At 68.1% G+C, this 113,051-nt stretch carries 101 protein-coding genes and 2 pseudogenes (1 of these 103 running past the window's edge); 53 read left to right on the top strand and 50 right to left on the bottom strand.

Going from position 1 to position 113,051, the window contains the following annotated elements:
* Nucleotides 1–290 precede the first annotated feature (290 nt).
* Nucleotides 291–1,031, top strand: a complete 741-nt coding sequence (locus STARVERO_RS03670; protein ID WP_159597948.1) for an FCD domain-containing protein — start codon at nt 291–293, stop codon at nt 1,029–1,031.
* Nucleotides 1,032–1,036: 5 nt separating this feature from the next.
* Entirely contained in the window at nt 1,037–2,062 is a 1,026-nt protein-coding gene (locus STARVERO_RS03675) for a PdxA family dehydrogenase (protein WP_159597949.1), read from the top strand.
* Nucleotides 2,063–2,082: 20 nt separating this feature from the next.
* On the opposite strand, the gene STARVERO_RS03680 is transcribed toward STARVERO_RS03675, so the two are convergent.
* From STARVERO_RS03680 to STARVERO_RS03705, 6 genes are read right to left on the bottom strand one after another with little or no spacing between them, the layout of a single operon-like run.
* A complete protein-coding gene (locus tag STARVERO_RS03680) occupies nt 2,083–2,778 on the bottom strand; it encodes an FCD domain-containing protein (RefSeq protein WP_244616544.1) in 696 nt (231 codons plus the stop codon).
* A 48-nt stretch (nt 2,779–2,826) separates the two neighbouring features.
* Nucleotides 2,827–3,933 carry a tartrate dehydrogenase gene (locus STARVERO_RS03685; RefSeq protein ID WP_159597950.1) on the bottom strand — a complete coding sequence of 369 codons (1,107 nt, stop codon included), beginning with the start codon at nt 3,931–3,933 and terminating at the stop codon, nt 2,827–2,829.
* The gene (locus STARVERO_RS03690; RefSeq protein WP_159597951.1) at nt 3,920–5,017 is read right to left on the bottom strand and encodes an isocitrate/isopropylmalate dehydrogenase family protein; all 1,098 of its coding nucleotides are present in this window, start codon (nt 5,015–5,017) and stop codon (nt 3,920–3,922) included. The genes STARVERO_RS03685 and STARVERO_RS03690 overlap by 14 nt, the downstream gene beginning before the upstream one ends.
* Nucleotides 5,018–5,021: 4 nt before the next feature.
* Complete coding sequence (locus tag STARVERO_RS03695) at nt 5,022–6,389, bottom strand: MmgE/PrpD family protein (RefSeq protein WP_159597952.1); 1,368 nt, start codon at nt 6,387–6,389, stop codon at nt 5,022–5,024.
* A gap of 11 nt (nt 6,390–6,400) precedes the next feature.
* Nucleotides 6,401–7,195 (bottom strand): SDR family oxidoreductase, encoded by a 795-nt coding sequence (locus STARVERO_RS03700; protein WP_159597953.1) that lies wholly within the window; start codon nt 7,193–7,195, stop codon nt 6,401–6,403.
* Complete coding sequence (locus STARVERO_RS03705) at nt 7,179–8,285, bottom strand: AbrB family transcriptional regulator (protein WP_244616546.1); 1,107 nt, start codon at nt 8,283–8,285, stop codon at nt 7,179–7,181. Before STARVERO_RS03705 ends, STARVERO_RS03700 begins: the two co-directional genes overlap by 17 nt.
* A gap of 426 nt (nt 8,286–8,711) precedes the next feature.
* On the opposite strand from STARVERO_RS03705, the gene STARVERO_RS03710 reads away from it, so the two are divergent.
* The 3 genes from STARVERO_RS03710 (at nt 8,712) to STARVERO_RS03720 (ending at nt 11,869) form a co-directional block, all read left to right on the top strand.
* A complete protein-coding gene (locus tag STARVERO_RS03710; RefSeq protein ID WP_244616548.1) occupies nt 8,712–9,707 on the top strand; it encodes a tripartite tricarboxylate transporter substrate binding protein in 996 nt (331 codons plus the stop codon).
* A gap of 77 nt (nt 9,708–9,784) precedes the next feature.
* On the top strand, nt 9,785–10,285 hold the full coding sequence (locus STARVERO_RS03715) for a tripartite tricarboxylate transporter TctB family protein (RefSeq protein ID WP_244616550.1): 501 nt from the start codon (nt 9,785–9,787) through the stop codon (nt 10,283–10,285).
* Nucleotides 10,286–10,294: 9 nt separating this feature from the next.
* Entirely contained in the window at nt 10,295–11,869 is a 1,575-nt protein-coding gene (locus STARVERO_RS03720; protein ID WP_159597956.1) for a tripartite tricarboxylate transporter permease, read from the top strand.
* A gap of 133 nt (nt 11,870–12,002) precedes the next feature.
* On the opposite strand, the gene STARVERO_RS03725 is transcribed toward STARVERO_RS03720, so the two are convergent.
* The 8 genes from STARVERO_RS03725 to STARVERO_RS03760 all read right to left on the bottom strand — a co-directional run bounded on the left by STARVERO_RS03725 (nt 12,003) and on the right by STARVERO_RS03760 (nt 20,404).
* Nucleotides 12,003–13,589, bottom strand: a complete 1,587-nt coding sequence (locus tag STARVERO_RS03725) for a rhodanese-like domain-containing protein (RefSeq protein WP_159597957.1) — start codon at nt 13,587–13,589, stop codon at nt 12,003–12,005.
* Nucleotides 13,586–14,515: an alpha/beta fold hydrolase gene (locus STARVERO_RS03730; RefSeq protein WP_159597958.1), complete on the bottom strand. Its 930-nt coding sequence runs from the start codon at nt 14,513–14,515 to the stop codon at nt 13,586–13,588. The genes STARVERO_RS03725 and STARVERO_RS03730 overlap by 4 nt, the downstream gene beginning before the upstream one ends.
* A gap of 120 nt (nt 14,516–14,635) precedes the next feature.
* A complete protein-coding gene (locus tag STARVERO_RS03735) occupies nt 14,636–15,763 on the bottom strand; it encodes a hypothetical protein (protein ID WP_159597959.1) in 1,128 nt (375 codons plus the stop codon).
* A gap of 27 nt (nt 15,764–15,790) precedes the next feature.
* The gene (locus STARVERO_RS03740; protein WP_159597960.1) at nt 15,791–16,837 is read right to left on the bottom strand and encodes a polysaccharide biosynthesis/export family protein; all 1,047 of its coding nucleotides are present in this window, start codon (nt 16,835–16,837) and stop codon (nt 15,791–15,793) included.
* A gap of 341 nt (nt 16,838–17,178) precedes the next feature.
* The gene (locus STARVERO_RS03745) at nt 17,179–17,373 is read right to left on the bottom strand and encodes a hypothetical protein (RefSeq protein WP_144343049.1); all 195 of its coding nucleotides are present in this window, start codon (nt 17,371–17,373) and stop codon (nt 17,179–17,181) included.
* 56 nt (nt 17,374–17,429) lie between these two features.
* Complete coding sequence (locus STARVERO_RS03750; protein WP_159597961.1) at nt 17,430–18,164, bottom strand: ABC transporter ATP-binding protein; 735 nt, start codon at nt 18,162–18,164, stop codon at nt 17,430–17,432.
* Nucleotides 18,161–18,985 (bottom strand): ABC transporter permease, encoded by an 825-nt coding sequence (locus STARVERO_RS03755; protein WP_144343047.1) that lies wholly within the window; start codon nt 18,983–18,985, stop codon nt 18,161–18,163. Before STARVERO_RS03755 ends, STARVERO_RS03750 begins: the two co-directional genes overlap by 4 nt.
* 18 nt (nt 18,986–19,003) lie before the next feature.
* Nucleotides 19,004–20,404, bottom strand: coding sequence for a KpsE/RkpR family capsule polysaccharide export protein (locus tag STARVERO_RS03760; protein ID WP_159597962.1), 1,401 nt, complete (start codon nt 20,402–20,404; stop codon nt 19,004–19,006).
* Nucleotides 20,405–21,242: 838 nt separating this feature from the next.
* Here STARVERO_RS03760 and STARVERO_RS23455 point away from each other — a divergent pair.
* Nucleotides 21,243–21,962, top strand: a pseudogene (locus tag STARVERO_RS23455) (LTA synthase family protein); the annotation flags it as partial.
* A gap of 20 nt (nt 21,963–21,982) precedes the next feature.
* Here the strand turns inward: STARVERO_RS23455 and STARVERO_RS03770 are convergent.
* The 4 genes from STARVERO_RS03770 to STARVERO_RS03785 form a co-directional block, all read right to left on the bottom strand.
* Nucleotides 21,983–23,422, bottom strand: coding sequence for a glycosyltransferase family 4 protein (locus STARVERO_RS03770; protein WP_144343044.1), 1,440 nt, complete (start codon nt 23,420–23,422; stop codon nt 21,983–21,985).
* Nucleotides 23,419–24,804, bottom strand: coding sequence for an aminotransferase class I/II-fold pyridoxal phosphate-dependent enzyme (locus STARVERO_RS03775; protein ID WP_159597964.1), 1,386 nt, complete (start codon nt 24,802–24,804; stop codon nt 23,419–23,421). Before STARVERO_RS03775 ends, STARVERO_RS03770 begins: the two co-directional genes overlap by 4 nt.
* A complete protein-coding gene (locus tag STARVERO_RS03780) occupies nt 24,801–32,123 on the bottom strand; it encodes a type I polyketide synthase (RefSeq protein WP_159597965.1) in 7,323 nt (2,440 codons plus the stop codon). The genes STARVERO_RS03775 and STARVERO_RS03780 overlap by 4 nt, the downstream gene beginning before the upstream one ends.
* A gap of 118 nt (nt 32,124–32,241) precedes the next feature.
* Nucleotides 32,242–34,578 (bottom strand): glycosyltransferase, encoded by a 2,337-nt coding sequence (locus STARVERO_RS03785; protein WP_159597966.1) that lies wholly within the window; start codon nt 34,576–34,578, stop codon nt 32,242–32,244.
* Between the two features lie 60 nt (nt 34,579–34,638).
* On the opposite strand from STARVERO_RS03785, the gene STARVERO_RS03790 reads away from it, so the two are divergent.
* The 7 genes from STARVERO_RS03790 (at nt 34,639) to STARVERO_RS03820 (ending at nt 43,966) form a co-directional block, all read left to right on the top strand.
* Nucleotides 34,639–34,842, top strand: coding sequence for a hypothetical protein (locus STARVERO_RS03790; protein ID WP_159597967.1), 204 nt, complete (start codon nt 34,639–34,641; stop codon nt 34,840–34,842).
* Between the two features lie 622 nt (nt 34,843–35,464).
* Entirely contained in the window at nt 35,465–37,645 is a 2,181-nt protein-coding gene (locus STARVERO_RS03795) for a polysaccharide pyruvyl transferase family protein (protein WP_244616551.1), read from the top strand.
* On the top strand, nt 37,642–38,994 hold the full coding sequence (locus STARVERO_RS03800) for a capsule biosynthesis protein (RefSeq protein ID WP_159597969.1): 1,353 nt from the start codon (nt 37,642–37,644) through the stop codon (nt 38,992–38,994). Before STARVERO_RS03795 ends, STARVERO_RS03800 begins: the two co-directional genes overlap by 4 nt.
* Nucleotides 38,991–39,824: an SDR family NAD(P)-dependent oxidoreductase gene (locus STARVERO_RS03805; protein WP_159597970.1), complete on the top strand. Its 834-nt coding sequence runs from the start codon at nt 38,991–38,993 to the stop codon at nt 39,822–39,824. The genes STARVERO_RS03800 and STARVERO_RS03805 overlap by 4 nt, the downstream gene beginning before the upstream one ends.
* Nucleotides 39,825–40,030: 206 nt before the next feature.
* Complete coding sequence (locus tag STARVERO_RS03810; RefSeq protein WP_159597971.1) at nt 40,031–41,482, top strand: mannose-1-phosphate guanylyltransferase/mannose-6-phosphate isomerase; 1,452 nt, start codon at nt 40,031–40,033, stop codon at nt 41,480–41,482.
* 23 nt (nt 41,483–41,505) lie between these two features.
* Nucleotides 41,506–42,576: a polysaccharide pyruvyl transferase family protein gene (locus STARVERO_RS03815; RefSeq protein ID WP_244616553.1), complete on the top strand. Its 1,071-nt coding sequence runs from the start codon at nt 41,506–41,508 to the stop codon at nt 42,574–42,576.
* 67 nt (nt 42,577–42,643) lie between these two features.
* On the top strand, nt 42,644–43,966 hold the full coding sequence (locus STARVERO_RS03820) for a glycosyltransferase family 4 protein (protein WP_144343036.1): 1,323 nt from the start codon (nt 42,644–42,646) through the stop codon (nt 43,964–43,966).
* Nucleotides 43,967–43,987: 21 nt separating this feature from the next.
* Here STARVERO_RS03820 and STARVERO_RS03825 read toward each other — a convergent pair whose 3' ends face one another.
* From STARVERO_RS03825 to STARVERO_RS03835, 3 genes are all read right to left on the bottom strand, one after another.
* Complete coding sequence (locus STARVERO_RS03825) at nt 43,988–44,476, bottom strand: SRPBCC family protein (RefSeq protein WP_159597972.1); 489 nt, start codon at nt 44,474–44,476, stop codon at nt 43,988–43,990.
* Nucleotides 44,473–44,835 (bottom strand): ArsR/SmtB family transcription factor, encoded by a 363-nt coding sequence (locus STARVERO_RS03830; protein ID WP_159597973.1) that lies wholly within the window; start codon nt 44,833–44,835, stop codon nt 44,473–44,475. Before STARVERO_RS03830 ends, STARVERO_RS03825 begins: the two co-directional genes overlap by 4 nt.
* Before the next feature lie 171 nt (nt 44,836–45,006).
* Nucleotides 45,007–45,750, bottom strand: coding sequence for a carbonic anhydrase (locus tag STARVERO_RS03835; RefSeq protein ID WP_159597974.1), 744 nt, complete (start codon nt 45,748–45,750; stop codon nt 45,007–45,009).
* 238 nt (nt 45,751–45,988) lie between these two features.
* Between STARVERO_RS03835 and STARVERO_RS03840 the strand changes: the two genes are divergently transcribed.
* From STARVERO_RS03840 to STARVERO_RS03875, 8 genes are all read left to right on the top strand, one after another.
* Complete coding sequence (locus tag STARVERO_RS03840; protein ID WP_244616555.1) at nt 45,989–46,912, top strand: helix-turn-helix domain-containing protein; 924 nt, start codon at nt 45,989–45,991, stop codon at nt 46,910–46,912.
* Nucleotides 46,913–47,087: 175 nt separating this feature from the next.
* A complete protein-coding gene (locus STARVERO_RS03845; protein ID WP_144343032.1) occupies nt 47,088–47,492 on the top strand; it encodes a c-type cytochrome in 405 nt (134 codons plus the stop codon).
* Between the two features lie 61 nt (nt 47,493–47,553).
* Nucleotides 47,554–48,513 (top strand): quinoprotein relay system zinc metallohydrolase 2, encoded by a 960-nt coding sequence (locus STARVERO_RS03850; protein ID WP_159597975.1) that lies wholly within the window; start codon nt 47,554–47,556, stop codon nt 48,511–48,513.
* Nucleotides 48,514–48,882: 369 nt separating this feature from the next.
* A complete protein-coding gene (xoxF5, locus tag STARVERO_RS03855) occupies nt 48,883–50,688 on the top strand; it encodes a lanthanide-dependent methanol dehydrogenase XoxF5 (RefSeq protein ID WP_144343030.1) in 1,806 nt (601 codons plus the stop codon).
* A 219-nt stretch (nt 50,689–50,907) separates the two neighbouring features.
* A complete protein-coding gene (locus STARVERO_RS03860) occupies nt 50,908–51,492 on the top strand; it encodes a c-type cytochrome, methanol metabolism-related (RefSeq protein ID WP_144343029.1) in 585 nt (194 codons plus the stop codon).
* Between the two features lie 70 nt (nt 51,493–51,562).
* Nucleotides 51,563–52,384, top strand: a complete 822-nt coding sequence (locus STARVERO_RS03865; RefSeq protein ID WP_159601570.1) for a substrate-binding domain-containing protein — start codon at nt 51,563–51,565, stop codon at nt 52,382–52,384.
* 20 nt (nt 52,385–52,404) lie between these two features.
* On the top strand, nt 52,405–52,992 hold the full coding sequence (locus STARVERO_RS03870; RefSeq protein ID WP_159597976.1) for a PQQ-dependent catabolism-associated CXXCW motif protein: 588 nt from the start codon (nt 52,405–52,407) through the stop codon (nt 52,990–52,992).
* 70 nt (nt 52,993–53,062) lie between these two features.
* A complete protein-coding gene (locus STARVERO_RS03875) occupies nt 53,063–53,716 on the top strand; it encodes an HXXEE domain-containing protein (RefSeq protein ID WP_159597977.1) in 654 nt (217 codons plus the stop codon).
* A gap of 3 nt (nt 53,717–53,719) precedes the next feature.
* Here STARVERO_RS03875 and STARVERO_RS03880 read toward each other — a convergent pair whose 3' ends face one another.
* The 6 genes from STARVERO_RS03880 to STARVERO_RS03905 form a co-directional block, all read right to left on the bottom strand.
* Entirely contained in the window at nt 53,720–54,343 is a 624-nt protein-coding gene (locus STARVERO_RS03880; protein ID WP_159597978.1) for a hypothetical protein, read from the bottom strand.
* A gap of 70 nt (nt 54,344–54,413) precedes the next feature.
* Complete coding sequence (locus tag STARVERO_RS03885) at nt 54,414–55,256, bottom strand: ABC transporter permease (protein ID WP_200837655.1); 843 nt, start codon at nt 55,254–55,256, stop codon at nt 54,414–54,416.
* A 175-nt stretch (nt 55,257–55,431) separates the two neighbouring features.
* Nucleotides 55,432–56,229: an ABC transporter ATP-binding protein gene (locus STARVERO_RS03890; RefSeq protein ID WP_144343025.1), complete on the bottom strand. Its 798-nt coding sequence runs from the start codon at nt 56,227–56,229 to the stop codon at nt 55,432–55,434.
* A gap of 94 nt (nt 56,230–56,323) precedes the next feature.
* Nucleotides 56,324–56,749, bottom strand: coding sequence for a cupredoxin domain-containing protein (locus tag STARVERO_RS03895; RefSeq protein ID WP_144343024.1), 426 nt, complete (start codon nt 56,747–56,749; stop codon nt 56,324–56,326).
* A gap of 44 nt (nt 56,750–56,793) precedes the next feature.
* Entirely contained in the window at nt 56,794–57,780 is a 987-nt protein-coding gene (locus STARVERO_RS03900) for a PQQ-dependent catabolism-associated beta-propeller protein (protein ID WP_144343023.1), read from the bottom strand.
* A gap of 27 nt (nt 57,781–57,807) precedes the next feature.
* Entirely contained in the window at nt 57,808–59,058 is a 1,251-nt protein-coding gene (locus tag STARVERO_RS03905; RefSeq protein WP_244616557.1) for an ABC transporter substrate-binding protein, read from the bottom strand.
* Between the two features lie 282 nt (nt 59,059–59,340).
* Here STARVERO_RS03905 and STARVERO_RS03910 point away from each other — a divergent pair, with 282 nt between their 5' ends.
* From STARVERO_RS03910 to STARVERO_RS03925, 4 genes are read left to right on the top strand one after another with little or no spacing between them, the layout of a single operon-like run.
* On the top strand, nt 59,341–59,874 hold the full coding sequence (locus STARVERO_RS03910; protein ID WP_159597980.1) for a DUF3280 domain-containing protein: 534 nt from the start codon (nt 59,341–59,343) through the stop codon (nt 59,872–59,874).
* Nucleotides 59,871–60,911, top strand: coding sequence for an ABC transporter substrate-binding protein (locus STARVERO_RS03915; protein WP_159597981.1), 1,041 nt, complete (start codon nt 59,871–59,873; stop codon nt 60,909–60,911). Before STARVERO_RS03910 ends, STARVERO_RS03915 begins: the two co-directional genes overlap by 4 nt.
* 12 nt (nt 60,912–60,923) lie before the next feature.
* Entirely contained in the window at nt 60,924–61,673 is a 750-nt protein-coding gene (locus STARVERO_RS03920) for an ABC transporter permease (protein ID WP_159597982.1), read from the top strand.
* Complete coding sequence (locus STARVERO_RS03925; protein WP_244616558.1) at nt 61,670–62,407, top strand: ABC transporter ATP-binding protein; 738 nt, start codon at nt 61,670–61,672, stop codon at nt 62,405–62,407. Before STARVERO_RS03920 ends, STARVERO_RS03925 begins: the two co-directional genes overlap by 4 nt.
* Before the next feature lie 265 nt (nt 62,408–62,672).
* Here STARVERO_RS03925 and fae read toward each other — a convergent pair whose 3' ends face one another.
* Entirely contained in the window at nt 62,673–63,179 is a 507-nt protein-coding gene (gene fae / locus STARVERO_RS03930; RefSeq protein ID WP_144343018.1) for a formaldehyde-activating enzyme, read from the bottom strand.
* 513 nt (nt 63,180–63,692) lie between these two features.
* Here fae and STARVERO_RS03935 point away from each other — a divergent pair.
* The 9 genes and pseudogenes from STARVERO_RS03935 to STARVERO_RS03980 all read left to right on the top strand — a co-directional run bounded on the left by STARVERO_RS03935 (nt 63,693) and on the right by STARVERO_RS03980 (nt 71,017).
* Nucleotides 63,693–63,902 carry a hypothetical protein gene (locus STARVERO_RS03935; protein WP_144343017.1) on the top strand — a complete coding sequence of 70 codons (210 nt, stop codon included), beginning with the start codon at nt 63,693–63,695 and terminating at the stop codon, nt 63,900–63,902.
* 144 nt (nt 63,903–64,046) lie between these two features.
* Entirely contained in the window at nt 64,047–65,669 is a 1,623-nt protein-coding gene (locus STARVERO_RS03940; protein WP_244616560.1) for a sensor histidine kinase, read from the top strand.
* Complete coding sequence (locus STARVERO_RS03945; RefSeq protein ID WP_144343015.1) at nt 65,666–66,355, top strand: response regulator transcription factor; 690 nt, start codon at nt 65,666–65,668, stop codon at nt 66,353–66,355. The genes STARVERO_RS03940 and STARVERO_RS03945 overlap by 4 nt, the downstream gene beginning before the upstream one ends.
* Nucleotides 66,356–66,557: 202 nt before the next feature.
* Nucleotides 66,558–66,635 carry a pyrroloquinoline quinone precursor peptide PqqA gene (gene pqqA / locus STARVERO_RS03950; protein ID WP_144343266.1) on the top strand — a complete coding sequence of 26 codons (78 nt, stop codon included), beginning with the start codon at nt 66,558–66,560 and terminating at the stop codon, nt 66,633–66,635.
* Nucleotides 66,636–66,672: 37 nt separating this feature from the next.
* Complete coding sequence (gene pqqB / locus STARVERO_RS03955; protein ID WP_159597985.1) at nt 66,673–67,611, top strand: pyrroloquinoline quinone biosynthesis protein PqqB; 939 nt, start codon at nt 66,673–66,675, stop codon at nt 67,609–67,611.
* Nucleotides 67,572–68,653, top strand: a pseudogene (gene pqqC, locus STARVERO_RS03960) (pyrroloquinoline-quinone synthase PqqC). Before pqqB ends, pqqC begins: the two are co-directional and overlap by 40 nt.
* Nucleotides 68,650–69,795 carry a pyrroloquinoline quinone biosynthesis protein PqqE gene (gene pqqE / locus STARVERO_RS03970; protein WP_159597987.1) on the top strand — a complete coding sequence of 382 codons (1,146 nt, stop codon included), beginning with the start codon at nt 68,650–68,652 and terminating at the stop codon, nt 69,793–69,795. Before pqqC ends, pqqE begins: the two are co-directional and overlap by 4 nt.
* 14 nt (nt 69,796–69,809) lie before the next feature.
* Nucleotides 69,810–70,538, top strand: a complete 729-nt coding sequence (locus tag STARVERO_RS03975) for a hypothetical protein (RefSeq protein WP_159597988.1) — start codon at nt 69,810–69,812, stop codon at nt 70,536–70,538.
* 23 nt (nt 70,539–70,561) lie between these two features.
* Nucleotides 70,562–71,017, top strand: coding sequence for a hypothetical protein (locus STARVERO_RS03980; RefSeq protein ID WP_186291925.1), 456 nt, complete (start codon nt 70,562–70,564; stop codon nt 71,015–71,017).
* An 18-nt stretch (nt 71,018–71,035) separates the two neighbouring features.
* Here STARVERO_RS03980 and STARVERO_RS03985 read toward each other — a convergent pair whose 3' ends face one another.
* Nucleotides 71,036–71,857: a quinoprotein dehydrogenase-associated SoxYZ-like carrier gene (locus STARVERO_RS03985; protein ID WP_159597989.1), complete on the bottom strand. Its 822-nt coding sequence runs from the start codon at nt 71,855–71,857 to the stop codon at nt 71,036–71,038.
* 198 nt (nt 71,858–72,055) lie between these two features.
* On the opposite strand from STARVERO_RS03985, the gene STARVERO_RS03990 reads away from it, so the two are divergent.
* From STARVERO_RS03990 to STARVERO_RS04005, 4 genes are all read left to right on the top strand, one after another.
* Nucleotides 72,056–72,382 carry a twin-arginine translocation signal domain-containing protein gene (locus STARVERO_RS03990; RefSeq protein ID WP_159597990.1) on the top strand — a complete coding sequence of 109 codons (327 nt, stop codon included), beginning with the start codon at nt 72,056–72,058 and terminating at the stop codon, nt 72,380–72,382.
* A 105-nt stretch (nt 72,383–72,487) separates the two neighbouring features.
* Nucleotides 72,488–72,709 carry a YMGG-like glycine zipper-containing protein gene (locus STARVERO_RS03995; protein WP_144343008.1) on the top strand — a complete coding sequence of 74 codons (222 nt, stop codon included), beginning with the start codon at nt 72,488–72,490 and terminating at the stop codon, nt 72,707–72,709.
* A 148-nt stretch (nt 72,710–72,857) separates the two neighbouring features.
* The gene (locus STARVERO_RS04000) at nt 72,858–73,205 is read left to right on the top strand and encodes an ArsC family reductase (RefSeq protein WP_200837657.1); all 348 of its coding nucleotides are present in this window, start codon (nt 72,858–72,860) and stop codon (nt 73,203–73,205) included.
* 69 nt (nt 73,206–73,274) lie between these two features.
* Complete coding sequence (locus STARVERO_RS04005) at nt 73,275–74,882, top strand: peptide chain release factor 3 (RefSeq protein WP_159597992.1); 1,608 nt, start codon at nt 73,275–73,277, stop codon at nt 74,880–74,882.
* Here the strand turns inward: STARVERO_RS04005 and STARVERO_RS04010 are convergent.
* Both STARVERO_RS04010 and STARVERO_RS04015 read right to left on the bottom strand, forming a co-directional pair.
* Nucleotides 74,848–76,026, bottom strand: coding sequence for a GGDEF domain-containing protein (locus tag STARVERO_RS04010; protein WP_159597993.1), 1,179 nt, complete (start codon nt 76,024–76,026; stop codon nt 74,848–74,850). The two genes, STARVERO_RS04005 and STARVERO_RS04010, sit on opposite strands and share 35 nt — an antisense overlap.
* Nucleotides 76,027–76,107: 81 nt before the next feature.
* On the bottom strand, nt 76,108–76,533 hold the full coding sequence (locus STARVERO_RS04015) for a L,D-transpeptidase (RefSeq protein WP_144343004.1): 426 nt from the start codon (nt 76,531–76,533) through the stop codon (nt 76,108–76,110).
* A 230-nt stretch (nt 76,534–76,763) separates the two neighbouring features.
* Here STARVERO_RS04015 and STARVERO_RS04020 point away from each other — a divergent pair, with 230 nt between their 5' ends.
* The 5 genes from STARVERO_RS04020 (at nt 76,764) to der (ending at nt 80,784) form a co-directional block, all read left to right on the top strand.
* Complete coding sequence (locus STARVERO_RS04020) at nt 76,764–77,333, top strand: NnrU family protein (protein ID WP_144343003.1); 570 nt, start codon at nt 76,764–76,766, stop codon at nt 77,331–77,333.
* Nucleotides 77,334–77,369: 36 nt separating this feature from the next.
* The gene (panB, locus tag STARVERO_RS04025) at nt 77,370–78,191 is read left to right on the top strand and encodes a 3-methyl-2-oxobutanoate hydroxymethyltransferase (RefSeq protein WP_144343002.1); all 822 of its coding nucleotides are present in this window, start codon (nt 77,370–77,372) and stop codon (nt 78,189–78,191) included.
* A gap of 209 nt (nt 78,192–78,400) precedes the next feature.
* Nucleotides 78,401–79,126: a tetratricopeptide repeat protein gene (locus STARVERO_RS04030; RefSeq protein ID WP_144343001.1), complete on the top strand. Its 726-nt coding sequence runs from the start codon at nt 78,401–78,403 to the stop codon at nt 79,124–79,126.
* Nucleotides 79,127–79,137: 11 nt separating this feature from the next.
* Entirely contained in the window at nt 79,138–79,419 is a 282-nt protein-coding gene (locus STARVERO_RS04035) for a hypothetical protein (RefSeq protein WP_144343000.1), read from the top strand.
* Between the two features lie 24 nt (nt 79,420–79,443).
* On the top strand, nt 79,444–80,784 hold the full coding sequence (der, locus tag STARVERO_RS04040; RefSeq protein ID WP_159597994.1) for a ribosome biogenesis GTPase Der: 1,341 nt from the start codon (nt 79,444–79,446) through the stop codon (nt 80,782–80,784).
* A gap of 70 nt (nt 80,785–80,854) precedes the next feature.
* Here der and STARVERO_RS04045 read toward each other — a convergent pair whose 3' ends face one another.
* The 12 genes from STARVERO_RS04045 to rpsF all read right to left on the bottom strand — a co-directional run bounded on the left by STARVERO_RS04045 (nt 80,855) and on the right by rpsF (nt 92,646).
* Entirely contained in the window at nt 80,855–81,625 is a 771-nt protein-coding gene (locus STARVERO_RS04045; RefSeq protein ID WP_159597995.1) for an SDR family NAD(P)-dependent oxidoreductase, read from the bottom strand.
* A gap of 17 nt (nt 81,626–81,642) precedes the next feature.
* A complete protein-coding gene (locus STARVERO_RS04050; protein WP_159597996.1) occupies nt 81,643–82,059 on the bottom strand; it encodes a VOC family protein in 417 nt (138 codons plus the stop codon).
* A gap of 6 nt (nt 82,060–82,065) precedes the next feature.
* Nucleotides 82,066–83,565, bottom strand: a complete 1,500-nt coding sequence (purF, locus tag STARVERO_RS04055) for an amidophosphoribosyltransferase (RefSeq protein WP_144342996.1) — start codon at nt 83,563–83,565, stop codon at nt 82,066–82,068.
* 99 nt (nt 83,566–83,664) lie between these two features.
* Nucleotides 83,665–84,264 carry a CvpA family protein gene (locus STARVERO_RS04060; RefSeq protein ID WP_144342995.1) on the bottom strand — a complete coding sequence of 200 codons (600 nt, stop codon included), beginning with the start codon at nt 84,262–84,264 and terminating at the stop codon, nt 83,665–83,667.
* 109 nt (nt 84,265–84,373) lie between these two features.
* Nucleotides 84,374–85,828: a DNA repair protein RadA gene (radA, locus tag STARVERO_RS04065; RefSeq protein ID WP_144342994.1), complete on the bottom strand. Its 1,455-nt coding sequence runs from the start codon at nt 85,826–85,828 to the stop codon at nt 84,374–84,376.
* Between the two features lie 93 nt (nt 85,829–85,921).
* Nucleotides 85,922–87,052: an alanine racemase gene (gene alr / locus STARVERO_RS04070; protein WP_244616562.1), complete on the bottom strand. Its 1,131-nt coding sequence runs from the start codon at nt 87,050–87,052 to the stop codon at nt 85,922–85,924.
* 10 nt (nt 87,053–87,062) lie between these two features.
* Entirely contained in the window at nt 87,063–88,547 is a 1,485-nt protein-coding gene (locus STARVERO_RS04075; protein WP_159597997.1) for a replicative DNA helicase, read from the bottom strand.
* Nucleotides 88,548–88,709: 162 nt separating this feature from the next.
* Nucleotides 88,710–89,969 (bottom strand): cyclopropane fatty acid synthase, encoded by a 1,260-nt coding sequence (locus tag STARVERO_RS04080; protein WP_144342992.1) that lies wholly within the window; start codon nt 89,967–89,969, stop codon nt 88,710–88,712.
* A gap of 222 nt (nt 89,970–90,191) precedes the next feature.
* Nucleotides 90,192–90,761, bottom strand: coding sequence for a 50S ribosomal protein L9 (gene rplI, locus STARVERO_RS04085; protein ID WP_144342991.1), 570 nt, complete (start codon nt 90,759–90,761; stop codon nt 90,192–90,194).
* Between the two features lie 44 nt (nt 90,762–90,805).
* Nucleotides 90,806–91,762, bottom strand: a complete 957-nt coding sequence (locus STARVERO_RS04090) for a DUF2232 domain-containing protein (RefSeq protein WP_144342990.1) — start codon at nt 91,760–91,762, stop codon at nt 90,806–90,808.
* 144 nt (nt 91,763–91,906) lie between these two features.
* Nucleotides 91,907–92,173 carry a 30S ribosomal protein S18 gene (gene rpsR / locus STARVERO_RS04095; RefSeq protein ID WP_144342989.1) on the bottom strand — a complete coding sequence of 89 codons (267 nt, stop codon included), beginning with the start codon at nt 92,171–92,173 and terminating at the stop codon, nt 91,907–91,909.
* Nucleotides 92,173–92,646, bottom strand: a complete 474-nt coding sequence (gene rpsF, locus STARVERO_RS04100) for a 30S ribosomal protein S6 (protein WP_144342988.1) — start codon at nt 92,644–92,646, stop codon at nt 92,173–92,175. The genes rpsR and rpsF overlap by 1 nt, the downstream gene beginning before the upstream one ends.
* 346 nt (nt 92,647–92,992) lie before the next feature.
* Here rpsF and fabD point away from each other — a divergent pair, with 346 nt between their 5' ends.
* The 7 genes from fabD to gmk all read left to right on the top strand — a co-directional run bounded on the left by fabD (nt 92,993) and on the right by gmk (nt 99,461).
* Nucleotides 92,993–93,943, top strand: coding sequence for an ACP S-malonyltransferase (gene fabD, locus STARVERO_RS04105; protein WP_159597998.1), 951 nt, complete (start codon nt 92,993–92,995; stop codon nt 93,941–93,943).
* A gap of 33 nt (nt 93,944–93,976) precedes the next feature.
* Nucleotides 93,977–94,714, top strand: a complete 738-nt coding sequence (gene fabG, locus STARVERO_RS04110; protein ID WP_144342986.1) for a 3-oxoacyl-[acyl-carrier-protein] reductase — start codon at nt 93,977–93,979, stop codon at nt 94,712–94,714.
* A gap of 228 nt (nt 94,715–94,942) precedes the next feature.
* Nucleotides 94,943–95,179 carry an acyl carrier protein gene (locus tag STARVERO_RS04115; protein ID WP_013165911.1) on the top strand — a complete coding sequence of 79 codons (237 nt, stop codon included), beginning with the start codon at nt 94,943–94,945 and terminating at the stop codon, nt 95,177–95,179.
* 70 nt (nt 95,180–95,249) lie between these two features.
* The gene (fabF, locus tag STARVERO_RS04120) at nt 95,250–96,512 is read left to right on the top strand and encodes a beta-ketoacyl-ACP synthase II (RefSeq protein ID WP_159597999.1); all 1,263 of its coding nucleotides are present in this window, start codon (nt 95,250–95,252) and stop codon (nt 96,510–96,512) included.
* A gap of 154 nt (nt 96,513–96,666) precedes the next feature.
* Nucleotides 96,667–97,806 (top strand): endolytic transglycosylase MltG, encoded by a 1,140-nt coding sequence (gene mltG / locus STARVERO_RS04125; protein WP_159598000.1) that lies wholly within the window; start codon nt 96,667–96,669, stop codon nt 97,804–97,806.
* Between the two features lie 99 nt (nt 97,807–97,905).
* A complete protein-coding gene (locus tag STARVERO_RS04130) occupies nt 97,906–98,793 on the top strand; it encodes a YicC/YloC family endoribonuclease (RefSeq protein WP_159598001.1) in 888 nt (295 codons plus the stop codon).
* A 5-nt stretch (nt 98,794–98,798) separates the two neighbouring features.
* Nucleotides 98,799–99,461: a guanylate kinase gene (gene gmk, locus STARVERO_RS04135; RefSeq protein ID WP_159598002.1), complete on the top strand. Its 663-nt coding sequence runs from the start codon at nt 98,799–98,801 to the stop codon at nt 99,459–99,461.
* Here the strand turns inward: gmk and rsmA are convergent.
* The 6 genes from rsmA to lptF all read right to left on the bottom strand — a co-directional run bounded on the left by rsmA (nt 99,434) and on the right by lptF (nt 107,261).
* Entirely contained in the window at nt 99,434–100,339 is a 906-nt protein-coding gene (gene rsmA / locus STARVERO_RS04140; RefSeq protein WP_159598003.1) for a 16S rRNA (adenine(1518)-N(6)/adenine(1519)-N(6))-dimethyltransferase RsmA, read from the bottom strand. The genes gmk and rsmA overlap by 28 nt on opposite strands.
* A 15-nt stretch (nt 100,340–100,354) precedes the next feature.
* Nucleotides 100,355–101,389: a 4-hydroxythreonine-4-phosphate dehydrogenase PdxA gene (pdxA, locus tag STARVERO_RS04145; RefSeq protein ID WP_159598004.1), complete on the bottom strand. Its 1,035-nt coding sequence runs from the start codon at nt 101,387–101,389 to the stop codon at nt 100,355–100,357.
* A gap of 7 nt (nt 101,390–101,396) precedes the next feature.
* Entirely contained in the window at nt 101,397–102,380 is a 984-nt protein-coding gene (locus STARVERO_RS04150; RefSeq protein WP_144342979.1) for a SurA N-terminal domain-containing protein, read from the bottom strand.
* Between the two features lie 96 nt (nt 102,381–102,476).
* Entirely contained in the window at nt 102,477–104,750 is a 2,274-nt protein-coding gene (locus STARVERO_RS04155; RefSeq protein ID WP_244616563.1) for an LPS-assembly protein LptD, read from the bottom strand.
* Between the two features lie 212 nt (nt 104,751–104,962).
* Nucleotides 104,963–106,048 carry an LPS export ABC transporter permease LptG gene (gene lptG, locus STARVERO_RS04160; protein ID WP_144342977.1) on the bottom strand — a complete coding sequence of 362 codons (1,086 nt, stop codon included), beginning with the start codon at nt 106,046–106,048 and terminating at the stop codon, nt 104,963–104,965.
* A gap of 55 nt (nt 106,049–106,103) precedes the next feature.
* On the bottom strand, nt 106,104–107,261 hold the full coding sequence (lptF, locus tag STARVERO_RS04165) for an LPS export ABC transporter permease LptF (protein ID WP_144342976.1): 1,158 nt from the start codon (nt 107,259–107,261) through the stop codon (nt 106,104–106,106).
* A 208-nt stretch (nt 107,262–107,469) separates the two neighbouring features.
* Here lptF and STARVERO_RS04170 point away from each other — a divergent pair, with 208 nt between their 5' ends.
* The 3 genes from STARVERO_RS04170 to STARVERO_RS04180 all read left to right on the top strand — a co-directional run bounded on the left by STARVERO_RS04170 (nt 107,470) and on the right by STARVERO_RS04180 (nt 111,101).
* Nucleotides 107,470–108,978 carry a leucyl aminopeptidase gene (locus STARVERO_RS04170; protein ID WP_159598006.1) on the top strand — a complete coding sequence of 503 codons (1,509 nt, stop codon included), beginning with the start codon at nt 107,470–107,472 and terminating at the stop codon, nt 108,976–108,978.
* A 67-nt stretch (nt 108,979–109,045) separates the two neighbouring features.
* Nucleotides 109,046–109,492: a DNA polymerase III subunit chi gene (locus tag STARVERO_RS04175; RefSeq protein ID WP_144342974.1), complete on the top strand. Its 447-nt coding sequence runs from the start codon at nt 109,046–109,048 to the stop codon at nt 109,490–109,492.
* Nucleotides 109,493–109,811: 319 nt separating this feature from the next.
* The gene (locus STARVERO_RS04180) at nt 109,812–111,101 is read left to right on the top strand and encodes a porin (protein ID WP_244616565.1); all 1,290 of its coding nucleotides are present in this window, start codon (nt 109,812–109,814) and stop codon (nt 111,099–111,101) included.
* 351 nt (nt 111,102–111,452) lie between these two features.
* Here STARVERO_RS04180 and STARVERO_RS04185 read toward each other — a convergent pair whose 3' ends face one another.
* Nucleotides 111,453–113,051, bottom strand: the 3' portion of a protein-coding gene (locus tag STARVERO_RS04185; RefSeq protein WP_159598007.1) for an ABC-F family ATP-binding cassette domain-containing protein. Its footprint extends 273 nt past the window's final position; only the last 1,599 of its 1,872 coding nucleotides appear in the window; its start codon lies beyond the right edge, outside the window — the gene reads right to left on this strand; the stop codon is at nt 111,453–111,455.

A 113,051-nucleotide genomic window follows, 5' to 3' on the forward strand; every position in this document is an offset into this window, starting at 1 on the left:
GAATGTCTGGCGGCACGGCCCGGAACGTCCGCCGGTGGAGGGATGGTGTTCAATCAATCGAAAACTGTCAACAGTTTTTAGAAAAGGTGGCTCCCGAATGGCGGCGTGGGAAGGTATGTGTATGGATTGAGATGTGGATATTTACGTTTATTTGAAAGGATTTTCTGGCTCTCGGCGCGGTCTTTTTGGGTGCCCTAGCGGAAGATTGGGTCGGCGACAGAATGCTCGAGATTGTGCCGATTATGACCATTAGTGTTGACAATGTCCTTTTTCACGGATGAAATGTCGCCATGCTCCGACGCTCGCCCGCCAGCCCCGCCCGTACTCCGCGCACCGCGTCCTTCGTGCCGGTGATCCAGCGCGAGATCGAGCGCATGATCGGTGCTGGCGAGCTGACCGGCGGGACGCGCATCAATGAGAGCTCGCTGGCGCTCAAGCTCGGCATCAGCCGGGGGCCGGTGCGCGAGGCCTGCCGGGCGCTGGAGCAGATCGGCCTGTTGCGCAGCGAGCTCAATCGCGGCTTCTTCGTGCGCGAGGTCAGCACCAAGGAGGCGCTGGATCTCTACGATATCCGCGCCGGCCTGTTCGGCACTGCGGGGCGGCTGGCGGCGTCCATCATCCCGACCACCCAGCTGCGCGCACTGGAAGAGCTCATCCGGCAGATGGAGGCGGCAATCGATGTGCCGGATATCGCCGCCTTCTACACGCTCAACAACGAGTTCCATCGCCAGGTGGTCGTCGCTTCCGACAACGCCAAGCTGATCGAGCTCTATCCGTTGCTGGAGGCGGAACTGCACCTGTTCCGCCGCCGTGGCCTCGTGCTGCCGGGCTCCATGCGTACCTCGAACGACGAGCACAAGGCGATCCTCGACGCTCTCAGCCAGAGCGACGGTACGGCCGCCGCGCGCCTTCTCGAACGGCACATCCTCGCCGGCAAGGCGCGCTTCCTGCGCACGCTGGAGGACGAGACGGCCACCGACGCGCGGCCCGGACCACTCGATCCACGAAATTCCCGTTTCAAAGACAGGTAAGTGCCATGACGCGCGATCCGCTCCCCGTTCTCGCTCTCGTTCCCGGCGACTGCACCGGCATCGGTCCGGAGCAGACGGCACGCCTTCTGGTCGAGGGCGGCATGCGCGAGGTGGCACGGCTCGTGGTGGTCGGCGACGCCCGCGTATTGGAGATGGGAGCCGGTCATGCGGGCGTCACGCTGAACGTGCGGCGCTACGCTTCCCCGGCGGCGGTGGACTGGAGCGCCCCCGAAATCCCGCTCGTCGACCTCGGCAACATCGATCCGAGCGGGTTCGAGCTGGGCGTGGCAAACCCGGATTCAGGCCGGTTGACGGGCGACACGCTTGCCCGCGCCATCGACTTCGCCAAGGCGGGCGAGGTCGACGGCGTGTGCTTCGCCCCGCTCAACAAGCAGGCGATGTTCAACGGCGGCTGGCGTTTCCCGGACGAACACAAGATGTTCGCCCACCTGCTCGACCACAAGGGCCCTTTCAGCGAGATGAACGTGCTGGAAGGCCAGTGGATGACCCGCGTCACCTCGCATGTCTCCCTGCGCACGGCGCTCGATCAGGTGACCTTTGAGTCTGTCTGCGGCGCGCTGCGGCTCGCCGACGAGACGATGCGCAAGGCGGGCATCGAAAACCCCCGCATCGCCGTGGCGGCGCTTAACCCGCATGGCGGGGAGGGGGGGCTGTTCGGCACCGAGGAGATCGAGATCATCCGCCCGGCGGTCGAGGCCATGGCGAAGGAGGGGATCGACTGCAGCGGGCCGTTCCCGTCCGATACCGTCTATCTGAAGGCCTTCGCCGGCGCCTATGACAGTGTGCTGGCGATGTATCACGACCAGGGGCAGATCGCGACAAAGCTCAAGGGCTTCAACAAGGGCGTGACGATCACCGCCGGGCTGGAAGTCGTCTTCACCACGCCGGCGCACGGCACGGCCTTCGATATCGTGGGCAAGGGCGTGGCTGATATCGGGGCCTTCCAGTCCGCCGTCCGCCTCGCCGCCCGCGTGGCGGCGCGCAGGATCGAAGCGCGCGCCGCTGCCTGAGGGCGATGGCAGCGGAATGGTCAGTCGATGCGCGAGGCGCCGTCGACGGCGGCGATGAGGCGGCGCTTGGCGAGCGCGACATGCCGCCAATGCGTCATCTGCGCCCGGTCGCCGTCGCCGGAGGCCAGCGCTTCCAGCATGGCGCGATGCTCGCGGTTCGACACGGCGAGGCCGCCGCCCTGAACCAGCGCGCGGGCCCGGAACAGATGCAGCTTGTTCACGAAGCGGTGGTACTCGGCCATCAGCGTGCGATTGCCGCACGAGCTGACGATGAGATTGTGGAAGGCGAGATTGAGGGGGTAGTACTCGTCGAAGCTGCCCCGCTCGGCGACCACGTCCATCTCGTCGACCAGCCGCGTAAGCTCGGCGAGCAACTCGTCGGTCATCCTCTCGGCGAGCAAACGCCCGGCCTGGCCGAACAGCGCGGCGCGCACGTCGTAGATCTCGATGGCGTCCTCGACCGACAGCCGGCGCACGAAGACGCCCCGGTTGCGCACGACCTCGACGAGGCCCTTGGCTTCCAGGCTGCGGGTGGCCTCGCGGATCGGGCCGCGGCTGGTGCCGAAGCGGTTCGAGAGATGGATCTCGTTGATCCGCTCGCCCGGCTCCAGCTCGCCCGTCAGGATGAGGCGCTCGAGCTCCTTCTCGAGCGCGCTCGTGAGGGAAACGCTCTTCACAACGGAGAGATCGTTCAAATGACCGGAATCGCTTTCCATGCTCATTCGTTAATTGTAAACAATCTCAGGCTGGAAGGCTTGTAGTATCTACGCGACGTGACGGGAAGCGCCCGGTGTCGCGTCATTCTGTCGTTCAATAAGGCCGATCACGGCGCGCGTCACCTCGTCCGTGCGGGCCGTGCCGCCGAGATCGGGCGTCAGCGTCGTTCCTTCCGCCGTTACCCGTTCGATGGCATCCATGAGCCGCCCGGCTGCTTTCGCCTCGCCCAGATGCTCCAGCATCAGCACGGCGCTCCAGAAGGCGCCGATAGGATTGGCGATGCCCTTGCCGATCAGATCGAAGCCGGATCCGTGGATGGGCTCGAACATCGATGGGGCCGAGCGGTCCGGCGCCAGATTGGCGGTGGCGCCGATGCCGAGGCTGCCGCTCAGCGCCGAGGCGAGATCGGAGAGCACGTCCGCGTGCAGGTTGGTGGCGAGCACCGTATCCACCGTGCCGGGGCGCAGCACCAGCCGCATCGTCATGGCGTCGACCAGCATCCAGTCGACGTCGAGGGCGGGGAAGTCCTTCACCACGGAGCGGCACACCTCGTCCCACAGCACCATGCCGTGGCGCTGGGCATTGGACTTGGTGACGATGGTGAGCTTGCGCCGGGGGCGGGACATGGCGAGTTCGCAGGCGAAGCGGGCGATGCGCTCGACGCCGGTGCGGGTGAAGACCGAGACGTCGAGGCCGACCTCGATCGGCAGGCCGCGATGTGCCCGTCCGCCGGCGCCGGCATATTCGCCCTCGCTGTTCTCGCGCACGATCACCCAGTCAATGTCGCGGCCGAGATCGGGGCGCAGCGGGCCGGTGATGTTGGGCAGCAGCCGGGAGGGGCGCACATTGGCGTACTGGTCGAGGCCCTGGCAGATGGCGAGGCGCAGTTCCCACAGCGTGATGTGGTCTGGGATCTTCGGGTCGCCGACAGCGCCGAAATAGATGGCATCGAAGCCGCGCAGCGTATCGACGCCGTCGTCGGGCATCATCTTGCCGACACGTCGGTAGCGATCCGAGCCCCAGTCGAAGCTCTCGAAATCGAAGCCGAAGCCGCCATCGGCCGCCGCCAGCGCATCGAGCACCTGCCGGCCTGCGTGGATGACGTCGGAGCCGATGCCGTCTCCGGGAATGAGAGCGATCTTATGCCGCCGCATGAGCGTGGTTCTCCATAAAGCCAAGGATGGCGTCGACCATGTCGATCTGGGTGCCGGTGCCGCGAATGTCGGGGGTGCGGGTGGCGGGGTTCGCCAGCGCGGCGTCTATGCCGGCCTTCATCAGGGCGCTCGCGCGGCCGGCGGCGGGAAGGTTCCGCCGGCGGCCGAGCCATTCGATCAGCATCCGGGTGGATTCGATCATCGCGTAGGGGTTTGCCAGCCCCTTGCCGGCGATATCGGGCGCGGAGCCGTGCGTCGCCTGCGCCATGGCGATGTCGCCACGCCCGATGCACAGGCCCGGCGCCATGCCGAGCCCGCCGACGAGACCGGCTGCTTCATCGGTGAGGATGTCGCCGAACATGTTGGTGGTCACGACGGTGTCGAAGCGCTGCGGCTCGCGCACCAGCTTCATGGCGAAGGTGTCGACGATGACTTCCTCGATGGCGACATCGGGAAAGTCCTTGCCGGCGCGGTAGCACTCCTCGACGAACATGCCGCAGCCGAGCTTGAACACCGTGTTCTTGTGCACGACCGTCAGCCGCTTGCGGCGGGCCCGGGCGATCTCCAGCGCCGCCAGCGCCACCTTGCGGCTGCCCTCGCGGGTGATGACGCGGACCGAGATGGTGGTGTCGTGCGTCGGGCGGAATTCGCCGGAACCTGCCACCACGTTGCGGTCGGGCTGGAAGCCCTCATTGTTCTCCCGCACGATGACGAGATCGATATCGTCATAGAGGCAGCCGAGGCCGGGATAGGACCGGGTGGGACGGACATTGGCGAAGAGGTCGAAGCTCTTGCGCAGGATCGGGTGCGGATTGATGGCTTCCGGCACCTTCGGATAGGCCTGATGTCCGATGGGCCCGAGGACGAAGCCGTCCAGCTCGGCCAGTTTCTCCAGCGTGCCGGGCGGCATGGTGTGGCCATGCTCGTCCAGCGCCCGGTGGCCGATGGGCATGGGCTGCCAGTCCACGGCAAGCCCGCAGGCGCGCGCGGCCGCGGCGGCGATGCGGTGGGCGGCGGGCACGATTTCATGCCCGATATCGTCGCCTTCGAGAACGCCGATGCGCAGAGGCGTGTGCGTCGTCATGGCCTCACTCCGCCGCGTCGCGCAGGCCGGCGGGCACGGAAGCGCGGGCGATCTCGCCCACATCCGCCAGCTCCGGCAGGCGCCAGCACAGGGCCATCAGCCGGTCTGTCACTTCGGTGCCGACCACGAGGGCGGACTGGTGGGCGAACTTGCGCTCGAGCTGTTCGTTGCTCAGCGGCCGGTCATGGCTGCCGATGGCGCGCTCGATCACGCGCTCGATACGCCGGCCGTCCTCGAACTCCACCTCGATGACGACCGAGGCTTCGTGGATCGAGGGATCGGAGGTGGCCTCCACCTTGCGGCGCAGGGCGATCAGCTCCAGCGCGTTGGCCGCCTCGTCGGTGAAGGCGGTGGGCGACCCGTCGCCACGCAGCAGCGCGCAGGCAGCGGCGTGGAAGACGCTGAACTTGGTCTCCAGCCCTGTCTTCGGCTCACGCTTGCCGGTCAGCTCAAGCACAAGCGGATTGGTACGCAGACGCACCGCCGCGATGCGCCCGACATCGGCGCCCAGTTCCTCGCGAAGCTGCTGGCAGCCATCGATGGTCGGATGGATGACGATGCCGCAGGCGAAGGGCTTGTAGGAGTTCAACCCCGCTTCCCAGCGTTCACCAAGCCCGCCGAGGATCTCCTCATAGTCCTGCTTGGTCGAAAGCACGTTGGCGAAGCCGCGCGGCGCCTCGATCGACTGCAGCGAGCTGTCGAAACCGGCCTGGGCGAGGAAGGCGGCGAGCGCGCCGTTCCGTGCCGCCGCACCGGGATGCAGGCTCTTGCACATGGTGCCGAACATCTCGCGCAGGCCCGAGGCCTGCGTGGCGGCGATGCCGAGGGCCCAGGTCATCTGCCGCTCGTCGAGCTTCAGCATGTGGCCGACGGCAGCGGCGGCGCCGAACACGCCGGTGGTGCCGGTGATGTGCCAGCCGCGGTCGTAATGGTCGGGATAGACGCTGTTGCCGATCCGGCACTCGACCTCCACGCCGACGATCAGCGCGTTGAGGAAGTCGCGGCCGGAGAGGGGGTGGTATTCCGCCGCGGCGAGCAGGGCAGAAGCGACCGGGCCGGCGGGGTGGATGATGGTCTTCAGATGCGTGTCGTCATAGTCGAGCACATGCGAGGATATGCCGTTGACGAGCGCCGCGTTCGGCACGTCGAGACGTTCGCCGCGGCCGATCACCGTCGCCTGTGGCTTGCCGGCGAAGGGGGTGATGCCGGCGAGTGCCCGGTCGACGGTCTCGTGGCGCGCACCACCCACGGCGCAGCCCATCCAGTTGAAGAAGGTCCGCACGCCCTCCTCGCGTACCGGGGTGGGAATGTCGTCGAGCCGGCACCCCACGATCCAGGCGGCGAGCTTCTTCGTCACGTCTTTGTCGGACATTTTCTTCTCCTTTAAACGAGGCCGCGCGCGATGCCGCCGTCGACATTGATGGCCTGGCCGGTGACGTAGCTGGCGAGTGGGCTGGCGAGCCACGCGACCATCACCGCGATCTCGGCTGGCTCGGCGAAGCGCCTGAGGGGGATTTCGTGCGAGAATTCCTCGAAGACGTCCTCGATGGCGACGCCGCGCTCGGCGGCGATGCGGGTGGCGCGGTTGATCCAGAGCGGGGTCCTGGTGCGGCCCGGCCCGACACTGTTGATCCGAATGCCCTGTTCGCCGAGTTCCAGCGCCAGCGTCTTCACGAGGCCGAGCAGCCCGGCCTTGTGGACGTTGGTCATGACCTGATGCGCGTAGGGCATCTTGGCCGCGGCGGCGCCCAGCGTGACGACGGCCGGCGCCTTGCCCTTCGCGAGCAGCGGCACGCCGGCGCGGATGGTGCGCACGGTCGAGAGGACGTTGAACTGGTAGCTGGCCAGCCAGTCCTCGTCGGTCAGCTCGGCGAAATCGGCGCGCACGCTGCCGCCGACGGCGCTGACGAGGATATCCAGCGCGCCCCAGCGTCGTCCGGCCTCCTCCGCCAGCGCGGTGGCCGATTGCGCGTCCTTCACGACATCCGCGACGAAGATGTGCGGGGCACGACCGCTCGCCTGGACGAGGCGTGCGGCGGCGGCCTTGAGATTGTCGCGGCTGCGTGAAGCGATGATCACCTCCGCGCCTTCACGCAGCAGAATGTCGGCGGTGGCCTCGCCGATACCGTAGCTGCCGCCCACGATGATGGCGCGACGGCCGTCAAACCCCAGATTCATAATGGCTCCTCAGGACAAGGCGGTAGACGCGAAACACCACCAGGATGGTCGAGGCGATCACCGCGATGCGCACGATGTGAAAGGCGGTCACGAGCTCGGCGTCGGCGTGCATGGCCTTGGCGGTGAGCACCATCTCGGTGATGGCGGCCGGCGCCAGGGCGAGGAAGCTCGTCGTCAGGGGCAGGCCGGTCGCAAAGGAGAGGACCTCCGCGCCGATGGCGGCGGCGAGGATCAGCAGCAGCGCGACCAGCAGGCCGGCGGCAGCCACGCGGGGCAGGCGCATGAACAGATCGCGCCGGAACCGCATGCTGAGCCAGACGCCGATCATGATCTGCGCCGCCACGATGAGTAGGCCGGGCACCGCCACGTTGAGCAGTCCGGAGGCGCCGAGCGCCGCGCTCGGCAATAGCGAGCCGAGCAGCCACGGATTGGGGATCACAGTGGGACGCAGAAGCTGGGCGCCGAGATAGGCGACGGCGAGGGCCAGCAGCAGGAGCATCACGTCATGCGAGGTGGCGGGATCGACGGCGGTGACCGTGCCCTGTTCCCCGAAGGCGAACACCATGAAGGGCACGACGCTGACCACGGTCGTCACCCGCAGGGCGTGGACGATGGAGACGGCATTCGTGTCGCCGCCCCGCGCCGCGGCCACCACCGCCATGTCGGCCATGCCGCCGGCGGCGGTGGCGAAGAAGGCCGTGGTCGGATCGATCCGCGCAAGCGGACGCATCAGCAGGGCGCCGAGGAAGGTTGCGGCGATGATGTAGAGGGTCGCCGCCAGCATCGCCGGGAGCAGCTCCAGCGAGACGAGCAGAAGATGAGGCGTGAAGCGCATGCCGATGGCAAGGCCCACGATGACCTGTCCGATCTCGCGCAGATGAGGGCCTGCCTGCAACGGGACGCCCAGCAGGGTGAGCGTGCCGCAGACGAAGAGCGGTCCGAGCATCCAGGGCAGGGGAATATGAATGAGCGAGGCCAGATAGCCGGCGACGGCGGCGATCGAATAGGTCGCAATCAACCGCAGCCACCAGCGGAACACAGGGGAGCCCAGCGCGCCGGTCTGGTTCGAATCCTCTGGGATTTCGGCCATCAGCTGTCCGCCGCTCCGGCGCGCCGATCAAAAGCCTTCACGGCTGATGCCGGTGGCAGTCGTGAGCGGTCGGGCGAGCCGATGGACATGGCGAATCTCCCATGGCTTCCATCTCGAAGCGGCAATGTCCGCCGGCGGAGCCTGGAATGATTGAGCCAGCTTGAGTGAAAACTGTCAACAGAACAAAGGTGCTGCATTCGCGTAGCGAGCGGCACGTCCATGCGGTTCGGTCGCTAATTTCATTGACAAGAAAAGCAGTGGCCGCGCTGACTTGCCCCATGACGCTCTGGTATTCCAGCGAAGCGGTCTGCAAATCTGTTGACAGTTGACGGATGCGGAGACAGTCTGAGTCCCAGCCTGAACCCACACGGTCGCGCAGCCATTGCCACGAGACGACCGATTCAGATGGAACGGCGGGAGGAAAACATGACAGATTTCACACGCAGAGATGCATTCAAAATCACGGCGGGCGGGCTGGCGGTCGCCGGCGGTTTCGTCGCCATGCCGTCCATCGTGCGCGCCGCGAACTATCCCTCGCGCCCGATCAACGTGATCGTGCCGTTCGCGACGGGAGGCTACAACGACCGACTCTCGCGCGCTTTCATGCCGTATCTCGAAAAGGAGATCGGCCAGCCGATGGTAATCGTGAACAAGCCGGGTGCCGGCACCCAGCTCGGCAATTCCTATGCGCTGAACCAGCCGGCAGACGGCTACAGCATCCTGTGCACGTCCGCGGCCCCCTATATTCCGCTCACCGTCCTGCTGCAGAACGCACCCTACAAGGTTGAAGATTTCGCGATGCTGAACCTGCCGTCGCGCGACTACACGCTGGCGGCCACTTCGGCGGGCAGCGAGATCAAGACTTTCGCGGAGGTGATCGAGAAGCTGAAGGCCGATCCGGGCAGCCTGAGCATCGGCGTGCAGCCGGCTTCCGCCGACTACGCCAACATGATCCTCGCTTTCCAGGCGGCCGAGATCGACCCGACCAAGCTGCGCATCGTGACCTATGATGGCGGCGGTCCCGCCCGCAACGCCACGGCCGGCGCGCAGGTCGATGTCGGCTTCGTCGGCGGCGAGGGCTTCCTGCCGCTCAAGTCGAAGATCCGTCCCCTCGCCATCTTTGCGGGCGAAAAGGTCGATTGGTTCCCCGAGGCTCCGCTGGTCTCCGAGAGTGGCCTGAAGACCGACTTCGTCGAAGGCTCGCAGCGCGGCTGGGCGGTGACGACCAAGCTCAGGAACGAGCAGCCCGAGATCTACAAGTTCCTTGTCGGTGCGGTTGAGCGGGCGAGCAAGAACCCGAAGGCCATCGAGACGCTCAAGCTGCAGGAACTGGCAACGACTTGGTACGGCCCCGAAGCGTCGGACAAGGCCTATCTCGACAACGCCGCCAAGATGGCCAAGTACGTCGACCTTCTGAAGTAACCCGCATCAATGGAAGGCGGACGGCGCCCGTTCTCCGTCCGTCTTCGCTCTCCTTCCTCTGGCTAACGGAGATGACGATGCGCATCGGTCGGCACACCTACGCCATCGACTACGGCCATCTGACACTCATCACGCTGATCGCGGTTGCTATCTTCTGGTATCTGCTCGACGCCCGCAGCGTTTCGCTCAGCATCAACAATATTCTTCTGGTCCAGCCTGTCGCGATATTCGCGCTGGCCATGTACCTCTTCATCCTTCCGCAGTGCTTCCGCAAGGTGGATGCGCGGGAGATGGCGAAGGAGCCGGCCGAGCAGGACCCGCTGTCGCCGACCCTGCCCTCCGAACGTTCCGATATGATCCGCATGGCGGCGCTCGGTATCTCGCTGGGCCTGATGGTGGTGCTCCTCGATGTCATCGGCTTCGACATCGCGCTGTTCCTGTTCACCGCCGCCGCCATGGTGATTTGCGGCGAGCGCCGGCCGCTTCACCTGCTGATCTTCTCGCTCGTCGTCACCGTGGTCGCGATCTACGGCTTCCGCGCGCTGATCCCCTTTCCCATGTTCACCACCATCCTGTGAGGCGCGAACATGATCGATCTTTCCGCCTTTCAGGATGCGCTGGGCATCATGTTCTCGTCGGTCGGTTCCTGGGGATGGATCGTCCCCGGGCTGATCGTCGGCCTCGTCTTCAGCGCCATTCCCGGCATCTCGATCACCATGGCGATGGCGATCGTGCTGCCGATGTCGCTCTACATGGACTTCTTCTCGGCCATCGTCTTCCTGACCTCGGTCTATACCGGCGCCGGCTTCGGAGGGTCGGTACCGGCCATCCTGATGAACATACCGGGGTCGCCATCCTCCTTCGCCACGACCTTCGACGGCTATGCCATGTCGAAGAAGGGCGAACACAATGAGGCGCTGGGCTACGCGCTGTTCGCTTCCACCATCTGCGGCATTGGCGGCTATCTCCTGCTGCTGCTCGTGGTGGAGCCGCTCGCCGACATCGTGCTGCGCATCGGGCCGGTGGAGATGTTCGCGGTGGCGATCTGGGGCATGCTGCTGCTCGGCTCTCTCGGCTCGACCTACATCAGCCGCGGCCTGCTCGCCGCCGCCTTCGGCATCCTGCTCGGCACCGTGGGCATGAACACCGCCGGCTTCACCCGAGGCACGATGGGCATTCCGGTGCTGCTCGACGGCATCGCGCCCATTCCCGCGATGATCGGCCTGCTGGCGGCGGGCCAGCTCCTGAGCCTTGCCGGCCGTGACTACATCATCGAGGCCGAGGGGGCCCGCGAAGTCAGCGTGCGCCGCATCCTCAAGGGCTGCTGGGGCACGCTGAAGTTTCCGGGCGTGCTGCTGCGTGGCTCGATCATCGGTATCGTCATCGGCGCCGTGCCCGGCGTCGGCTCGTCCATCGGCAACCTCATCGCCTATGCGGAGACCAAGCGCACCGCCAAGGACAGCGCGACCTTCGGCAAGGGCAATCCCAAGGGCGTGGTGGCGGCCGAGTCCGCCGTCGCCAGCGCCGAGGGCGGGTCCATGGCGACCATGCTGGCGCTCGGCATTCCCGGCGGCGGCGCGACCGCGATCCTGATCGCGGCGTTCATGATGCACAACATCGTGCCGGGCCCGAGCTTCATCGAGACGCAGAAGCCGATGGTCTATGCCATCATCCTCAACAACATCGTCCAGGCGATCGTGCTGCTGGCGGTGGGCATCGGCTTCATCTACGTCGCCTCGAACATCGTCCGGGTCCGCACCCGCTACGTGCTGCCGGCCATCCTCGTCATCGCTACCCTCGGCACCTACGCCGTGACCGGCGAGACGGCCGGGCCGATAACGCTCTTCGTCTTCGCCCTGCTCGGCTACGCGCTCGCCCGCTACCAGTACCCGGTCGCGGCGGTGGTGGTCGGCATCCTGCTCGGGCGCATGCTGGAAACGGAGTTCCTGCGTTCCTACCAGCTCAGCGGCGGCAACCCGCTTTACATCCTCGAGCGTCCCGGCGCGCTCGCCATCTTCGCGGTGATGTTCGCCTCGCTGGCGATGACCGCCTGGGGCAAGCGCAAGCAGAACAAGGCCGAGGCCGAGGAGGAGGCGGCCATGCTGCGCCTTCAGCAGGAGGACGCGGCTCGCGGGGCTCACTCCACGGCCAGCAAGGGCTGAAGCTGCCCGTCTCCCGATTGCTCCCCCAGCGGGGCGGGTGCGAACCCGCCTCGTTTTGTTGAGCGGTGGATCACAAGAAAAAAGCCCCTCCACCGGCGATGGAGGGGCTTTCGACTTTGGGAATGCTTGTGCGTCAGGCGAGCGTGTCGATGGGAACCCAGCCGAAGGAAGCGCGCTCATCTTCGTCGAGCTGGGCGACGAGACCCATCTCCCAGGCGAGGTAGCGACGCGAGGCTTCTTCGTTGCCGTCATGGCGATCGTGCACGAACCAGATGCGGTCCAGCGCTTCGCCCCGGCTCATCGGCCGGCGTTTCCCGTCGATCGCCCAGCCGGCCGTGGCGCAGGCATCGAGGTCGGCGGCGAGCCAGTCACAGGCGATGCCGTGTTCCGAAAGGTCGACAGCCATCGCGGCGGCGGCGCCGGCATCGCCATGGAGCAGTACCCGCTCGGTGCCGGTCGGCAGTTCGATGGTCCGGCCGCGCAGGGTCCAGTGCGCGCCGGCGAGGCGCCGCTCCTCCCATTCGGCGGAAGACCGCAGATCGAGCACCGGTACGCCGCCCGCGGCGCGCCTGGCCGCGGCCGAGGGGGAAAGCGCGACCAGCTCTGCCGGCGGCTTCAAGCCGGAAGGGGGGACCGACAGGGCCGGCGGATCGTTTTGATCGCTGAGCGTAAGGACGTGCACCTCGTAGCCGAGTGCGCGCAGGAAAAGCCCGGCGAGCCCGGCCCGGAGCCCGGTGTCGTCCATCAGGATCAACCGCGCATGGCGGACGCCGACATATTGATCGGTCGCCTGCACGAGCTGCCCCGTGAGCACGGGAACGGCGCCCGGCACGGGCCGGGCCGAGCGTTCGGTTGGGCTGCGCAGGTCGAACAGGAACGTCGTCCGACCTTTCTCGGTGAGCCATGTCTGGGCTTGAGCGACCGTGGCGCAAGGCAACTGGGCGGTGGCGATGAGGCGGTCGGCACGCCGGCGGCTGATGGCCGCTGCCTCGTCATCCAGTTCGGGCATCGGGCTGGGCTCTGCGCCGCGCTCCAGCGGCAAACCCGCGAGCGCCCAGCCCTGCGTTCCGTTCTCGAGAGCATAGACGGGGTTGCGAACGCCGAGCGCGCGCAGGCCAAGTGCGCCCACGATGCCGCGCGTGCGGCCGGCGCAGGTGATGACGATGGGCGTCCCTTCATCCGGAACCGTGGCGGCGAGGCGATGCGCCAGCTCGCCATTGGGCACGCAGCGAGCCCCGGCGATGCGCATCTTGGCGAACTCGCCGGGCGGCCGTGCGTCGAAAAAGGCGTGCGGCTTGCCCTCGCGCTGCCAGAGGGCAAGCGTCGCGGCGGGGATCATCCTCGGGTGGTGATCGTGTTCGAGCAGTTCCCCGAGCGTTTTGCTGGGCACGTTGACGCCCGCGAAGACGCCGAACCCGGCCGCTGCCCAGGCCGGCATGCCACCCGTAATGACCGCGAGATCGACATAGCCGCAGGCGGCGAGTCGCCGGGCGGCCTTCTCCGCCGTGCCGTCATCGTCGTCGATCAGAAGAATCGGACAATTCCGGCGTGGAACCAGCGAAATTGCCGACAGTTCCAGCCGGCTATAAGGGCAAGGGATCGCGAAGAGTGCATGCCCGTCACCGAAGGCGGCCGCCTCGCGAACATCGAGGAGGGCCACCTCGTCTCCGGCATGGAGACGGCTCTTCGCCGTCTCCGCCGTCACCTGGGTGAAGGTCATGCCACCGGCTCGCCGCGGAAGAAGCGATAGAAGGCAGCATAGATGAGATCCGGCCGATGCTCGGCCGGATAGTGGCCGGTCGGTACGGAGAAGCCAACCAGATCGTCGGCCCATTCCGACCACGCCTCGACCGGCTTGAAATGGCGGCCGCAATGGCTGTTGTCGCCCCAGATCACCAATGTGGGGCAGGCGATGCGTCGCTTGCCGTAGTCCGCCGTGTCCATGTCGAGATCGACGGTGATGGTGGCGCGATAATCCTCGCAGACGGCGTGGATCTGCTCCGGGGTGGCACAGCGTATATATTCCTCCATCGCATCCGGCGTGAAGATGTCGAGGCCGACGCCCTTCTTGTTGAGCTTGTAGCGCATGTAATAATCGAGATCGGCGCCCAGCAGTTTCTCCGGGAAGGGGGCTTTCTGCGCCATGAAGAACCAGTGGTAGCTCTCGCGCGCCCACCCGAGCGTGATATTGTTCAGCACGTGGTGGGTCGGCACGATGTCGAGTGCCGCGTAGCGGGTGATGCGCTGGGGCTGGTCGAGGCACATGCGGAACCCGACGCGCGCGCCTCGGTCATGGCCTGCCACCGCGAATGTCTTGTGACCCAGTGCGTCCATGACGTCGAAGGCATCCTCGCCGATGGCCCGGAAGGAATAGCCGGAATGATCCTCGCCGCCATAGGGCTTCGAGCTGTCGCCATAGCCGCGCATGTCGATGGCGACGACGGAGAAGTCGCGAGCGAGCGAGGGGGCGACCTTGTGCCAGCTCACCAGCGTCAGCGGGTTGCCGTGGATCAGCAGGAGCGGCGGTCCTTCGCCGGCGGTGGCGACGTTGATCTCGGCGCCGCGCGTCTTGATGCGGTGACGGGCGAAGCCCTCCATCAGCCGGGTGGACGGAACGAGCTCGGGCACGGCTTCTGCGATGGCCATGGGCGTTTCCTCTCCTGTTTCCGATTTCTGTCTACTCCATTGTTGCCAACTGTCAACAATTTGGTCGACGTGTCGCGGGAGGTGGAGGGGCCTTGACGTGGCTGCTCGCGATGGCCGCGCCTACTGCGCCCAGTAGGCGCGGTCCGCGATGGCGGAGGCGTCCGGCAGCGGCTGGTCGGCGGGGCGCGGGTGGATGTTGGTGTAGTCCTCGCACAGGGTCATGTACCAGAGGCTGCTCTGGCCGGTGCCGGGGTCGACGATGCTGCGCACATAGGCGTCGTCATGGCCGGGCGCATCGGTGAAGCGGGTGCGCAGCGAAATGTCGAACGTGCCTCCGGCCGGTGGGCTGCAGCGGCCGCGCTGGCGCAATTCGCGGGCGAGGTCGGCGGCCGAGCGTCCGCTGCGCGGATGGACCCAGCCTTCCCGCGCCCATTTCTCCCAGCGGGAGAGGCCGAATTCGCGCGTCCAGTAGGTCTGCTCCATCTGCATGGTGCGGCCGGGAGAGAGGCCGTCACGGCTCGCCTGCGCGAAATGGCTGGAGACGATGGAAGTCATCTCGCGGCCGGACTTGTAGCGCATGGGCGTGACGAGCCAGGTCGTCAGCGCACGGCGGAAGCGGGTCGGGCAGGCGGTGGGAAGCTGGGAGGCGGAGCCCGTGGCGAGGCGGCTGAGGAACACGCCGAAGCCCGTTTCGCCCGTCGCCGGAACCTGCGCCGGCGCGATCACCCAGCCGCGGAAGAAGCGGCGGGAAGAGCTGCTGCCGTCACGGCAGAACGGCGTCTGGTAGATCGACAGCGCGACCGGGCTGTAGCTGCCCATGATGAAGCCGTAGCCCTCGTCGTGCCACTGGATCGAGGCGGTGCCGTCCTCCGGCCGCGCGGCGCCGTCGCGGCTGCCGCTGCACGGGGAGGGGGGCACGCCCTGCGTCGAGGAGATTATGCGCGTCTGGCCTTCGCGCTCCACCGGGCGGTTGAGCTTGCGAACCGTGCCCCCGTCGTCGGTGCAGCCGCGGCCGGGGTTGAGGAAGTTGCGCAGCTCGTAGGGAGGAAGCTCGTCCGCGCGGATGTTGCGGCGTCGCTCGCACCCGGCATCGCCGGGGACCATCGAGGGCACGATGCGGTCGGCCGCGTCGACGCAGACGTCCATGACCATGTAGTCGGCGATGGAGGTCGGCTCGGCCGCCCGGAGCGGCGGGGCGAGGCAGCCGAGCAGCGCCACGCCCCACACGAGATGAATTCCGCGCCTCATATTGCCTCCCCGGTTGCGGGCGAAGCGCTATTCCGTCCAGGCCACATTGCCCGAGCGCGCCACCGAGCTGATCATCAGCGCCATGCGCAGGAACTTGGTGAACTCGGCGGCGGGCGAATTCGCGACATAGACGATGTCGCCGGCGCGCACCGGGAAGGCGCGGGCGACGAAGTAGCCCGTCGGATCCTTCAGGTTCAGGCGGTAGACGACCGGCACCTCGCTGTTGCCGGACAAATGCGGGGATTCCGGATTGATCGCCCGCAGCACGCCCGCCTGCTCGTAGCGGAAGATGAACACCCCGCTCGGGTCGGCCTGATTGTCGATCAGGCCGCCGGAGGTGCCCATCGCCGAGGCGACGGTGAAGTCCTCGCGGTCGATCGGCATCTCGCCGGCGCTCTTCACCGCGCCCAGCGCCGTGAAGGTCTGCGGCCGACGGAACACGTACACCGTGTCGCCCGGCTGCATGAAGATGTTCTCGTCCGGCTTGGCGAGGACGGCGGTAAGGGGCATCGTCGTGCTGCGCTTGCCGCGCGTGACGCGCAGGAAGGTCTCGTGCGGCGAGGCCTTGATGCCGCCGGCCTGCGCGATCACTTCCAGTAGCCGGTCGCCCTTGACGTTGAGGTTTACCCGGCCCGCGCCGGTGAGGTCGCCGACCACGACGACCGAGGAGGCGGTCTGCTGGGGCAGCGTGACCAGCACCTGCGGCTCGATGGCCTTGCCCTTCAGCCCGTCCTCGATGGTCTGCGCGATCTGGCTCGGACGCTTGCCGACGACCGAGATGTCGCCGACATAGGGCACCTTGATGCGGCCGTCGCGGTCCACCGTCTGGATGGGCAGCGTCTCGCTGCCGGAGCCGGCATCGACACCGCCGCGCCCGCCGAACAGGCCGCCGGAGCCGGCTTCCCAGATCGAGATGGAGACGGCATCGCCGACATTCACCCGTGTTTCCGGCGCCGCCTGGCGGGCGCCGAAGCTGCGCGCGAGGCTGGTCGAACGCCATTCGCGCATCGCGTTGATCGCGCGGCTGTCGACGTCGACGATCTCGTAATCGGTCGGCGTTTCCCGTGGTGACACGACCTCCTGGGTCAGAGGCCCCGACCCGGAGAAGAAAACACATCCACCAAGCGCCATACACAACGCTGCAAGCCCGGTGAGGCGGGCCGTCGCACCAAGTTTAAGCAAGTCGGCCAATCCCTTTGAATATAATCCGGGACTTATAGAACAGATAAAGGTTCAGAATTCGCTATACGGGCGAAACTGGCGGAACATATTCACTCAATGTGTTCGGAATAACACAAAAAAATGAACTAAATTTCCGTTTGTTACTATAGTACCGTCACTTGTATACAATAGAGCATGCGGACGCGGACGCCGGCCGCGAGAGGCCGGCGTCCGCTTGCTTCAGGTGGGGGATCTCACTCGGCCGCGGGCGGCAGAGCGGTCTGGCGGGAGAAGAAGTGGCGTTCCGCCTTGAGCGCGCGGCGTGCCGCCTGGATGCATTCCTTGCGCTTCTGGATGCTCAGTTCCTTCCACGCCGTCTGGTCGAACTCGACGAGGCGACGGGCGACGAAGCGTTCCAGCTGTCGGCTGATTTCGGGCATGTCGGTCATAGTGGCTCCTCCAGAGTAAGGTCGGGAACGTCCCGACCGAAAGCGATGGACAGGTTTCAGGCCAGTGGCCCGAAGGGCTCGTCGACGTAACGCTCCTCCGTATCGTCGTCCTCCAGCGGGGCGTCCGCCGCGCTGTCGTCGATGGTCCGGTAGAGGCGTATGGCGTCGCCGATACGGTCGAACATGTGCAGTTGCCCCTCATGCAGTACGGCGCCGATGTCGGCGAAGCGGCGCAGCATCTGCGGGGACCGCGTGGTGAAGATGAGCGTGGCCTGCGCCCGCCGCGCCTGCACCAGTTCGGCACAGCGCTCGCGGAAGACGCCGGCCCCGCCGAACAGGGCCTCGTCCGCGATGAAGATGTCGAACGGCATCGCGTAGGAGGCGGCGAAGAGGAAGCGGGCGCGGCGCTCGCGCGTGTAGCTCGACAGCGGATGGTCGATGGCCTCGCCCATCTGCGCGAAGCGGGCGACGAAGCGGGCCGCGGCATCGCCGTCGAAACCATTCACCCGGGCAACGAAATGCAGGTTCTCCCGGCCGGTCAGCGCCGCGTGATAGGCCTGCGTCGTCGCGACCGGCGGCGAGATGGAGCCGACGCGGCGTACCTTGCCGTGGTCGGGCAGGGTCGAGCCGCCGATCAGGCGGATGAGCGTCGACTTGCCGGCGCTGCGCGCCCCGAGAATGCCCACCGAGGCCCCGCGCGGGAACGCCGCGTTGAGATGCTCGAAGACGTGGTTCGGCCCGCGCGCGGAGCGGAACGTCTTGGCGATGTCGCGCATCTCCACCGCCATCATATCAGCCTCGGACGGAACACACGCTCGAGCGCAAGCCCGATCAGCAGCGACACGAGGCCGAAGCCGATCAGATAGGACTTGTCGAGGGTGAGGGTGGGATAGGTCAGGTAGAAGCCCGAGCGGAACCATTCGAGCCCGTGCAGCAGCGGGTTCCAGCTCAGGAAATAGCGGATCGGCGGCGGCATGAAGTCGGGCACGAAGAACACGCCGGACATGAAGATGAGCGAGCGCGACAGCACCCCGTAGATGATCGCCCAGAGCCGGAAGAAGGCGCCGATCACGCCGTTGATCAGGCCGACGCCGATGGCGAGCAGCGCCGTGGCGGCGAAGCCCTGTATGGCGAGCATCGGCCGGCTGGGGATCGCGTCCTTCACGCCGGTCGCATAGATGAAGGTGAACAGCAGGATGGCGACGATGAGCAGCGTCGCTGTCTCCAGCAGCGCCCGCGCCAGCATGATGTCGAGCGGCTGTATGGGTGCCAGCGCCCGCACCAGCCCGCTGGCGCGGATGGCGCCGGTCGTGCGCCCGGAAACGTGGGTGAACAGGAAGAACGGCAGGATGCCGGTGCCGAGGAACAACAGCAAGCTGGTGCCGAAGTCCGGGCGGCGGCCGATGAAGGTGAAGATCGTCATCATCATCGTGAGCTGGAGGATCGGCTCCAGCAGCGCGAGCAGATAGCTCAGCCGCGATTGCACCGAGCGCAGCCGCATCTCGCGCAGCATCAGGGCGATGATGACGCGTCCCTGCGTGCGCAGGCCTTCCGCGATCCGGCTCAGGTCCGGGCCGCGGCGGGGTGCGTCGAAGGGGGGTATGTAACTCATCGCGCTAGGCTTTCCCGCTCACGCCACGTGGTCGCGGATGGACAGGAAGATCATGACGCTGACGAACCACAGCGCGCCTGCCGCCAGGAACACGATCAGCGTCGAGATCAGGCGCTGCGGATACTGGCTGGACTGGGCGATGGCGGGCTGCACATAGGTCGCGACATAGGTCTGCTGGGACGCCGCCTCGGAGCGTGCGAGCTCCAGCGCGGCCAGCGTCGTGTCGTAATACTTCTCGGCGAACTGCCGGCTGAGGTCGACGTCCTCATAGTTCGACAGGACGTCGGACAGGCGCGACTGCGTCCCCGCCGCCGTGCCGGTGGAGGCGTCGGTGGTCTGGCCGTCCCGGCCGCCCTTGCCGATCTCGCGCTCGGTGGTCGCGATCTGCTTGGTGGTGGCGGCGATGCGGCTCTCCAGCACCTTCACGGTCGGGGCGTTGGGGTCCATGTAGGTGCGCAGCGAGGCGAGCTGCGACTGCAGGCCCGCCAGTTCCCCGCGCAGTTTCATCGCGAGGTCGAGCGTGCCGCCGGCGGTGCGGGCGGCGTCGGGGGTCTGTTCGAGGTCGCGGAACCGGCGCATGTCGGCGCGGGCGCCGCGCAGGCGCTCCTCCGCGCGCGATACGTCCGCCTCGGCGAACTTGACCGCGTCCCGCCGCGAGCGTGCCGAGATGTCGTTGATCAGCTTCTCGCTCTGCGTCACCAGCGTGGCGGCGATCTTGTGGGCGTCCTCCGGGGTGAAGGCACGCACGCGCACGAGCGCGAGGCCTGTCGCGAGATCGAACGAGGCGTCGATCATCGACTGCCAGTAGCTGACCAGATTCTCCATCGTGTCGTCGCCGCGCAGCCGCGAGAGACGGTCGACGCCGGAGCGGGAGTACATATCCCGGAGGTCGACCGTCGCCATCAGGTCCTCCACCGCCTGCCGGCTGGTGAGGTAGTCGATGACGAGGAAGTTGTCAGTATAGACGCCCGCCCGCGCGGCGGCGCCCAGCGCGCTGGTGGCGGAGGTCGTGCCGGCCGGCGCGAAGTCCTGGTTGCGCACCGCGAAGCGGAACTCCGATACGTACTGATTGGAGACCATCAGGCCGTAATAGAGGCCCGCCGCCAGGGTCGGCAGCACCACCATCAGCAGGAACGATGCCCACAGCCCGGCCGAGCGCCGCCGGCGCCGCGAGCGCGGCAGGCCCTCGGTGATCTCCGAACTCTCCGCCTCGGACAAGGCGAAGGCGTCGCGCCGGGCGACCGGGCGCGCGGACCGGGGCCGGGCGCGGACCGGGGCCTCGTTGGTCGCGTCGATGTCTTCGTGCGGCACCGGCCGCAAGGCCTTGGCCTTGGGAAGGCCGAGAGGCGGTGTCCGGTCCCGGGAGGGCGGCAAATCCTTGGATGCGGACAGGCCGAGAGCTGGGTTCAGTTTACTCATGAGAATAACCTTTCCCGACGCGCGGCGCCCCCGCGATGTGTGTTGAAAAGCGGTATCTCTCTGCTGATAGGCAGACTTCAGCTTCAATATAAGCGTAGATATCGAACTCATTATTGTGTTTTTTCTCGTGGAAAAATTCAATTTTATTGTCTAGCTTCGCCTCGACTGTACGAAGCGTGCGTGAGGAGTTGCGGTGAATACCATCAAGGCGGCCGCGGTAATTTTCGTTCTGGCGATCATGGTCGCCGGTGCCGGCTGGCTGGATCGTCAGGCTGTGCCGCAGCGCGCGCGGGCGATGCGCCCGCCCGTGGCCGCGCACCTTCTGGGCAGTGTCGTCATGGGCTGGCTCTGGCTGCTCTGGCTCGGCCTGTCGGCGCGCCCCTTCTTCGCCGCGGCGGCCGCGCTGGCGACGCTCGCCGTCTTCGTGCTGATCTCGCGCGTGAAGCACGCGTATCTGCGCGAGCCGCTGGTCTTCAGCGATCTCGGCTTCCTGCCGACGCTGCTCCGCCACCCCGACCTGTTCTATCTCGGCCGCGCCAGCGCGGCGGGGCTGGGGCTGGCCGTCATCGTGCTGGGAGGCCTGATTGCCGCCTGGACCTCGGTGGAGCCGTCCGCCCTCGGCGGTACGGCGCAGCTCGCCGCCCTGGCGCTCGTCCTGCTCGTCGCCGCCGGCTTCGCCCTGCGGCCCGCCGGGCTTGCGGGCGTCCTCGCCCCGCTCGAGAAGCCCCTGATGGAGACCCCGGCGAATGTCTTCGTCGGCACGCTGGGATTGAGCGTCTCGCTGGTCGCCGGCTTCGTCTTCTGGCGCCGCGACGGCAAGAGAGCCGGGCCGGGTGGAATGGCCGGCGTCCCGGCGGGGGAAAGCCCGTACCGTGCTATCATTATCCTGCAGGCGGAATCCTTCGCCGACCTGCGCCGGGAGGGCGTCCCGCTCGACCTGCCGAACCTCGACCGGCTGCGCCGCGGGGCGATGGCACACGGACGGCTGGAGGTTTCCTGCTACGGTGCCTACACCCATCGCTCCGAGGTAGAGATGCTGACCGGCGTGCCCTTCGCGCGCCAGCGCATGGACCGCTTCGATCCCTATCTGCGGCCGCAGAAGCTGGCCCCGGCCTCGCTGGCCCGGGCGCTGGGGGGCGCCGGCTGGCGCACCGTCTTCCTGCACCCGCACGATGCCCGCTTCTTCCGGCGCGACCGGGCGATCCCCCGTCTCGGCTTCGCGCGCTTCATCGGCGAGGAGGCGTTCGCGCCGGGCGACCGTTTCGGTCCCTATGTCGGCGATCGCGCCGTGGCCCGGCGCATCGTCGAGGAGATCCGGGCGGCGAGCTCGGCCGACGAGCCGCTGTTCCTCATGTCGGTCTCGATGGAGGCGCACGACCCCTACGGCCCCGGCCGCCTGTCCGGCATCGCCGACCCCGTGCAGCAATACGCGCGTCATCTCGCCAATGCCGATGCCATGCTCGGCACGGTGGCGGCAGCACTCGACGCGCTGACGGACCGCTCGCTGCTGGTCTTCTACGGCGATCATGCTCCGATCCTTCCCGGGCATGAGGGGTTGGCGGACGACACGGCCACGGACTACCTCGTGCTCGAATGCGGCTGGACGGCGAAGCAGAGCGCGCGGACGTCCTCGACGTGCTCGCCGGCCGGAATCAACGGTCTGCTGCGCTCGCTGCTCGCGGCGGGACGCCAGCCGGCCACCGGACGCGGGGTGCCGGTCGGCCGGGCCACGACGTCGATGATGCGGTCGACGATGGAGAAGTGATCCGACCAGCGCGGCATCCACAGGCCGGAGAGCTGGCGCATCTGTGCGGCGCGTGCCTGCGAATCCGGGCGGGCATATTCCTCGATCGCCCGCGCCCAGCCGAGCCCGTCGATCGGGTCGAGATAGCAGGGCGCGGAACCGGCGATGTCGCGGAAGGCCTGCAGGTCGGAGCAGATCACCGGCACGCGCAGCGCCATCGCCTCGAACAGCGGCAGGCCGTAGCCCTCGGCGAAGGAGGGGAACAGCACGGCACGCGCCTGCTTCATCAGCCGGCGCAGGTGCACGTCCGGCAGGCGGTTGCACTCCAGCACGTGGTCGCCGAGCTTCCGGCAGCGCTCGATGATGTCGATGACGTTCTCGTTCTCCCAGCCGCGCCGGCCGACGATGATCAGCTTCGGCGCCTTGGGGCCCAGCTTCTCCACCAGCACGCGCCAGGCATGCAGCAGCACGAGATGGTTCTTGCGCGGCTCGATGGTGCCGACGGTGAGGAAGAAGGGATGGGCCGGCGGCGGCGGCGCTTCCTCGGTGTCGAACTCGTCCTCCACCCCGAGCGGGCTGACGATGGACGGGGGCACCGCCATGCCGCTGCGCTCGGCGAAGGATTTGAGCTGGTTCAGCGTGTGATGGGAGTTGCTGATGATCGCCTCGGCGGAGGCGAGCACGGTGCGCATGCGCGTCTCGTGCTTCTCCGCGTCGCCCGGGCGGACGTACTCCGGGTGGGTGAGCGGGATGAGGTCGTGCACGAGGTACATCGGCCGCAGCCCGTGGCCGCGCACCATCGAGCGCACGCCGTTGATCGAGTTCAGCCCCTCATGCGAGACGTTGAGGTAGACGGCGCCCTGCGAGTTGCGCCGGCGCATCAGCCGCGGCAGCAGGTTGACCGGCGACAGCAGGCGCTTGAGCGGTGGCAGCATGTCGGGCAGGGCCGAGCGCAGGGCCGGCGCGGTATCGACCGGGGGGAGCGTGCCGGGCGCGAGGTCGAGGAAATTCTCGATCGCCACCAGCTCGCGCCGCGTGACCCGGCTCTCGGACTGCTTCCACTTCAGCGCCAGCGTGTCGATGAAGGCGGAGACGGTATCGGCGTCGAGATACCAGGTCGACGAGCGCACCCGCGCGACGAAGGCCGTGCGGTCCTTGTACTGCCGGTTGCCGATCAGGTGGCGCGCATAGGCGAGCTCGACCCGGTCGATGCCGGTCGGCGTCGCCTGCGCCGAGCGCCGCAACAACCGGGTGATATCCAGCACGACCCTCATGTCATTCCCCCAAGCGCCGCACGCGCCGCCGCATCGTGATCCCCCTCCGCAAACCCCAGCGCGGCGAGGAGGCGGGTGCTCTCGTCGAGTTCCTCGACCAGGATGCGGACGGTGTCGTCCAGCTGTTCCTGGTCATGGTCGGCGGTGATGAAGAAGCGCAGCCGGGCCGATTTGTGCGGCACCGCCGGATGGATGATCGGCAGCACGTTGACCCCGCGCGCGAGCATCCGCTCCGAGAGCAGGACCGCCTTCAGCGAGTCGCCCACCATGACCGGCGCGATGGCATGGCCTTCGGCGGTGCCGGTGGAGAGGCCGGCGGCCTGCGCCGTCGCCAGGAAATGCCGGGCATTCCTCTGAAGCGCGGCGACGCGGCCGGTATCCTCGCCCATGACGTCGAGGGCGGCGAGGGCCGCGCCCGCCGCCGCCGGCGGCAGGCCGACGCTGTAGACGAAGCCCGGCGCCGTCACTTTCAGGAAATCGATGAGCGGCTGCGGCCCGGCGATGTAGCCGCCGCAGGAGGCGAGCGACTTGGACAGCGTGCCCATCCAGATGTCGATCCGGGCGGGATCGAGCCCGGCCTGCTCGGCGATGCCGTGCCCGTGTGCGCCGAGGACGCCGATGCTGTGCGCCTCGTCCACCATCAGCCAGGCGCCGAAGCGTTCCTTCAGCACCACCAGGCGCGACAGGTCCGGCGCGTCGCCGTCCATCGAGTAGAGCCCCTCGACGACGATGAGGGCCCGGCGGTGGCTGCCGCGCTCGTGGATGAGCATGTCTTCCAGCGCGTCGAGGTCGTTGTGCGGGAAGGACCGCCGCGCCGCGCCGGCGAGCTCGGCCCCGACGATGACGCTGTTGTGGATGAGCGCGTCGTGGAACACCACGTCGTCGGCGCCGACGAGGCTGCCGATGGTGGTGACGTTGGCGGCGTGGCCGGAAACGAAGACGACGGCGTCGTCCGCACCGTGAAGGCTGGCGAGCCGGGCCTCCAGCTCGCGGTGGATCGGCCGCTCGCCCGCCACCAGCCGGCTGGCCGAGACGCTGGTGCCGTAGAGCTCCATTGCCGCCTGCGCGCCGCGCCGCACGTCGGGGTGGCCGTTGAGGCCGAGATAGTCGTAGGAGGCGAAGTTGATCACCTCCCGCCCCTCGATACGGCTCACCGCCCCGGCCCGTCCCTCATGCGCGCGGAAGAACGGGTTGCCGATGCCGAGCGCCTCGCCCGTCGCCCGGATGAGGCGCAACTCCTCGAAGCCGGGAAGCGTCTCGAACGACGTGTCGTAGCTGGGTGTCACGGCGGGGCGCGCGGGTTCCGGGGCGCGCTGGCGCATGCGGGCGAGGAGTGTCGCCCTGGCGGTCGCGTCGAGCCGGATGCCGTCCTGAAGGGTCATCGCAGCAGGCTCCCGTCACGGCGGTTCTCGGCGCCGATCCGCGCCTGCAGGGCCTCGATGGCGCCGGCCGAGGGCTCAACCCGCAGATGGCGGTCGATGAGGCCGGCTCCCTCCTCGGGAAGATGGATGCCCGGCGCCAGGATCGCGTCGCCGCCCGTCTCGGCCGAGGGGCGCAGCTTGCGCATGACCTTGTCGGCGACGTCCTGCAGCGTCGCTCCGGCGCCAAGGCCGAGCATGGGCAGCGCGACCTTGTGGCGGCGCTGCATCTCCATGTCGAGCTCCAGCGCCATCAGCGAGTCCATGCCGATGTCCCCGAGCGGGCGGGTCGGGTCGATCTTCTCGGCGGGCAGCCGGAGGATGCGGCCGACCTCGGCGCTCAGCAGGCGCAGCACGGTGGCGCGCGCCTCGCTGTCGCTTTGGTCGGCGATCAGCGCGAGCATCCCGGCTTCGGCATCGCTGTCCGTGTCTTCCGCGAAGGCCGGGCGCAAGGCGGCGAAGCTGGCGCCACGCATCACCGCGAGTTCGCGCGCCGCGCGCCAATCGACGGGCGCGTGAACGGAAACCGGCGGCGCGTCTGCCGTGGCGAGACAGGCGCCGAGGTGATCGAGCGCCTCGGCGGCGCCGAGCATGCCGAGCCCAAGCCGGCGGCTCAGCTTCTCCGAGGTCGCCGCATCGCGCGCCAGCACGCCGGCATCGGAGATCGCCCCCCAGGCGACGGCCAGCGCCGGACGCCCCTCGGCCCGGCGCCGGCGCGCCAGACCTTCGAGATAGGCGTTCGCCGCCACATAGGCGGACTGGCCGGGATTGCCCACCAGCGTCGTCGCCGAGGAGAACAGCACGAAGTAGTCGAGGTCGAGGCCGGCGGCGGCGGCATCGAGGTTGCGGGCGCCATCGACCTTCGGGGCCAGCACGGCTTCGAAGCGGTCGTGGTCGAGATCGCGCAGCAGCGCGTCGTCGAGAACCATCGCCGTGTGCACGATGCCGGCGACACGCCCGTAGCGGGCGGCGAGCCGGGAAAGAAGGTCGGAGCAGGCGTCGGGATCGCGGGCGTCGAGCGTCTCCGCGACGATCTCGGCCCCTTCCACCGTCAGGGGCGGCTCGATGATGCCGCGCCGCGAGGCGACCACCACGTGGTGCGCACCGTGCTCCGCCAGCCAGCGGGCCGTCTCCCGGCCGAAGCCGCCGGTGCCGCCGACCACCACATGCACGCCCTCGGGCGAAGCGGCGAAGGCGGCGTCCGCCACGGGACCGGGGGCGGCTCCGGTCGGCAGGTACGCTGGCGGCCGGATGAGGATCTTCCCGACATGGCCGGAGCTCTGCATCAGCCGGAAGGCCGAGCGCACGTCGTCGGCGGCGAAGAGGCGATAGGGCAGCGGCCGCAGCGTGCCGGCCTCGAACAGGCGGGCAAGCTCCGCCAGCATCTCCTTCACCAGCGCCGGCCGGGCGGCGATGAACTGGTCGGCATCGACGCCGAAATAGGTGAGGTTGCGCGCGAAGGGACGCAGGCCGAGGCCGGTATTGGCGATGAAGTCACGCTTGCCGAGTTCGACGAAGCGGCCGAACGGCTTGAGCGCGCGCAGGGAAAGCTCCATGGCGCGGCCGGCGAGCGAATTCAGCACCACGTCGCAGCCGCCCGCTGCCTTCAGCCGTTCCGCGAACAGCGTGTCGCGGGAATCGTGAACCTCGTCGGCGCCGAGCAGCCGGACCAGCGCCCGCTTTTCCGGCGAGCCGGCGGTGGCGACGATGCGCGCGCCGCGCGCCTTGGCGATCTGCATCGCCGCGAGGCCGACGCCGCCGGCGGCGCCGTGGATCAGCACGGTCTCGCCGGCCTCCAGCCGGGCGCACTGCACGAGGCCGTACCAGGCGGTGAGGAAGGCGACGGGCAGCGTCGTCGCCGCCTCGATGTTCATGCCGGCCGGCACCTTCAGCGCCGCGGCGGCGGGAAGGGTGGCGTGGCTGGCGAAGGCGCCGGGCGCGAAGGCGACGATCTCGTCGCCGGGCACGAGGCCGGCGACATCCGGCCCCACGCGGGTGACGGTACCGCCGCCCTCGAAGCCGAGCGTCGGGCCGGCGAAGCCGTGCGCCAGCATGTCGTCGCCGATGAGCCCCTGCGCGAACATCACGTCACGGAAATTGAGGGCGGCGGTGGAGATTTCGATCTCGATCTCGCCCGGGCCGGGGGCGCGGCGCGCCTGCGGCTCCCAGGTGAGGCGGTCGAGCGAGCCCGGCCGTTCCATCACCAGCCGCACGGCGGCGTCCGGCTCGCCCGCCGGTGCCGGCGCGGCGGCGATGCGGACGGCGAGAAGCCCATGGGCGTCGAGCACCAGCTCGCGTTCGTCCGCCAGGCCGGCGATGGCGCGGGCGAGATCGGACACCGCCGCCGCGTCCAGCGCCGGACGGTCGATGGCGACGAGCTTGATGTCGAGATCGGGATATTCGTTGATGACGGTGCGGCCGAATGCCCAGAGCGCGGCGGCGGTGGGCGCCTCGCCAAGCGGATTGCCCGCGACGAGAAGACGAAGGGCCGGCGCCTTGCCGCCCGCGCGCATGGCCTCCACCAGCCCGCGCACCTCGTCCATGACGGCGGCGAGCGAAGCGGCGTCGTCGGCGGCCTCCAGCCGCAGCACGAGAATGTTCCCGGTGCCGGCGCTTGCCGCGTCGGCGGGATCGGCGTCGAGCCGATGACCGCGCTCGCCGATCAGGCAGGAGAGGGCGTCTGCCTCGTACAGCGCCGCGATGCCCCCGGCGGCCGCGCGCTGTCGGGCGGGCTCGGTGGTTGCGGCGGCAAGGATGGCGATCTCTGTCATAGCTCGCGCGTCGGACAGGGGGCGGGCGTGCGGCAGGGGTGGCACATCCATCGTCAGCAGGCGGGCGAAGCCGCCCGGAGCGACGCGGAGCGCCGCCAGCGCGCCGCCGGGGCGCAGCGTGCCGAGCAGGTGGCGCGTCGCCTCGTCGGTGGCATCGAGCGGTTCACGCGGATCGACATGCAGCACGAGGTCCGCCGTCGGCAGCGCATCCTCCTCGCACAGCGTCATCCCCACGCGGGGCGATATCCGGTCGGCAAGGCGCAGGCGCGCGGCGCTGTCGGCGGGCAGCACCGCCAGCGAGATCGCGCCGGAGGCGACGAGGGGGCGCAGACCGTCCAGCGTCGTGCCATGCCGTTCCACGAGCAGCACGGCGAGGGGCGCCTCGCCGTCGCGCGCGGCGGCCTCGACCAGCGCCACCGCCTGCGCGGCGACGGTCCGGGCGGCCGGTGATCCGGCCTCCCACTGGTCGATGAGGCCGACGGGATGGGAGATCGAAACGGCCCCGCGCAGATGATCGGCGAGATCGGCCGCGAGGCGGGCGCCGATGGCGAGCTCGGCGGCGCGGTCCGGCGCCGTGTCGGCGATCTCGTGCAGCAGCGGCTCGGGCGCGGGAAGATCGCTGTCGGCCTCGACGCGCCAGCCTTCTTCCGGCGTGTGGCGGGCGAGACCGCCCTCGGCGAGGAGCCGCAGCAGGGCGAGGAAGGTGGTGCGCCGCTCGTCGGCGAGAGCGCCCCGGCCGACCAGCGCATCGATATCGACCGGCATTTCCGTGGCCGGTTTCCCGATGACCGCCGTCACCGCGCGGTGGGCGATGGCATAGGCGAGGGCATCGAGCACGAGCAGGTCGTCGGCGGCCGGCACCTCGTCCCGCGCGTCGAGGAAGGCCTCGATCCGGGCCGCGGTCCCGGTTCGCGCCGGCCCGAGGCGGACGAGGCTCTGGCGGAAATCGCGGTCGAATTCTTCCGTGGCGGCAAGGGCGACGGCCCGCAGTTCGACGCCGTCGATGCGCGCGACCTCGGCGTCCTCGGCATCGAACAGGGCGACGTCGAGGGCGAGCGCGCGCGGGCTGGCGCGATGAACCGTCAGCGTCGCCCGTACCGGCGGCGCGGCGCTGCGGACGGTGAGCGCGGCGAAGCGGACCGGCAGATAGGCCGAGCCGGCTTTCGAGGGCCCGCCCTGCGCCGCCACGTCGGCCGCCATCACCAGCCCATGAAGAGCGGCATCGGCCAGCGTGGGTGGCAGCACATAGATGCCGGGCTCCGGCGCCTCGGCCGGCATGAGATCGAGATGGATCCGCGTCCCGGCGCGGCGGGCGGAATGCACCAGCCGGAAGGCCGGGCCGTAGTCGAGGCCGAGCCGCGCGGCGCCGGCATAGAGCGCGTCGGCATCGAGGACGCTCTCCGCTTCTTCCGCCGGTGGGGCCGGCAATGCCTCGGCGACCGGCACGCCGGCGTCGGCGAGGACGCGTCCCCGGGCGTGAATGGCCCATTCCTGCGAACCGCGGGCCCGCGAGCCGATGGTGACGCCGCCATCGGCCGCCATCCGCACCTGCGTCTCGACGCTCTCGCCGGGCGTGAGCCGGAGCGCGGTGAAGATGTCGAATTCCTCCAGCCGCAGCCGGTCGGTGCCCAACGTCTCGCGCCCCGCCGCCAGCGCCATCTCGGCGAGGCCCGTCGCGGGCACGACGGCGTTGCCGCCGACCTTGTGGTCGGCGAGGAAGGGGCGGGAATCGAGGTCGAGCAGCCCGCGCCATTCGCGCCCGTCGCCATGCAGGCGGGTGCCGAGGAGCGGATGGTGTCGGCCGCCGGTGCCGGTCAGGTCGACCGCCTCGCCGGTGCGCGGCGGACGGATCGGCTGGCGGTGCCACGGCGTCTTGGGCAGGTCGATCCGCCCCGGCGCGGCGGCCGGGCCGAAAAGCCGCGCCTCGTCCATCGCCGCGCCGTTGACCAGCGTCGCCAGGATCGTGCGCCCGATCGGGTCTTCGTCCGCCCCGTCCTTTTCCTGCAGCGAGGCGAGCACCGTCGCCGGCCGCCCGGCATCGGCGAGGATCTCCCGCACGAAGCCGGTGAGCACCGCCTTCGGGCCGATCTCCAGGAAGATGCCGATGGAGTCGTCCTGCGCCAGCGTGCGGATGGCGGGATCGAACTGCACCGGCTGGCGGATATTGTCCCACCAGTAGCCGGCGTCGAGCGAGGCGTCGTCGACGATCTCGCCGGTGAGGCCGGAGACGAAGGAGATCGCCGGGGCCTGCGGCACCAGCGGTGCGAGGGCCTCGATGATCGCCTCGTAGAGCGGGCCCATGCCGGGAGCGTGGAACGGGTAGTCGATGCCGAGGCGCTTGCCGACGACGCCCTGCCGGCGGGCAAGGCGCAGCACCGCGTCCACCGCGCCGGCCGGGCCGGAGAGCGTCACGCCCTTCGGCGCGTTGAAGGCGCCGATGACGACGTCCGGCTGCTCGGCGGCGGCGATGAGTTCGCTGGCCCGGTCGGGGCTTGCCATGAGAAAGGCCATCAGCCCGGTGCCGCGCGTCTCGGCCTGCAGGCGGCTGCGCCAGTAGATGAGGTGCGTGGCGTCCGACAGGTTCAGCGCGCCGGCGACATGGGCGGCCGCAATCTCGCCGACGCTGTGGCCGACCACGGCGGCCGGCTTGCAGCCGGACACCATCAGCACCCGGGCGAGCGCGACTTCCAGCGCGAAGATGAGCGGCTGGGCGATCTCGGTGGCGGCGAGCGTCGTCTCGTTCGGCGGCTGCCGGAAGGCGGCGGCGAGCGACCAGCCGGCCAGCGGCTCGAAGATGGCGTCGATCTCGTCGACGGCGGCGCGGAAGCCGGCGCTGGCGTGCCAGGCCGCGTGGCCCATGCCGGCATATTGCCCGCCATTGCCGGTGAAGACGAAGGCGACCTTGGTGCCGGTCCCGCGCGCGGTGCCGCGCAGCAGGGCGCCGTCCTTGCCGCCGCGGGCGATGCGGCGCAGCTTGCCGGGCGCGTCGGGATCGTTGGCCGGGATGGCGAGGCGATGCTCCAGCCGCGCGCGGCCATGCGCCACGGCATGGGCGAGGCGTTCCGGTTCGGCTTCGCTCTCCAGCCGCCCGGCATAGTCCTCCGCAAGCGCCGAGAGCGCCTCCGCGCTGTGCGCCGAGAGCATCAGCACCGGCGCCAGGGATGCGGCGGTGGTAGGTACCTCATGCGCCTCGGGAAGGCGGATGACGGCATGGGCGTTGGTGCCGCCGAAGCCGAAGGAGGAAATGCCGGCGGCGCGTGCGTCCGCGTCGAGCGCCAGCGCTTCGGCGGCGGGGCGCAGGTTCAGCGCCTCGAAATCGATGTGCTCGTTCAGCGTGTCGAGATGCAGCGAGGCCGGCAGCTCGCGCCGTTCCAGCGCGTTGAGCGCCTTCAGCAGCCCCGCGAGCCCGGAAGCCGGTTCCAGATGGCCGATATTGGACTTCACCGAGCCGATGGGCAGCGGCCGCGTGCGGCGCGTGCCGATCGCCTCGCCGACGGCGCGGGCTTCCGCCGGGTCGCCCACCAGCGTTCCCGTGCCATGCGCCTCGATGAAGGCGAGACTGTCCGGGTCGATGCCGCGCGCGGCGTAGAGTTCCTCGAGCAGGCGCTGCTGCGCCCGGCTCTCCGGCATGGCGATGCCGAGCGTGCGCCCGTCGGAATTGGTCCCGCTCGCCATCACCACGGCGCGGGGCGTCGCGCCCATCGCACCGGCGGGACCGAGACGACGCAGGATCGTCACCACCCCACCCTCGGCACGGACATAGCCGTCGGCGCTGCCCGAGAACGGCCGGCAGCGCCCCGTCGGCGAGAGCATGCCGGCGCGGGCGAAGCCGACGAAGTTGAACGGGCTCGCCAGCACGTTCACGCCTGCCACCACGGCGGTGTCGATCTCCCCACTTTCGATGGCCTTCACCGCGCGGTCGAAGGCGACCAGCGAGGAGGAGCAGGCCGTGTCGATGGCAAGGCTCGGGCCGGTGAAGCCGTAGACGTGGGAGATGCGGTTGGCGACGATGGACAGCGCGTTGCCGGTGACGAAATGGGTGTCGGCCGCCGCGATGTCGGCGACGAAATGCAGCGAATGGTCGAGCGAGGAGGCGCCGACGAAGACACCGACATTGGCTCCCGCGACCGCCGACAGCGGAATGTTCGCGTCCTCGAACGCCTCCCGCACCAGTTCCAGCAGCAGGCGCTGCTGCGGGTCGATCTGCTCGGCCTCGCGCGGGGAGAGGCCGAAGGCGCCGGGATCGAAGCCGTAGATGTCGTCGAGCACGCCCGCCGCGAAGGTGTAGGAGCGGCCCGGCACGCCACGGCCCGGATGCAGGAAGCGCTCATGCGACCAGCGGTCGGCCGGAATCTCGCTCACGGAGCATTCGCCGCGCGCCAGCAGCGACCAGAACGCCGCCTCGTCCGCCGCACCCGGCAGACGGCAGGCGCAGCCGACAATGGCCGCGGCGTGCACCGGCTGCGGCGGGACGGCGTGCGGGGCATCCGCTCCATGAACGATGCGATCCAAACGGCACCTCATACGGCTTCGCCGGATGTCGACAACCGACCATGCGGCAGGCCGGTCGCCTCATGCGGCGATATGGTCGAGCGGAACGGCAACGGAACCGGAGCGGGTAGGGCGGGCCTCAGGACTGGGCGTCCGCCGCGACATCGGCGGACGCGGCCGGCTCACCCGGCGCCGCGTCCTGCTTCTGCCTGACCCGCTCGATCCGTTCCGCGATTCGGGCGCCGACCGCGCCGGTCCAGTTCGCGAAGTCGTACTTCTGCACGACCCGCTCCTGGCCGGCCTTGGCGCGAACGGCGCGCAGGTCGGCATCTTCGGCCGCCTCGTACATGGCCCGTGCGGCGGCCTCGACGTCGGGGATGCCCCACTGGCCGATATAGCCCCGGCTCGCCAGAGATTCCGGCGGCGCAGGCGTCTGCTGCACGGGAACGAGGAAGGCGTTGTCCACGTCGCAGAAGTCCTGCGAGCCGGAATAGTCGGAGACGACGACCGCCTTCTCCGCGAACATCGCGTCGGCGATGACGTAGCCGAAGCCTTCCGAGCGGTGCAGCGAGACCATCGCATCGACGGTCCACAGCAGCGTCCAGTATTCCTCCGGCGTCAGATTGCCCTCGACGATGGTGATGCGGTCGTCGCTGGCGATCCGCTCCTCGATCTCCTCCCAGTAGGAGTCGATGTTGCTCCAGTGTCCGGGATTGACCTCGCGGATCTTGATGAGGAGCCGCACGTTGAGGTCGCTGCCGTCGAAGGCCCGCTGGAACGCCTTCACCACATCCAGCGGGTTCTTGCGCACGATCGACGAACCGAACTCGGCCGCGGTGAGGAAGATGAACTCAGACGGGTCGTGCCGGAAACGGTCGAGGAACGGCACATAGGCGAGCGGGGTGTGAAGCCCCTTGTCGACCACCGTCACCGGCACCGGGGTGATCTTGCGATAGGCCTCGGCGACGTAGTTGCTCGGCGTCCAGATCTCGTCGACGGCGAGCGCGCCGAGCGTGTGGTTCGCCGGCGGGCGGTCGCTTTCCCACAGATAGAAGCCGATGATGTGCGCGTCCTCGCAGATGCCGGCGAAGCGGGCGATCATCTCCGGCGCGCGGTCGGCGTTCACGCAGAGCAGGACGACGCGGGCACGCACCCCGACGGCCGGGTTGTAGCCGGCATCCGGGTTCACGCAGGCGCCGTCATCCGCGTTGAAGACGAGCGGGTTGAAGCTGGAAAGTGCCTCGACGAACATGCTGAGATTGCGGCCGACGCCGGTCTCGTTGGCGTGGCCGATAATGACCAGGTCGCACCGCGGCACCGCGTCCTGCACCGCCGGCGGCAGGCCCTCGACGCGGCCGGCGGCGGAAAGGACGGCGAGCTCGGGAATGCGCTCATAGACGTCGTGCCGCAGCCGTTCGCGCCAGAACTCCGCGCCGCGCTCGGCGATGGCCCGCTCCGGGCTGGGCGTGTCGGCGAGGATGGAGATCAGCGCGAGATCGAAGCGGGTGAAGTCTCCCGTGCCGCCGGCGCCCCAATAGGCCCGCCAGACATGCGGGGCGAAGGAGAGGCGGTCGGGCTGGGTGACGTCGAGCGCCACTTCCTTGAAGCTGGTGAGGCGGGCGAAGCCCTCCTCGCGCATCCGGTTGCCGAGGCCTTGGTCCTCGAGCAGGAACAGCCAGTACCAGCTCCAGGGCAGTTCCCGGTTGCGATACATGTCGGCCGGCGCGGAGAGCGAGCGGCGCAGCCCGTCCGAGACCAGCTTGACGTTGTTCTTGTCGGAGATGAAGGGTGCGGTGGCGAACTTGTACTGGACGAGGCGCAGCCCTTCCTCGGTGAAGATGTCGATGTGCGGGTAGTGCCGCCGCCAGAAGGCGAAGAGGGTGAGGCTGATCTCGTGCTTCATCACCCGACGGTTCATCACCGGCTCGCTGAGAAGCGTGTGGATCTCGTCGGTCAGGCAGAAGACCTGGCGCTTGTACCAGTCCTCGAACACCTCGGAGACGATCCAGTTGGCCACCGACTGGCCGCCGGACAGCTTGCCCTGCAGGCCGAGCCGGTTCGCCATGTAGCGGGTATAGACCGAGGCGCGCCAGCGCGCGGCGGGTTCGTCGGAGGTCTCCAGCCGGCGGGTGACGTTGGGAATCTCATGCCAGACGAGGTGATGCAGGCGTGCGTCCCGCGCGCTCGCGCCGAGGCCGATGACGAAATTCGCCAGATCCTCGCGGGTCTCCGCATCCGGCCAGAGATCCTGCCCGGCGAACGGGCCTGCGGCGGCGCTGGCCCCGTCGATCCCCAGCCCCATCTGCCGGTGCGCGGAGAGCTGATGGCCCGTGCTGTGGATGGGCATGACGGCTTCCGGCGAGGTCGTGCGCTCGAACACCGTGGTGCCGTCGATCACCAGGCGCAGCGTGACCGGCTTCAGCACGTCGGACCGGTTGAAGCCCCAGACGAGGCACTGTCCGTCTTCGACGAACACGCCGCCGACGACGTGCGGGTCATTCGCAATTCGTAAGTAATTGTGGCGCGAATCGGCCAGATGCTGAGCGTTCAGAAGTTGTTCTTCAGGTTTTACGTCGCCTCCGCTGACGCGAAGGTCACGCAGATTCTCGGCCAGCGACGCGATATCCGCCTGTCCGAAATCGTGCCCAGCCTGACGCCTGAAGGTCTCGAGATTCATGAGCCACCCGTTTCGCTGGTCGACGTGTTTTTACAGAAACAACCCCTGGGCACCGTCACATAGCCCCGCAAACGGTGCACGAGGTGTGCATTGCAGCATCAAAAGCAAACGGCTGTCTAGATACTTTTTCATGTAGTACTGCACCAATATGTTGTACCTGAGGTATCTGATAACCGAATTTGCTTAGTAATATGTCTCCATGCTGCGAATGTAACGAATTTCGAATTAATCTTTTACCGTTTCATGGCGAGTCATGATGCAATCGACAGTCTATTTAGACTCATCTGAATGCGGCGATAACATGAAACCTAGCGTAAAGGTGCAATAATACCGATTGATTGTATCAATTGATTGATCCGCTCTATCGACGTGACCAATCATTGGTTGTTGCGTTGCGGCCGCTTGCTTCTTGCGGTGCATGTGGCCCTGGTATGCCAGCGGCGGGGAGGGCACGGGGTGTTCCGCAACGGCATGGAGGGCGTGCGAGCGGCCTCGCGAGCGGCTCTTTGCCCCGTTTCCGCCCAAAAGGTTCCAAATTCGAAAATATTTTCGTTGGTGTGGACAGCGGAAACGAAAGTAGTCATTCTACTGGAAACAAGACCCCGATAAGGGAGCTTCATGCGTCGGTTATTTCGACATTGCTTTCAGTTCGTGAGGTAGTATGCGGGCACCGCTGGAAGATATCGTGCGGGCCGAGGGTGAGGTCAGGCTCGGATGGGCCGGTTCGACCACCCTCATGGACTATCTGAATTTCGAGGACGCCCTCAGTCCCGTCATGACGGCGATGGTGGGTGGCCTGCCGGTGCGGCGCGTGCCGGCCAAGTCGCGTTCCGTGCGGATGGCGGCCATCGGGGCGATCGGCCATACGTTCGAGGGCGGCGAGGTCCACGTCTGGGGCACCGGCTGCTCGCCGTGGAAGAATCCGTCCGCGCCGGCCGACCGGCGGGTCGCCTTCGCGCCGTCCGGTCACGGCGCCATCGTGCTGCACGCGACCAGTGGGCCGGTGGCGGAAAAGCTGATGAGCAACGGCGGTCCGCGTCCGGGCCTCTACGGCGATCCCGCCTGGCTGCTGCCGCGCTTCTATCGCCCGCGCATCCGCAAGAAATGGAAGCTCGGCGTCATCCTGCACCTTTCCGAGCTTGCCGACCGCTCCTACGAGGCGCGCCCGCAGCCGGCCTTCGCGCGCTACCGCGTCCCGGAGGAGTTCCGGGACGACGTTCACCTCATCACCACGGTGACGCCCCTCGGCGTGCCGGCGCTCAAGGCCAAGCTCGACGAGATTCTCGCCTGCGAGCGCATCGTCTCCATGAGCATGCACGGGCTGGTCGTCGCCGAGGCCTACGGCATTCCGTGCCTGTACTTCCCGCCGCTGCCGGAACCCCGCGGCCTCGGCCGCCTGGAGCTCGATCCGGACGGGCCGGCGGACCTGCGGATCGTCGACCTTTATCTCGGCCTCGGTCGCCGGCACGTCGCCGCCTATTTCCAGGACCGCGGCCTGCCGACCGACTGGCAGGCGGTGATGGATGCGGTGGACCGCGCCTGGGAGCCGGCACAGTTCGACGCCGATCGCCTGATCGACGTCTTCCCCTTCTCGCCGGCGCCGCTCAAGGCATCGTCGGGCAGAAGCATCTGGGATCATCCGACCATAAAGGGACTTGTCTTGCAGCATGACGTGGCCCTGCTGCGCCAGCAGGATCGTGACACCGAGGGCGAGGTCGAAGCGGAGGCTCCCGCCGCGGCGCCCTCTTCGAACCAATCGCCGGCGCGCGCGTTGAACGGGGCGCGGCAGAGCGAACCCGAGATCAGCCCGGTGATGAACGGGGTCGCGGCCGAGCCGAAGGGGCCCGCACCGCAGATGACGCCCGAGGTCGCCACCCTCCTGCGCATGAACGCCGACCGGATATCCATTCCGTTGTCGTGGGCAGCGACGACGCGGGAATCGCCGCACGCGAATCTGGGCGATACGCTGAGCGCGCTCATCGTCGCCGGCATGGCCGGCGTGCCGGTCCGCCGGGCCGGGTTCGACCAGCCCATCGAGCGCATGGTCGCCGTCGGCACCATCGGCCACAACCAGCGCAACGGCGTGCTGCATTTCTGGGGCACCGGCGTCGACGCCGAGCGCAATCCGGTCGATCCGCTGGTGCGCGGCTATGTGCGCCCGTCCGACACCCAGTTCCACATCCACGCGCTGCGCGGCCCCAACAGCGCGCGCACGCTGCGCGCGGCCGGCATGCACGTGCCGGATATCTTCGGCGATCCGGTGTGGATGCTGCCGCGCTTCTGGCCGATGAAGGATGTCGAGAAGACCCACGATCTCGGGGTCATCCTCCACATCACCGAGCTGGAAGACCGCACGCTGGAGGCCGCCGTGAAGCCGGCGCTTCGCCGCTACGGCATTCCAGAGGCCTTCAAGGACCGCATCCGGCTCATCAACACGCACTGCCCGCCGACCCCGGAAGGCATGCGCCGCAAGGTGGCGGAGATCGTCTCCTGCCGCGCCATCGTCTCCACCAGCCTGCACGGTCTCGTCATCTCGGAGACCTACGGCATCCCCTGCGCCTGGTTCGCCACCTATGGCGACGGCGAGGGGCGGATGCTCGAACTGGGCAATCCGCAGCACCAGATCGACCACCGCATGCGGGATTTCTATTCCGGCGTCGGGCGTTCGACCCTGTCTTCCTATTGTCTCGACCGCTCGCGGCCGACCGACTGGAACGCCGTGCTGTCCTGGGTCCACGGCAAGTGGCAGCCGCTGGTCTATGACGACACGCCGCTGATCCGCGCCTTCCCGATGCCGCTCGCCGTATCGCCGGAGGCGCCCTCGTGGCCGCTGCCGGGCGAGATCGTCGATCGGATCGACTATTGAGCGCCGCCACGGCGCAAGGCGCGGCGATGAACCGCGTGGAACATGCGGGCGTCGCCTTCGACGTGCCGCGCCGGACGGCGACGGGAACGTCGTCCGGAATGGACGAGGACACCCGGCGCCGGGGCGGGGGGAAGGGCCTGGCCGGGCGTTGCTTCCTGTTCCTTCAGGGGCCGGCCTCGCCCTTCGGCTGGCGTCTCGCCCGTGCGCTGCGTCGGCGCGGGGCGCGCGTGGTGAAGGTGAATCTGTGCGGGGGCGATGTGGTCTTCTGGCCCGGCCCCGCGCGGTTCTATCGCGGCAGGCCGCAGGATTGGCCCGCCTATGTGGAGCGGCTCATGGCCGAGGAAGCGGTGAGCGATCTCGTGCTGTTCGGCGACTGCCGGCCGTATCACGCGCCGGCGGTGGCGGCCGCTCGCGCGCGCGGCGCCGGCCTGCATCTGCTCGAGGAAGGCTATGTCCGCCCCGGCTGGATCACGCGCGAGCGCCATGGCGTGAACGCGCATTCCGACCTTCCGCGTACGTCCGAGGGCGTGCGGGAGGCATCGGCCGGCCTGCCGGAGGTCATCCGCGCGGCGGAGGCGCTGCCCGAGCCTTTCGCCCGCCGCGCGCTGTGGGACATTGCCTGGCACGCCGGCCATGCCGCTCTGGCGCCGCTGTTCTTCCGCTACCGGCGGCACACGCTGGTGCATCCGGCCGCCGACTATGCTGGCTGGCTGGTGCGCTGGTTCAGTGCGCCGGCAGCGGCCCGCCGGGACCGGGCCGCGATGTCCCGTCTCGCGGATGGCCGCCCCTATTTCCTGCTGCCGCTGCAGCTGGAAGGCGACTACCAGATGCGGGTGCATTCGGACTTCCGCTCGGTGGAGGAGGTGGCCCGGCTGGTGCTGGGCTCCTTCGCGAGGCAGGCCCCGTCGGGGGCACGTCTCGTCGTCAAGCGGCATCCCTATGACACCCGCCTGCCGGCGACCGGCCGGATGATCGCGCGGCTCGCCGATGAATATGGGCTGGCGGACCGCGTCGTCTTCATCGAGGGAGGCGACATCGATGCGCTGGTGGTGGCCAGCGCCGGCGTCGTGCTGGTCAACTCGACCACGGCGGTCATCGCGCTGCGGAACGGGCGTCCCCTGAAGGTGCTCGGCCGCGCTACCTACGACATGCCGGGGCTCGCACATCAGGGCTCCCTCGATGCCTTCTGGCGCGAGACGCCGCGGCCCGATGCCGAGCTGGTGCGGGCCTATCGCCGGCTCGTCATCGCCCGCACGCAGATCGCCGGCGGCTTCTTCGCGCCCGCCGCCATCCAGCGGGCGGTGGACGGGCTGGTCATGCGCATGGTGACGGAGGGGGCGCCCGCATGAGCGGCCGGCACATCCTCATCACCGGGGCCTCGGGCGGGATCGGCGCCGCGCTGGCCCGGCACTATGCGAGGCCCGGCGTGGCGCTCGTGCTGGTCGCCCGCCATGCGGGGCGCCTCGGTGCCGTCGCCGAGGCATGCCGCGAGCGGGGCGCGCAGGTCAGCGCCCTGACGCTCGACGTGCGCGAAAGCGAGGCGCTGGCCGATCTCATCGCCCGCTTCGACGCGGAAAGGCCCATCGACACGGTGATCGCCAATGCCGGCGTCGAGTCGAGCCTTGGCCGGGAAGGGCAGGCCGAGCTGCTGTCCGACGCGCTGGCGCAGATCCGCACCAATTTCGAGGGCGCGGTGGCGACGGTGCTGCCGCTGCTCGATCCGATGCGCGCGCGGGGCGCCGGGCGCGTCGTCCTCGTCGCCTCGCTGGCCGGGCGCATGCCGCTGCCGGACCAGCCGACCTATAGCGCCACCAAGGCGGGGCTCATCGCCTTCGGCGAGGCGCTGCGTCCCGTGCTGGCCGCGCGCGGCGTGAGCCTCACCGTCGCCTGTCCCGGCTTCGTCGCGACCGGCATGAGCCGGGACTATGGCGGCTGGCGGCCGCTGGAATGGAGCGCCGAGCGGGCGGCGGCGGCCATCGCCGCCGCGGCCGATCGCGGGGCGCGCGGGATCGCGTTCCCCTGGCCGCTCGTCGCGCTGGTCGGGCTGGGGCGCTGCGTGCCGGCGCGGCTCCGGGAATGGGTGCTGCGGCTGTTCTTCGTCGCCGACATCCGGCGCGGCGCGCCGTCTACGCGCGTGGGCGGCATGGTGCGGGTGGAAGGTGAATCTGTCCATCGATGACAGAAATGTTTCACGCTTTCGCCCTATTGGTAAATATTCGTTTCGAATATACGTCTCGAAAATGAAATAATATTTGAAATAAATCATACGTCGACTCTAATGTTGACGTATTTTGTCTTATATATACTATCTCGCATGTGCGAAATCTGACAATTCAGACCCTATTTCAATACCGCGTCGACGTCGCAACGTGAGGAGAACAACCGATGGCCGCTGGCTCCAAGATCGTCCCTGTCATTCTCGCGGGCGGGTCCGGCACCCGGCTCTGGCCGATCTCGCGGGATTCGCTGCCGAAGCAGTTCCTGCCGCTGTCGACCTCGGGCGGCACGCTCTATCAGGACACGTTGCAGCGCGTTGCGCCGGGCGAGATGTTCGCCTCGCCGATCATCGTCACCAATGAGGAATTCCGCTTCTTCGCCCAGCGCCAGGCCCGCGAGGTCGGCATCGAGCCGACCGTGCTGCTGGAGCCGGTGCGTCGTGATTCCGCACCTGCGCTGATCGCGGCGACGCTGCTCGCCCAGAGCCTGCACGGCGACGAGGCGACGCTGCTGGTGCTCGCGGCCGATCACGTCATCGGCGACACCGGCCTCTTCCACGAGGCCTGCCGCAAGGCGCACGGCGCCGCCAAGCTCGGCAACATCGTCACCTTCGGCATCACCCCGACCGAGCCGCGCACCTCCTACGGCTACATCCGCCGCGGCGCGGCGCTGAACGGCGGCTCGGCCGCGCAGGTCGAGGCCTTCGCCGAAAAGCCGACCGCGGACGTGGCGCGCGACTATGTCGAGGCCGGCTATCTCTGGAACTCCGGCAACTTCCTCTTCCCCGCCCATGTGATGCTGGAGGAGGCGGAAGGCTTCGAGCCGGAGATCGTCGACGCGGTCCGCCGCGCCGTCACCACCGCCAAGAATGATCTCGGCTTCTGCCGGCTCGGCGCGGACTTCCACGCCGCTCCCAGCCTGTCCATCGACTATGCGGTGCTGGAGCGCACCAGCCGCGCGGCCGTCGTCGAGGGCAATTTCCCCTGGTCGGACGTCGGCAGCTGGAACGCCATGCGCGAGATCGGCGAGACCGACGAATTCGGCAACGTGCAGCGCGGCCCGGTACGGGTCATCGACGCCGAGAATTCCTACGTCCATTCCGAGGGCCCGCTCGTCGCGGCCATCGGCGTGAGCGGCCTGTCGGTGGTCGCCACGGGCGACGCCGTGCTGGTCATGCCTTCCGAGCGTTCCGAGGAGGTCAAGCACCTCGTCGCCTCGCTCAAGAAGGAGCGCCGCAACGAGGCCAACGAGCATCCCAAGTGCCACCGGCCCTGGGGCAGCTACGAGACGATCAATCTGGGCGGCCGCTTCCGCGTGAAGAAGATCATCGTCGATCCGGGCGAGCGGCTGTCGCTGCAGAAGCACCACCACCGGTCCGAGCACTGGATCGTCGTGCGCGGCACGGCCGAGGTCACGGTGAACGAGAAGGTGTTCATGGTTCAGGAGAACGAGTCCACCTACATCCCGCTCGGCGCGGTGCACCGGCTGACCAATCCCGGCCGCATCCCGCTTGAGCTCATCGAGGTGCAGGTCGGCTCCTATCTCGGCGAGGACGACATCGTGCGTCTGGACGACGTGTACAACCGCGTCGAGGCCCCTGCGGCCGTCGCCGTCTCCTGAACGAAACAAGAGAGGACAAGCGAGTGATCGCACCCACCCTGCGCAGCATCGTGCGCGACACCGGCGTCGTTCCGCTCACCTGGGCCGCCGCCACGCGCACGCAGCACTACCTCAACCTGGGCGACGCCCTCAGCCCGGTCATGGTCGCGCTGCTGTCCGGCAAGCCGATCATGCACCAGGCCCACGACTCCACCGGCACCCGCATGGCGGCGGTCGGCACCATCGCCCAGAACCTCAAGGGTGGCGACATCTCGGTCTGGGGCACGGGCTCGTCCCGCTACCTCAACCCGGTGCAGGAAGGCGAGCGCGTGCTGTTCCGGCCCGATCCCGCCTCGCGCTACCGCGTGCACGCCACGCGCGGTCCGGTCAGCCGGGCCATTCTCGGCGAGGAGAACGCGGTCGGCGCGCCGGTGTTCGGCGATCCGGTGTGGGCGCTGCCGCGCTTCTACAATCCGAAGATCGAGAAGAAGTGGGAGATCGGCGTCATCGTCCATCTCTCCGACCTCACCGACCGCTCGCTCGATACCAAGCCGCGCGAGGCCTATGAGCGCTATCACATCCCGCCGGAGCTGGAAGGCAAGGTCCACATCATCAACACGCTGACCGCGATCAGCTCGAGCGCGATGCGCGAGAAGCTGGACGAGATCCTCGCCTGCAAGCGCCTCGTCTCGACCAGCCTGCACGGCATGGTGTTCGCGGAGAGCTACGGCATCCCCTGCCTCTACTTCTCGCCGCGCGGCGCGCCGGAAGGGCTGATCAACCGCAAGCTCGACCCGGACGACGGCTACGATCTGCGCATCACCGACCTCTATCAGGGGCTCGGCCGCACGCATCTGCCGGTCTATGTGCAGCGCCGCAACCGGCCGACCGACTGGGAGCACCTGATGTGGTCGATCGACCTGGCGTGGGAGCCGATCGACTTCGACATCGATCCGCTCATCGACGCCTTCCCCATCGACGTCGCCCCGGTTCGCGCGGCGAAGGGAAGCGACGTGTTCGAGCTTCCGCTGATCCGCGACATTCCCTACGCGCATGTGGGTGGTCCCGCGCCGGCGCGTGCCCGGGTGCCGGAGGCGCACGCTGTTGCGGGGTGACGAGAGCGGCGCGGGCGCGCCGCCGGTCCGTTCGACGGTTTCGCGGCCGACGCGCCGCGGAACCGTGATGATCGACGGGTACAATCTGGCGCTGGAAGCGGGCACGGGTGTCGCCACCTATGCCCGCAACCTGAGCTTCGCCTGCGGCGAGCTCGGCTACCGCACCGAGATCCTCTACGGCACGCGGGCGGCGCCCAGCGCGGACCCGCTGCTGCGCGAGATCGCGTTCTTCGATCCCAATGCCGGCTCGCCGTCCTTCCTGTTGGAACTCAGCCGGCGGCTCATGCAGCTGTGCACCTCGCCGCTCGGCATCCGCGCGCGGGAGGTGCCGATGTCCGGCAAGGTGATCTCCCGGGCGTTCCAGTCGCGCATGCCCCATTACGACCGGATCTGGAACGCGCCGGAGCTGTTCTCGCGCAGCTACTGGCATTTCCATGCCTACAAGCGCTTCCTCACCGTGGGCGGCGTGACGCGGCCGGAGCTGATGCACTGGACCTATCCGCTGCCGATCCGGCTGCCGGGCACGCGCAACATCTACACGCTGCACGACCTGGTGCCGCTGCGCCTGCCCTTCACCACGCTCGACAACAAGAAGTTCTACAAGCGGATGATCGAGGGCGTGCTCAGGCGCGCCGATCACATCGTCACCGTCTCGGAGACCTCGAAGCGCGATATCGTCGAGCTGTTCGGCTATCCCGAGGAAAAGATCACCAACACCTATCAGGCGGTCTCGATCCCGCGGAAATACGCGGAGAAGCCGGACGATCTGGTGCGCGAGGAAGTGGAGGGGGCCTTCGGCCTGCCCTACAAGGGCTACTTCCTGTTCTTCGGCGCCGTCGAGCCGAAGAAGAACATTTCCCGCCTGATCGAGGCCTACCTCGCCTCGCAGGTGGAGGAGCCTCTGGTGCTGCTCGGCAAGACGGCGTGGAAGGCGGGGGAGGAGCTGCGCTTCCTCAACGAGGGCTCGAACCGCTATCTGGAGCAGCTCGACAACCTCACCTTCACCCGCGACCGCGTGCGCCGCTTCGACTACGCGCCGTTCCCGCTGCTGGTCAGCCTGATCCGCGGCGCCAAGGCGCTGGTGTTCCCCTCGCTCTATGAGGGCTTCGGCCTGCCGGTGCTGGAGGCGATGTCGCTCGGCACGCCGGTCATCAGCTCCAACACCGCCTCGCTCCCCGAGGTGGCGGGCGACGCCGCGCTGCTGGTCGATCCCTATGACCCGCGCGCCATCGCCAACGCCATCAAGACGATCTCCACGGATGGCGAGCTGCGCGCGGCGCTGTCGGCGCGCGGCCGCGCGCAGGCGGCGCTGTTCTCGGAAGAGCGCTACCGCGAGAGGCTGTCGGCGCTCTACGACAGGCTGATGCCGGCGGACGGCGCCGTCGTCTGACGCCGCCGCCCATGCGGTGCGCTATGCCACCGCGCCGGACTTGATGTAGTCCACCATCTGCGTCGCCACCGTGCCCCAGCCGTCGTGGAAGCCCATCTTCTCGTGGGAGTCGCGGGTTTCCTCGTTGCCGTGGATGGCGAGCGCCGTGTAGCGCGTGCCGGACCCCACGGGCGTCAGGATCAGCGCGCCGGTGAAGAACGGGTTCGGCGCCGGGCGGAAGCCGGGCAGCAGCGTGTCGGTGAAGACGAGGCGCTGCTGCGGGACGACGTCGAGATAGCAGCCGGCATTGTCGTGCTCTTCGCCTTCCGGCGAGCGCATCACCGTGCGGAAGACGCCGCCGGGCCGCAGGTCGATCTCGCAGGCGGAGATGCTCCACGGCTTGGGGACGAACCACTCCTTCAGATGGGCCGGCGTGGTCCACGCCTTCCATACGAGATGGACGGGCACGTCGATCTCGCGTTCCAGCTTGAGGTCGTATTTCGGGTCGAACGTGGCGAGGGGCGAGGTCATTCCGGCGTCTCCTCCTTCATGGACAACAGGTAACTGTCGAGCCGGTCGAGCCGCTGCTCCCACAGGGTACGCTGGCGGCCGAGCCAGTCCTCGGCGAGCTTCAGCTGCGCCGTTTCGAGCTGATAGGTCCGCACCCGCCCCACCTTGCGCGAGCGCACCAGCCCGCAGCCCTCCAGCACCTTCATGTGTTCAAGGAAGGAGGGCAGGGCCATGCGGTAGGGGGCGGCGAGTTCGCTCATCGACGCCTGCTTGACGGTCAGCCGCTCCACCACGTCCCGCCGCGTCGGGTCCGCCAGCGCGCGGAAGATGCCGTCGATGACGACGGCGGGCGGGGCGGGAGATTGGACGGCAGGCGGCATGGAGATCCTCGAACGGGACGGTGCCGGCAACAGGAGCCGTCACCTCGCATCTGTCTATCGGACGTCAATACTTAGGTCAATAACTAAGTATTTGGACGTGCCGGAAATCCCGCCGGGCGGGGCGTCCGGTCGAAGGCGGGAAGCCCGGCCGGAAGGGCCGGGCGGAAAGGGTCAGATGACAGTGACCTTGCCGGTGGCGAGGTCGTAGACGCCGCCGACGACCTTGAGCTTACCGTCGCGGATGAACTCGGAGATGATCGGCGTCGAGGTTTCCAGTTCGCGCACATTGTAGCGCACGTTCTCGACGATCGCCGCGTTGAGCTGGTCCTCGGGCTTGGCCTTCAGCACGATCTCGACGGCCGGCTTGATGTTGCTCACCAGCTCGCCGAGATGGCCGGGCAGGCTGATATTGTCCTTCACCACCTTGATGGTGGCGTCGACGGCGCCGCAATTGGTGTGACCCAGCACCATGATGAGCGGCATGCCGAGGAACTTCACGCCGTATTCGAGGCTGGCGAGCCCGTCGTCATTGACGAAATTGCCGGCGACGCGGACGACGAACAGTTCGCCCGGCCCCTGATCGAAGGCCAGTTCCGGCGCGACACGCGAATCCGCGCAGCTCACCAGCCCGGCGAAGGGGTGCTGCGACAGCGCGCGGGCGGCCCGGCCGGCGGAGAAATCCGTGCAGTTCGGCGTCCCGCCGGCGTAGCGGGCATTGCCCTCCATCAGCCGCTTCAGCGCCTCGTCGGGGCTTATCGCGTTCGGCGCGGTAGCCGTCGTCGCGGTGTCCGCGGAAGCGGGCAGGGCGAAGCCGCCGAGAAAGGCGGCCGAGGCCACGCCCAGCCCGGCGCCGAAGACGTGGCGGCGGGACAGGGCAGGGCGTTCATCATCGTGGTGGCTGTGGTCGACACACATGAGGTTTCCTCTCTGGATCGATCTGTTGTTGGTGCGGCGTGGGTCGGCCGCCGGGCGGACATCCGTGCGGCCGCGATGTTCCTGCACATGCGCGCTTTCGCTCGCATATCCGTCCGCTCGCTTACTTCAGCGGGTGTGTCGGACGGATATCGCGTGAAGGTAGGTTCGTTCCGGGCCGGAACGCCAGTATTTCTATGCGGCCATCCGGGGCCAGCCCAAACTTTGCAGGTATCGCGCGGTGCCGAGACGACGGTCGATCGAGGGAGACGCGGCCCCCACCGGACGCCCGGCGCAGGTGCTGCCGGAGGGTTTCGGCGCGCGGGCCGACCATCTGCTGCGGCACCCGCGCTTCCGGCCCGCTCTCGCCCGCTACTGCGCGAGCATGTCGGCCGGCGCGTCGATCCGCTGGCCCTATTACAAGCTGTTCGATCAGCTCGGGCGTTACCTCGTCTGCTTCATGCTGATCCACAACTACTACGCCTGGCGCTACCGGGGCGGCCCGCCGCCGACCCTCTCCGCCCTGCAGAAGGTGGCGGGGGTGAGCGCCCGCCACACCGCCGGTTTCGTCGCGGCGCTGAAGGCCGGGCGCCTGGTGGAGGTCGCGGCCGATCCGGCGGACCGGCGCGCCACGCTGCTGGTGCCGACCGCCATCGTCATCGCGGAGATCGGCCGCTCCATGCGCCTCTTCGTCGAAGCGGTCGACGCCATCGAGGAACGCCGCCCCGGCCATGCCGAGGCGCTCGCCGATCCCCATCGGCTCGGCGACCTGATCAGCCGTTCGGCGGCCTATGTGCTGGCGAACGGCACGCTGCTCCACGCCTTTCCCGGCGTTCTCCACTTCACCCAGCGCGATTGCGGCTATCCGCTGCTGACGGCGGTGGTCGGCCGGCACTATGCGCAGACGCTCGACGCCGCGCCGCCGGCCGAGCCGCTGCTGCGGCGGGCGCTCGCCGGGCGGCTGCAGGTCTCGCCCGCCCATGTCGGCAGCCTGCTCGCGGAGGCGGAGGCGCGAGGCTGGTTCGCGGTGGGGCCGGGCGGGTCGGTCACCTGGATGGCCGAGCCCTTCCTCGACGAGTTCGAGCGCTGGTCCGCCTGGCAGATGGCGCATTTCGAGGCGCTGCGCGAGCCGTCGGACGAGGCCCCGGCGGCCCTGCCCGCGTGACCCGGCGCGCGCGGGATCGGGTCGCGAGGGATGCTCTCCCCCGCGACGAAATGCACCGCGCGCGATGGAGCTTTCCACGTCTAGGATCGTTCTAACCGGGGCGCTATGATCGGCGCCCTGTCGCAGGCGCCGCGTGAGACGGCGCCGTTCAACGATGTCTGCCTGGAAGGACGCCATGAATCGCTTCGTCATCACCGCTGCCCTGCTCGCGCTGGGCTCCACCGCCGCCCTCGCCCAGAGCCCGGCCGGCGACCCGGCCAAGGGCGCCAACGTCTTCAAGAAGTGCATGGCCTGCCATGCCGTCGGCGAAGGCGCCAAGAACAAGGTCGGCCCGGAGCTGAACGGCATCGTCGACCGCAAGATGGGCGCGGTAGAAGGCTTCAACTATTCCGACACGCTCAAGGAGCACAACGCCAAGGGCGACGTGTGGACCGCGGAGGTGCTGAGCAAGTACCTCGAGAATCCGAAGGCTTACATGCCGGGCATCAAGATGGTGTTCGCCGGCCTGCCCAAGGAGACCGACCGCGCGGATCTGCTCGCCTATCTCTCCGGCTTCAACGCCGACGGCACCAAGAAGTAAGATCGCCGCCCCCGCGCCCGACGCGGGGGCTCATGACGCCGGCCCCTAGCTCGGTCGTCCCATGCCGGTCCCGTTCCGCCCGGATCGTCGCCGCCTTCTCGCCCTCGGTGCCGCGCTGGCAGCGGGGGGCGCCGGGGTCGTGCGTCCCGGTTCCGCGGCGGCCGCCGGGCCGTTGCCGCTGGAGCGGGTCGCCGACGGCGTCTTCGTCTATCGCGCGCCCTACGAGCTGATCGCCCCCGCCAATGACGGGGCGATCGCCAACATGACGTTGGTGGTCGGCAGCGAGGCCGCGGCGGTGGTCGACACCGGCAACAGCCGGCTGTCGGGCGAACGCATGCTCGCGGCGGCGCGGGCCGTCACCGACCGGCCGCTGCGCTACGTGATCAACACCCACATGCATCCCGACCACACGCTGGGCAACGCCGCCTTTGCCGGTGAGGGCGTGCGCTTCGTGGGGCATCACAAGCTCCCGCGCGCCCTGTCGCTGCGCAGCGAGACCTATCTCGCGCAGGCGAATCGGCTGCTCGGGGCGGAGGCGGAGGGCACCCGTATCGTGCTGCCCGATCTCCTCGTGGAGGACCGCCTCGCGCTCGATCTCGGCGGGAGGGCGCTGCAGCTTGAAGCGCATCCCACGGCCCATACCGACAACGACCTGACGGTCTTCGATTCGGCCACCGGCACCTGGATCATGGGCGATCTGCTGTTCGTCGGGCATATCCCGACCCTCGACGGCAGCCTGCAGGGATGGCTCGCGCTGCTCGACATGCTCACCGCCCGGCGGGCCGCGCGAGCCGTACCCGGGCACGGCCCGGCCAGCGTCGCATGGCCGCAGGCGGTGGCGGCCGAGCGCGCCTATCTCGACGGCCTGCGCACCGATGTGCGTCGCATCATCGCCGAGGGGCGGCCGATGAGCGCGGCGCCGGACCTCGCGCGCCCGTCGGAACGCGAGCAATGGGCGCTGTTCGACGAGTTCAACGCGCGCAACGCCATCGCCGCCTATCATGAGTTCGAATGGGAATAGTTCTGTTGCGGCGCAGCAGGCGCGTCCGCGGCGGATCATGGTAAGTTCAAGTATAAATCCCTGGTATATTGTATTTTTGTTCGCACTTGCAGCAAAATCATAATAAGAGCTCTTTCTCTAAGAGTTCTTATTGCGCGCCCCAGGAATTCGGATTAGCCTCGCTTTGTCTTCGGCTTCAACGGCTTTCGGGGGAAGTCCCGATCCGGTTCGTAGGCCAGCTTGGGGCAGGTGCCCCCGTGAAATCCGGCTGCTTCTCCCCCAGCCGGTCGTGACACGCTGCCGAGGACGAAAGGTCAGAACGGCAAAACAAGCCGCGGCGGATCGATCGTTATGGTCGGTCCCGGAGGATCGTTCAGGAGGAGAGTAGGCATGCGCAAGCTTTTTGCGGCGGCATTGATGAGTGCTGCGGCAGTCTATGCTTGGCCGGCTTCGGCCAATGACGGGCTGATGAAGATCATCAAGGACCCCAAGCAATGGGGCATCCAGACCGGCGACTACGCCAACACCCGCTATTCCAAGCTCGACCAGATCAATGCCGCCAATGTCGGCAAGCTTCAGGTCGCCTGGACATTCTCGACCGGCGTGCTGCGCGGCCATGAAGGTGGTCCGCTCATCATCGGCGACATGATGTATGTCCACACGCCGTTCCCCAACATCGTCTATGCCCTCGACCTGAACGACGACGGCCGGATCGTCTGGAAGTACGAGCCCAAGCAGGATCCGAACGTCATCCCGGTCATGTGCTGCGACACCGTCAACCGCGGTCTCGCCTATTCCGACGGTATGGTCTTCCTGCATCAGGCCGACACGACGCTGGTCGCGCTCGACGCCAAGACCGGCGAGAAGAAGTGGTCGGTGGTGAACGGCGATCCCAAGAAGGGTGAAACCAACACCGCCACCGTTCTTCCGGTGAAGGACAAGGTGATCGTCGGTATTTCCGGCGGCGAGTTCGGCGTGCGCTGCCACGTGACGGCTTACGACACCAAGACCGGCAAGCAGATCTGGCGCGGCTATTCCATGGGCCCGGACAGCGACCTGCTCGTCGACCCGGAGAAGACCACGGCGCTCGGCAAGCCGATCGGCAAGGATTCCTCGCTGAAGAGCTGGGAAGGCGATCAGTGGAAGATCGGCGGCGGTTGCACCTGGGGCTGGTACTCCTACGACCCCGAGACCAACCTCGTCTATTACGGCTCGGGCAACCCCTCGACCTGGAACCCGGCCCAGCGCCCGGGCGACAACAAGTGGTCGATGACCGTCTGGGCGCGTGACGCCGACACCGGAATGGCCAAGTGGGTCTACCAGATGACCCCCCACGACGAGTGGGACTATGACGGCGTGAACGAGATGATCCTCACGGATCAGCAGTTCAACGGCCAGCCGCGCAAGCTGCTCACCCATTTCGACCGCAACGGCTTCGGCTACACCCTCGATCGCGTGTCCGGCGACCTGCTCGTCGCCGAGAAGTACGATCCGGCGGTGAACTGGGCCACCAAGGTCGACATGGACCGCAACAGCCCGACCTTCGGTCGTCCGCTGGTCGTCTCGCAGTACTCGACCGCTCAGCAGGGCGAGGACGTGAACACCAAGGGCATCTGCCCGGCGGCGCTCGGCACCAAGGACCAGCAGCCGGCGGCCTTCTCGCCGAAGACCAACCTGTTCTACGTGCCCACCAACCACGTGTGCATGGACTACGAGCCGTTCCGCGTCAGCTACACCGCGGGCCAGCCCTATGTCGGTGCCACCCTGTCCATGTATCCGGCGCCGAACAGCCATGGCGGCATGGGCAACTTCATCGCCTGGGACAACACCAAGGGTAAGATCGTCTGGTCGCTGCCCGAGCCGTTCTCGGTGTGGTCGGGTGCTCTCGCCACCGCCGGCGACGTGGTGTTCTACGGCACGCTGGAAGGCTACCTGAAGGCGGTCGACAGCAAGACGGGCAAGGAACTCTACAAGTTCAAGACCCCGTCGGGCATCATCGGCAACGTCACCACCTACGAGCACAAGGGCAAGCAGTACATCGCCATCCTGTCGGGTGTCGGTGGCTGGGCGGGCATCGGCCTTGCGGCCGGCCTGACCGACCCGAACGCCGGTCTCGGCGCGGTGGGTGGCTATGCGGCCCTGTCGAACTACACCAACCTCGGTGGTCAGCTCACGGTGTTCGCTCTGCCGAACTGAGGCATGAAGGGCCGGCGTCCTTGGGGCGCCGGTCATTTCCAGCAAGTGCGGGGGGCCTGGCCGCCGGTCGAACCGGCGGGCCAGGCCCCACCGTCTCAGGCCCTTGGGCCTTATGAAAATCTTAGAACAATTCCGAACGAGCGCTGTCGGCCCGGGAGCCGTGCGCGCTTCGACCGTCGGACATGGCCCCCTCGCGGCGCCCCCTGAGGAGACTGCTTCATGAAGAATACCGTTCGCGGATGGCTTGTTTCCGGCGCTCTGCCGGCGTCCGCCGGCGTGTCGGCTCTGATCCTGGCGGCCGCCCTTGTTCTGCCCGTTCCCGCCCTTGCCCAGCAGGCCGCTCCGGCGGCGACGAGCGCCGAGCCGGTCGTCAAGGAGAGGGACGATCTGGGCAAGTACACGCTGCCTGACGGCGATCCGACCTACAACATCCAGCCCGACGGCACGATGGACTGGTACACCTATTCCGGTTACCGCCGCTATCACGCCGAGTGCCACGTCTGCCACGGCCCGGACGGCATGGGTTCCACCTACGCCCCGGCGCTCGCCACCTCGCTGAAGACCCTGACCTATGCGCAGTTCATGGAAACCGTGGTCAACGGCAAGAAGACCGTCGGCGTCGGCACCGCCGACCAGGTCATGCCGGCCTTCGGCGAGAACAAGAACGTCATGTGCTACCTCGACGACATCTACGTCTACCTCAAGGCCCGCGCCGACGGCGCCCTTGGCCGCGAGCGGCCGAGCAAGCGCGAGGACAAGGCGAAGGCGTACACGGACAATGAGAAGCAATGCTTCGGAGGCTGACGTGATGGCGGGCGTGCGCGCGGTGGCCGGGCCCTCCGCCGGCCTTGCCGGAAGGGGCGTCGCGGCGCTGATGCCGGCGCTCGCCCTTGCCCTTGCCCTCGCTCTCGCCGCTCCCACGCCCGCGGCGGCGCAGGTGTCCGACCTCGTCGACCGCTCGACGCTGCGGGTCTGCGCCGATCCGGCGAACATGCCCTTCACCAATGAGGAAGGGCAGGGCTTCGAGAACAAGATCGCCGAGCTCATGGCCGAGAAGCTCGGCCTGCCGCTCGACTACACGTGGTTTCCGCAGGCGACCGGCTTCTACCGCATGACGCTCGGCGCCAAGCGCTGCGATGTGGTGATGGGCTATGTCGCCGGCGGCGATCCGGTGCTGAACACCAATCCCTACTACCGCTCCGCCTGGGTGCTGGTCGCCAGGAAGGACAGCGACCTCGCCGGCGTCGACACGCTGGAGGATCCGCGCCTGAAGGGTCGGCGCATCGGCGTCGTCGCCGGCTCGCCGCCGGGCGACCTGATGACCCGCAACGGGCTGATGCCGATGGCGAAGCCCTACGCGCTGATGGTCGACCGCCGCTTCGAAAGCCCCGCCGAAGCGATGATCGCCGACATCGACAGCGGCGACATCGATGCGGGCATCCTGTGGGGGCCGATCGGCGGCTATTACGCGAAGAAATCGCAGATCCCGCTGTCGATCGTGCCGCTGGTGAAAGAGAAGGGCGACCCCTCGCTGGTCTACCGCATCACCTTCGGCATCCGGCCCGGTGAGCTGAACTGGAAGCACCAGCTCAACGAGTTCATCAAGAGCCAGCAGGGCGCCATCGATCGCATCCTGCTCGACTATGGCGTGCCGCTGCTGGATGGGCAGGACCGTCCCATCGTGCAGGCCCCCTGAACGAGGCGCGGGAGGAGGCGATGAGCACCCGTCCCGAGAAACCGCTCAGCCGCCTGGCGTGGCTCGGCATCGCCGGGCTGGCGGTCGTGCTCTACGCGCTCGCGCCCTCCACCGGGCGCGGCGAGACCGCCGTGCCGGAGCCGGACGGCTACCGCATGGACGGCTACCGCGCCCCGACGCCGGCCACGCTGCGCGGCGCGCGGGTGGTCGATACCGCCGGGGCGGAGAAGCTGTGGCGCGACAAGGCGGCGCTGTTCGTCGACGTGATGCCGCGCGACGTGAAGCCGGCCAATCTGCCGCCCGGCACCATCTGGCGCGACAAGCGGCGCGACGACCTGCCCGGCAGCGTCTGGCTGCCCAATGTCGGCTACGGCGCCATCACCGCCGAGACGGACGGCTATTTCCGCCGCAGCCTCGAGACCCTGACCGGGGGCCGGCGCGATGCCGCGCTGGTGTTCTACTGCCAGACCGATTGCTGGATGAGCTGGAACGCCGCCCGTCGGGCGCAGGGCGAATACGGCTACACCAACATCATCTGGTACCCGCTCGGCAGCGACGGCTGGGCCAAGGCCGGCCTGCCGCTCGAAGAGGCCAAGCCCTTCCCTTGACATCCGTGACCCGGCGGCCCTCCCGATACCGCCCTGCCGGCGGCGGCGAAAATCAGGTTATGCTCGCCGCATGGAAGATCCGGAAACCGGCCCGCATCGGGAATTCAGGCTGACGCCGCGGCTCATCGGCCTGCCGCTCGTCGGTTCGTGGCTCGCCGGCCATTGGGTGGCGGGGGCCGGCTTCATGGCCGCCGCGCTGGTCGCCGCCGTGCCGCTCCTCGTCGTGACGGCGCCGCTCGCCCTGCTGCTGATCTTCCTGCACAGCCCGGCCTATATGCTCCACCAGGTCGAGGAGCATGCCGGCGACCGCTTCCGCCGCTTCGCCAACGCGGTCGTGTTCGGCGGACGCGAGGGGCTGAGCACGGCCGGTGTGCTGGTCATCAATGTCGGCGTCGTCTGGACGCTGAACCTCGCCGCGCTCTACGCCGCGCTATTGTGGGGGCCGGGCTACGGGCTGGTGGCGCCCTATGCGGTGCTGGTCAACGGGCTGACGCATATCGGCGCCCGGCTGCGGCTCGGCGTCTACAATCCCGGCCTCGTCACGGCGGTGGCGCTGTTCCTGCCGCTCGGCCTCGTCACCATCGCCGTGGTCGGAAGCGCGCCGGGCGTGGACTGGCGGTTCCATGCCGTGGCGCTGGCGGCCGCGGTGCTGCTGCATCTCGCCATCATCGCCTATGTCGCGTGGCGCCTGCGCCGGCTCGGCCGGGCGGCGCCGCGCGGCTGAGGCTCACTCCATCACGTTCTGGATGGCGCGGGCGAGCGAGAAGGCGCGCTGTTCCAGCAGCACCGGGCTTTCGCACACGGCCGTCATCGCCTGGTTGCGGGCGTCGTAGATGCGGGTGTCCCAGAGCAGGCGCTGTTCCAGCTCCGCCGCCTTCGCCTTGTCGGCGTCGCCGGTCGCGGCCTTCTTCGCCTTGGCGAGGTCGAGGCTCTCGTCCTTGATGCGCTTGGAAAGCTCGATCTGGTGCTGCGAATAGCGCTCGATGCCGCTGATGATGCGGCTGCGCCGGGCGTTGATCTGGTCGAACACGCCGGCGAAGAGCCGGGTCAGCCGCTCCTTCTTCTCCGCGCCGGCCTTGCCGGCGAATTCCTCGATGCGCCTGGTGGCGTCGTCGATCGGCGTGCGCTGGGCCACCAGCACCGGCACCAGCTCGGCGACGGCGCGGTCCTCCTGCCAGGCGAGGTTCTCGATCGACGGGCCGGACCACATCTGGCCATAGGCGAGCACGGGCACCTTGCGCTGGATGCACGGCCACAGCCCGCCGGTCGGGGCGGCGGCCAGCGCCGGGGCGGCGGTCAGCAGCAGGAGCGGGACGGCGAAACGCAGGCTTCGGAAAGGCGTCGCGGGCATTGGCGTTTCCTCGGGTGTTCCTCAAGGCGTCTGGTTGGGGCCGCTAGGGGCCCCTTGTTGTTTGGCCGGCTCAACGGGCGGTCTCCGGCCCGCCGCGGCGGGCCATGACGCCGGCGGAGGGATCATACGCCAGGATGGACGCCGCGAGGAACACGAGCGCGCAACCGGCGACGACAAGCGCGGAAAACGGCTCGAACTGGCCGTAGAGCGCGAAGCGGATCAGCTCCACCGCATAGGTGAAGGGGTTCAGCGTGCAGATCCACCACAACACGAGGCTGCTCTCCTGCACCCGCCAGAGCGGGTAGAGGGCGGAGGAGGCGAAGAACATCGGGAAGATGACGAAGTTCATCACGCTGGCGAAGTTCTCCATCTGCCGGAACACGGAGGACATCAGCAGCCCCATGGCGCCGAGCATCAGCCCGGTCAGCAGTAGCGCCGGCAGCACGGCGAAATAGCCGATGGGCGGCAGCTCCACCTCCCAGAACCACGCGATGGCGAGGAAGGCGTAGACCTGCAGCAGCGAGACGCAGATGCCGGCGACGAGTTTGGAGACCAGCAGGAACCAGCGCGGATAGGGGCTCACCAGCAGGATGCGCATGGCCCCGACCTCGCGGTCATAGACCATGGAAAGCGACGACTGCAGCCCGTTGAAGAGCTGGATCATCGCCACCAGCCCCGGCGTCACATAGACCTCGTAGAGCACATAGGTGTCGTAGGGCGGGATGATCGAGACGCCGAGCACCGAGCGAAAGCCGGCGGCGAAGATGAACAGCCACACCAGCGGGCGCACCAGCGCGGAAAGGAAGCGGCCGCGCTGGTTCAGGAAGCGCAGCCCCTCGCGCCAGCAGATGCCGGCGAGCACGATGAAATAGCCGCCGAGCGGCAGCCGGAAGCGGGGCGAGGGGGCGCTCATGGATGCCTCCGATGGCGGGCCCGTACGCGCTGGTGGCAACTCCCTCCCTTTCCCCAGCGGGGAGAGGTGGCCCGCGAAGCGGGTCGGTGAGGGGTGACACCATGGCGGCGCGGCGAAGCCCTCTCTCCCCCGCGAGAAGAAGGAGCAGGTCCAACGGTCGGTAGCGATGCGTGCCTCATGCCGCCTCCGCCTCGTCGCCGACCAGCTTCAGGAAGGCGGCGCCGAGTTCGTCCGTGCCGGTCTGCGCCAGCATCTCCTCATAGCTGCCGCGCGCCCGCACCCGGCCCCGGTGCAGCACCACGATGCGGTCGCCCGGCTGGATCTCCTCGATGATGTGGGTCGCCCACAGCACACCGATCGCCTCCTGCGCCACCAGTTCGCGCACCTGCGCGACCAGCGCCGCGCGCGAGGCGATGTCGAGCCCCACTGTCGGCTCGTCCAGCAGCAGCAGGCGGGGGCGGTGAATGAGCGCGCGCACGATCTCGACCCGGCGCATCTGCCCGCCGGAGAGGTTGCGCACCTTGTCGCGGGCCCGGTCGGCGAGGCCGGCCTGCGCCAGCAGCTCCATCGCCCGGCGGCGGCCGGCGCCGAAGCCGATGCCGTGCAGCGTCGCGTGGTACAGCAGGTTGTCGAGGACGGAGAGCTCGAGGTCCAGCGTGCGCGCCTGGAACACCACGCCGAGCTGGCTCAGCGCCGCCGCCGGCTGGCGGCGCACATCGTAGCCGAGCACGTGGATCGCGCCGCTGCGGTTGTCGTAGAGCCGGGTGACCAGCGAGAAGAGCGTCGTCTTGCCGGCGCCGTTCGGGCCCAGCAGGGCGGTGAAGCTGCCGGCCGGCACATCGAGGCTGACATCGTCCAACGCCTTGCGGGCGCCGAAGGTGTGGGTGACGTCGCGAACCGCCAGCGCCGGCACGGCCGCTGGCGCCGCCCCGGCTCCGCGAGGGGAAGCCGTCTCGCGAGGCTGTTCCGTCATGGCGTCTCCCGCGTCGAGAGAAGAAAAGTCCCCGGCGCGGGCCGGGGACAGTGTTCACGAGGAGTATAAGTGGAAAACCTGGCGGGCGCCGCCGTCACTTGACGATGAATTCGCCCTTCATGCCGCGCTCTTCCATGCCCTTGCAGTACCAGGCGTAGTTGCCGGGCTTGATGGGCACGAAGAACATCTCGGCCTCGCCCTCTTCCTCGAATTCGAGCTCGGTGAGGTGGACGGCCTTGATCTCCATGCCGCCGGCCTCGACCTTGCGCAGGAAGATGTTCTGGAACAGGCCCGGCGACTGCCAGGCGCATTCCTTCTTGCCGGTGGACTTGATGGTCAGGGTGTAGGACTTGCCGGTCTCCAGCTCGTATTTCTGCTGGGAGACGCCGAAGCCGGAATCGCCGAGCCCGACGGTGAGTTCCTCCAGCTCGGTCGGCTTCAGCGTGAGGTCACCCTTGGCATAGGCGAGACCCGAGAGGGCGAGCGTGGCCACCGCGGCGATGGCGAAATGCGTCTTCATGGCGAATCCTCCGAATGGTGCGTTTTGCTTGCTGTTGTCGCGGGTCACGGAACCACGACCACGCCCCAGGGCGCGCGGCCGACGGTGACGGATTTGGTGACCTTCTCCTCGGCGACATCGATGATGGAGATGTCGTTCGAGTTGCCGTTGGTGGTGACGAGGAACTTCTCGTCCGGCGTGAAGCCGAGCTGCCAGACGCGCTGGCCGACGAGCAGGTACTTCTCCACTTCCAGCGTCTTGGCGTCGATCACCGCCACCCGGTTGGCCGGGCCGAGCGCGACGAAGGCCTTGGAGCCGTCCTTGGTGATGCGCACGCCGACGGGCTGGATGGCATCGTCGGTCACGCCGGGGATCTTGAAGGAGATCTTCTTGATGATCTTCCAGGTCGCCGGGTCGACCACCGCCACCGTTCCGCCGACCTCGGCGGAGATCCAGAGCTGCTTGCCGTCCTTGGAGAATTCGGCGATGCGCGGGCGGGAGTCGACGAGGATGTTCTCGATGATCTCGTTCGTCGCCGTGTCGACCACATGGGCCATGTTGGTCGTCTCGGAGGTGTTCACCATGAACTTGCCGTCGGGGCTGATGCCCATGCCCTCCGGTTCCACGCCGACCGGGATCTCGACGATCAGGTCGTTGTTCTCGACATTCACCACCGTGACCATGTTGTCGTCTTCGTTGGCGATGTAGAGCGGGTTGCCGGACGGATGCAGCACGAACAGTTCGGGATCCGGCCCGGAGCGCAGCGTCTTCACCAGCTTGAGCGTGGCGGCGTCATACACCTCGACGCGGTTGTCGTCGGAAGCGCACAGATAGATCAGCTTGCCGTCCGGGCTGGCGATGATGCCGCGCGGGCGCCGGCCGGTCTTGATGGTCTCGATGACCTTGAGCGTGTCCATGTCCACGACGCTCATCGTGTGGTCGCGCTCGTTGGAGACGAAGGCGCGCGGGCCGGCCTCGGCGGGCAGGGCGTCGGCCAGCATGAGCCCGGCGAGGGTGGCCATGCCGACGGACAGCATGAACGGGCGTTTCATTCGGTTCCTCCTGGCAATCATTTGGTCTTATTGAAACGTGCAGGCCGATTCCGGTCGGTCGAAGCCGAGCGTGTCGAGCGGCGAGCTCTGGTGCAGGAAGCCGGCCTGCGGCGAGAGCGTCACCGTGTTGGTGGCATGGGTGAGCAGGATCGGCTGGCGCAGCTGGTGGTCCCAGTCGCGGAAGCTCGCGGCGACGCCCTTGAACACCGGCAGGTCGTAGTCGGGCGCCAGCATCTGCGCCTTCACCTTGGCCGGGTCGCTGCTGCGCGTCTTCAGGCTGGCCGATCCGATGGCGAACACGCCTTCCCACATCTGGAAGTCGAGCGGCTGCATCAGGCGCTTGGACTGCTTGAAGAAGCGGCTCTGAAGCTGCGAGGCGCCCCAGTTCTCCATGGTCGGGTGCCAGGAGAGCGGCATCAGGCCCTGCGTGCCGGCGATGGGGCGCGCGAGCCAGGTGTTGTAGGGCAGGATGTCGCCGAACTCGCCCAGCTCGTCGGCGACGATGAGGATGTCGTACTCGCCGACCTGCGTGCCGCGCGGCACTTCCGACTGGGCGGTGGCGCGGGCGTCCGGCCCGTAGTCCCATTCCTTCTCGGCGACGATCTTGCCGCCGAACTTCTTGGCCGAGCGGCGCACCGCCTCGGCGTAGAGCTTGTCGGCGTCGGTGCGCCCGACCATGAGGAACCAGTTGCGCCAGCGCTTGGTCACCAGGAACTGGGCGAGCGCGTCGGCCAGCATGGCGCGGCTCGGCGCGATGTGGAACACGTTGGCGCGGCAGTCCTTCTGGCGCAGGCGGTCGTCGGCGGCGCCGACATTGACGAAGATCACGCCGCTGTCCTTGAACGCGTCGGCGATCTTCACCAGCTGCTCGGCCGGCACGTCGAGCAGGATGAAATTGTTGCCGGCCTCGACCAGCTTCTGCACCGCCGGCAGCGGGTCGCCGTCGGTCGGCACGATCTCCGGGGTGAGCTTGTAGTCCAGCTTGAGGAAGCGCCCGCTGGTGAGGTTGTCGCGGATGCCGAGCTCGGCGCCGGCGATGCCGAGATCATCCGGCGGCATCTGCAGCGGCGCGATCCAGGGCGGGGGCACTGGCATCTGCCGCACCACGCCGATCTTGAAGGTCTGCTCCGGCGGAATCGGCGCGGCCGGCTTCGCCGCGAGCGGCGGGGAGGAGGGGGTAGCGGGTGCCGCGGGCGCCGCGGGCGCCGCGTCTTGCGCGCGCGCAAGGCTCGTTGCGCAGGCTGCCGCTATCAGCACCGCTCCCGCGGCGCTCGCCATCCATCTCATCGGCATTCCATCCCACGGCTGATGTCTTTGTCCGCGACAAGTGTCTTCGGAACTTTTCTCGGTTGCCGTGGGAAAACTCTACGCAATCGAAATCAAGCATTCAATAAAATAGCGCACATAAGAAACTAATAAGAAAATGTAACGCCGTCGTTATCCAAAGCATATCACATGTATTAAAATCGGGAACTTTTTCCCGGTGGCTTGCGGGAGCGTCTTCCGGCGATATGATTGCCACATGTCGGGAACAAAGCCGGCGCAGGGAGGCAAAATAGGATGAGTGCTTTCAGCCGCACCGGCAGGCTCGCCGCTCTCGTCCTCGGCCTGGGACTCGTCTTCGCCGCCGATGCCCGCGCGGCGACGCGCGTGGCGGTGTTCGACTTCGAGCTGTTCGACACCAGCGGCGAGGCCGGTTTCAACGGTCCCCGCCCGGCGGAAGCGAAGCGCCTCGCCCTCATCACCGGGGAGGTGCGCCGCCGCCTGAAGGACGCCGGCTATGAAGTGCTCGACCTCACGCCCGAGGCGGCCCGCATCGCCGAGGCGACGCCGTTCCGCAACTGCAACAGCTGCGAACTCCCCATCGCCCGCTCCCTCGGCGCGCAGATCGAGGTGATCGGGCTGGTGCAGAAGGTTTCCAACCTCATTCTCAACATCAATTTCCAGCTGCGCGACGTCGCCACCGGGCAGGTGCTCCGGGCCGGCAGCGCGGATATCCGCAACAACACGGACGAATCCTGGCTGCGCGGCGTCTCCTATCTCGTGCGCAACCGACTGCTCGATCCCCCGCTGACCGGGAAGGCCGCCCCATGACGATTCCGCATGTTTCCGCCGCGCTCTCGCGCCGCGCCTGGCTCGCCGGCGCCGCCGCGCTGGCGGGGCTGCCCCTGCTCGCGGCGCTGCCCGGGGCCGTCATGGCGCAGGGGAGCGGGGTGGCGGATCCCGCGCTGCGGCTGCGCATCGGCACGCTGAAATTCGGCACGCTCAACTGGCTGCTGGAGACCATCCGCGCCGAGGGGCTCGACCGTCGCGAGGGCCTCTCCGTCGAGAGCGTGGACCTTGCGAGCGGGCAGGCGACGACCGTCGCATTGCAGGCGGGCGACGTCGACCTCATCGTCAGCGACTGGCTCTGGGCCCTGCGCCGCACGCAGGATGGCGAGCGCATGCGCTTCGCCCCGTTCTCCAACGCGCTCGGCGCGGTGATGGTGGCGGCGGACGGTCCGGTGAAGGGCCTCGCCGATCTCAAGGGCCGCAAGATCGGCGTGGCCGGCGGCGCGCTGGACAAGAGCTGGCTGCTGCTGCGCGCCTATGCCAGGGCCGAGCTCGGCGTGGACCTCGCGACCGCCGCCGAGCCGGTCTTCGGCGCCGCGCCGCTGGTCAGCGAGCAGCTCGCGCTCGGCCGCGTCGACGCCGTGCTCACCTTCTGGCCCTATGCGGCGCGGCTCGATGCGCGCGGCTTCCGGCGGCTGCTGGACGTGAAGGACATCATCAAGGGCCTCGGCATCGATCCCGCCCCGCCGCTGGTCGGCTTCGTCTGGCGCAACGCCGTGATGGCGGAGAGGGGCGCGGCCATCGCCGGCTTCCTGCGCGCCGCGGCGGCGGCCAACCGCGTGCTGGCGACGAGCGATGCCGCGTGGGACCGGATCCGCCCGCTGATGCAGGCGGCGGACGACGCCGAGTTCGCGCGCCTGCGCGACTACTACCGCGCCGGCATTCCCGGCAGCTTCGGCGAGGCCGAGCGGGTCTCCTGCGCCCGGCTCTACCAGGTGCTCGCGCAGACCGGAGGGGAGGAACTGGTGGGGCCGAATCCCGGCTTCGACCGCGCGCTGTTCGGCCCCGTCGGCGAATAGGATAGGGAGAGCATGTCGGCCGCCGCCCGCCTGCTGCTGACCGCCGTCTCGCTGCTGGTGCTGGTCGCCGTCTGGCAGGTCGCCGCGCTCTGGGTGGCCTCGCCGCTGCTGCCCGGCCCGCCGGCCGTGCTTGCCGCCATGGTGCGCGCGACGGAGACCGGAGCGTTGCCGACCAACATCGCCATCACGCTCGGGCGTGTGGCCGCGAGCTTCTTCATCGCCATGGCGGTCGGCTCGGCCATCGGCATCGCCCTTGGCCGCTCGGTGGCTCTCAACGAACTCTTCGGACCGTGGGTCGTCGTGCTGCTCAACCTGCCGGCGCTGGTGGTGATCATCCTCTGCTATGTCTGGTTCGGCCTCACCGAGGCGGCGGCCATCACCGCGGTGGCGATCAACAAGATCCCCAACGTCGCCGTCACCATGCGCGAGGGCGCGGCCGCGCTGTCGCGCGATCTCGACGAGATGGCGAAGGTCTATCGCCTGCCATGGTCGCGGGCGCTGCGCCACGTCACCTTGCCCCAGCTCGTGCCCTTCTTCGCCGCGAGCGCCCGCTCCGGCCTCGCGCTGACATGGAAGATCGTGCTGGTGGTGGAACTGCTCGGCCGCTCCAACGGCGTCGGCTTCGAGTTGCAGACCGCGTTCCAGCTTTTCGACGTGGCGACCATCCTCGCCTATGCGCTGGCCTTCACGGCGGTGGTGCAGCTCATCGAGGTCGGGTTGCTCCAGCCCTGGGAGCGGCGGGCCAACAGGTGGCGGCGATGAGCGCGATCGCGATCGACATCGGCGAGAAGCGCTATCCCGCGCGGGCCGGCGCGCCGGCGCGGGATATCTTCCGCGCTTTCCGCCTCGACATCGCGTCGGGGGAGTTCCTGGTGCTGCTGGGCGCCTCCGGCCTCGGCAAGACGACGCTGCTCAACATCGTCGCCGGGCTCGATCGGGAGTATCGCGGCACGGTGCGCTTCGATGCGGGGGGCGGGGCAGGCGCGGTCGCGCCGCGCATCGCCTATGCCTTCCAGAATCCGCGCCTGCTGCCGTGGCGCACCGTGCTGGAGAATGTCGCGCTGCCCCTGCCGCCGGGCGAGGAGAGCCGCCGCCGGGCGCTGGCGATGCTGGAGGAGGTGGGGCTTGCCGAGCTGGCGCCCGCCTATCCCGAGCGCCTGTCGCTCGGCCAGCAGCGCCGCGTCGCGCTGGCCCGCGCCTTCGTCATCGAGCCCGAGGTGCTGCTGATGGACGAGCCCTTCGTCTCGCTGGACGAGGCGGGCGCGGCGCGGCTGCGCGATCTGCTGCGCCGCCTGCTGGCGGGCCGTCCGGCGACCGTGCTTTTCGTCACCCATGACAGCCGCGAGGCGGTGGAGCTGGCGAGCCGCATCGTCGTGCTGGAGGGAACGCCCGCGCGGATCGCCCACGATATCGGGCTTCACCTGTCGCGCGAGGAGCGCGCCGCGCCGGGCCGGCTGGAAGAGCTGCGCCGGGCGCTGGCCGGTGCTGCCGGCTGAGCCCTCCGCGGCCAATCCCCCATTCCGGCGACCGGCCGTCGGCGCGCAAAATGAAAAGGCCCGGAGCACGAGGCTCCGGGCCAGTCAGTCGGTAAGATGGGCAATCGATGGGCAGGAGAAGGCGGTTTCCCGCCGTCCCCGTGGCGCAAGTAACGACGGCGCGCCGTCGTCACTTGTTCAAAAAGATCGCCGCCAACCGCTGGAGCAGGCCCTTCGGATACTGGGCCGCGGGCGGTGGTGTTGTCTGCCCAGGGTTGCTTCCGATCTAGGCGGCGAAGGGGTGCTTGGCCGAAGCGGCCTGCGACAGGACGTCCTTGATCTTCGGCTCGCCGTCGACGGCGCGCTTCAGGGCTTCCTTGGTCGCCTGGTAGTTGAACTGCTGGATCTTGGCGTCATCCGCCGCTTCCCAGTGGATGAACACGCCGACCGAGATGAACAGGTCGTCGGCTTCTTCTTCCGGGATCACGCCTTCGGCGACGCTGTCGACGACAGCCTTCGCGACCGCGTACTGGGCCGGGCCGAACATCTGGACGGCCTGACGGGCGTCCTTGATCGTCACCTTGTTGAACAGGATGGTGTTCGGCTTGGCGAGCAGGTTCGGGGTCACGACGGCGAGCAGCGAGGTGAAGCCGTCCTTGTTGTTGGTCAGCGCGTTGACAAAGGCGCTTTCCGCAGCCGAGCCGCGCGGGCCGATGATGAGGTCGATGTGAGCGACCTCGTTGCCGTCACCCACCAGCGACTCGCCGATGAGCACCTTGTTGATCTTGGCCATCTAATCCTCCCAGAACGGGGTTGCATGATAAGGGACGGGAATTGCCCCTCTCGATGTCCCGGCTATCTTTGTTGCAGCGTTTGGGAACCAAACCGGTTGGCCCGATAGCGCGACCAGACACGTAACGAGCGAGAGACTGGCCCGCTTCGTCTTTATCCGCAAGGGATTCTTCATCCGTATGACGTCGCTGCGGTAGCTTGCCCCATGCTTTCTGCTGCCGTGCCGGAAGCCGCCCCGGCGGATGCGAATTATGGCGGCATGGTCAAAAGAGCGGCAGCTCTGTATCCCGCCGCGATCACGGACTATGCTGCGGCGTGAAGCTGATCGGTGGCGTCGGGACGCCCGGCCCCCCGAGAGGTAGCCGCGTAGCGTGTTTGCGATGTGGTCTGTTTTTTGCTGCAATGCAGCGAAATCGGCGCGACCCAACTGCCGCGGGCGGCGTATGGGTCGGGTTCAGTTCAGTGAAAGGGGGAGCGCTCGGGCGGCTTCGAACCCACGCCTCGAGGACGACTTATGGAGCTTATTCTTTCCATCTGCCTCATCGCGAATCCCGGCACCTGCCGCGAGGAGGCCGTTTCCGTCAGCGCGGAGCTTCGCCCCGCGCCGGTCCAGTGCATGATCGGCGCGCCGCCGGTCATCGCCGAGTGGAGCGAGACGCACCCGAAGTGGAAGGTCACGAAGTGGCGCTGCGCCCGTCCCGGCGCGGCCGGCCGCGACATCTGACCGGCGCCCGCGCGTTTCCCACGCCGCCGTTTTTCCCGCCGGTTCCTGCTGCATCGCAGCGTGCACCGTTCCCTGGTCCGTGGAATCATTGAAACGTCATTGATTTGCGATGGCGTTATCCAGTGAGGCGGCATGGGAAGGGGCGTGTTCGGGCGTGGCTTGTTCGCGTCGCTCAGGGCGCGCATGGCGCTGCTGCTGTCCGTCGCCGTGCTGGTGACGGCGGCCTCGACAGCGGCGCTCGTCCTCGCGCTCGGCGCGGCCAACACGCAGCTCGACCGGCTGGTGTCGGCCCAGCATCGGCTGGAGCTGCTGTCGGTCATCTCCGGCCGCATCGGCGACTACGCGCTGATGGCGCTGCAGACGGCGCAGCAGCCGAGCGCGCGCACCTATGAATCGCTCGTCGCCGCCCGTCAGGCCGCGCTGACCGCCTTCGAGCGCTTCGAGAACACGCTGTCGGACGATGTGCTGCGCTTCCAGGACGAGGAGCAGCGCACGCTGATGGCGGCGCGCAGCCGCACCGTCGCGCGCCTCAAGGCGCAGTTCGAGGTGCTCGACCGTCAGGTCGCCGGGGCGCTCGCCAATCCCGAGCCCGCGACGGGCGTGCGCGTCGTGCTCGACGTCTTCGCCGCCGGCTTCGGCGGTCCGCTGAGCCAGTCGATGGAGGAGGAGCGCACCGCCGCTCACAACGCCCAGGTCGAGGTGCGCCAGCTACGCGATCGCACCATACGCTGGGGATTGATCGGCGTGGCCTTGGCCTGCCTCGTCGCGGTGCTGCTCTATCACCGTCTCGGCCGCTCGCTGGTCAATCGCGTCGCCGATGTCGCCGCCGCCGCCGCCGCCATCGCGCGCGGGCGCTCCGACACCCGCATCGCCGTGACCGGCCATGACGAGCTCAGCCTCGCCATGGCGCGCTTCAATCGCATGGCGGCGCATCTGGCCCGCCGCGAGCAGCGGCTGGTGGCGGCGCAGAAGCACCTGCAGGAGACCGTCGACGCGCGCACCGCCGAGCTGCGCGCCGCCAATACGCGGCTGGAGAATGTCGACCTCGCCCGCCGGCGCTTCTTCACCGATGTGAGCCACGAGCTGCGCACGCCGCTCACCGTCATCCTCGGAGAGGTGGAGATCACGCTGCGCCCCGCGCAGCCGCGCGAGGAGGACCTCAAGGCCGCGCTGCTGGTCATCCAGTCCCGCGCGCGCCGCCTGCACCGCCGGGTGGAGGATCTCCTGCGCATCGCGCGGTCGGAGAGCGGGCAGATCGAGCTCGACCGCTCGCTGTTCCTCGTCGACGAGCTGCTGGTCGACGTGCGCGAGAGCATGCTGCCGGTGGCGCGCGCCGCCGGGCTCGCGCTGGAGATCGCCTGCCCATCCGAAAGCCTCGCCGTCGACGCTGATCGCGACTGGCTACGCCAGACGTTCGACGGGCTGGTCGCCAATGCCGTGCGCCATTCGCCGCCCGGCGAGACCGTTCATCTGGAAGCCGCGCGGGAGGGCGACGAGGTGGTCATCCGGGTGCGCGACCACGGCACCGGCATCCCCTCGGACGAACTGCCGCACGTGTTCGAGCGCTTCTGGCGCGGCGCCACCGGCACGCGCGAGGGCACCGGCTTCGGCATCGGCCTGGCACTGGCGAAATGGATCGTCGACCGCCATGGTGGGCGCATCGAAATAGAAAGCGGCGCCGGAGGAGGCGAGGGGAAGGGGGGCACCTGTGTCACCGTCCGCCTGCCCGTACCGGTGCCCGACATGACGTTGGAGGCGGCCCAATGAACATTCTCATCGTCGAGGACGATCCGGACATCGGCTCGCTGCTGCGGCGCGGCTTTTCTTCCGAGAGCTACGACGTCCAGCTCGTGGGAGATGGCGAGGAAGCGTTGCGCGCGGCCAATGGGCGGGCGTGGGAGGCGATCATCCTCGACGTCATGCTGCCCGGGCGTTCCGGCATCGAGGTGTGCAAGGCGCTGCGGGCCGGCGGGCAGACAGCGCCGATCATCATGCTCTCCGCCCGTTCCAGCGTGAACGAGCGCACCGAGGGGCTGATGGCGGGGGCGGACGACTACATCGTCAAGCCCTTCGCCTTCGAGGAGCTGCTGGCGCGGGTGAAGGTGCAGGCGCTCCGGCGCAGCAATGCCGACGGCGAGCCGCGCACGCTGGCGGTGGGCGCGCTCGCGCTCGATCTCGAAACCCGGCAGGCCCAGCTCGGCGGCACCCGCGTGCGCCTGACCGAGCGCGAGGTGGAACTGCTGGCGCTGCTCATGCGCCACCCCGGCGAGCCGCTCTCGCGCGCGGACATCTTTGCCGCGCTGTGGGCCGGCCATGGCGGGGCCTCGCTGAATGTGGTGGACGTCTATGTCGGCTATCTCCGCCACAAGCTGGCGGAAGCGCTGCCCGATGGCGGGCATCTCATCGTGACGGTGCGCGGGCGCGGCTTCATGCTCGACGCCGAGCCGGCGTGAGCCGCGAGAGGGCTTCCGGCGTATGTTCCGCCACCGTTCGCGCTGGTATAATGTACGCCTGAACGAAAGATGATCACGCCTTTCTTGACGAAGGCGAAAATGATCCTCACATTGCTAGGGCGGTGTAATAACCGCAAATCAACATGATCTCTTATGATCTTCTTATGAAGTAAAAAGAGATCAAAAATTCGAGGAGGAAGAAATGGCCTGGACCACTCCGCGCATTGTTGAAGTTTGCGTCGGCATGGAAGTCAACGCCTACTATCCGGCTGACTTCTGAGCCTTGAGGGGCGGGTTGGCGCGAAGTCGCTTTGCCGATGATAACGTCCCCGTCCCGCTTCAGGCTCGTCGTCCTCGGGTCGGCCGCGGGTGGCGGATTCCCGCAATGGAACTGCCGCTGCGCGGTCTGCTCGCTTGCCTGGGCCAATGACCCGCGCGTGCGGCGGCGGACTCAGGCATCGATTGCCGTGAGCGCCGATGGCGTCCATTGGGCGCTGGTCAATTGCGCGCCCGAAGTCCTGTCGCAGATCCAGTCCGTGCCGGCGCTGCACCCGCAGGCGGGTTTCCGGCATTCGCCGGTGGCTGCCGTGCTCCTGACCAACGCCGATATCGACCACGTCGCCGGGCTGCTCAGCCTGCGCGAGGCGCAGCCTTTCACGCTGCTGGCGACGCCCTCCGTGCAGGGGGTGCTGCGTTCCAGCAGCGCCTTCGACGTACTGGCGGAAGGCGTGGTCGCGCGCCGGGAGGTCGAGCTGGGCTCGTCCTTCGATCTGGTGGAGGGCGTCAGCGCTACCATCTTCCCGGTGCCCGGCAAGATCGCGCTTTATCTCGAAGCGCGTGAGACGGCCGAGAAGGGCGCGCTCGCCACCGATGTCGAGGGCGAGCAGACCATCGGCGTCGAGCTGCGGGCAGGGGGCCGCCGGGTGCTCTACATTCCCGGCTGCGCGGCGATGACCGACGCGCTGCGTGCCCGCCTCGACGGGGCCGATCTCGTGCTGTTCGACGGCACGCTGTGGCAGGACGACGAGATGGTCCGCGCCGGCGTCGGCACCAAGACCGGCGCGCGCATGGGGCACATGTCGATGTCGGGCGAGAATGGTTCGATCGAAGCTTTGCGCCAAGTCAATGTGGGCCGAAAAATCTATGTTCACATCAACAACACCAATCCGGTGCTTGTTGATGGCTCGAAAGAGCGGATCGCGGCAAATAAAGCCGGATGGGAGATCGCTCAAGATGGGATGGAGATCGCCCTATGACTACGCTTCTTTCGCCGACTGAACTTGAAGGGCGCCTGCGGGACGTGGGCAAGCGCCGCTATCACAGCCTGCATCCCTTTCATCGTCTGCTGCACGGCGGCAAGCTGAGCTTCGGGCAGATCCAAGCCTGGGCGCTCAACCGCTACTACTACCAGGCGATGATCCCGGTGAAGGATTCCTCCATCCTCGCCCGCATGGAGGAGGCGGAGCTGCGCCGCGTCTGGCGCCAGCGCATCATCGATCACGACGGCGACCATGAGGGTGAGGGCGGCATCGCCCGCTGGCTGGTGCTCACCGACAGCCTCGGGCTCGACCGGCACTACGTGACCTCGCTCTCCGGCCTGTTGCCCGCGACCCGCTTCGCGGTGGATGCCTATGTGCATTTCGTGCGCGAGAAGAGCCTTCTGGAGGCCATCGCCTCCTCGCTCACGGAGATGTTCTCGCCCGGCATCATCGGCGAGCGTGTGGCCGGCATGCTGAAGAACTATGATTTCGTCTCGAAGGAGACGCTGGCCTATTTCGACAAGCGTCTCACCCAGGCGCCGCGCGATGCGGATTTCGCGCTCGACTACGTGAAGCAGCACGCGCGCACGCCGGAACAGCAGGAAGCGGCCATCCGGGCGCTGGAGTTCAAGTGCGACGTGCTCTGGGTGCAGCTCGACGCGCTCTATTTCGCCTATGTCGAGCCGAAGATGGCCTATCCGGGGGCGTTCGTCCCGAAGGAGGCGTGATGACCGAGATTCTCGTCGCGACCGGCATTCCCAAGCTCGCGCGCGGTGTGCGCCTGCGCCACGACGAGGCGCGCGGGCAGTGGGTGCTGCTCGCGCCCGAACGTGTGCTCAACCCGGATCCGGTTGCGGTCGAGATTCTCAAGAAGGTCGACGGCACCCGCTCCATCGACGCCATCGTCGACGAGCTGGCGAGCGCCTTCACCGTCGACCGCGAGCGCGTGGCGACCGATGTCGATGCCTTCCTCGCCGGTCTGGTCGAGAAGGGAATGATCGAGATCGCCTCGCCGCTGATCGGAGACGCGGCATCATGAACGTCGTGGCGGACCCGCATACGCACCGCGAGGCGCCGGTCCGCCCGGCGCCTCCGGCGCCCTACGGCATGCTGGCGGAGCTGACCCACCGCTGCCCGCTGCAATGTCCCTATTGCTCGAACCCGGTCGAGCTCGACCGCCGCAATGTCGAACTCGACCTCGACACGTGGAAGCGGGTCTTCTCCGAGGCCGCTCGGCTCGGCGTGCTGCAGGTTCACCTGTCCGGCGGCGAGCCGACGGCGCGGCGCGATCTGGAGGACATGATCCGCCACTGCGTCGAGGTCGGCATCTACACCAACCTGATCACCGCCGGCGTCGGCGTGACGCCGGAGCGGCTGCAGGCGATCTCGGACGCCGGCATCGACCATGTGCAGCTCTCCTTCCAGGGAGCCACGGCGGAGATGACCGACAAGGTGTCGAATTTCCGCGGCGCCCATGAGCGCAAGCTCGCCGTGGCGCGCGAGGTGCGCCGGCTCGGACTGCCGCTGACCATCAACTCGGTCGTGCACCGGGCCAACATCCACCAGATCCCGGCCTTCATCGACCTCGCCCTGTCGCTCGACGCCAAGCGCATCGAGATCGCCCACTCGCAGTACTACGGCTGGGCGCTGCGCAATCGCGGCGCGCTCATGCCGACGCGCGAGCAGGTGTTCTGGGCGCTCGACGTGGTGGAGGAGGCGCGCGCCCGGCTCAAGGGCAAGCTGACCATCGACGCGGTGGTGCCGGATTATTATGCGAAGTACCCCAAGCCCTGCATGAATGGCTGGGGGCGCCAGTCGCTCAATGTCACGCCGTCGGGCAAGGTGCTGCCCTGCCACGCGGCGGAAACCATCCCCAGTCTCGATTTCTGGAACGTGCGCGAGCATTCGCTGAGCGAGATCTGGACGGACTCGCCCGCCTTCAACGCCTTTCGCGGTACGGACTGGATGCCGGAGCTGTGCAGGAGCTGCGAGCGCAAGGAGATCGACTGGGGCGGCTGCCGCTGCCAGGCGATGGCGATCGCGGGCGATGCCGCCGCGACCGATCCGGCCTGCCACAAATCCCCGCTTCACGCCCACATGCTCGCCCTCGCCGAGGCCGATGCGGAGGGATCCTCCGAATATGACTACCGGCGCTACCTGACGCCGGATCGCCCAAGCTGACCGGGAGCGCCCCCATGTTGCGTCTGGCGACCACCTTCGCCGCTGCTACCTCGACTGCTACTTCAATCGCTACTTCGATCGTTGCTGCTACCTCGATTGCTACGCTTTTTGCTACTGCCGCCCTGGCCGGTCCGACAGCTTCCGAGCTGTTCTTCGACACGCCCTATCTGTCGAAAATCGAGCCCGGCACGACGCTGAATTACGCCTACAAGCACGTGACGAGCGAGGCGAAGCTGGGCGACAGCTTCGACGAGACGCTGGAAATGAAGGTCTCGGCGCCCGCCGACGACGCTTCCAAGCGCATCGCCGATGTCGTCATCCATCGCGGTGACAAGGAAGGCGAGGCCGGCCCGTTCCCCACCATGAACGGCAATCCGATCTCGCTCATCCTGCTGGAGCGCGACGTCAAGGAGATGGCGCAGCTCAGCAAAGGCAGCCCCTTCTACCTCCGCAACCGGGTTCGCGAGCATCTCGGCACCGGAACGGTGGAGCCCGCGCGCTTCACCTTCAACGGCAAGGAGATGGAGGGCTGGAAGCTCACCATGCTCCCCTTCGCCACCGATCCCAACAAGGACAAGCTGCAGGAACTGGCCAGCCGCCGCTACGAGTTCCTGTTCTCGGACGCGGTTCCGGGCGGGCTGTATTCCATCGGTGTCGTCACGCCCAGGGCGGACGGGACCTCGAACATCATCGAGACCAGCCTGACGTTGACCGGCGCTTCCGCGACGCCGGCGGCGAAATAGGCGGCCGGCCGGGAGGAACTGCCATGACGAAAGCCACCGGGACCGCCTTGCGTGTCGTCGCCGGAACCTTGCTGGCGCTGACGTTCGGGGCCGGCGCGGTCGCGGCTCAGGAGGCCGCCCCGGGGCTTTCCCCCGGCCTCGCGCCGGGTGTCACGCCGGGCGTGACGCGGCCGGCTCCCTCGGCCCCGCAGGCCGGCCTGATCAACGATTATCCCACCGTCGCCCGCGCCGATTACGTGTTCGGCTGCATGGCCGCCAACGGCCAGACCCGGCAGGCGCTGGAGAAGTGCTCCTGCTCCATCGACACCATCGCCACCATCCTCCCCTACGAGCGCTACGTGGAGGCCGAGACCATCCTCAGCGTGGGGCAGGTCGCGGGGCAGCAATCGGAGCTGTTCCGCAACACCGGCATCTTCCGCGACATCGTGGCCGAGCTGCGCCGGGCGCAGGCCGAGGCCGAGGTGACCTGCTTCTATTGAGGGCGTGCCGGCGGCGCGTCAGCCCGCCGGCTTCAGCTCGCCGTTGAACCTGCTTCCGTCCGTATCGGCGGCATCGACGCGAATCTCCTGGCCGGTCGGCTGGTAGGTGAAGCGGATCGCCGGGTCCTCGCTCAGCGAGATGCCGCCCGTCATCGAGAAGATGAGCTCGTCGCCCTGCTTTACCTCGATGTCGTCGACGAACTTGGCGGGGATATAGGCGCGGGTGAGCGGATCCATCTGCAAGCCCGAATAGTTGGGATGCCGGATCATGAGCTGGAGCTGCGAGACGCGGCTCGCCTTGGTGGGGTCGCCCAGCTCGCCGGCATTCACTGATTTCAGCTTGAGCTGGCCGAGATTCTTCAGCGCGGCTTCCTCGTCCTTCATCGCCGGAGCGGAGCAGCCGCCGGAGGCCTTCACATAGCGCTCCGCCATGTGCAGCGTGCCGTCGCTGGTCTCGGCGATGGCGCGGACGAAGGAATAGGAGTTCACGCGCAGCCGCGTGCCGAGGGCCAGGTCGTGGCGCTCGCCGCCGAAAGTGAAGGTTGCCGCGACCGGCGCCGGGTTTTCGTCGACGATGAGCGTGAGCTTGCTGACGGTGCGCGGATCGCCCTCCGGCAGCATCACCTCGACCTCCACGGGCACCATGGCGGCATCCTCGGCGCGCTTGGGGGCAGCGAGGCGGATGAGCGGGCTCGATTCCTCGATGGCGCGCTCGCCGAACACGTCCGGCTTCAGCGCGTTCCATGTGGCGTCGGCGCCCGGCTCCTGCGCCGCCGCCGCGGTGACGGCCAGGGCGGAGAACAGGGCGACGGCAAGGACGAGGCGGATACGGCGATGCATGGAAACCTCCCGGGCCCGTCGGATCGTTGGCTGTCCGGCGGTTCGGGTCATCATACACTGAACTGGCGTAAATTGCAGGCACGAAGAGGCGAGCGGACGGCCCCATCATTTTGACGCAGCGATCGGCTTCCTCCCGCGGCCGGCCGATGCCATGTTCCCGCCGGACCGCCAACATTCGGCATCACAGGAAAGTCCGTCATGCTCTCGCGCCGTTCGCTCTTGAAGACCCTTGCCGCCACTCTCCTTGCCGCGCCGCTGGGCATAACGGCGCTTTCGCAGGCGCAAGCGCAGTCGGTGCCGACCAGCCGCCCGCCGGCCCCGCGCCGCGAGCCTCGCCCGGCGCCGCGCCGTGGCTACACCTGGGTTCCCGGGCACTGGGCGTGGCATCCGCGCCGGGGATGGGTCTGGACGTCGGGCCACTGGGAAGAGAACCGTCGCGGCTTCGAATATGTCGGTCCTCGCTGGGTGCTCCGTCGTGGTCAGTGGGTGTATGAACCTGGCCGCTGGGTCCGTAGCTGGCGATGAAGTTTTCTCGGTAAGAATTTCTTCGGTGATGCTTGGTGCCCTACGATTGTAGGGCGCATCGGCCGGCGATATTCTCTCCTCGACTCAAACTGGGGGAATGCCCGAATGTCCAAGTCTGTTGCCGTCAAGCTTACCGTCGTCGCCGTCGTCGCTCTGATCGCGGCGGGCTGCTCCAACACCCAGCGCCGCGCCGGCACGGGTGCCCTGATCGGTGCCGGCACCGGCGCGGTGATCGGCGGCATCGCCGGCGGCGGCACGGGTGCGGCGTGGGGCGCGGGTATCGGCGCGGCGGCTGGCGCGGGCATCGGCGCCGCTACGGCGAACTGAACCGTTCCAGAGAAGGGGCCGGGGCCTTATGGGTTCCGACAGCCGCTTTTTCGATGAGGCGGCCGCGTTTCCGAGCCGGGGCGCGGCCGTTTTCATGAGGCGTTTCGATTTTCATGAGGCGTTTCGATTGCCCGGAACGGAGACGAGCGTGACGGTCACGATCTACGGCATCAAGAACTGCGACACGATGAAGAAGGCGCGCGCTTGGCTCGACACGCACGGCGTCGCCTATGACTTTCACGATTACAAGACGTCCGGCATCGACGCCGCGCATCTGAAGGAATGGGCCGGCAAGGTCGGCTGGGAGCCGTTGCTCAACCGCGCCGGCACCACCTTCCGCAATCTCACCGACGCCGAGAAGGCGGATATCGACGAGGCCAAGGCATTCCGCCTGATGCAGGCCCAGCCTTCGCTCATCAAGCGGCCGGTGCTGGATGCCGGCGGCAAGGTGATCGTCGGCTTCAAGCCGGAGATCTACGAAAAGCAGTTCGGCTGACGGTCCGGCGGGACGGAAGCGCTCCCCCGCCTCTTGATCCGACGCGGCTTCCCTGCCACATCCGCGCGCATGAACGCTCTCTCCAATTCCGCCGCCTCGCCCATCGCGCTCGAAGTCGCGCGCCGGCGCACCTTCGCGATCATCTCGCACCCGGACGCGGGCAAGACCACGCTGACCGAGAAGCTGCTGCTGTTCGGCGGCGCGATCCAGCTCGCCGGACAGGTGCGCGCCAAGAAGGACCGCCGTTCGACCCGCTCGGACTGGATGGCGATCGAGCGCGAGCGCGGTATCTCGGTCGCCACCTCGGTGATGACCTTCGAGTTCGGCGGCCACGTGTTCAACCTGCTCGACACGCCGGGCCACGAGGACTTTTCGGAGGATACCTATCGCACGCTGACCGCCGTCGACGCGGCGGTGATGGTGATCGACGCGGCCAAGGGCATCGAGGCGCGCACGCGCAAGCTGCTGGAGGTCTGCCGCCTGCGCGACATTCCGATCATCACCTTCATCAACAAGATGGACCGCGAGAGCCGCGACCCGTTCGAACTGCTGGACGAGATTGAGAAGACGCTGGCGCTCGACACTTCCCCGATGACGTGGCCGGTTGGGCGCGGACGCGATTTCGTCGGCACGATGGACATCGCCACCGGCGGCATGCGCCTGCTCGACGGCGACGAAGGCAAGACCGGTCCGCTCAGGCAGATGAGCATGGCGGAGATCGCCGCGCTCAACGTGACGCTGGATGAGGCCGCGCTGGAGGAAGAGCTGACCCTCGTGCGCGAGGGCTGCAATCCGTTTGAACTCGGCGCCTTCCTTGAAGGCCATCTGACGCCGGTGTTCTTCGGCTCGGCGCTGCGCAATTTCGGCGTCGGCGACCTGCTGGAAGGTTTGGGGCGCTACGCTCCGCCGCCCCGCGCACAGCAGGCCGACGCGCGCAGGGTGGAGGCCGAGGAGCCGCGCATGACGGCCTTCGTCTTCAAGATCCAGGCGAACATGGATCCGAACCACCGCGACCGCATCGCCTTTGCGCGCCTGTGCTCGGGCAAGCTCCAGCGCGGCATGAAGGCCAAGCTCGTGCGCACCGGCAAGCCGATGAGCCTCGCCACGCCGCAATTCTTCTTTGCGCAGGACCGCCAGCTCGCCGAGGAGGCCTATGCCGGCGACGTGGTTGGCATTCCCAACCACGGCAATCTGCGTATCGGTGACACGTTGACCGAAGGCGAGGAAATCAACTTCGTCGGCGTGCCGAGCTTCGCGCCGGAAATCCTGCGCCGGGTGAAGCTGCCCGACGCGATGAAGGCCAAGAAGCTCAAGCAGGCGCTGCAGGAGATGGCGGAGGAGGGCGTGGTTCAGGTGTTCCGCCCGACCGACGGCTCGCCGGCGCTTGTCGGCGTGGTCGGCCCGTTGCAGCTCGACGTGCTGAAGAACCGGCTGGAGGCCGAATATGGCCTCGAGGTCGGCTTCGACATGTCGGAGTTTCAGCTCGCCCGCTGGGTGTCGTCGGAAGACCCGAAGAAGCTGGACGAGTTCGCCGCCGGCAACCGCCTCTCTACCGCCGAGGATCTAGATGGCGATCTCGTCTTCCTCAGTCCCTCGGCCTTCATGATCGGCTATACCGGCGACCGCTGGCCCGGCATCGTCTTCACCGACGTGAAGGACGTGAAGAAGGCAGCGTGATCACGCCGGATCCGGCGCCGAGGGCGGCGACCACTGTGCGGTCGCGCCCTTCGCGCTTGGCGCGATAGAGCGCGGTGTCGGCCTGGCTGAATGCCTGGTCGAACAGCATTCCCCGCGTGCCGATTCCAATGCCGGCGCTGGTGGTGGAGGTGAAGCCTTCCTGGTAGAGCACCTGCGCGGCGAAGCGCAGCCGCACCTGCTCCGTCTGCAGCAGGGCGAGGTCGAGCGTCCGGTGCGGACGGACCAGCACGAACTCCTCTCCGCCGATCCGTGCCGCCTGCTGGCCTTCCGACAGGCTCTCGCGAAGCACCTGAGCGAACAGGGCGATGACGCGATCGCCGGTCGCGTGGCCGTGCGTGTCGTTGATCGACTTGAAGTGGTCGATATCGAACAGCACCACCGTGATGTCGTCGGCCAGCGGCTCGGTGCCGATCATGTCGAACAGGGCACGGCGGTTGAGCAGTCCGCTGAGCGAATCCGTCATCGCCTCGCGCTTGTGGGCGCGGGCGAGCCGGGTCTGGTTGAGCGCCAGCGTCATCGCGCCGATGCCCGGCACGCCGGCTATGACCGACAGCACGTTGAAGTCCTCCGCCCAGTTGGCGGGCGGGCCATCGAGAACGAGCCTGCCGTCGAAGGCCAGCACCAGTGCGCAGGCCGCAAAGGACGTGCCGACGAAAAGATAGAGGCCGCACATGCCGGCGATGGCACCGGGCGCCTCGGCCCGGGTCTGCCAATACTCGAACGCCGTGAGTGCCAGCAGCGCCGCAGCCGAGAGGTTCACCAGCATGAAGCCGGCGCCGTCATAGCCCATCGCGAGTGGCGTGAGGGCGATGGGCAGGCTCGCCATACCGATGAGAATGCGCCCGCGCGGCGAGCCTCCGAGGCGAAAATAGAAGGCCGCGCCGTACAAAATTGAGAGGCCGGTGAGGAGGTGGGCGAATGCGATGGTAGCAAGCGAGTAGTGCGGATTGGAGAGATAGAGGCTGTAGAGGAACACGTCGCAGACGATGAAGCCGGCGGCGATGGAGCAGATCAGCAGGTATTTGTCCGCGCGCGCGGTGGACCAGGTGCCCAGCAGGATGATCGACAGGCAGATCGCCGAGAAGCCGATGGCGATGAGCAGCGACGTGTAGTCCAGCAGCATGAAGGCCCACCTGCGCAAATGGCCTTCAGCCGGGCCGTCGGTAGCTCCGGCATGTGCCTACCGACGCTAGCAATGCCCCGATCAACGGGTAATGACAATGCGCGTATTGGCGCGCCCGTAATCATTCACAAGCGCGAACAGCGTCGCGGCGTTGCCCGGATGCAACCGGACGCAGCCATGCGAGGCCGGACGCCCGAGCCGGTTCAGATCGTTCGTCCCGTGAATGGCATAGCCGCCGTGGAAGAAGATCGAGTAGGGCATGGGCGAGTTGTAGTACTTGCGCGAGAAGTAGCGCCGATGCAGCCGTTGCGGCCGGTAGCTGCCGACCGGCGTGCGGTAGCCCTTGCGGGCGGTGGAGACCGGCCAGACGTAGCGCGGCACCCCGTCCACCGAGACCTTCATCACCTGACGCGACAGATCGATGTGGGCCGTCACGCTCTGCGCACCGGCCGGCGCGGCGAGAAAGAGGAGCATGCCCCCAACGAGGGCGGCAAGAAGATGTCTCATCCCGGCATCCCCGACATTGTGGCGGTATTCTGGCACGATACCGGCGACGGCGGGAGCCTCGAAACGTCTTATGGTTTACACATCCGGCTGATCGGCCGGCATCGGATCGCGCCACAGGCACGCGGACCGACGCGCGAGGGGACGGGCAAACGGACGCGGCCAACCCGGATGGCGCTCCGATTGGAAACGATCTAGCGTCGCGCCGGAATCCAATCCGGGAGCGCATTTCCATGATCCTGATGCTGGCGGGCCTCGTCCTGTTCGTTGCCATCCATATCCTCACCGCGCGCCGCAAGATCGGCGCGGCGGCGTCCGCCCAGCTCGGCACGACGACCTACCGCGTCATTCACGGTGTCGTCGCCCTCGCCGGCGTGCTGCTGATCGCCTATGGCTACGGCCAGTGGCGGGCTGAAGGGCCGGCGCAGCTCTACGATCCGCCGGTCGGACTGCGTCATCTGGCGCTGCTGCTGATGCTGATCGCGTCCATCGCCACCGTGGCCGCATTGGTGCCGAGCCACCTCAAGGCATGGCTGAAGTTTCCCTTCCTGGTGGCGATCAAGACCTGGGCGCTGGCGCATCTGCTCGCCAATGGCGACGCCGCCACGGTGACGCTCGCGGTGGTCATCCTCGCCTGGGCGGTGGTGATGCGCATCATGGCCAAGCGCCGCGGCGCGCCGCTGCCGGTGGCTCCGGCCGGCTGGGGCGGCGACATCATTGCGATCGTCGGCGGTGTCGTGCTTTATGCGGCCCTTGCCTTCTGGTTCCACCCCTACATCGTCGGGGTGCCGGTGATGGGCTGACCAAGCCCTTACAAGAACACGAGGAAACCGCCTGAAATGTCCGTCCAGTCCGCCGCGCGCCGTCTGACCGCACCGGATATCCGTGCGAAGAAGGGCGGCGATCCGATCGTCTCGCTGACCGCCTATCACGCGCATACCGCCCGTCTCATCGACCCGCATGTCGACTTCATGCTGGTGGGCGACTCGCTGGGCATGGTGATGCACGGCATGGAGACCACCGTGCCGGTGACGGTCGACATGATGATCCTTCAGGGACAGGCGGTGATGCGCGGCTCCGCGCGGGCGCTCGTCGTGGTGGACCTGCCCTTCGGCTCCTATGAGGGCTCGCCCCAGCAGGCCTTCGCCACCGCCTCCCGCGTGCTCAAGGAGACCGGCGCCGGCGCCGTGAAGCTGGAAGGCGGGCGCCGCATGGCCGAAACGGTGCGCTTCCTCGCCGATCGCGGCGTGCCGGTGATGGGCCATGTCGGACTGACCCCGCAGGCGATCAACACGCTCGGCTCCTTCAAGGCGCTCGGGCGCGACGAGGCGAGCGCGGCGCTGATCCTCGACGACGCCCGCTCCATCGCCGATGCCGGCGCCTTCGCCATGGTGCTGGAGGCGATCTCGGAGCCGCTGGCCCGGCAGATCACCGAGGAGGTCGCTCCGCCGACCATCGGCATCGGCGGGTCGGTGGCCTGCGACGGGCAGATCCTGGTGCTGGAGGACATGCTCGGCCTGTCCGACCGCGTGCCACGCTTCGTCAAGAAGTTCGCCGAGATCGGCCCGGCCATCGGCGCGGCCGTGGAGGCTTATGCCAGCGAGGTGCGGGGCCGCAGCTTCCCCGGGCCGGAGCATGTCTACGCGCCGAAGAAGGGGTGAGGCGCCGGCGGGGCGGCGGCCTTCGGACCGTCATCTCCGGGCCCCCGGCCGTGACGAGCCAACTGGCGCCCGGCGGCAAATTACGATGGGCAGTGGAGAGGCGGCGCGCCGATTTGCCTTGTTGAAGCCGCATCGCTAGTTTACCCGGCCTTTCAGATACCGCCCGGCGCCTGTGTGCCGGCGCCTTGCGACGAGTTCCACGGACCGACATGGCTGACATCTTCCACGAGATCGACGAGGATCTGCGTCGCGAGCGTTTCAACCGTCTCTGGACGCGTTACGGCGCCTATGTCGTCGGTCTCGCGGTGCTGATCGTCGTCGCTGTCGCCGGATGGCGCGGCTATGAATGGTGGCGCCTGCAGCAGGATCAGGCGGCCGGCGCGCAGTTTGAGGCCGCGCTGCAACTCGCGGCGGATGGCAAGGCCGCCGAGGCGGATGCCGCGTTCCAGCAGATCGAGAAGGACGGCACCCCGGGCTATCGCGTTCTCGCGCGCTTCCGCGCGGCGGCCGAGCTGGCCAAGACCGACCGGGCCGCTGCTGTCGCCGATTACGATGCGCTCGCCAAGGATCCGTCGATCAGCCGGCTGATGCAGAATGTGGCGCAGATCCGCGCCGCGCTGCTGCTGGTCGATACCGCGCCGTTCGCGGATATCGAGGGCCGGGTGAAGCCGCTCGACACGCCGGAAGGCGCCTTCCGCTATTCCGCGCGCGAGATCATCGGTCTCGCCCAGTACAAGGCCGGCGACTACAAGGCGGCGACCGATACCTTCACCGCGCTGCTGAACGATGGCCAGATCCCTCCCGGCCTGCGCCGTCGCGCCGAGCTGATGCGCACGCTGGCGGCCGCTTCCATGCCGCTTCCGGCGCCGGCCGCGGCCCCGACCTCCGCTCCGGCTCCGGCAGATGCGCCGGCCGCCGCTCCTGCCGTGCAGTGAGGAGAAGCTCCATGCACCATGCCAAGCTCCGGTTGCGCCGCGCGCTGCTGCTGGTCCCCGTGCTCGGGCTGACCCTCGCATCCGCCGGCTGCGAGACCCTCGAATCGCTGAACCCCTTCAACGAGCGCGAGAAGCCCCTGCCGGGCGCGCGCCAGCCGGTGTTCCCCGAGGGCGTGCCGGGCATCGACTACAACCAGGCTCCGCCGCAGCCGGCCAACTCGGCCTATGGCCTGTCGACCGAGCCTTCGGCCGCTCCCGCCGCGCCCGCCTCGGGCACCACTCCGGCCCGCTGACCGGCGCGGAGGCGCCCCCATTCCATGACGATGACCGTCGCCATTGTCGGCCGGCCCAATGTCGGCAAGTCGACGCTGTTCAATCGCCTCGTCGGCAAGCGCCTCGCGCTGGTCGACGACCGCCCCGGCGTGACCCGTGACCGGCGCGAGGGCGATGCCCGGCTCGGCCATCTCTCCTTCCGCGTGATCGACACGGCGGGGCTGGAGGAGGCCAAGGCCGAATCGCTCGAAGGCCGCATGCGGGCGCAGACCGAGGCGGCCATCGACGACGCCGACGTGCTGCTGTTCCTCATCGACGCCAAGGCCGGCGTCACGCCGAGCGACCGTGCCTTCGCCGAACTCGCCCGCCGTTCCGGCAAGCACACCATCCTGGTGGCCAACAAGGCCGAGGCGCGGGGCTCGGAGGGCGGCACGCTCGATTCCTATGCGCTGGGCCTCGGCGAGCCGGTGGAGCTTTCCGCCGAGCACGGCGACGGCATGGCGGACCTCGTGCGCGCGCTGGCGCAATGCCTGCCGGACGACGAGGACGAGGAGGAGGGCGGCGAGGGCGGCCGGCGCATCCGCGTCGCGGTGCTCGGGCGGCCCAATGCCGGCAAGTCCACGCTGATCAACGCGCTGCTGGGCGAGGACCGGCTGCTGACCGGCCCGGAGGCCGGCATCACCCGCGATTCCATCGCCGTGGATGTGGAGCGCCACGGCGTGGCGCTGCGCGTCTTCGACACCGCCGGCATGCGCAAGCGCGCCCGCATCGACGACAAGCTGGAGAAGCTCTCCGTCGCCGATGGCCTGCGCGCGGCGCGCTTCGCCGAGGTGGTGATCGTGCTGATGGACGCCACCCATCCCTTCGAGGAGCAGGACCTGCGCATCGCCGACCTCGCCGAGCGCGAGGGGCGGGCGGTGGTGCTGGCGCTGTCGAAGTCCGATCTCGTCAAGGACCAGCCGGGCTTCGTCACCCGCATGCGCGGGGAGGCCGACCATTGGCTCCCGCAGCTGCGGGGCGCGCCGGTGGTGCTGGTCTCCGGCCTCACCGGCGAGGGGCTCGATCGTCTCGTGCGCGCGGTCGGCCAGGCGCATGAAGTGTGGAACCGCCGCGTCGCGACCAACCCGCTCAACCGCTGGCTGGGCGAGGTGACCAGCGAACATCCGCCACCGGCCGTCTCCGGCCGTCGCATCAAGCTGCGCTACATCACCCAGCCGAAGGCGCGCCCGCCGAGCTTCGTGCTGTTCTGCTCGCGCGCCGACGCGCTGCCGGAGAGCTATGTCCGCTATCTCGTGAACAATCTGCGCCAGAGCTTCGATCTGCCGGGCGTGCCGATCCGGCTCACGCTGCGCGAGAAGGACAATCCCTACGCCGAGAAGGACTGAGCGGGATCGGTCGACGGAATGCAAAAGGGACGGCTCGCGCCGTCCCTTTTTTCGTCTCGTGCGGGGGCGTTCACACCGGAACCGGGAACGCCTTGAGGCTGCGGGTGGGGAAGTCGTAGAGGCGGCCGGTTTCCTCGAAGCCCGGCAGGCAGAGGGCGAGGATGGCGGCGGCGACCTCTTCCGGGGCCGGGAGGGTGTTCGGGTCCTCGCTCGGGAAGGCCTTGGCGCGCATGCGGGTGCGGATCGGCCCGGGGTTGATGAGGTTCACCTTGAGGTTCGAGATGTTCATCACCTCCGCCGCCCAGGTGCGGGCCAGCACTTCCACCGCAGCCTTGGTGATGGAATAGGGCCCCCAATAGGCCCGCGCCTTGTGCGCGGCGCCGGAGGAGACCAGCACGGCGCGGCCGGCGGTCGACAGGCGCAGCAGCGGATCGAGCGAGCGCACGAGGCGCCAGTTGGCGGTCAGGTTCACGGCCAGCGTGTCGTCCCACTCCTTGGGATCGATCTGCGCCAGCGGCGTCATCGGGCCGAGCACGCCGGCATTGCCGACGAAGATGTCGAGCTTGCCGAAGCGCTCGTAGAGAGCGCCGCCGAGCCGGTCGATGCCCTCGCCGTCCTTCATGTCGAGTGGCACCAGCGTCGCGGTGGAGCCGGCCGTGACGATGGCGTCGTCGAGCTCCTCCAGCGCGCCGGTCGTGCGGCCGATGGCGACGATGTGCGCGCCGGCCTCGGCGAGGGCGAGGGCGGTCGCCTGGCCGATGCCGCGGGTGGCGCCGGTGACGAGGGCGATGCGCCCGGCGAGCGGGCGCGCGGACGTGTCCGCCACAGGGATATCCGGCATGGGGTTTCCTCGAACGCTTACGTGTCGTCGGTCATGACCACCGACGGCGCGGAACGCCGGGCGGGGCCGTGAGTGACCGCTTCGATGTTGTTGCCTTCGGGGTCGAGCACGAAGGCGGCGTAATAGCCGGGATGATAGTCCCGCAGGCCCGGCGCGCCATTGTCGCGCCCGCCGGCGTTCAGGGCGGCGGCGTGGAAGCGCCGCACGGTTTCCTCGTCCGGCGCCTGGAAGGCGAGGTGGGCGCGGCCCGTGGTCGGCTCGCCGGCGCTGACGAAGAGTTCGTCGGCGAAGAAATAGCCTTCGCCGTCGACCACCGGGATGCCGAGCACCTCAAGCGCGGCGCCGTAGAAGCGGCGGCAGGCCTCGAGATCCTTCACCACCAGCTGGATGTGGTCGATGAGGCGGCCGCGATGCCATTCCCGAAGCTCGACCACGGCGTGTCAGCTCGCCTCGGCCAGCAGGGAGAGCTGGCGCGGCGAAACCTCGCCTTCGCGGTCGGTCAGCGGGGTCGGATACTCGCCGGTGAAGCAGTGATCGGTGAACTGCGGGCACACGGGATCGCGGCCCTCATAGCCCATCGACTTGTAGATGCCGTCGATGGAGAGGAAGGCGAGGCTGTCGGCGCCGATGTAGCGGCGCATGCCTTCGAGGTCATGCGTCGCGGCGAGCAGCTTGTCGCGGTCCGGCGTGTCGATGCCGTAATAGTCGGGGTGGGTGATCGGCGGCGAGGAGATGCGGAAATGCACCTCGCGCGCCCCGGCCTCGCGCATCATGCGGACGATTTTGACCGACGTCGTGCCACGCACCAGACTGTCGTCGATCAGCACGATGCGCTTGCCCTCGACGACGGCGCGGTTGGCCGAGTGCTTCATCCGCACGCCCTGGTCGCGCACCGACTGGGTCGGCTGGATGAAGGTGCGGCCCACATAGTGGTTGCGGATGATGCCCAGCTCGTAGGGAAGGCCAGAAGCCTGCGAGAAGCCGATGGCGGCCGGCACGCCGGAGTCCGGCACCGGCACCACGAGGTCGGCATCGGCCGGCGCCTCGGCGGCGAGCTGCATGCCCATGGTCTTGCGGACCTGGTAGACCGAGCGGCCGCCCACGACCGAGTCCGGGCGGGCGAAATAGATGTACTCGAAGATGCAGGGGCGCGGCGGCACGCTGCCGAAGGGGCGCAGCGTCTCCACCTTGTCGGAGGAGAAGACGATGACCTCGCCCGGCTCGATGTCGCGCACATGGCGCGCACCAATTATGTCGAGAGCGCAGGTCTCGGAGGTCAGGATCGGGTGGCCGTCGAGTTCGCCGAGCACCAGCGGGCGGATGCCGAGCGGGTCGCGGGCGCCCACCAGCTTCTTGTTGGTGAGGCCGACGAAGGCATAGGCGCCCTCGATGGAGCGCAGGGCGTCGACGAAGCGTTCGGTGAAGCGGGGGCGCTTGGAGCGGGCGACGAGGTGGAGCATCACCTCGGTGTCGGAGGTCGACTGGCAGATGGCGCCGTCACGGATGAGCTGGCGGCGCAGGGTGAGGCCGTTGGTCAGGTTGCCGTTGTGGGCGATGGCGAACCCGCCGCCGTCGAGCTCGGCGAAGAGCGGCTGCACGTTGCGCAGGATGGTCTCGCCGGTCGTCGAGTAGCGGACATGGCCGACCGCGATATGGCCGGGCAGGCGCTTGATCGCGTCGCCGTCGGAAAAGGCGTCGCTGACGAGGCCGAGGCGGCGTTCCGAGTGAAAACGGCTGCCGTCATAAGTGGTTATGCCGGCCGCCTCCTGCCCGCGATGCTGCAGGGCGTGCAGGCCGAGGGCAGTGATCGCCGCGGCGTCGGGGTGCCCGTAAATGCCGAACACGCCGCACTCCTCGCGCAGCGTGTCCCCGTAGTCGTCGTAGAAATCGTCGGCCACCGCCGATTTCGGCGCCACGTCGTCAACAGTCAGGTCGGCCATAGGACCATCGCTCCTCGGCGCAGTTCGAGGCTGCGCCCGCTCCACTAGCTCAAATGCAACAGCGCCCCGGGACGGCTTTGTCCCACGGGCGCGGTCGAATTAAGGCGCCGGCGGCGACGCCGGGCCGGGAGTGGCCGGGGCCGTGCCCGGATTGAAGGGCTCCGGCGGCGGCTCGTTCGGCTCGGCTTCCTTCGAGTTGCGAATGTCGCGTATCAGGCTCTCGGGATCTTCCGGCAATACGGAGATGAGCCAGTCACCCGCACTTTGCAAGACCACCTTCGCCCGCGCGTCGCGAATCCAGTCCGGCTGGCCCTGCTCGTTCTGGACCAGCCAGTTGAAGAACAGGAAGGCCACAACCATGATCAGGAAGCCGCGGGCGAGGCCGAAGAGGAAGCCCAGCGTGCGGTCCAGCGCGCCGATGCGGCTGTCGAGCACGAGGTCCGAAATCCGCACCGTGATGATCGAGACGATCAGCAGGGTGAGGAGGAACACCGCACCCACGCTCGCGGCCATCGCGAAGGTGTCGTTGGCGATATACTGCTTCGCCAGCGGCAGGACGTGGGGATAGGCGTAGAGGGTGACGATCGCCGCGGCGACCCAGGAGGCGATGGCGAAGACCTCGCGCACGAACCCGCGCACCATGGCCAGAAGGCCGGAGATCACCATCACGGCGACAAGGATGATGTCGAGCAACGTCAAGACGAGCGCACCGTGATCCTAGCGGCTTTCGACAGGAAAGCGCAGCGAATCTGCGCTGTTCCGGCCCCGTAAGGGACCGCGCGACGTATAGCGCGGAGCAGGGCGTCCGTCATCCCTCTTGCCGCTCGCGGGAGGCGCTGCGGCGGCCCCGGGCGGCGATGTTGGCGACGATATCCCCAAGAGAGGTGACGGTATCGATGGCGAGGGGAGGCTCCTGCGTCTCCTTCGAGGCTCCGTTTCCCTTGCCCGCGCCCTTGTCCGCGTTCTTGCCGGACCCCTTGGCTTCCGGCGCGACGGCGCGGTTGAATCCCAGCTTGGCGGCTTCCTTGAGCCGGGCGACGGAATGCGGCACGGCGCGCACCGCGCCGGTGAGGCTCACCTCGCCGAAATAGACGCTGTCGGCGGGCAGCACGGCGCCCGACAGCGAGGAGACGAGGGCGGCCGCCACGGCGAGGTCGGCGGCCGGCTCGCTGATGCGGAAGCCGCCGGCGACGTTGAGGTGCACGTCATGGGCGCCGAGCTTGATGCCGCAGCGCGCTTCCAGAACCGCCAGCACCATGGAGAGCCGGCTCGGGTCCCAGCCGACGACGGCGCGGCGTGGCGTGCCGAGGCTCGTCGGCACGACAAGCGCCTGGATTTCCACCAGCACCGGGCGGGTGCCCTCCATGCCGGCATAGACGGCCGTGCCGGGGGCGCCGCTGTCGCGGTTCGAGAGGAACAGCTCGGAGGGGTTGGCTACCTCGCGCAGGCCGAGGCCGGTCATCTCGAACACGCCGATCTCGTCGGTGGGCCCGAAGCGGTTCTTCTGCGCCCGCAGGATGCGGAAATGATGGGCGCCGTCGCCCTCGAAGGAGAGCACCGCGTCGACCATGTGCTCGACCACGCGCGGGCCGGCGATCTGGCCATCCTTGGTGACATGGCCGACGAGGATGACCGCGGCGCCGGCGCGCTTGGCGTAGCGGATGAGGATCTGCGCCGAGGAACGCACCTGCGTGACCGTGCCGGGGGCGGATTCCACCGTGTCGGTCCACATGGTCTGGATGGAATCGATCACGACCAGAGCGGGGCGCTTGCCCTCGGAGAGGGTGGCGACGATGTCCTCGACATTGGTCTCGGCGGCGAGCTCGACCGACGAGCCGGCCAGACCGAGGCGCTCGGCGCGCAGGCGCACCTGCGCCACCGCTTCTTCGCCCGAGACATAGATGATGCGGTGTCCCGCATTGGCCAGCGCGGCCGAGGCCTGGATCAGCAGGGTCGACTTGCCGATGCCGGGATCGCCGCCGATCAGCAGCACCGAGCCAGGCACCAGCCCGCCGCCGGCCACCCGGTCGAGCTCGGAGATGCCGACGCGCACGCGGGGAGCGTCCTCCGAGGTGCCCGACAGGCTCTCCAGCGCGATGAGCCGGCCCTTGCGCCCGCCGCGCAGATTGGCGGGCAAGGTATCGGAGGCGGCGGTTTCCTCGGCGATGGAGTTCCACGCGCCGCAGGAATCGCAGCGCCCCTGCCAGCGCGAATGCACCGCGCCGCAGATCTGGCAGATGAAGGAGGCGGCGCGTTTGGCCATGGGCGGTCGGAAATCCGGATTGAATCGATCCGTCGAGGTTCTACCGCCATTTGGCGCGAGAACAAACAGGGATCAAATTCGCGGGTGCGTGCGCTATACCCAGCGGCGGTGATAGCGCCGGCCGAGGGAGGTGAGGATCTCGTAGTCGATGGTGGCGGAATGGCGCGCCAGGTCCTCGAGGCCGAGCCCGTCGCCGAGCAGGGTGGCGAAGTCGCCCGGGGAGACGGCATCCTCGGGCACCTCGGTGATGTCGAGGGCGAGGAGGTCCATCGAGATGCGGCCGATCAGCGGGCAGCGATGACCCGCCACCACCGCCTCGGCGCCGGGACGGAGATCCGAGGCGCCGGCCAGCCGGGGAATGCCGTCGGCATAACCGGCCGAGAGGATGGCGACGCGCGACGGGCGCAGGGCGGTATGCGCGGCGCCGTAGCCGACCGTCTCACCCTCGTGCACATGGCGCACCTGCGCGATCCGCAGCTCCAGCCGCACCACCGGCCGCAGCGGCGCGACATCCTTGCGCGGGCGGCCGCCATAGACGGCGATGCCCGGCCGTACGAGATCGAAATGCAGCGCGCGATCGCCGAGCGCGCCGGCCGAATTGGCGAGCGACGCCCGCACGTCCGGGAACAGCGCGGCGATGGCCCGGAAATCCTCGAGCTGGCGGGCGGTCAGCGGATGGTCGGGCTCGTCGGCGCAGGCGAGGTGGCTCATCAGCAGGGCCAGCGTGAAGCCGATCTCGTCGCGCCCCTCGGCGAGGTTCACCGCCTCCGTCGCCGACAGGCCGAGCCGGTTCATGCCGGTGTCGACATGGACGGCGGCGGGCAGGGCGGTGCCTGTATCTTCGCAGAACGCGCTCCAGCGCTCGATTTCCGACACGCTGCCGAGAACCGGGCACAGCCGCTTGTCGCGATAGGCCGCCTCGGTGCCGGGGAAGAGCCCGTTGAGCACGAAGATCTCGGCCTCGGGGAGCAGGTTGCGCAGCTCGCGCGCCTCGCTGAGCAGCGCGACGAAGAAGGTGCGCGCTCCCGCCTGCCAGAGCGCCGAGGCCGCCGGCACGAGGCCGATGCCGTAGCCGTCGCCCTTCACCACCGCCGCGCAGGCGGCCGGCGTCACGCGGCGGGCGATCTCCTCGTAATTGGCGCGCAGGGCCGCGAGGTCGACGGTGAGGACGCCGCCGGCTTCGGGCGGGGGAATGTCGTGGCTGGTAATGTCGTGGCTGGTCACGATGGCGAACTCAATGCTCGGGCAGCCGGTCGTTCTGGGCCAGCGTGGAGAAGCGGGTGTACTGGGCCTCGAAGGCGACCTTCACCGTTCCGGTGGGGCCGTGGCGCTGCTTGCCGATGATTACCTCGGCGATGCCCTGCGCCGCCTTCATGTCCTGGTCCCACTTGAACCATTCCTCGGTGCCTTCCTTCGGCTCGCGGCTCTTGAGGTAATATTCCTCGCGGAACACGAACATCACCACGTCGGCATCCTGCTCGATCGAGCCGGATTCGCGAAGGTCGGACAATTGCGGACGCTTGTCGTCGCGCGCCTCGACCTGACGCGAGAGCTGGGACAGCGCCATGATCGGCACGCCGAGTTCCTTGGCGAGCGCCTTGAGGCCGGTGGTGATCTCGGTGATCTCCTGCACGCGGCCCTGCGACGAGCTCTTGGAGGAGCCGGTGAGCAGCTGGAGGTAGTCGACGACCATGAAGTCCAGCCCGCGCTGGCGCTTGAGCCGGCGGGCGCGGGCCCGCAGCTGGGCGATGGAGATGCCGCCGGTGTCGTCGATGTAGAGCGGGATCGTCTGCATCATCTGCGCGCAGCTGGCGAGCTTGTCGAACTCGTGCTCGGAGATGTCGCCGCGGCGGATCTTGTAGGAGGCGATCTCGGCCTGCTCGGCGAGGATACGGGTGGCGAGCTGCTCGGCCGACATTTCCAGCGAGAAGAAGCCGACCACGCCGCCGTTGAGCGGCCGGATCGAGCCGTCCGGCAGCGTCTCCGACTGGTAGGCGGCGGCGACGTTGAAGGCGATGTTGGTGGCGAGCGAGGTCTTTCCCATCGCCGGACGGCCGGCGAGGATGATGAGGTCGGACGGCTGCAGGCCGCCCATCATCTGGTCGAGATCGTCGAGGCCCGAGGCGGTGCCGGACAGATGACCGTCGCGCTGGAAGGCGCGGCTGGCCATGTCGACCGCTTCCTTCAGCGCGTCGTTGAAGCGCATGAAGCCGCCGTCGTAGCGCCCGGTCTCGGCGAGCTCGTAGAGGCGCTTCTCGGCCTCCTCGATCTGCTCCTGCGGGGTGGCGTCGACCGGGGCCTCGTAGGCCTCGTTGACGATCTCCTCGCCGATGGCGATCAGGTCGCGGCGCACCGAGAGGTCGTAGATGGTGCGGCCGTAATCCTCGGCGTTGATGATCGTCGTCGCCTCGGCGGCGAGGCGGGCGAGATATTGCGGCACGGTGAGGCCGGCGATGTCGAACTCGCCCGGCAGGAAGGTCTTGAGCGTGACCGGCGTCGCCACCTTGCCGGCGCGGATCAGCGCCGCCGTGGTCTCATAGATCGCCACATGGATCTGCTCGAAGAAATGGCGCGGCTCCAGGAAGTCCGAGACCCGGTAGAACGCCTCGTTGTTCACGAGGATCGCGCCCAGCAGCGCCTGTTCCGCCTCGATGTTGTGCGGGGCGGTGCGATAGGTCGCGTCTGTCTCCGCCGCGGGGCGGGCAGGGGAATCGAGCATATCTCTTCCGGGTGCGGATGGGCTGCTGCAACAGCTACCTTCACCCCGGCGCCGAGTCCGGGGTGAATCGCGCACGCCTCATTTTGTCCTGTGGAGGGCCTGTGGAAAGCTAAATCTTGCTTGACGCCCTCCGGCCTCCCGAGCCGCCCCGAGGCGGGGGCGCTATTCCCCCGCCAGCCGCAGGCCGGGACGGTTCTCGCGTTCGATCCTGCGCAAGGCTGTCTCGGCTTCGGCGATGTAGTTGCGCGTCAGCGGCACCACGCCCTCGCGCTTGGCGAGCTGGATCTGGAAGATCATCATTCCCTGATGGCGGAACGCCATCTCGGACGAGGCGAGATAGAATTCGAACATCCGCACGAAGCGCGAATCATAGAGCCGCTCCACCTCCTCGCGATGCGCCAGGAAGCGCTCGCGCCACGCCTTCAGCGTCTCGGCATAGTGCAGGCGCAGGATCTCGATGTCGGTGACGAAGAGACCCGCGCGCTCGATGGCGGGAAGCACCTCCGACAAGGCCGGGATGTAACCGCCGGGGAAGATGTACTTGGCGATCCACGGATTGGTGATGCCGGGGCCTTCCGAACGGCCGATGGAGTGGATCAGCGCCACGCCGTCATCCTTCAGAAGCTCCGCCACCCTGCCGAAATACTCGTCGTAATGGCCGACGCCGACATGCTCGAACATGCCGACCGAGACGATGCGGTCGAACGGGCCGGGCACGTCCCGATAGTCCTGCAGGCGGAAGTCGGCGCGTTCGGCGAGGCCGCGCTCCTCGGCGCGGCACCGGGCGACACCGAGCTGTTCCTGCGAGAGGGTGACGCCCGTCACCTGTGCCCCCGTATGCCCGGCGAGGTAGAGCCCCATGCCGCCCCAGCCGCAGCCGATGTCCAGCGCGGTGAGGTCGGGCTTGTCGAACAGCAGCTTGGCCGCGATGTGCCGCTTCTTGGCGAGCTGCGCGTCGTCGAGCGACTGGTCGGGCGTCTCGAAATAGGCGCAGGAATATTGCCGGTCGGCATCGAGGAACAGCGAATAGAGCCGCCCGTCGAGATCGTAATGGTGCGCGACGTTCTTCTGCGAGCGGTCGCGCGGATTGAACTGCGCCAGCCGGCGGAACAGGAAGCGCAGCTTCATAAGGAATTTGGCGCTGGCGCTGGGGACCTGGAGCCCCACCTGCGCCATGAGCAGGGCGAGAAGCTGGGCGATGTCGCCCCGCTCGATCACCAGACCGCCTTCCATGAACGCCTCGCCGAGCTTCAGCTCGGGGTCGAGGGCGATCTGGCGTTGCCAGGCGTCGGAAGTGAAGCGGACTTCGAGAGGTTCGCCCGTTCCGTCGCCGAAGGTGGCGCGCGTGCCGGAAGCGAAAGTGACGACAACGGAACCGCGGCGCACGACGCGCGCAAGAACCTGCGAGAGCAACCGTTCCATCGGCCAACTCCAACGGTACCGGCAGTCGGCGACGACAAACCACTAAGGGGCGTCCCCGCGTGAAGACCGCCTGCCCATCGCGTGGGCATGTTCATGATGTGCAAATCATTGCATCACAACATTTTCCTCCTCGCAACAATCCAAACGTTGCCACGCATGCAAAAAAGCCCGGCCGCAAGCGGCCGGGCTACGCAATTCGACGTATTCCGCAGGGTAATTGCTTCAGGCCTGTTCGGCCTCAGCCTCGGTCTCGGCCTCGGCCGGAGCCTCCTCCAAGTATTCGTCCTCGTCCTCCTCGTCGCGGATGACGGTGAGGTCTTCACCGCGCGACTGGCGCTCGGCTTCCTCGGCGCTGCGGGCGACGTTGGCGCGGACCGACACTTCGACTTCCGGGTGCAGGGTGACGGGCACCTCGTGCAGGCCGATGGTCTTGATCGGGTGGTTGAGGACGATCTGCTTGCGCTCGACGGTAAAGCCGGCGGCGGTCAGCGCCTCGGCGATGTCGCGGGTCGACACCGAGCCGTAGAGCTGGCCGGTCTCGCCGGCCTGGCGCACGAGCACCACGATCGTGCCGTTCAGCTTCTCGCCGACCTTGGTGGCCTCGTTCTTCAGTTCGAGGTTGCGGGTCTCGAGCTGGGCCTTCATCGATTCGAAGCGGGTCTTGTTGTCCTTGGTGGCGCGCAGCGCCTTGCCCGAGGGGAGGAGGAAATTGCGGGCGTAGCCGTCCTTGACGCGGACGACTTCACCCATCTGGCCAAGCTTGGCCACGCGCTCCAGCAGAATGACTTCCATTTCAGTTCTCCATTCGATTCGTCAGATTTCAGGAATGAGGGGGGTCAGCCGTCATTGGCCGCCGGCGGTCCCCCGGAGGGGTTCCCGCGCCGGAAGCGGCCACGAAGGCCGAAGAGGGTTTCGGCGAGGCCGAGCAGGGCGAGCGCCGCGAAGGGCCAGCCCAGCGCCAGCGCGGCGATCCACACCGTGGCGATGACCAGCGTCCGTCCGGCGGCGCCACGGGTGATCCAGTGGATCGCCGCGATGCCGACGAGCGCGAAGGCCATGACCAGCGTGGCGCTGAACAGCTCGGCCAGCAGGCCGACGAAGCCGCCGGCGAGGCTGGCGGCGATGAGCGTGCCGGCCAGCAGCGCCACGCTGGCGCGCGGCAGGGCAATGGCGGCGAGGTCCGGCCACGGGCGGATGAGGCGCCCGGACACGCGGGCGACATGGGCGCCGAGCCAGAGATTGGCGAGCTGCGTGACCATCGTCACCACGGCGGCGGCCGGGGGCATGACGAGGACCAGCAGGTCGACCAGCCGCTCCATGTCGGCGCTGCCCGCGCCCGGATTCTCCTCGAACATCGCCTGGAACAGCGAGCGCAACGCCGCCTGATAGCCTTCGACGCTGCCGGCCACGAGCGGGATCAGCGCGGCGACGGCCAGGCAGCCGAGAATGGCGGCGGCGAGCACGATGCGGCCGACGGGGAACCATTCGAGCGGGCCGTCCGGCTGCTCCTGCCGCGCCATCAGCGCGAGATAGGAGAGCACATAGGCCGGCAGGCCCACGCCGGCGACATAGGCGAGCAGCAGCTCCAGCCCGAAGAAGACGCCGATGGCGACCGCCGCCGCGGAGGCGGCGACCAGCGCGGAGAGGTGATTCCAGCCGAGGCCGACGATGAGGACGGGAAGCGGCGCGAGATAGAACAGGGGCAAAGCCAAGGCGCTGCCGGTGGCCACTGTCGCCACCAGAAGGGCTGACGCCGCGCCGGCGCCGAAGGCTATGAGCCAGTTCTGAACCATCGACGAGCTGTCCCGCTCCGAGCGGTTAGGAGCGGATCATCGTCCGCCCCAGCCAAGGTCCTTCGGGAATGTCCCCGCGGACCTGTCGGAAAATAAAGGTCGAAACGTCCCCGGCCGGAGCCGGGGACGGAAAATCTTACGCGATCAGCGGATCACGAAGGGCAGCAGGCCGAGGAAGCGCGCGCGCTTGATGGCCTGGGCGAGCTCGCGCTGCTTCTTGGCGGAGACCGCCGTGATGCGCGAGGGGACGATCTTGCCGCGCTCGGAGATGTAGCGCTGCAGCAGCCGCACGTCCTTGTAGTCGATCTTCGGCGCGTTGGCGCCGGAGAACGGGCAGGTCTTGCGACGGCGGAAGAAGGGGCGACGCGCGCCCGTGTTCGCGGACGAGCCGCCGGTGCCACCGAAAGCCATCACTCAGTCTCCACGTTGGCCGGAGCCTCTTCACGATCACGGCGCGGGCCGCGATCACCACGGTCGCCGCCGAAGCCGCGTCCGCCACCGAAGCCGCGGTCGCCGCCGAAGCCGCGATCACCGAAGCCGCGCTCGCCGCGATCGTCGCGGTCGCGCTTCTGCAGCATGACCGACTGGCCTTCCTCGAGCTCCTCGACGCGGATCGTCAGGAAGCGGAGGATGTCCTCGTCGATGCGCATCTGGCGCTCCATCTCGGCCACGGCAGCGGCCGGGGCGTCGATGTTGAGCAGCGAGAAGTGCGCCTTGCGGTTCTTGCGGATGCGATAGGTGAGGGTCTTCACGCCCCAGTACTCGGTCTTCTGGACCGAGCCGCCATTCGCCTCGATAACGCCCTTGAAGCGGGCGGTGAGTTCCTCGACCTGCTGCGCCGTCACGTCCTGGCGCGCGAGGAACACATGCTCGTAGAGAGCCATGTCTCGTGCCTTTCCTAATGTTCCGCACTATTGCGGCCATCGTCCCGACGCCGAGCCCTTCGAGCCCCGGAAAGGCTCGAAATATCTCGAAGGCGGGGACACGGGACGACGAAGACCCTTGAGTCTCCTGCCGCGCCGGCCGCTTCCCCTATAGGGAAATCGACGCGCGCAACCGTCCGTTCAGCCCCCGGCCGGGACCGACAGTGGGCGCGCTTATACGCGAAATGCACCGGAAATCAAGGCGCACGGCCCTTGCGCGGCGCAGCGGAAGGGTGCCGAACTTGACACGGCGCGCTGGTCAGTGTTCCTGCCCGCGCCAATTCTAACGAATGGACCACGCGACGTCATGAGCAGCGCCTACGTATTTCCCGGCCAGGGCAGCCAGGTCGTCGGCATGGGCAAGGCCCTCGCCGAGAACTTCGCCGCGGCCCGGGCCGTGTTCGACGAAGTGGACGAGGCTCTCGGCGAGAAGCTGTCCTCCGTCATGTGGAACGGGCCGATCGAGACGCTGACGCTGACCGCCAACACCCAGCCGGCGCTGATGGCGGCCTCGCTCGCCGCGCTGCGCGTGCTGGAGAGCGAGGCGGGTCTCGACCTCGCGCGCGACGCGGCCTTCGTGGCCGGCCATTCGCTGGGCGAATATTCGGCTCTGGCCGCCGCCGGTTCGATCTCGATCGCCGACACCGCCCGCCTGCTGCGCCTGCGCGGCACCGCCATGCAGGCGGCGACGCCGGTGGGCACCGGCGCGATGGCCGCCATTCTCGGCCTCGACTTCGACAAGGTGGCCGCGGTGGCCGCCGAGGCGGCGCAGGGCGATGTCTGCGACATCGCCAACGACAATGCGCCGGGCCAGGTCGTGGTTTCCGGCAATGCGGCGGCGGTCGAGCGCGCCTGCGAGATCGCCAAGCGGGAAGGCGCCTCGCGCGCGATCCTGCTCACGGTGTCCGCGCCCTTCCATTGCAGCCTGATCGCCTCCGCCGCTGACGCCATGCGCGCGGCGCTGGCCGGCGTCGAGGTGCGCGCGCCGAAGGTGGCGCTCGTCGCCAACGTGACCGCCGCGCCGGTGAGCGATCCCGACACCATCCGCGCGCTGCTGGTGAAGCAGGTGACGAGCACGGTGCGCTGGCGCGAATCCGTCGCCTTCATGGCGGAGCAGGGCGTGACCCGTCTCGTCGAGGTCGGCACCGGCAAGGTGCTGTCCGGCCTCACCAAGCGTATCGCCCGCCAGGTTGCCGCCGCGAATGTCGGCACGCCCGAGGACGTCGCCGCCTTCGCCGCCGTCCCGGCGGAAGCGTGAAGCACCCGGCTTGAGAGATTTCAGGAGATTTCCGTGTTCGATCTGACTGGCAAGACCGCCCTCGTCACCGGCGCGACCGGCGGCATCGGCGGGGCGATCGCCAAGGCGCTGCACGCGCAGGGCGCCACCGTCGCGCTCTCCGGCACGCGCCGCGAGGTGCTGGAGAAGCTCGCCGCCGAACTCGGCGAGCGCACCCATGTGCTGCCCTGCGATCTCTCCAATACCGAGCAGGTGGAGCAGCTGGTCCCGCAGGCCGAGGAGGCGTTGGGCGAGCTCGACATCCTGGTCAACAACGCCGGCATCACCCGTGACGGCCTGTTCGTGCGCCTCACCGACGAGATGTGGGACACGGTGATCGCGGTGAACCTGACCGCCGGCTTCCGCCTGACCCGCGCCGCCGCCCGTTCCATGATGCGCCGCCGCACCGGCCGCATCATCGGCATCACCTCGGTGGTGGGCGTGACCGGCAATGCCGGGCAGGGCAATTACGCGGCCGCCAAGGCCGGCATGATCGGCATGTCCAAGGCGCTCGCCAAGGAAGTGGCGGCGCGCGGCGTGACGGTGAACTGCATCGCGCCGGGCTTCATCGCCACGCCGATGACCGACGTGCTGAACGACAAGCAGAAGGACGCGATTCTCTCCGCCGTCCCGGCCGCGCGCCTCGGCACGCCCGAGGACATCGCGGCGGCCGCCGTCTACCTTGCCTCGAGCGAGGCCGCCTATGTCACGGGCCAGACGCTGCACGTGAACGGCGGGATGGCGATGATCTGATTCAGCCCGCGGAGACCGGCGTTAACCAGTGCTTTACGGTGCTGGTTTTGCCGGTTGAAGTGTGCTAACGACCGCCTCGGCTCACAGGGGTGGACACCGCGATCCCAAAGCGGACAAGTCCGGTCACTTCCTGTAACTCGGGGCAGAAAACAGGCCGCCAAAACCGCGTTCGCGCGGGGGCCAGATGGAACAACGTAGCAACCTCCGGATACGGACGAGGGTGAACCGATGAGCGATATTGCCGAGCGCGTGAAGAAGATTGTAGCCGAGCATCTGGGCGTGGAGCCCGAGAAGGTTACCGAGAATGCGAGCTTCATCGACGACCTCGGCGCCGACAGCCTCGATACGGTCGAGCTGGTCATGGCCTTTGAAGAAGCCTTCAACTGCGAGATCCCGGACGACGCCGCCGAGACGATCCTGACCGTCGGCGACGCGATCAAGTTCCTGGAAAAGAACGCGGCCTGAGGCCGTTCGGCGCGCTGCGGCGGCTTCTCCGTCGCGGCGCCTATGTTTGAGAGTTCTCCGGAGACATCGGATGAGGCGCGTCGTCGTTACCGGCCTCGGCATGGTGACGCCGCTCGGCTGCGGCGTGGACACCACCTGGGAGCGTATTCTCGAAAGCAAGAGCGGCGCACGCCGCATCGACACTTTCGAGGTGAGCGACCTGCCATGCCAGATCGCCTGCTCGGTCCCGCGTGGGGACGGCAGCGACGGCACGTTCAATCCCGATCAGTGGATGGAGCCGAAGGAACAGCGCAAGGTCGACGACTTCATCGTTTACGCGATGGCGGCGGCCACGCAGGCGCTCGACGACGCCAGGTGGCACCCCTCGACCTATGAGGAGCAGATCACTTCCGGCGTGCTGATCGGCTCCGGCATCGGTGGCCTGCAGGGTATCGCCGAGACCAGCCTTCTGCTGCAGGAGCGCGGTCCGCGCCGGGTCTCCCCCTTCTTCATTCCCGGCCGGCTGATCAACCTCGCCGGCGGCTACGTGTCGATCGCGCACGGCCTCAAGGGGCCGAATCACGCGGTGGTCACCGCCTGCTCGACCGGCGCGCACGCGATCGGCGACGCCGCCCGCCTCGTCGCGCTCGGCGATGCCGAGGTGATGGTGGCCGGCGGCACCGAATCGCCGATCAGCCGTATCGGCATCGCCGGCTTTGCCGCCTGCCGCGCGCTGTCCACAGGTTTCAACGACACGCCCGAGAAGGCCTCGCGCCCCTATGACCGGGATCGCGACGGCTTCGTCATGGGCGAGGGCGCCGGCGTGGTCGTGGTCGAGGCGCTCGAGCACGCGCTGGCCCGCGGCGCCAAGATCTATGGCGAGATCGTCGGCTACGGCATGTCGGGCGACGCCTTCCACATCACCGCTCCTTCCGAGGACGGCGACGGCGCCTATCGCAGCATGCAGGCGGCGCTGAAGCGGGCCGCCATCACGGCGTCCGAGATCGACTACATCAACGCGCACGGCACCTCGACCATGGCCGACGAGATCGAGCTGGCAGCGGTGCAGCGCCTGCTCGGCAACGCGACCGCGACGGCCTCGATGTCGTCGACCAAGTCGGCGACCGGGCATCTGCTCGGCGCGGCCGGCGCCATCGAGGCGATCTTCTCGCTGCTGGCGATTCGCGACCAGATCGTTCCGCCGACCATCAATCTCGACAATCCGTCGGTCGAGACGCCGATCGACCTCGTGCCGCACAAGGCGCGCAAGCGGCCGGTCGAGTACGCGCTGTCGAATTCCTTCGGCTTCGGCGGCACCAACGCCTCGCTGGTCTTCAAGCGCTACGCGAACTGATCGCGCGGCGTTCACGATACCGGGGAAAGCGTAGCTTCCCCGGGCGGCAGAGTTCCCGCTTTCGCCATTTTTTCGGGTAGTCTGCCTCTGCGTTGCGCGGCTCGCGGACGCCAGGTGATGAGCCTCAGGTGAGGCACCCCAGGCGAGGCACTCAGTGACCGATCAGATTCCCCCGACACCGACCCCTGCCAGCGCGCCCCCTCCGGCCAAGCCGGCGGAGAAGCGGCGCACCTCGCGCCATGCGCACCATCCGGTGATCGTGGCGGGCAGTGCCTTCTTCACGCTGCTGCTCATCGCCATCGTACTGGGCGGCGGCGCGCTGTGGTACGGCAAGTCGCGCTACTACGCGCCGGGCCCGCTGGCCGAGGACAAGGCGGTGGTCGTGCCCAACGACTACGGGGTTATGGACATCGCCGACCTGCTGGTGAAGCAGGGCGTGATCGACGACAAGTGGGTCTTCGTCGGAGCGGCCGTCGGCACCCGTGCCTCGGGCAAGCTGAAGGCGGGCGAATATGCCTTCGCCAAGGGCGCCTCGATCCAGCAGGCGCTGGGCACGCTCGTCTCCGGCAAGGTGATCGAATACACCGTCACGATCCCCGAGGGGCTGACCAGCGACCAGATCGTCGAGCGGCTGACCGAGGTGGCGGAGCTCTCCGGGGCCATCCGCCAGGTGCCGCGCGAAGGCAGCCTGATGCCCGACACCTACAAGATCACCCGCGGCACGACGCGCGAGGACCTGCTGCGCCGGATGATGCGCACGCAGGACGCCACGCTCAAGGAGGTCTGGGCCAAGCGCGATCCCGACCTGCCGCTGAAGACGCCGGAGGAACTGGTCATCCTCGCCTCCATCGTCGAGAAGGAGACCGGCGTGGCGGAGGAGCGCCCGCAGGTGGCGGCCGTGTTCCTCAACCGTCTGAACAAGAAGATGCGGCTGCAGTCCGACCCGACCATCATCTACGGTCTGGTGCGCGGCAAGGGCCGGCTGGAGCGCCCGCTGACGCGCACCGACATTTCCACGCCGACCCCGTTCAACACCTACACCATTCCCGCGCTGCCGCCGGGGCCGATCGGCAATCCTGGTCGCGCCTCGCTGGAGGCGACCGCCAAGCCGGCGAAAACCAAGAACGTCTACTTCGTCGCCGACGGCTCGGGCGGCCATGCCTTCGCCGAGACGCTGGAGCAGCACAACCGCAACGTCGCGCGCTGGCGGCAGATCGAGCGTGACCGCAAGATCGACCCGACCGCCCAGCCCGCCGGAACCTCCGGCACCACCGGCGCGACCGCCATCGACTGAGCCGATCTCGCGGCCGATCTCGCGGGTGCGCGCCGGCTTGAGGCCGGCGCCGCCCGCCGTTATGTTCCGCCCGCCGCGAGGGGCGGGCAGGGGGACTTTATGGCGCTGGCCAGCATGACGGGCTTCGCACGCACGCAGGGAACGAGCGGTGCGTGGAGCTGGGCCTGGGAACTGAAATCGGTCAACGGCAAGGGGCTCGACGTCCGGTTGCGGCTGCCGGGCGGCTGGGAAGGTCTGGAGCCCGGCCTCAAGCAGATCGCCTCGCGCGTGCTCGCCCGCGGCAACGTCAACGCCAATCTCTCCCTCGCGCGGACCGACCCGGACGTCAGCGTGCGCGTCAACGAGGACGTGTTGCGCGCCGTGGCGCTCTCGGTGCGCCGCATCGCCGCCGACCTCGACGCGCCGCCGGTGCGGCTGGAGAGCCTGCTCGGCCTCAAGGGCGTGATGGAGATCACCGAGGCCGAGGAAAGCGAGGCCGAACGCCGCGCCGCCGAGGCGGCGGTCGTCACCGGCTTCGAACAGGCCCTGGCCGACCTCGCGGCCATGCGCGCGCAGGAAGGCGCCGCGCTGGGCATCGTGCTGAACGAGCGGCTGGACGGCATCGCCGCGCTCACCGCGGCGGCGGAGGCGAACCCCGCCCGCCAGCCCGAGGCGATCCGCGCCAAGCTGGCCGAGCAGGTGCGGACGCTGATCGGCACCAGCCCGAATTTCGATCCCGACCGGCTGCATCAGGAAGCGCTGCTGCTCGCCTCCAAGGTCGACGTGCGCGAGGAGCTCGACCGGCTGGTCGCCCACGTCGCCGCCGCGCGCGCCATGCTGGGCGAGGGCGGCGCGGTGGGGCGACGGCTGGATTTCCTCGCGCAGGAATTCAATCGCGAGACCAACACGCTCTGCTCCAAGGCCAACGACGTGTCGCTGACCGCCATCGGGCTGGAGCTGAAGGGGCTGGTCGAGCAGTTCCGCGAGCAGGTCCAGAACATCGAGTGAGGCGCATGACCAGCCCTTCCCAGATTTCCGTCGTCCGCCGCGGCCTGATGCTGGTGCTGTCCTCGCCCTCGGGTGCGGGCAAGTCGACGCTGGCGCAGCTCCTGCTGAAGGAGCATCCCGAGATACATCTCTCGGTCTCGGTGACGACGCGCGAGCGGCGTCCGAGCGAGGTGGAGGGTATCCACTACCATTTCATCAAGCGGGAGCGTTTCGAGAAGCTGCGCGAGACCGGCGATCTGCTGGAATCGGCGGAGGTGCACGGCAATTTCTACGGCACGCCGCGCGAGCCGGTGGAGAACGCGCTGGCCGCCGGCAAGGACGTGCTGTTCGACATCGACTATCAGGGCACGCTGCAGCTCTACGAGAACATGCGGGCGGATATCGTCGGCGTGTTCATCCTGCCGCCGTCGGCCAACGAGCTGAAGATGCGGCTGGAGCGGCGGGCGGAGGATGCCTCCGGCGTCATCGAGAAGCGCCTGAAGAACGCCCGCACCGAGATCGCCCACTGGCGCGAATATGACTACGTGCTGGTCAACGAGGATCTCAACACGACCTTCATCAATCTCCAGGCGATCCTCGCCGCCGAGCGCCTGCGCCGCGAACGCCAGCTCGGCCTGCCGCCGATCGTCGAGCGGCTCGATCAGGAACTGGCGACGCTGACGTCCTGAGGGCCGCCGGCGTTGCCATCGGTGGCGCTGCCCTTGCGCAGAGCCACCCAGGCATTCGCCAACGCGACGAAGCCTTCCACCGGCACGCGCTCGGCCCGCTCGGTCGGCTCGATGCCGGCGACGCCCAGCAGTTCACCCACATCCACGCCGAGGCTCTTCAGGCTCTGGCGCAGCATCTTGCGGCGCTGGCCGAAGGCGGCCTCCGTCACCCGCTCCAGAGCCCGCAGGTCGCAGGGAAGGGGATGCGGGCGGGGCACGATGTGCACGACGGAGGAGGTGACCTTGGGCGGCGGCACGAAGGCGGAGGCCGGTACGTCGAAGGCGATGCGCGCTTGTGCCCGCCAGCCGGTGAGGATGGCCAGCCGCCCGTAATGATTGGTGCCCGGCGCGGCCACGATGCGCTCGGCGACCTCGCGCTGGAACATCAAGGTCAGGCTCTCGTACCATGGCGGCCACGGATCGGCGGAGAGCCAGCCGACGAGCAGCGGCGTGGCGACGTTGTAGGGCAGGTTGGCGATGATGCAGGCCCGCCCTTCCGCCGACACCAGGGCGCGGTAGTCGGCCTCCAGCGCATCGCCCTCGACGATCTCCAGCCGGTCGGGATAGCGGGCGGCCACGTCGGCCAGCGCGGCCACGCAGCGCCGGTCGCGCTCGATGGCGACGACCTTGCGGGCGCCGAGTGCGAGGATGGCGCGGGTGAGGCCGCCCGGACCGGGGCCCACCTCGACGACCGTCACGTCTTCCAGCCGTCCGGCGGTGCGGGCGATCTTCGAGGTGAGGTTGAGGTCGAGCAGGAAATTCTGGCCAAGCGACTTCAGCGCCGAGAGCCCGTGCTCCCGGATGACCTCGCGCAGCGGAGGCAGGTCGTCGATGCTCATGAGCGCCGCGCCCGCTCAGGCCGGAAGGCGGGCGGCGGAGGCGGCCCTGTCGCGGTCGGCGAGCCGGCGCGCGAGCCGCAGCGCCTCGATCAGGCTGGACGGATCGGCGCGGCCGGTGCCGGCGATGTCGAACGCCGTTCCGTGATCGGGCGAGGTGCGCACGAAGGGCAGGCCCAGCGTCACGTTCACCGCGCGGTCGAAGGCGAGGGCCTTCACCGGCGCCAGCACCTGATCGTGATAGGCGCCGATGGCAACGTCGTAGGTCTTGCGGGCGGCGGCATGGAACAGCGTGTCGGCCGGAAGCGGGCCGCGCGCGTCGATGCCTTCCTGACGCAGGGCCTCGACGGCCGGGCGCGTCACGATCTCGTCCTCCAGCCCGAGCGTGCCTTCCTCACCGGCATGCGGATTGAGCCCGCAGATCGCAAGCCGCGGGGCGGCGATGCCGAAGCGGCGGGTCAGGTCGCGGGCGGTGATGCGCGCGGTCTCGACCAGCAGCTCGCGCGAGAACAGGTGAGGCACCTCGGCGAGCGGCACATGGATGGTGGCCGGCACCACGGCGAGTTCCGGCGACCAGATCATCATGACCGGCCGGGGGGCGGGATCGCCGGAGAGATGGGCGAGGTACTCGGTGTGGCCGGGAAAGGAGAAGCCGGCGGCGTAGAGCACCGCTTTGGAGATGGGATTGGTGACGATGGCGGCGGCACGTCCCGCCTGGACGAGCCCCACGGCCGTATCGATCGCCGCACGCGCGGCCGGCGCGCTCGACGCATCCGGGCGACCGGGCGCCGCCGTCGCGGCGGGACCGGTGGGGACGACGGGCAGGGCAGTGGCGAAGTGCGCGGCCGCGTCTTCGGGAGTGCACGCGACGACCGGCACGGCAAGGCCGAGATGGGCTGCGCGGGCACGCAGCAGCTCGGCATCGCCGGTGATGAAGAAGGGCGGAAGCTGGTGCTCTTCCCGCCGCAGCCAGGCGGCGAGGGCGACATCGGGGCCGATGCCAGCAGGCTCGCCCGCCGAGAGGGCCAGGGCGGGCGAGAAAGCGCGCGTCATGGCCGTATCAGCGGCGGTACTGGATCATGGCGGACTTGCGCGCGTCCTGGAGCAGGCGCTTGGAGACCGCCTCGAACTGCTTGTTCTCCAGCTCCGCGCGCACTTCGCGCTTCTGGGCGCTCTCGCCGACGACCTCGCGGCGGGCGCAGATGGCGACCATCTCGATGCCGGCGCGGGTGACTTCCGGCGGCGTGAGCTGGCCGACCGGCGTCTCGTCCATGAGCTTGCGCACGGGAGCGCTCATGTCGGCGCTGGTGCGGATCACCGGATCGCGCACCACGGTCTCGCGCATGCCGCGCACCCGGTCGACACTGCCTTCGCAATCGTTGAAGGTCTTGCGCAGGCTGTTGGCCTCGCCGAGGCGCCGCGAACGTTCCGCCGGATTGGCCGTGCGGCCGACGACCAGGACGACCTGGCGGATGGTGTATTCGGTGGTGCGCTGGGCGCGGGTGAGGTCCTCGCCCTTGGTCTGAAGGGCGGCGAACACGTCGGAATCACGCACCGTGGCGGCCGAGGAGAAACGGCCGCGCACATAGTTGTTCCACACATAGTCCGCCCGCATCTTGGTCTTCAGCATGCGGGCGTCGAGGCCGGACTGGGCGAGCGCCTGGGTGAGCTGGTCGGCCGTGCGGCCGGAACGGCTCGCCATGCGGGCGAACATGCGGTTCAGCTCTTCCTGATCGGCGACGATACCGTAGCGCTCGGCGGTGATGATCTTGAGCCGCTCGTCGATCAGGTCCTCGAGCGCTTCCTTCTGGGAGAGGTTGCGGCGCTCGGTGAGCTGGGTCAGCTTGGCGCGCTGCGCGACGTCGAAATTGGTGATTGGCTGGCCCTGCACCATGACGAGGATCTGCTGGGCCTGGGCCATGGCCGGCAGGGCGGTGGCGGCACCGAAGGCCACGAAGCCGGCAACAAGTGCCCGGGCGAGCCCGCTACCCACCCGACGCCGGCCGTCCGGCCGGCTATCCCGCTTCCAAGCACGTCCGAGCATTTCCGTTCCGCTCTCCTCCGGTCCGCCGTCAGGCGAACGATCCCGCAATCGACGCTGTTCTGATCGGCGGATGTGGCGTCAATGCGACGCTTACCGTCAGTTGTCGCTCGATGATCCGAAGCCCGATCCGACATCCGTCTGGAAGCCGACTTCGCCCAGCGTCTTGAGGGTGATCGTCACGAGGACCGTATCGACCCGCTGGCGGTTGCCGCTCTCGGTGTAGTCCGAGCGGTAGCTGAGCGCCAGACCGAAGCATTCGTCGATATAGGAGATGCCGAACAGCGTGTAATCGATCTCGTCGAGGTTAAGGTTGTAGCGCGCCGCAGCCCGGATGCTCCAGTTCTCGTTCAGCTTGAGCGTGCCGGTACCGAGAATGCCTTCGCGCTCCTCGTAATAGCCGAGCTCGGGCTGGGCCGTGTACAGGCCGTACAGGGCGGAGACCGACAGCTTGTTGAAGAGCTGGGCGCGCCCCTCGACCTCGTAGCGCTGGACCGACCAGTCGTCGCGGTCGAAACGGAAGCGGTTGATGACCGAGAAGTCCTTGGTCGGCTGATAGTAGAGGCGCGCGACATAGTCGGACGCGTCGTCCTGCAGGCCCGACTCGGCACCCGTGTTCGCCATGTCCTCATAGGCGTACGAGTTCTTACCGAAGAGCTGGTAGGACTGGCCGAACAGCGCGTTGATCTGGCTGCCGTCGTTGAAGTTGGCGGTGTACTGCACGCCGACATTGGCGCGCCCGCCGCCCTCGACGCGGTCATAGCCGGAATATTTGTTGATCTCGAACAGGTTGGTGTCGTCGAAGATCAGGCTCTGCGCGTCTTCGTTCGGGAACTTGCCGATATCGCTCTCGTCCGGGCGGATGATGACCTGGGCGATGGGCTCGATCGTCTGGGTTCCCCAGCTCTGCGTCGCGATGAACGGGTAGCGGTATTCGAGGCCGACGGCCGGCATGGCGCGCACGAGCGACTCGTCGCCGCTGGGCAGCCACGGATAGTCCTCGGCCTCGGTCTGCACCGACGCGACGTCGAGCTGCATGTTGAAGAACGGCGTCCACATCTGGCCGGCCGAGTCGATGACGGTCCGGCGCCAGTCCACCACGCCGGACAGGCGGGTGTAGGTGCCGGCCATGCCGCGCATCAGGCAGTCTTCACGCTGCTTGGCCGGATCTATGCCGACCTTGGTGAGGTCGCACTGGTTGGTGGGGCCGTCATAGAGCGTCGGAAAGGTCGGCGCGAAGGCCGCCGAGGTGGCGCGCAGGTCGATCTCGTTGCGCGTCAGGCTGGTGAAGTTGACGTCATAGCTGAACTGGCCGCCAAAGACCGACTCGCCCAGCGTCTTGCTGTAGTCGATCACCGGGTGGATGACCGGCTGCTGGTCCTGGATGTCGTAGGCGGTCAGGCCGGTGAAATACATCGCCCGCGCGTCGAAATAGCTGCGGTCGCCCTGACCCACGAGGTAGAGCTGCGAGGTGACCTCGCGGACGTTTTCGCCGATGAGCTTGTAGTCCTGCAGGAAGGTCTCGTCCGACGTCAGCCAGCCGTCCCAGCCCCAGTACCAGTTCTCGTTGATGTTGAAGCGGCCGTGCGTCTCGACCATGCCGCGCTGGTCGCGATAGCCGGGCTGACCGAAGAACTCGTCCTTGTCCTGCTGCTCGATGCCGGCCGCGCGGATGCTGTAGCTGCCCGTCTCCAGCCGGTGGCGGAACTCGCCCTCGAGCATCACGCCCTGCTTGGAAACGATGAGCGGCGAGAACGTCACGTCCATGTTGGGCGCGATGTTCCAGAAATACGGGATCGAGGCGCCGTAGCCGATTTCCGACGTGTGGATGAAGGTCGGGATCAGGAAGCCCGATTTCCGCTTCACCGTCGGATCCGGCATCTCCATATAGGGAGCCCACGCGATCGGAACGCCCAGGAACTCGAACCGGGCATCCTCGAAATAGATCATCTGTTCTTTTTCTTTGTGGATGATCTTGGCGGCCTTCACCTGCCAGAACGGCGGCTTCTCAGGCTTTTCCTTACAGGGTTCGCACGGCGTGTAGGCGCCGCTGGTCAGCACCGTCGTGTCGCCGCCGGAGCGGTCGGCGCGCGCGGCGACGAAATGCATGTCCTCGGCCGTGTCGATGCGCAGCGAGTTCACGAAGCCGTCGGTGAAGTCCTGCGACAGGTCGAGATTGTCGGCGGCGATGACGGTGCCGTCCTTGTCCTTGAGACGGACGCCACCTTCCGCGCGCAGGCGGTTGCTGTTGCGGTCATAGACGACGCGCTTCGCCTCGAGGACGGCGCCGTCGTAATAGATCTGGACGTTGCCTTCCGCGATCACCTCGTTGCGCGTGTTGTCGTAGACCAGCTGGTCCGCCGTCACGAGCATCTTGGCGTTCGGGTCCGTCTGGCGATTGCCGACGATTCCCGCCGCGAGAGGCGAGGTTCCTGGATTTTGGGCAAAAGCCGTCGACGCCGGTCCAAACGCGACCAGCGTAGCGGAAGTTACCGCGAAGAGCAGCCAACAGGCAGAAGCGTTGAGTCGGCGGCGATGCCGCTTGCCCACCGTTTCTGCCTGGCCGGCGATCACGCTGCCGACCTTCATCCGTCCTCCCGGTGAAGCAGGATGAGAACTCCCATCAGTGCCCCAACGACCGCTGGAAACCACGCTGCAATAACGGGATGCACAATCCCGGCCTCGCCAAGGTCCTCGGCGAGCTTGGTAGACACATAAAGCAGAAAGCCGGCGGTGACGCCACCGAGAATCGTCTGCCCGATCCCGCCGAACCGGAAAACGCGCAGGCTTACCGAGGCGGCAATAAGTACCATCGCGAGCAGCAGCATAGGCCGCGCCAGAAGGCTCTGATATTGCAGCCGGTAACGCTCCGCGCCGAACCCGACGCGGGTTGCCGCGTCGATCGCGGCCGGCAGGTCCCAGAACGGAACGGTATCGCTTTGCAGCGTTTCCTGGACCTGATTCGGCGTGAGGTTGGTGGCGAGCATGTAGACCTCATACTCCTGCAACCCTATTCCAGGAGTTAAGACGCGCGCATTTTCCAGCCGCCATGCACCGACATCGAGGACAGCCCGGCGCGCCTCGATGCGCTCGATGAGCTTGTCGTGATCGTCGAACAGGAAGACGTTGACGCCGGTGAGCTCGCGCCCGCCATTGCCGGTGGCCGCCGCCTGGATGATCGCCTGCCCGTCCACGCTCTGCTGGCGCATCCAGAAGCCGCCGGTGGTCGTGGAGAACAGGCCGGTCTGCCGGTTGAATATCTCCGCCTCCATCCGGCTGGCGCGGTCCTTGAACTCGGCCGAGGCGGGATTGTAGACGGTCGTCGAGAACACGCCGAGCAGCACGGCGAGCAGGCAGGCGGGTGCGATGAACTGCCACGCCGAGATGCCCGCCGCGCGGGCCACCACCAGTTCCAGCCGCCGTGACAGCGTGAGGAAGGTGCCGATGGCACCGAAGAGCACGGCAAAGGGCAGAAGCTGCTCGGTGAAGAACGGCATCCGGTAGAACACCAGCAGGGCCAGCGTGCCGAAATCGACGTCGCGCTCGCCCACGCGCCGCGACAGCTCCAGCAGGTCGATGAGCATGATCAGCCCCGCGCACCCGACGAAGATGCCGAGCACCGAGGAGAGGAATCGCCGGCCGAAATAAACCCCGAGCGTGCGCCCGATCACGAGGCGGCTCCGCTGCTGTCCCGGACGATGTCGTCGTGTCGCGTCATGTAAGGTCCTAGTTCACGGTAGCGCGCACCACGCGCTGCGCGAGCCGGTCCACCCGGCGCCGAATCGCTTCCGGCATGCGCGGCTTGAAGCGGCCGCTGAGCGAGAGCAGGGAGCCCACGATGAAGACGATCGGCACGATATACACGAATGGTATGAGATCGGGATTGCTGCGCACCTGATTGATGAGGCCGAAGCTCGTCACCTGCAAGGTGATGATGAAGGGGGCCGTCGCCGCCAGCGCCAGGCCGCGGCCCTCGCGCGTGGTGCGTGGTTCCGCCAAGGCCGCGCAGGCGATGCCGAAGAAGGCGAGCACATAGAGCGGCAATGACAGCCTTCGGTGGATCTCCTCGGTGAAGCGCCCGGCTTCCAGAAGGAAGGCGACGTCCTGCGAACTGGGATTCAGCAGGTCGCGGAAGGAGCGCTCCGGCGCGCGGTAGACCGTGGCTTCCCCGTTCGAGGTGAAGGGGGAGAGGTCGAAGGCGTAGCGCTGGAATTCCACCACGTTGCTGTCCGGCTTGCCGGTCGTGCGGCGGTGGATGGCGCCGTCCTCCAGCACCAGGAAGGTGCCCTCGGCGCTGTCGACCACCTGCCCGCGCTCGGCGAGGTAGGTGTTGACCTGATTGGGATCGCGCGCGTCGTTGATGAAGATGCCGCCGAGCACGCCGTTCGCGTTGCGCTCGCGCACATGGAACACCATGCCCTGCGCCAGCGTGGTGAAGCGGCCGGGCTGGGCGATGAACGCCACCACGTCCGCCCGCACGCGCGAGATCTCGAACCGGAACTGGCGCAGCGCCGCCGGCACCAGCTCGAGCGAGAGCGCCGCGCAGCACGTCGCCACGATGAGCGCGAGAATCACCAGCGGACGCAGGAAGCGCCACGTCGAGATGCCCGCCGCGCTCGCCACGACGATCTCGGAATCGCTGTTCATGCGGAAGAGCGTGTGCGCGACCGCCATGAACAGCGCCGCCGGCGCGAGGCCGAGGATGAGCGCGGGCAGGGCGAGGCTGGTGATGAAGACGAAGGCCAGGATGGTCTGGCCCTGCGTGGTCATGATGTCGAGCTCGCGCAGCGCCTGCGTGACCCAGATCATCGCGGTCAGCACCAGAAGCGTTCCCAGAAAGGCCGTGGCGGCCGATCGGAACACGTAGCGGTCCAGGCGGTTCATCGAGCGGCGTTCCCTGACTTTCCGAATCTGCGAAACGTCCGCCGCCCCGGCGCGACCGTCTTCACTCCCGATGAATAATTGCCCGCGCGATCGGGCGCAAATCGGGCAGCGTGGCCTAATCGTCGCGATCGCCCCGGGAGGCTCGTCGCCCGGCCCGCATTCGGCTAAAGAGAAGGGATCGACTGCCGAGGCCATTCAAGGTGCGAAAATGCCCGATAACGTGAAGATCAGTTTCGCCAAACTCCCGACCGCCCTGGAAGGGATCGTCGTGCTTCTCGCCGCCGAGCCGGCGGAAGGGGAGGGCCCCGCCTTCGCTCCGGCGGTCGAGGCGCTGCTCGCGCCTGCCGGCGATCTGGTGTCGCGCGCCGCGAAGGCGGACCGCTTCACCGGCAAGAATGGCAAGGTGCTCGAGCTCGTGGCGCCGACGGGGCTCGACGCCTCGCGCCTCATCGTGGTGGGCGTGGGCAAGGCGGCCGAGCTGAAGTCGCTCGACTGGCTGAAGATCGGCGGTTCCATCATGGGCCGGCTGCCGGCCTCGGCGAAGGACGTGGGCGTGGTGCTCGCGCTGCCCGGCGGCGAAGTGCCGGCGGAGGCCGCGGCCGAAGTGGCGCTGGGCCTGCGGCTGCGCGCCTATTCCTTCGATCGCTACAAGACCAAGAAGAAGGCCGACGAGGCGACGCCGAAGCCCAGGGCGACTCTTTATATAGGGGACGACGCGGCGGCGAAGCGCGCGTGGAAGAAGCGCGAGGGCACCGGCGAGGGCGTGATCATCGCCCGCGACCTGGTGAACGAGCCGGCCAACGTGCTGACCCCGACTGAATTCGCCAAGCGCACCGGCGACCTCGCCAAGGTCGGCGTCGACGTCGAGGTGCTCGGCGAGAAGGAACTGCGCAAGCTCGGCATGGGTGCGCTTCTCGGCGTCGGCCAGGGCTCGGCGCAGGAGAGCCGCGTCGTGGTGATGCGCTGGAACGGCGGCAAGGCCGGCGAGGCGCCCGTCGCCTTCATCGGCAAGGGCGTGGTGTTCGACACCGGCGGCATCTCCATCAAGCCGGCGGCCGGCATGGAGGACATGAAGGGCGACATGGCGGGCGCCGCCTGCGTCGTCGGCCTGATGCACGCGCTGGCGAGCCGCAAGGCGAAGGTGAACGCGGTCGGCCTCATCGGCCTGGTGGAGAACATGCCCGACGGCAACGCGCAGCGGCCGGGCGACATCGTCACCTCGATGTCCGGGCAGACGATCGAGATCATCAACACCGACGCCGAGGGCCGCCTCGTGCTCGGCGACGTGCTCTGGTACGCCAAGGAGCGCTTCAAGCCGCAGTTCATGGTCGACCTCGCCACGCTCACCGGCGCGATCATGGTCGCGCTCGGCACCGAGCATGCCGGCCTGTTCTCCAACAATGACGCGCTTTCCGAGCGGCTGACCGATTCGGGCCTGTCGACGGGCGAGAAAGTGTGGCGCCTGCCGCTCTCGCCCGACTACGACAAGCTGATCGATTCCAAGTTCGCCGACATGAAGAACACCGGCGGACGATTCGGCGGCTCGATCACCGCCGCGCAGTTCCTGCAGCGCTTCGTCGGCGACGTGCCGTGGGCGCATCTCGACATTGCCGGCACGGGCATGTCCTCGCCGGCGAACGAGTTCAACAAGAGCTGGGGCGCGGGCTGGGGCGTACGCCTGCTCGACCACCTGGTGGCGCGCCACTACGAATCGTGACGTGCCGGGGCCTGCGGTGGAAATGTCTGCCGCAGGCCGAACGGCAGAGGGATGAGCGAAGCCCTTCATGACGGAAGTGTTCTTCTATCATCTGCAGAGCCGGCCGCTCGAGGCGGCGCTGCCGCAGCTTCTGGAGAAATGCCTGGAGCGCGGCTGGCGCTGCGCCGTCCAGACGACCTCCTCCGAGCGGGTCGACGCGCTCGACCAGCTGCTGTGGACCTATGACGAGGCGTCGTTCCTGCCGCACGGCACCGATCGCCAGCCCGAACCGGCTCGCCAGCCGATTCTCCTCACCACCTCCGAATCGAATCCGAACGAGGCTGCGGTCCGATTCCTGATCGACAGCGCGTCGATTCCGGACCTCTCGCCCTATGAGCGGGTGATTCATCTGTTCGACGGAAACGATTCCGACGCCATCGATCAGGCGCGTGGCGCGTGGCGCGAGGCGCGGGCCGGAGGGCACGAGGTGGCCTATTGGCAGCAAGGGCCGGACGGGCGCTGGCAGCGGCGCTGAATCCGGCGGGATGGCGGCAGGCCGTGCCATAATTCAACGGTGCGGCTCGTTCGGCGGCGTTTGACGCCTTTTGTTAAGCCTTGATTTACCAAGGCTTTCCACCATGGCCCCTGCGGGAGCCATCTGCCGGCCGGGCCGTCGTGAAAATTGTGTCTCGATGGCAACACTTCGATGCCGAATGGTCAGCCAGGGCACTTTCCGGCCACTTTCGCTTTGCACCGCCGGGGCGTTTCAAACAATATCACTGTGGATGCCGCGCTTCGCGGCGGGGTCCTGACAACCGAAAACCCAACATTGGTCCAATTTGGGGGAGAATGAAGTGAAGACGGTCATCAAGAATGTGCTGCTCGGCTCGGTCGCCGGGCTTGCTATGGTCGGGACTGCTGCGGCGGCCGATCTGCCTGTGAAGGCGAAGGCTGCGGAATACGTGAAGATCTGCTCCACCTACGGCGCGGGCTTCTATTACATTCCGGGCACCGATACCTGCCTCAAGGTCGGCGGTTACGTCACCGCTGATACCTACTGGACGGATCTGGACGTCAAGGATCGCTACGCTGGTCTGCCGGTCGTCGGTGGCCGTCTCGATCCGGACGGGCAGTTCGACTTCACGACCCGCGCGGCGATCCAGCTCGACGCCCGCACCCAGACCGAGTACGGCACCCTGCGTTCGTACATCGAAGCCCGCTTCGAGGCTGGTGAGTCGTTCGGCTACGGCCAGAACGAAGACGGCACCTCCTTCGGCTTCGACGACGTCGGCGGCAGCGATGCCTACCTGAAGTACGGCTACATCCAGTTCGCCGGCTTCACCTTCGGTCGCGCTCAGTCGACCTTCGACTTCTGGGCCGGCGACTTCTGGTACGGCATCCGTCCGGGTAACTTCTACTCGGATACGACCACCCAGCTCGTGTCGTACACCGCTGACTTCGGCAACGGCTTCTCGGCGACCATCGCCCTCGAAGACGGCTATGCTCGCGACGGCGACTTCGGCGGCACCTACTTCCTGCCCGACTTCACCCTCGACTCCGGGCAGCAGGTTCCGGACGTGGTGGCCAACATCGCTTACGAAGGCACCTGGGGCGCCTTCAAGCTGTCGGGCGCTTACCACGACATCGGTGACGTCTCCTGGTTCGGCGCGCCGGTTTACGGTTCGGACAGCTCCGGCTGGGCGGCTCTGGCCGGTGTTCGCTTCGACTTCGCTGAGACCACCACCCTGTACGTCGAAGGCGCTTACGCCGACGGCGCGCCGGGCTACCTCGGCCTGAAGGGCGCGATCCCGACCGTTGACTACTTCGGCAACACGGTCTCCGGCTGGTACGTCGGTGGTGCTCTGCAGCACTACTGGACCCCGTCGGTGTTCACCAGCGTGGTCGGCAGCTACACCCAGACCGACTCCTTCCAGATCTTCCCGGACGTCAGCGCTGAGTTCGTTGGTTACAACGTCGGCGCCAACATCGGCTGGATCCCGGTCAAGGGCCTGACCCTCGTCCTGCAGTACGACTACCTGTCGGCTGAGTACAAGGGCACGGACGCCTTCTTCCTGCCGCCGGTCGGCTACAGCGAAGAGACCACCCAGAACCGCATCACCTTCTCGGCGAAGCGTTCTTTCTGATCTCTTCCGAGATCCTGACTACGGAAAGCCCCGGCCTTGTGCCGGGGCTTTTTGCTTTTGAGCCGATGCGGATGGGAAGGGGTGAGCCCGGATGCGCGAGGGCGACGCTGGTGAGGGCTCCGCCTGCCTGCCCCTTTGATCGCCGTGTGCAACGGGCAAGGCGCTCAGCCCGACAGGTGCGCGGAGAGTTCGCTTTTTCCGGCACATGGAGAACCCCGTTCGAAGCCATCCTGATACGGATCGGCGAACGGGCTCGGCGTGGCCGAAAATCGGCGGCGCGTTACGAAAGGTGGTGAGCCCGCGGCAGGGCGTGGAGGCCGACGGCAGGGAGCCCCTTCCGGGGCCTTTCGTTCAGGAGGCCATGGCCTCGTCGAGCGCCGTCGAGTGCTCCAGCCACTCTTCTTCCGCCCTTGCCAGGGCCAGGGCGGCGTCGGCGCGCTCGCGGGCGAGGCGCTGGGCTTCGGCCGGATTCTTCACATAGAGCGCTTCGTCGGCCAGCTTCTCATCGAAGACGGCGATGCCCCTCTCCAGCTTGGCCATCGCGGTCTCGATCTCCTTGATCTTCTTGCGCAGCGGAGCCGTCTCCGCCCGCCGGTCGGCGGCCTGCCGCCGTTCATCGGCGCGCGAGCTCGTCGCCTCCTTGCGCTGCGAGGAGGCGCTGCGGCCGACGACGAGCTTCTGATACTCGTCGAGATCCCCGTCATAGGGGCGCACGGTTCCCTCGGCGACCAGCCAGAGGCGTTCGGCACTGGCGTCGAGCAGCGAGCGATCGTGGCTGATCAGGATCACCGCGCCGGGAAAGTCATTGATCGCTTCCATCAGCGCCTGACGCGCGGCGATGTCGAGATGATTGGTCGGCTCGTCGAGGATGAGCAGATGCGGTCCGTGGAAAGCCGCGAGGCCGAGCAGCAGCCGGGCCTTCTCGCCGCCGGACAGCGCGGAAATGGTGGTGTTGGCGGTAGCGCCGGAAAAGCCCATCTCGGCGGCACGCGATCGTACCTTGGCTTCGGGCGTCTCCGGCATCAGCCGGCGCACGTGATCGTAGACCGTCTCGCCGGCGACGAGCTCGTCGAGCTGGTGCTGGGCGAGATAGGCGATCTCCAGGCCCGCCGCCTGGACCATCTTGCCGCCGAGCGGCGCCAGGCGCCCGGAAATCAGCTTGGCGAAGGTCGACTTGCCGTTGCCGTTCGGTCCGAGCAGGGCGATGCGGTCGTCATGGTCGATGCGCAGGGTGAGGTTGCGCAGGATCGGCCGTCCCGGCTCGTAGCCGGCGGATACGCCGTCGAGGGTGAGGATGGGCGGGGAGGGAATACGCTCGGGGTGGCGGATGGAGATCGCCGCCGCGCTTTCGCCGACGGCCTCGGCGATCGGGGCCAGCCGCGCCAGCGCCTTCAGCCGCGATTGCGCCTGCCGCGCCTTGGATGCCTTGGCGCGGAAGCGCTCGACGAAGGCCTCCATGTGCTTGCGCTTGGCTTCCTGCTTGAGGCGCGCTTTCTGGTCAAGCGCCTGCTTCTCGGCCCGCTGGCGCTCGAAGGAATCATAGCCGCCACGCCAGAGCGACAGCTTGCCCTGGTCGAGATGCAGGATGAACTGCACGGATTCGTTCAGCAGCTCGCGGTCGTGACTGACGATGAGCACGGTGCGGGGATAGCGGGCGAGGTAATCCTGCAGCCAGAGCGTGCCTTCGAGATCGAGATAGTTCGTCGGCTCGTCGAGCAGCAGCAGGTCCGGCTCGGCGAAGAGCACGGCGGCGAGCGCCACGCGCATGCGCCAGCCGCCGGAGAATTCCGAGCAGGGCCGCTGCTGCGCCGCTTCGTCGAAGCCGAGGCCGGCGAGGATGCGGGCGGCGCGGGCGGGAGCTGCATGGGCGTCGATATCGACGAGGCGCAGCTCGATCTCGGCGATGCGGGCCGGGTCCGTCGTCTCCTCGCGCTCCCTCAGCAGATGCGC

This window comes from Starkeya nomas (assembly GCF_902703545.1).
GTDB lineage: Bacteria > Pseudomonadota > Alphaproteobacteria > Rhizobiales > Xanthobacteraceae > Ancylobacter > Ancylobacter moscoviensis.

What these genes read in the sequence shown, in the direction of transcription:
- STARVERO_RS03680 (WP_244616544.1), bottom strand. Translation starts at nt 2,778, where the DNA reads ATGGAAAGCGATTCCGGTCATTTGAACGATCTCTCCGTTGTGAAGAGC.
- STARVERO_RS03810 (WP_159597971.1), top strand. Translation starts at nt 40,031, where the DNA reads ATGGCCGCTGGCTCCAAGATCGTCCCTGTCATTCTCGCGGGCGGGTCC.
- STARVERO_RS04130 (WP_159598001.1), top strand. Translation starts at nt 97,906, where the DNA reads ATGGCGCTGGCCAGCATGACGGGCTTCGCACGCACGCAGGGAACGAGC.
- STARVERO_RS03695 (WP_159597952.1), bottom strand. Translation starts at nt 6,389, where the DNA reads ATGTCCGACAAAGACGTGACGAAGAAGCTCGCCGCCTGGATCGTGGGG.
- STARVERO_RS03920 (WP_159597982.1), top strand. Translation starts at nt 60,924, where the DNA reads ATGTCGGCCGCCGCCCGCCTGCTGCTGACCGCCGTCTCGCTGCTGGTG.
- STARVERO_RS03980 (WP_186291925.1), top strand. Translation starts at nt 70,562, where the DNA reads ATGACGAAAGCCACCGGGACCGCCTTGCGTGTCGTCGCCGGAACCTTG.
- STARVERO_RS04090 (WP_144342990.1), bottom strand. Translation starts at nt 91,762, where the DNA reads ATGGTTCAGAACTGGCTCATAGCCTTCGGCGCCGGCGCGGCGTCAGCC.
- STARVERO_RS03830 (WP_159597973.1), bottom strand. Translation starts at nt 44,835, where the DNA reads ATGCCGCCTGCCGTCCAATCTCCCGCCCCGCCCGCCGTCGTCATCGAC.
- STARVERO_RS03995 (WP_144343008.1), top strand. Translation starts at nt 72,488, where the DNA reads ATGTCCAAGTCTGTTGCCGTCAAGCTTACCGTCGTCGCCGTCGTCGCT.
- STARVERO_RS03720 (WP_159597956.1), top strand. Translation starts at nt 10,295, where the DNA reads ATGATCGATCTTTCCGCCTTTCAGGATGCGCTGGGCATCATGTTCTCG.
- STARVERO_RS03700 (WP_159597953.1), bottom strand. Translation starts at nt 7,195, where the DNA reads ATGAATCTGGGGTTTGACGGCCGTCGCGCCATCATCGTGGGCGGCAGC.
- STARVERO_RS03985 (WP_159597989.1), bottom strand. Translation starts at nt 71,857, where the DNA reads ATGCATCGCCGTATCCGCCTCGTCCTTGCCGTCGCCCTGTTCTCCGCC.
- STARVERO_RS04015 (WP_144343004.1), bottom strand. Translation starts at nt 76,533, where the DNA reads ATGAGACATCTTCTTGCCGCCCTCGTTGGGGGCATGCTCCTCTTTCTC.
- STARVERO_RS03975 (WP_159597988.1), top strand. Translation starts at nt 69,810, where the DNA reads ATGTTGCGTCTGGCGACCACCTTCGCCGCTGCTACCTCGACTGCTACT.
- radA (WP_144342994.1), bottom strand. Translation starts at nt 85,828, where the DNA reads ATGGCCAAACGCGCCGCCTCCTTCATCTGCCAGATCTGCGGCGCGGTG.
- STARVERO_RS03725 (WP_159597957.1), bottom strand. Translation starts at nt 13,589, where the DNA reads ATGACCTTCACCCAGGTGACGGCGGAGACGGCGAAGAGCCGTCTCCAT.
- STARVERO_RS03890 (WP_144343025.1), bottom strand. Translation starts at nt 56,229, where the DNA reads ATGACGGAACAGCCTCGCGAGACGGCTTCCCCTCGCGGAGCCGGGGCG.
- fae (WP_144343018.1), bottom strand. Translation starts at nt 63,179, where the DNA reads ATGGCCAAGATCAACAAGGTGCTCATCGGCGAGTCGCTGGTGGGTGAC.
- STARVERO_RS03730 (WP_159597958.1), bottom strand. Translation starts at nt 14,515, where the DNA reads ATGGCCATCGCAGAAGCCGTGCCCGAGCTCGTTCCGTCCACCCGGCTG.
- STARVERO_RS03900 (WP_144343023.1), bottom strand. Translation starts at nt 57,780, where the DNA reads ATGAAACGCCCGTTCATGCTGTCCGTCGGCATGGCCACCCTCGCCGGG.
- STARVERO_RS04080 (WP_144342992.1), bottom strand. Translation starts at nt 89,969, where the DNA reads ATGGAACGGTTGCTCTCGCAGGTTCTTGCGCGCGTCGTGCGCCGCGGT.
- STARVERO_RS04155 (WP_244616563.1), bottom strand. Translation starts at nt 104,750, where the DNA reads ATGCTCGTGACGGCGGACCAGCTGGTCTACGACAACACGCGCAACGAG.
- rpsR (WP_144342989.1), bottom strand. Translation starts at nt 92,173, where the DNA reads ATGGCTTTCGGTGGCACCGGCGGCTCGTCCGCGAACACGGGCGCGCGT.
- STARVERO_RS03690 (WP_159597951.1), bottom strand. Translation starts at nt 5,017, where the DNA reads ATGACGACGCACACGCCTCTGCGCATCGGCGTTCTCGAAGGCGACGAT.
- STARVERO_RS03750 (WP_159597961.1), bottom strand. Translation starts at nt 18,164, where the DNA reads ATGATGGCGGTGGAGATGCGCGACATCGCCAAGACGTTCCGCTCCGCG.
- STARVERO_RS04075 (WP_159597997.1), bottom strand. Translation starts at nt 88,547, where the DNA reads ATGCTCGATTCCCCTGCCCGCCCCGCGGCGGAGACAGACGCGACCTAT.
- fabD (WP_159597998.1), top strand. Translation starts at nt 92,993, where the DNA reads ATGAGCAGCGCCTACGTATTTCCCGGCCAGGGCAGCCAGGTCGTCGGC.
- STARVERO_RS03825 (WP_159597972.1), bottom strand. Translation starts at nt 44,476, where the DNA reads ATGACCTCGCCCCTCGCCACGTTCGACCCGAAATACGACCTCAAGCTG.
- STARVERO_RS03790 (WP_159597967.1), top strand. Translation starts at nt 34,639, where the DNA reads ATGCTGAGCGTTCAGAAGTTGTTCTTCAGGTTTTACGTCGCCTCCGCT.
- STARVERO_RS03935 (WP_144343017.1), top strand. Translation starts at nt 63,693, where the DNA reads ATGGAGCTTATTCTTTCCATCTGCCTCATCGCGAATCCCGGCACCTGC.
- STARVERO_RS03805 (WP_159597970.1), top strand. Translation starts at nt 38,991, where the DNA reads ATGAGCGGCCGGCACATCCTCATCACCGGGGCCTCGGGCGGGATCGGC.
- xoxF5 (WP_144343030.1), top strand. Translation starts at nt 48,883, where the DNA reads ATGCGCAAGCTTTTTGCGGCGGCATTGATGAGTGCTGCGGCAGTCTAT.
- pqqA (WP_144343266.1), top strand. Translation starts at nt 66,558, where the DNA reads ATGGCCTGGACCACTCCGCGCATTGTTGAAGTTTGCGTCGGCATGGAA.
- STARVERO_RS04035 (WP_144343000.1), top strand. Translation starts at nt 79,138, where the DNA reads ATGCACCATGCCAAGCTCCGGTTGCGCCGCGCGCTGCTGCTGGTCCCC.
- STARVERO_RS03715 (WP_244616550.1), top strand. Translation starts at nt 9,785, where the DNA reads ATGCGCATCGGTCGGCACACCTACGCCATCGACTACGGCCATCTGACA.
- STARVERO_RS04005 (WP_159597992.1), top strand. Translation starts at nt 73,275, where the DNA reads ATGAACGCTCTCTCCAATTCCGCCGCCTCGCCCATCGCGCTCGAAGTC.
- STARVERO_RS03895 (WP_144343024.1), bottom strand. Translation starts at nt 56,749, where the DNA reads ATGAAGACGCATTTCGCCATCGCCGCGGTGGCCACGCTCGCCCTCTCG.
- STARVERO_RS04030 (WP_144343001.1), top strand. Translation starts at nt 78,401, where the DNA reads ATGGCTGACATCTTCCACGAGATCGACGAGGATCTGCGTCGCGAGCGT.
- STARVERO_RS03860 (WP_144343029.1), top strand. Translation starts at nt 50,908, where the DNA reads ATGAAGAATACCGTTCGCGGATGGCTTGTTTCCGGCGCTCTGCCGGCG.
- STARVERO_RS03915 (WP_159597981.1), top strand. Translation starts at nt 59,871, where the DNA reads ATGACGATTCCGCATGTTTCCGCCGCGCTCTCGCGCCGCGCCTGGCTC.
- STARVERO_RS03990 (WP_159597990.1), top strand. Translation starts at nt 72,056, where the DNA reads ATGCTCTCGCGCCGTTCGCTCTTGAAGACCCTTGCCGCCACTCTCCTT.
- STARVERO_RS04020 (WP_144343003.1), top strand. Translation starts at nt 76,764, where the DNA reads ATGATCCTGATGCTGGCGGGCCTCGTCCTGTTCGTTGCCATCCATATC.
- panB (WP_144343002.1), top strand. Translation starts at nt 77,370, where the DNA reads ATGTCCGTCCAGTCCGCCGCGCGCCGTCTGACCGCACCGGATATCCGT.
- STARVERO_RS04175 (WP_144342974.1), top strand. Translation starts at nt 109,046, where the DNA reads ATGACGGAAGTGTTCTTCTATCATCTGCAGAGCCGGCCGCTCGAGGCG.
- STARVERO_RS03865 (WP_159601570.1), top strand. Translation starts at nt 51,563, where the DNA reads ATGCCGGCGCTCGCCCTTGCCCTTGCCCTCGCTCTCGCCGCTCCCACG.
- rsmA (WP_159598003.1), bottom strand. Translation starts at nt 100,339, where the DNA reads ATGAGCATCGACGACCTGCCTCCGCTGCGCGAGGTCATCCGGGAGCAC.
- STARVERO_RS03885 (WP_200837655.1), bottom strand. Translation starts at nt 55,256, where the DNA reads ATGAGCGCCCCCTCGCCCCGCTTCCGGCTGCCGCTCGGCGGCTATTTC.
- fabF (WP_159597999.1), top strand. Translation starts at nt 95,250, where the DNA reads ATGAGGCGCGTCGTCGTTACCGGCCTCGGCATGGTGACGCCGCTCGGC.
- der (WP_159597994.1), top strand. Translation starts at nt 79,444, where the DNA reads ATGACGATGACCGTCGCCATTGTCGGCCGGCCCAATGTCGGCAAGTCG.
- pqqE (WP_159597987.1), top strand. Translation starts at nt 68,650, where the DNA reads ATGAACGTCGTGGCGGACCCGCATACGCACCGCGAGGCGCCGGTCCGC.
- STARVERO_RS03685 (WP_159597950.1), bottom strand. Translation starts at nt 3,933, where the DNA reads ATGCGGCGGCATAAGATCGCTCTCATTCCCGGAGACGGCATCGGCTCC.
- rpsF (WP_144342988.1), bottom strand. Translation starts at nt 92,646, where the DNA reads ATGGCTCTCTACGAGCATGTGTTCCTCGCGCGCCAGGACGTGACGGCG.
- STARVERO_RS03905 (WP_244616557.1), bottom strand. Translation starts at nt 59,058, where the DNA reads ATGGCGAGCGCCGCGGGAGCGGTGCTGATAGCGGCAGCCTGCGCAACG.
- STARVERO_RS03710 (WP_244616548.1), top strand. Translation starts at nt 8,712, where the DNA reads ATGACAGATTTCACACGCAGAGATGCATTCAAAATCACGGCGGGCGGG.
- STARVERO_RS03875 (WP_159597977.1), top strand. Translation starts at nt 53,063, where the DNA reads ATGGAAGATCCGGAAACCGGCCCGCATCGGGAATTCAGGCTGACGCCG.
- STARVERO_RS03670 (WP_159597948.1), top strand. Translation starts at nt 291, where the DNA reads ATGCTCCGACGCTCGCCCGCCAGCCCCGCCCGTACTCCGCGCACCGCG.
- STARVERO_RS03735 (WP_159597959.1), bottom strand. Translation starts at nt 15,763, where the DNA reads ATGAGGCGCGGAATTCATCTCGTGTGGGGCGTGGCGCTGCTCGGCTGC.
- STARVERO_RS03755 (WP_144343047.1), bottom strand. Translation starts at nt 18,985, where the DNA reads ATGAGTTACATACCCCCCTTCGACGCACCCCGCCGCGGCCCGGACCTG.
- rplI (WP_144342991.1), bottom strand. Translation starts at nt 90,761, where the DNA reads ATGGAAGTCATTCTGCTGGAGCGCGTGGCCAAGCTTGGCCAGATGGGT.
- gmk (WP_159598002.1), top strand. Translation starts at nt 98,799, where the DNA reads ATGACCAGCCCTTCCCAGATTTCCGTCGTCCGCCGCGGCCTGATGCTG.
- STARVERO_RS04150 (WP_144342979.1), bottom strand. Translation starts at nt 102,380, where the DNA reads ATGCTCGGACGTGCTTGGAAGCGGGATAGCCGGCCGGACGGCCGGCGT.
- STARVERO_RS03870 (WP_159597976.1), top strand. Translation starts at nt 52,405, where the DNA reads ATGAGCACCCGTCCCGAGAAACCGCTCAGCCGCCTGGCGTGGCTCGGC.
- STARVERO_RS03925 (WP_244616558.1), top strand. Translation starts at nt 61,670, where the DNA reads ATGAGCGCGATCGCGATCGACATCGGCGAGAAGCGCTATCCCGCGCGG.
- STARVERO_RS03910 (WP_159597980.1), top strand. Translation starts at nt 59,341, where the DNA reads ATGAGTGCTTTCAGCCGCACCGGCAGGCTCGCCGCTCTCGTCCTCGGC.
- STARVERO_RS03770 (WP_144343044.1), bottom strand. Translation starts at nt 23,422, where the DNA reads ATGAGGGTCGTGCTGGATATCACCCGGTTGTTGCGGCGCTCGGCGCAG.
- pqqB (WP_159597985.1), top strand. Translation starts at nt 66,673, where the DNA reads ATGATAACGTCCCCGTCCCGCTTCAGGCTCGTCGTCCTCGGGTCGGCC.
- STARVERO_RS03705 (WP_244616546.1), bottom strand. Translation starts at nt 8,285, where the DNA reads ATGGCCGAAATCCCAGAGGATTCGAACCAGACCGGCGCGCTGGGCTCC.
- STARVERO_RS03775 (WP_159597964.1), bottom strand. Translation starts at nt 24,804, where the DNA reads ATGACCCTTCAGGACGGCATCCGGCTCGACGCGACCGCCAGGGCGACA.
- STARVERO_RS04115 (WP_013165911.1), top strand. Translation starts at nt 94,943, where the DNA reads ATGAGCGATATTGCCGAGCGCGTGAAGAAGATTGTAGCCGAGCATCTG.
- STARVERO_RS04010 (WP_159597993.1), bottom strand. Translation starts at nt 76,026, where the DNA reads ATGCTGCTGGACTACACGTCGCTGCTCATCGCCATCGGCTTCTCGGCG.
- STARVERO_RS03760 (WP_159597962.1), bottom strand. Translation starts at nt 20,404, where the DNA reads ATGAGTAAACTGAACCCAGCTCTCGGCCTGTCCGCATCCAAGGATTTG.
- purF (WP_144342996.1), bottom strand. Translation starts at nt 83,565, where the DNA reads ATGGCCGACCTGACTGTTGACGACGTGGCGCCGAAATCGGCGGTGGCC.
- STARVERO_RS03745 (WP_144343049.1), bottom strand. Translation starts at nt 17,373, where the DNA reads ATGACCGACATGCCCGAAATCAGCCGACAGCTGGAACGCTTCGTCGCC.
- lptF (WP_144342976.1), bottom strand. Translation starts at nt 107,261, where the DNA reads ATGAACCGCCTGGACCGCTACGTGTTCCGATCGGCCGCCACGGCCTTT.
- STARVERO_RS03675 (WP_159597949.1), top strand. Translation starts at nt 1,037, where the DNA reads ATGACGCGCGATCCGCTCCCCGTTCTCGCTCTCGTTCCCGGCGACTGC.
- STARVERO_RS04045 (WP_159597995.1), bottom strand. Translation starts at nt 81,625, where the DNA reads ATGCCGGATATCCCTGTGGCGGACACGTCCGCGCGCCCGCTCGCCGGG.
- STARVERO_RS03845 (WP_144343032.1), top strand. Translation starts at nt 47,088, where the DNA reads ATGAATCGCTTCGTCATCACCGCTGCCCTGCTCGCGCTGGGCTCCACC.
- STARVERO_RS03850 (WP_159597975.1), top strand. Translation starts at nt 47,554, where the DNA reads ATGCCGGTCCCGTTCCGCCCGGATCGTCGCCGCCTTCTCGCCCTCGGT.
- pdxA (WP_159598004.1), bottom strand. Translation starts at nt 101,389, where the DNA reads ATGACGCGCGCTTTCTCGCCCGCCCTGGCCCTCTCGGCGGGCGAGCCT.
- STARVERO_RS03820 (WP_144343036.1), top strand. Translation starts at nt 42,644, where the DNA reads ATGATCGACGGGTACAATCTGGCGCTGGAAGCGGGCACGGGTGTCGCC.
- STARVERO_RS04170 (WP_159598006.1), top strand. Translation starts at nt 107,470, where the DNA reads ATGCCCGATAACGTGAAGATCAGTTTCGCCAAACTCCCGACCGCCCTG.
- STARVERO_RS03945 (WP_144343015.1), top strand. Translation starts at nt 65,666, where the DNA reads ATGAACATTCTCATCGTCGAGGACGATCCGGACATCGGCTCGCTGCTG.
- STARVERO_RS03835 (WP_159597974.1), bottom strand. Translation starts at nt 45,750, where the DNA reads ATGTGTGTCGACCACAGCCACCACGATGATGAACGCCCTGCCCTGTCC.
- STARVERO_RS03880 (WP_159597978.1), bottom strand. Translation starts at nt 54,343, where the DNA reads ATGCCCGCGACGCCTTTCCGAAGCCTGCGTTTCGCCGTCCCGCTCCTG.